Here is a 113,964-nt window from a genome sequence, read left to right as displayed (position 1 = left end):
GGGCGCGCCGGCCGGGCAAGGCGCGCCGCGCCCGGAGCCCTCGGAGGCCGGACCGCAGCATTCGGTTGACGTGGCCGTTCGGCCGGTTAGAAAACCGGCCGTCGAATCGGTTATCGATCCGGTTGCGCCCAATCTTTGTCGCTTGGAAGCTGTAGCTCGACCGCATCTATAGCCTCCTGGACCGAGACTGTTCGCTGCGCCGGCTCGATACCGGGACGCCGACCCGACCGCAATCCTGCCGCGCCCGCCCTGCCGCGCCGGCGTCTCGCTATCCAGGAGCCGACCATCGCCGAAGCAGCGCCCCCGCGCGACCGCTCGCGACCGCGCGCCCTCGCCGGGCTCCTGGCAGCGACCGTGCTGCTGCCGCTCGCGATCCTGCTGATCGGGCTCTGGCAGGGCCAGCGCGGCCTCGACGACTGGCGGGCCTTCGCGGCCGAGCGCGACCGCCTCGGCGCGGTCGTGGCGGATCTGGAGGCGCGGTCTCCGCGGGACGGGCGCCCCGATTTCAGCCTGCAGTTCCGGCACGACGGCCGCCTCTACGGCGGCCCCTACGCCGCGGTGAAGGCCCGCGAGATCCGCGACCACGCGGGGACCCTCGCCGCCGTGATGGACTGGCGGCGCAGGCTGCCGGCGGTCGCGGTCGCGGGCGGCGGAATCGCGGCGGCGCTCTCCGTGCTCGTTCTGCTCGTCGGCGGCCTGCTCGGGCAGCTGGGACGCGGGTCGCGCGACGCCCTGGTCCGCGGCTTCTCGCTGGTGCGGCGGCTGCTTCCGCCCGCCCTCGCCGCCCAGATCGTGGCGGCGACCGCCGGCCTCGTCGCGGTGGTCCTGTTCGAGGCCGGGCTGCTCGTCGACGGCGGCCTCAGCGGCGGCGGCGTGAAGCTCCTGGCGATCGCGGCCGGCGCGGTCGGCGCCACGATCCTCGCCGCGTGCGGCGCCCTGATCGGCCTGCGCCGGGCCCTCGTCGCCTTCGCGCCCGAGCCGCTGCCGATCCTCGGGCGGCGGATCGCGCCGGCCGAGGCGCCGGGTCTCTGGCGCCTCGTCGAGGCGCTCGCCGACCGGATGGGCTCACTGAAGCCCGAGGCCCTGGTCGTCGGCCTCACCGAGGGCTTCTTCGTCAGCGCCGGCCCGGCCGTGCTCGAGCCCGGCGGCGCGCGGCTCGACGGCCGGATCCTCTACGTGCCCCTGCCCTATCTCGCCCTGCTGCGCGTCGACGAGACGGCGGCGATCCTCGGGCACGAACTCGCCCACTACGCCGGCGGCGACACCGCCTACAGCCAGCGCTTCCTGCCGATCTACGCGGGCGTCGGGCGCTCCCTCGACGCGATGGCCGGGCGCGAGCGCGGCGCGCTCGGCGTGCTCGGGCCGTCGATCCGCCTCGGCCTGTTCGTGATGGAGCAGTTCCACCTCGCCGTGCGCCACTGGAGCCGGGTGCGCGAGTTCGCGGCCGACGCGGCCGGCGCCGCCGTGACCTCCCCCGACGCCTCGGCCCGGGCGCTCCTGCGCTACGGCGCCGCGCGCCCGCGCGTCGTCGAGACCCTGGACGCGGCGGCCGACGCGCCGGAGACGGCCGCCGCCGACCTCGTGGCGGCGGCGTTCGACGGCGCGATCGCGCGCGGCCTCGAGGATCCCGCGGCGCGCCTCGAGGACGAGCAGGCCCACCCGACCGACACCCACCCGCCGACCCGCGACCGCGTCGCCGCCCTCGGGCTGGCGATGGACGCGGACCTGCTGGCCGCGGCCGGAGCCGCGCCGCCGGCCCGGGCCCGCGACCAGCTCGCCGCCTACTTCGCCGACCCCGACGGCCTGTGCCGGGCCGCGACGCGGGACTTCCTCGGCGCGGTCCGCGCGCGGGAGACCGCCGCCCGCGCACATCTGGAGGCGACCGCCGCGGAGATCGGAACCGAGGAACGGGTGCTGCGCGCCAGCCACCGCGCCCGCGGCCTCACGCTGGCCGCCAGCGCCGGCCTCTTCGCCGCCGCGGCGCTCGCGCTCGCCCTGTTCCGGATCCCGGGCCTGTCGCCGTACGAGGCCCGGATCGTGGCGGCCGTGGCCCTGGCCCTCGCGGCCGCCTTCGGCGGGGCGGGCGCCTTCGTCCTGTCACGGGGCGAGCCGATCACCCTGATCCTGAGCCCCGCGGGGCTGACGGCGCCCGGTCTCGACAGGGTGATCCCCTGGGAGGCCGTCGCCGATCTCGACATGTCGCTGAGCCGCGGCGGCATCGTCACCCGCCTGCTGCTGCCGCCGGGCGCGGACTGGCCGGAGCGGGCCCCGGGGCGGCACCCCGTGAAGCTCGACCCGAAGCGCCGCATCGTGACCCTCACGGTCGGACTGCCGCGCGGGATGAAGCCGCAGGATTTCGCCGACCTGATCGCCCGCTACCAGGCCGCGCACCAAGCCCGCCGCGCCCTGGCCGAGCGCGCCGCGCGCGCGACCGTCGCCGCCCACACCCCCTCTCCCGAAGCCCTGCCTGCTTGAGGATCGCATGGGATCGCCCGCCAAGCCCGAGACCGCCGAGACCCTGCGCCTGCCGCCCGACCGCACGAGCTGGACCGTCATCCTGGGCGTGCTGTTCGGCTTCGTGCTGTTCGGCGGCCTCCTGGCAGCCAGCGCTATCTACACGGCGCCCGTTCTGATCTCGGACTGGCAGGTCCGCGAGGCTGCCCGGCCCGTCCCGAACGCCCGCGTGAGCGACGGCAAGTGCAGCACCAAGCTCGTGTTCCACATCTGCGACGCGACGCTCTCGCTGCGGACGCCCGCGGGCAGTGTGACCCGCCGGGTGAACTACGTCTTCACCGGCCTGCACGCGGGCGACTGGACGATCGGGGTGATGGCCGACCCGGCGCATCCCGAATCCGTCACTACCGATCTCGGCCTCGACCGGCTGTGGAACCGGGCGATCACCCTCCTGGCGATCGACGGGGTGATCCTGGCCGGCCTCGTCGGTGCGCTGATCTCGATCCTCCGCAACGGGCGCGCGGCGTTCCGGTCCGCCGCCTGACCGGCCCCGCGCCGGGATCTCGGCCGCGCAGGGCCGTCCGCGCCACGGGACACGCCCGAACCGGCGGACCGGTGCCGTACCGGTTGCCGGTCCGGCGATCCGGTACGTGTGCGTCATTGCGCCGGCGCGGACGGTCGGTCAGACCGCGCTCCCTCGAACCTCTCGGGAGAACCGGATGAGCAGCACCCGCAAGACGGCGCTTCGTGGCGCCCTCCTCGGCCTCGCCCTCGCAGGCCCGGCGCTGGCCGACGACACGCCGACGACGGCGGGCGCGGTCGACCGGCTCAAGGGCCTCGCCAACGAGGCGGTCGGCGGCGCCAAGCGCGGCGTCGGCAACCTGACGGACGACGAGGCGCTGAAGGCTGAGGGGCGCGACCAGAAGCTCCGGGGCCAGGCCCAGCAGGAGCGCGGCAAGGCCAAGGACGCCGTCGAGAACGCCCTCGACAAGTAGGCGGGTGGGGCCCCGGCCGCGGCGCGGCCGGGGCCCGCCGCACCGATCGAAACGGTCTCGCCGGCCGGCATGACGGACACCGTCAGCGCCTCGGCCTGTCCCGGAGCCGGAGCCACTGGCCGCGCCGGGCGCGACGGACAGCGCCAGGCTGGCGCCGGCGCCCGCGGCCCGAGCGATCGTACAGTTGCCCTGCGTACTCGCTCAATCGACCTATTACGCGGGAAAGCTCTCATTATTTTAGCAAACGTTCCAATTTTTCATTCTATCTTACTCACTTGGCAGACATCACAGAAATCATACGGCCGCTCTGCCGGACGCCAACGCTTTAGGTAGTGCGCCGTGGTTGATAACGATTTTTGTTGCAACAACTTAACCGCGACATATGCTATCGATACAGGATAGGCGACCGAATCGGGCCGGTCTTGAATATCGAACCTGTATTGCTGCAGGGCACGGCAACCGTGCGGGGCCGCCAGAACAAGGATCGACCGGACCGTCCGGTCGACGCGACGCGCGGGTGTGCCGATCATGATGTTTGCTGTCCCCGCCTTGCTGTTGGAGCTGGCGTTGACGACGCCGGTCTCGGACAAGATGCCGGTCTTCGACGTTCACGGCAGCTGTCGGGCGGCGACGACGGCGATGACCCTCGATCCCGTTCGGCAAAAGCTCTGCCTCCAGGATGAGGGGTCGGCCCGTGCCGAGGTGGCGAAGAAGTGGTCCAGCTTCCCGGCGGTCGATCGGACGCGCTGCGCGGCGGAGGCCCAGCTCGACGGCCTGCCCAGCTACGTCGATCTGCTGGAGTGCCTGACCCTCGCCCGGGAAGCCAAGGCCGAGGACGATCAGTAGTGCGCGTCAGGACCGAGACCGAAGACCGTCCCGTAACGCTCTCAGGCTGAGGGTCGACCGTGCCGATCGTGCTGCAGCTTCCCGGATCCCTCCGTCTCCTCGCCCTGGCGGCCATCGCGGGACTCGCCGCCGGTTGCCGCGATGCGAACCAGTACGTCCCGCCGCCGCCGCCCAGCGTCTCGGTCGCGCAACCGGTCGTGCGCACGGTCACGCGCTACTTCGAGCTCACCGGCAACACCAAGGCATTCGCGGCCGTCGAGCTCGAGGCACGGGTCCAGGGCTTCCTAGAGGCGATCACCTACAAGGACGGCGCCGTCGTGAAGAAGGGCACGCCGCTCTTCTCGATCCAGCGCAACACCTACGAGGCGCAGCTCAAGCAGGCGCAGGGCGCCCTGGCGGCGCAGCAGGCCGCCCTGGCGAATGCCCAGTCCGAGTATCAGCGCCAGTCCACGCTGGGCCGGCAGGAATTCGCCTCGCAGGCGCGCGTCGAGGACGCGAAGACCAAGCAGGACCAAGCCAGCGCCGCCGTCATGGAGGCGCAGGCCAATCTCGACATCGCCGCCATCAATCTCGGCTACACGCAGGTCTCCGCGCCGTTCGACGGCGTGGTCACCAACCACCTCGCGGATGTCGGGGCGCTCGTCGGCATCAGCGGACCGACCAAGCTGGCGCAGCTCGTGCGCATCGATCCGCTCTACGTCTACTTCAACATCAGCGAGCAGCAGGTGCTGCTGGTCAAGGAGCACCTGCTCGCCACGCACCGGACGCTGGGCGACCTATCCAGGATCCCGGTGGAGATCGGCCTGCAGACCGAGACCGGCTATCCGCATGTCGGCAAGCTCGACTACCTCGCGCCGCAGGTCGACCCGTCCACCGGCACGCTGATGGCGCGGGCGCTCATCGAGAACGGCGACCACGCGCTCCTCCCGGGCCTGTTCGTTCGGGTCCGGGTCCCGGTCGGGCGCCAGGACAAGGCCCTGCTGGTGCGCGACGACGCCATCGGGACGAACCAGCAGGGCAGCTACGTGCTCACGGTCGGCGCCGACGACACGGTCTCGCAGCGGGTGGTGACGCTCGGGCCCCGGGACGGGCGCTACCGGGTGATCGAGACCGGGCTCGCACCCGGCGACTGGGTCGTCACGGACGGCATCCAGCGGGCAATCCCCGGGGCGAAGGTCGCGCCCCAGAAGGTGGCGGTGGCCGAAGCCTTGCCCGACCCGGCGCCACTCCCGCGGTGAGCCGTCGTCCGGAAGTCCCGGCGCTGCCGACGAGGCCGACACGCCCGACGATCGGACAGTGATCTCCGCCACCCCGCGTCCCGCCCTGGCGGCGGGCCGCCCCTGAGACGCCGGCACCGAGGGCCAACGGCATGATCTCGCGCTTCTTCATCGAGCGGCCGGTCCTGGCCAACGTGCTGGCCCTGGTCATGGTGCTGATCGGCGCGGTGTCGCTCTTCAACCTGCCGGTGTCGCAGTATCCCAACGTCGTGCCGCCGACGGTCCAGGTCACCACCCGCTACCCGGGTGCGAGCGCCCGCACGGTGGTCGACACGGTGGCGCTCCCGATCGAGCAGCAGGTCAACGGCGTCGAGGGCATGCTCTACATGCAGTCGACCAGCGCGAGCGACGGCACCTACACTCTCACGGTCACCTTCGCGATCGGGACGGACGGCGATCAGGCCCAGGTGCTGGTGCAGAACCGGGTCGCGATCGCGATGTCGTCGCTGCCGCAGGCGGTCCAGGTCCAGGGCGTCACGACCCAGAAGAAGTCCACCGCGGTCCTGCAATTCGTCACGCTGTCGGCCAGCGACGGGAAATTCGACAGCCTGTTCCTGTCGAATTACGGCGTCATCAACGTGCAGAACGAGCTGGCCCGGCTGCCCGGCGTCGGCAACGTCACGGTCTTCGGCGCCGGCCAGTACGCGATGCGGATCTGGCTGGATCCCGACCTGGTGCAGGCCCGGGGCCTCACCCCCGACGCCATCATCAACATCGTGCAGCAGCAGAGCCAGGAGGTCACCGCGGGCGCCGTGGGGATGCCGCCGGTCCCGGCCGGCCAGGACTTCCAGTACACGCTCAACGTCAACGGGCGGCTCAACAACGCCCCGGACTTCGAGAACATCGTCGTCAAGGCGGACGCGCAGGACGGCGGCCGCATCACCCGCCTGCGCGACGTCGGCCGCGTCGAGCTCGGCGCGCAGACCTACAGCCAGTCGTTCACGCTGAACGGGCAGCCCGCCGCCGGCATCGGCATCTACCAGCTGCCCGAGGCGAACGCGCTGACGGTGGCGAACGCGGTCCGCACCCGGATGGCCGAGCTCGCGAAGACCTTCCCGTCGGGCCTCGTCTACGCCATCCCGTTCGACACGACGGAGTTCGTGCAGGCCTCGATCCACGAGGTCTACATGACGCTGTTCGAGGCGGCCGTCCTGGTCCTGATCGTCATCCTGGTCTTCGTCCAGGACTGGCGCGCCATGCTGGTGCCGGCGACGACGGTGCCGGTGACGATCATCGGCGCCTTCGCCGCCATGGCAGCGATGGGCTTCAGCGTGAACCTCTCGACGCTGTTCGCGATCGTGCTGGCCATCGGCATCGTGGTGGACGACGCCATCGTGATCGTCGAGGGGGTCTCCCACCACATCGACGAGGGCCTCTCGCCCCGGGCGGCGGCCGAGAAGGCGATGGAGGAGCTGTTCGGCCCGATCATCGGCATCACCCTGGTGCTCATGTCGGTGTTCGTGCCGGCCGCGTTCCTGCCCGGCCTGACCGGGCAGCTCTACAAGCAGTTCGCCCTGGTGATCGCCGCCACCGCGCTGATCAGCGCGATCAATGCCGCCACCCTGAAGCCGACCCAGTGCGCCCTGTGGCTGCGCAAGCCGGTGCCGCCGGAGCAGCGGAACATGTTCTACCGCGGCTTCAACCGCGTCTACGGGGTCCTCGAGGGCTGGTACGCCCGGCTGATCGCCACCATGGTCCGGCGCAGCGGCCTCATGGTCGCCGTGGCGCTCCTGCTGATCGGGCTCGCCGGATGGGGGCTGACCCGCCTGCCGACCGCCTTCCTGCCCACCGAGGATCAGGGCTACGTCCTCATCGGGGCGCAGCTGCCGGACGGGGCCTCGAAGGAGCGCACCGACGCGGTGATGCAGCGGATCAGCGCCCAGGCGAAGGCGACGCCCGGCGTCGACAACGTCCTCTCGATCAGCGGGATCTCGGTCCTCGATTCCAGCGCCAGCCTGCCCAATGCCGGCGTCGCCTACGTGGTTCTCAAGAACTGGGATGTCCGGGCCAAGGAGAAGGGCCAGGACCTGCGCAGCCTCTACGAGCGCTTCAACACGATGCTGGCGGGCGTCGAGGACGCCGACACCTTCGTGCTGATCCCGCCGCCGATCCAGGGCATCGGCAACGCCAGCGGCTTCACCATGCAGATCGAGCTGCGCAACGGCGACTTCGACTACCCCCTGCTGGAGAGCCTCGCCCGGACGGTCGTCGCCGACGGGAACTCGCAATCCGGGCTGCGGAAGCTCAACACCTCGTTCCGGGCCGGCGTGCCGCAGATCGCGATCGCGGTGGACCGGGTCAAGGCCGAGGCGCTCGGCGTGACGGTCGGGCAGGTCTTCTCGACGCTGTCGAGCTACGTCGGGTCGTCCTACGTCACGCAGTTCAACAAGTTCGGCCGGACCTTCCAGGTCTACGTGCAGGCCGCACCCGATTACCGGCTCCGCCCCGAGGACGTCGAGAACCTGAAGGTGCGCGCCGGCAACGGCGTGATGGTGCCCCTCGGCACCGTCGTGGAGATCAAGTCCGTGCAGGGGCCGTCCCTGATCAGCCTGTACAACCTCTACCCGACGGCGACGATCGTGGGCGGGGCGGCGCCGGGCTTCAGCTCCGGGCAGGCGCTGGACCTGATGCAGCAGATCGCCGCCAAGGTGCTGCCGCCGGGCACGGGCTACGACTGGACGGCGATGTCGTACCAGGAGAAGGCGGTCGGCGCGCAGATCTACCTCGTGTTCGCCCTCGCCATCCTCCTCGTCTACCTGGTCCTGGCCGGCCAGTACGAGAGCTGGATCCTGCCGCTGGCGGTCCTGCTCGGCGTGCCGCTGGCGCTGCTGGGCACGGTCGGGGCGCTGCTGCTGCTCGGCGTCGCCAACAACCTCTACACGCAGATCGGCCTGATCCTGTTGATCGCGCTGGCGAGCAAGAACGCCATCCTGATCGTCGAGGTCGCCCGCGAGAAGCGGCAGGCCGGACTCGACATCGCGGCCGCCGCCGTGGAGGCGGCGCGGCTGCGCTTCCGCCCGATCCTGATGACCTCGTTCGCCTTCATCCTCGGCGTGCTGCCCCTCGTCACCGCCTCCGGGGCCGGTGCCGCGGCGCGCAAGTCGATCGGCATCACGGTGTTCAGCGGCATGCTCGCCTCGACCTGCCTGGCGGTCCTGTTCGTGCCGTCCTTCTACGTGATCCTGCAGCGGATCGAGGAGCGCCGCGCGCGCCGGGGGCAGCCCGGGCCCGTCGCGTCCCCGCCCCCGGCCGGGACAACCCCCGAGACCGGACCGGCGTGAGCCGGAGCGCGGACGCGGCGCGGTTCCGCTCCGCGCCCAGCGGTTCACGCCCCGCGCCGCCGTCACCGCGCGACGCCGTTCCCTCCGACGCGCGGCGCCGGATCCGCGACCGGACTTTCGGAGACCACGCGTCCGGCATGCTCGACCGTTGACGGCCCGTCATCGCCGACCCTATTAGATATAGCATCAGCTATAATGATGGGTCAGGGCTATGACGCACACCGGCGCTCCGCGTCGCCTCTCGGCTCCGGGATCGGTCCTGTGCGGCCTCGCCGCGGCGCTCGGGTTGGCCGCGGCGCTCTGGGTGGCCGCAGCGCTCGGGCCGGCACTGGCCCAGTCCCTGCCCACCGCCGCCGAGAACCTGACGCCGGGCGACCTCGACAGCGAGCATCTGTTCGGTTTCACTGAGGGCAGCGACCTCGGCGTTCCCGGGGAGGCGGAGCTGGAATGGGAGACGAGCGGGCGCCTCGGCCGGCGCGTCGCCCGCTTCCTGACCGTGGACAGTTCCCTGGCCCTGAAGGTGCCGCTGACCAACGATTTCCGCCTAGCCCCGGGCGTCACCTTCAACGCCTACGACATCGGCGCGCCGGGATCCCCGGCCCGGACCACGGGCGGCTTCAACGGCGGCTTCCTCGAGACCCGGGTGCGCCTGATGGATCGCCGGACGGCCCCCTTCGGCCTGACCCTCAACATCGTGCCAGGCTACGGAACCGTCGACGGCGGGACGGGCGTGCCGGCGCGCAGCTTCGGCACCGAGATCGGCCTGCTGGCGGACCGCGAGATCATCCCCGGCAAGCTGATCGCCGCCGTCAATGTCGGCTTCGCGCTCTCGACGACGCGGCTGACCGTGATGGACGCGCCCGTGCGCGGATCGGGGATCGAGGTGGCGGGGGCGCTGGCCTACTGCGTCCGGCCCGGCCTCTTCCTCGGCGGCGAGGCACGCTATGCCCGGACCTACGACGGCTTGGCGCTCGACCGGTTCGCGGGCGAGGCCGTGTATCTCGGACCGACCGCCTACATGACCCTGTCACCACAGGCCTGGGCCTCGTTCACCTGGAGCTTCCAGGTCGCCGGGCAGGCGACGGGCGAGCCCGGCCCGCTCGACCTGTCGAGCTTCGACCGCCATCAGATGCGGTTGCGCGTCGGGTACAGCTTCTGATCGCGGCCCTGTCGCCGCACCGCGGCCTGCGAGCCTCAGGGGGGCGGACAGGCGCCGAGAACGCGACCCTGGTGGAGCAATCGAGGGACCGAACCGCCCGTGCAGACGGGCGGTGAGCCTGCCGTTGATGTCGGCTGAAGCGGCCCTGTCGCGACGAGAAGTGGGACTGGCTGCCTCGGAGCAGGTCTTCCGGAAAGACCGTTACATACCGAACATGTTCGCAGTCGGAGCATGCAACGTGAAGGCATGACCCTCATCAATCCAGCCGCTTCCGGCGTGACCTTGCTCGATGTAGCTGATCTCATCGGCGCTGGAAGCGTAGTAGTGCCGTCCGCTCTCGGTGTTGACGAACCGCTCGACGGTCAACGCATGCGATCCCGCGGCGGTCGAGCTCGCGTAGGCGTCGAACGCAACACCGTCATAGTTGTAGCCGGAACCGTCCGAGAGAAGCCCGTCGCGCTCCGCGGTGCTGGTCGTGTAGAAGTGGTCGCCGGTCGTCGGGTTGGTGAATCGAAAGACGTCAGCCGTGGCAGACGACGACACTGGCGCGGCCCAGCCGACCCCCTGATAGGCGTAGCCCGACGGGGTGCTCTCAAGTTGCGCGCGTTCTGCAGCGCTTGCCGTGTAGAAATGCCGTCCTGAGGCGGCGTCGTAGAAGTGAAAAACCGGCTCAAGCGCCGCGGCGCCCGGACTGGCCTGATAAGCCCGCATGTAGTCAATATTCATCTGCGCAGGAAATGGCGTCGACGCGTCGGCGTCGCCCGGCCAAGAGCCGCCGACGGCGAGATTCGCGATCATGTACATGGGCTTGTCCAGACCGGCCGGCGTCGGCGTACAATAGATCTCCTGTCCGTCGAAGTAGAAGGTCAGCGTATCCGGTTGCCAGTCAACGCCGTAGGTGTGGTAGCCGCCGCTCATGTCGGCGACTGCGGAGATCCCCTGGCTCATCGTGTGGTTGCCGGGTGTCTGGCCGGGCGCCAGGCTGTGCACCGTAGTGTAGAGCGTGCCGGGATCGTGCCCGAGCATCTCCATCACGTCGATCTCGGGCGGCCAGGAACCGTCCGCCGGGAGCAGCCAGAACGCCGGCCAGAAGCCCTGACCGGCGGGCAGTTCGGCCCGCATCTCGAAATAGCCGTAGGTCTGGCTGAAACTGTGGAAGGTATTGACCATTCCCGACGTGTAGGGCTGATCCCCCAGGTCCTGGAGCAGAGACAGATCCGACGGCGCGGCGGTGATGGTGAGGATGCCGTCGTGGACGCGGAACGGGTTCGGGAGCGGGCTGCCGTCGGGTTGATCGGCGCGGACATACCATTGCTGCTCCTGATTGAAGGGCCGCGTCCCGGTCGACGTGACGTGGATGCTCCACTGCGGGCCGCCGGACGTGTCGAGACCCGAAGTGCCGTCCCAGAGCGGCAGCGTGTCGAAGTCCTGGCTGTAGGTGAGTGTCGCCGTCTGGGCGAGATTCCTCGGATCAATGGCCACGGATCACCTGCCCATTCGCGCCACGCACTGAAGTGGCCGCGCCGCACGATACAATCATAAGCTGCATCGGAAAACAGGGCGCCTGGGTTCCGACGATGATTGCCGGGCACCGTCTGGTCGATGGCACGACGCGCGGGATGCCGCCGTCGATCCGAGCAGATCGATACGGAGGAGCCGATCGACAGCGAATATTTGGAAATATATTCCCCACCATCCTCCGCAATTTTAGGATTACAACGAACATTGCCATTCTGGCTGATTTTATACACGCAACACTAATACAAATGATAGTCGAGCACGTCATTTCGGCGACGCATATTGCTGTCCGCGACCGAAGCCCGACGCGGGCGGACCTCGTCCCTCGGCGGTGTCGCGACCGGCCACACGCAGCAACGGCAGGCCGCAGGCTCGGTATTCTTTACCGACGCTCGGCACTGCAACCCATAATTGTACTGCCGGTTACGCATCAAAACCGGAGGTGCTCATGTCGTCGTCCCCTCTCGCCGCGCTCAACCCGTCGTCACGCTCGCTTGAGTGGCTGGTCGGGTCCAGCGCGCTACTGTCCTCCACCGCACTGTCGACCGGCCAATTGACGAGTCTCGGTCCGATTACCTCGCTTATCGAGAGTGCCGTCGACGTCGGTGCGGCGGACGAGGGCGGATCACTGCTTCCCGGCGCGCTGGCCGATACCGCGAACCAGATCGTCCTCGACACCCATGCGCAGCTCGAGAACGCGGGTCATCAGGTCGCGGCGCTGAACGGCCCGCTCCACGGTCTGACCAATCTCGGCGAGACGGTCGGGCTCGGTCATATCGGCGAGGCCGGCAACCTGATCACGGACCTGACCGGCGCCGTCGCCAACCCGACCGATGCCGGCAGCGTCGTCCCGGTGTTGAACGATGCCGGGCAGGTCGCCGAGGCTGCCGGAACCTTGCTGAATACCGTCACGGCATTGCCCGTGGCCGGCAACGGCCTTGTCGGCTCCGGCGGCACGCTCGCGCCGGCGGTGGGGATCCTCAACCAAGCCGTCCTCGACCTGCACACGACGCTGGAGGATGTCGGCCATCAGGTCCCCGTGCTCAACGCGCCGATCCACGCCCTCACGGGCCTCGGCGAGACGGTCGGCCTCGGTCGCATCGGCGAGGCGGGCAATCTCCTGACCGACACGCTCGCCGTTCCGAGTTCGCTCCTCACTGGCGGCGGCCTCGCTTCGGCCGCGCCGATCCTCGCGGATCTCGGTTCCGTCCTCGGAGCGAGCGACACGCTGATCACCTCCGTCACCGGAGCCGCGACGGCCGGCGGGCTGCTCGCGTCGGGCGGCCTTCTCGCTCCGGTCGCGAATCTCGCGAACACCGCCGTCCTCGACGTCCACATGACCCTCGAGAATCTCGGGCACGAGGTCCCGCTGCTGAACGGCGCTGTGCACGGCCTGACCAATCTCGGCGAGACCCTCGGACTCGGCCATCTGGGCGAGGGCGGAAACCTGCTGACCGACGCCGCGGCCCTGCCCGGTGCCCTGCTGGGCGGCCAGGGGCTCGGCGCATTGTCCCCGATCCTCGGCGATGTCGGTGCGGTGGCCGGTGCGGCCGGCGGACTGCTCGGCGGCGTCACCGGCATCGTCGGCGACCTGGGGGGAGCGGGCGCGCCGGGCGCGGGCAGTCTCCTCACCCCCGTCACCGCCGCGGTGGATGGCCTGCTCGGCACCGTGACCGGCGGCGCTCCGGACGGAACCGGCGCCCTGCTCGGGCCGTACGCGCCGCTGCAGCCGGTGGGCGCTGTCGCCAACACGCTGATCGACACCGTCCACGGGGCGCTGGAGCAGGTCGGACACGACGTGCCGCTCCTCAACGACCCGCTCCACGCGGTGATCGCGCTGGGCAACACGGTCGGACTGGGGGAACTCGGCGACAGCCACAACCTGCTCACCGACACCATCAACCTGCCCGGCGCGATCCTGACCGGGAACGCGCCCGGAGGCGTGGCGCAGGTCGTCGACGACCTCGGGCACGTGGCGGGCGCGCTGGGCGGCGTCGTCGGCTCCGCGACCGGCCTCCTCGACTCGGCCGGCGGCGGTCTCGGATCCGGCCTGCCGGTCGGCGGTCTCCTGGCACCGGTCACCTCCGCCCTCGGCGGCTTGACGGGGGATCAGGGTGCCGGAGCCCTCGACGGTCTCCTGGGCGGCCTGAACGGAGGCCCGGGTTCCGGCGCGGCCGGCGCGCTGCTCGGGACGAACGCGCCGCTGCAGCCGGTCGGAGACGTCGCCAACACGCTGATCGACGGCGTCCATGCGGCCCTGGAACAGGTCGGCCACGATGTGCCGGTCCTGAACGACCCGCTCCACGCCGTGATCAATCTCGGAACCACGGTCGGCCTGGGGGAGCTCGGCGGGTCGAGCAACCTCGTGACCGATGTCGTCAACCTGCCGGGGGCGGTCCTGAACGGCGACGGAGGCCCCGCGGTGGCGCAGGTCGCGAGCGATCTCGGGTCCGTGACGGAGGCGGCCGGCGGCGTCGTGGGCTCGGTGGCGGGGATCCTTCCCGCGGCCGGCGGGGACGGCCACCAGGCGGGCTCCCCGGTCGACGGCGTCGTCGCGACCGTGACCACGGTCCTGGGCGGGGGCGAGACCGGCGGGGCGGGGAGCGCCGCCGGCAACCTGCTCGGCACGCTCACCGGCGGCACGTCGGGCGAACCGGGAGCCGAGACCCAGCCGTTGATCGACGTGTCGGCGGGCCCGACGACCTCGACGCCGGTGGCGGACGTCGCCGTGCTCACGCCCGCCGCCGATCCGGCCCACACCGTCGACGTGAGCGCGGTCGCGGTGAGCGCCGATCAGCCGAGTCTGGCCACGGCGAACCTGCTGAGCGGCGACAGCATCCACCTGCCGCAGACGGGCGGCGGTGCCGACTCCCTCGTCGGCTACCTCGTGGACGCGGTGTCGGGGACCTCCGCCGCGCCGGCCGAGGCGGGCGCCGCCCAGGGCGTGAGCGTCGATCTCGGCGTCGCCACGATCGATCTCGGCGGCCACACCGAGGTCCAGCACACGGACCCGACTCCCCACACGGCCACGAGCGGCCTGCACCTGCTCGGCCTGTGAAACGCGGCCCCCGCCGCCGACGCGGCGGGGGCTTCCGCGACGCCGGGGCCCGACCCGCTTCGGCTCGAACCGCTCCGCTGACGTGCCAAGCCGAGGGATCGACCTGTGATCGATGAACGCGTGTTGCGTGTCGCGAAGCGGCGCGAGTTCTGGTCCGCCGTCAGGGCCGGGCGCACGTGCCTGATCACCGTGACGATCGTCAGCGGTCTGATCAATCTGCTGATGCTCACGGCCCCGATCTTCATGCTGCAGGTCTACGACCGGGTGCTGCCGAGCCGGAGCATCGCGACGCTCGTCGGTCTCGCCGGCATCACGCTGATGCTGCTCGTGATCCAGAGCGTCTTCGAGATCTTCCGTGCCCGGATCCTGGCGCGCTTCGCGCGCCTCGTCGACGAGCGCCTCGGTCCGCGGATCTTCCGGACCCTGCTGGTCCGCGGCGCCGAGATGCCGCGCAGCGATGACGGGCCCCAGGCCCTGCGCGATCTCGACACCGTCCGCGGCTTCGTGTCGAGCATGGCGGTCAGCGCCTTCTTCGACCTGCCCTGGGTGCCGCTCTACGTCGCGGTCTGCTTCCTGTTCCATCCCTGGCTCGGCGCGGCGGTGGCCGGGGGTGCCCTGTTCTTGTGCGTGCTGACGATCCTCACGGACTGGGCCTCGTCCGCGTCCACCCAGGAGGCCGTCCGAACGGCCGGTGAGCGCCGGTCCTTCACCGACATGGCGCACCGGACGGCACCGCTGCTCTCGGCGCTCGGGATGCGGTCCCGCATCGCGGAGCTCTGGCAGGTCCGGGCCCGGCGGAACCTCGACGTCGCGGCGTACGGGAACGACCTGGCCATCGGCTTCGGCACGACGGCGCGCCTGCTGCGCACGGTGCTGCAATCCGGCATCCTCGGCCTGGGCGCCTTCCTCGTGGTGCGCGAGGAGGCGACGGCCGGCGTGATGCTGGCCGCCACGATCCTGTCCGCGCGCGCCCTCGCCCCGGTCGACCTGGCGATCGCCAACTGGAAGTCGTTCTCGGGCGCCCGGCAGGCCTGGGGCCGCCTCGTCGCGTTCCTGCCCCGGCGGGAGCCCGCCGCCCTCACGCCGCTCCCGGCGCCGCGGGAGAGCGTGCGCGTGACGGCCCTGTCGATCGCGGCGCCCGGGACCGACACCCCGGTGCTCCACGACGTCAACGTCGCCCTCGCGCCCGGAAGCGCCCTCGGGGTGATCGGAGCCAGCGGCTCCGGCAAGTCCACCTTCGCCCGTGCCCTCGTCGGACTGGCGCGCCCGAACCGCGGCGTGATCCGCCTCGACGGCGCGGCGATCGATCAGTGGGATCCCGATGCCCTCGGGCGCGCGGTCGGCTACCTGCCGCAGGACATCGAGATGTTCGACGGCACGATCACCGAGAACATCACGCGCTTCGATCCCGAGCCCAACCCCGAGGCCCTGCTGGCGGCTGCCCGGGCCGCCGGCGTGCACGAGGTCGTGCTCCGGCTGCCGGGCGGCTACGACGCCCGCGTCGGTACCGGCGGCCTGGGCCTCTCCGGGGGTCAGCGGCAGCGGATCGCGCTCGCGCGGGCGCTGTACGGCGATCCGTTCCTCGTGGTCCTCGACGAGCCGAACTCGAATCTCGACGTCGACGGCGATCGCGCCCTGTCCGCCGCCGTGCAGGGCGTGCGCGCCCGCGGCGGCATCGTCGTGGTGATCGCGCACCGGCCGAGCGCCCTGGCGGCGGTCGATCGCATCCTGGTCCTCGGGGACGGGCGCGTGCAGCTGCACGGCCCGCGCGACGAAGTTCTGTCGAAGCTGAACGCCCTGACGCGGCAGACGCCCACGAGGGTCGCATGACGACGGATCGCACGCCTGACGGGCCGGCTACGGATCCGACTTTCGAGACGCGCCGCTCCTTGCGGCGGCACGTCGCCGGCGTCGCCGCCGTGATCGTGGTCGCCACGGGCGCGGGGGCCTGGACGGCGGCGACGGAATTGTCCGGCGCCATCATCGCCACGGGCTCGCTGGTGGTCGAGAGCAACATCAAGAAGGTCCAGCATCCGACCGGCGGCGTCGTCGCCGAACTGCCGGTTCAGGAGGGCGCGCGCGTCCAGGCGGGCGACCTGCTGGTCCGCCTGGACGCGACCACCGCCAAGGCCACCTACGACAGCGTCACCAAGAGCCTGTGGGAGATCGCGGCGCGCAACGCCCGGCTGGAGGCCGAACGCGACGGCCGCGCGAGCCTCGCCATCGCCCCCGAACTCGAGGGAGCCGGACCGGATGTGGCCCGGATCGTCGACGGCGAGCGCAAGCTGTTCCGCTTCCGACAGGACGCGCTCCAGGGCCAGAAGGCGCAGCTCCGCGAGCGGGTCGGGCAACTGAACGAGGAGATCAAAGGCCTGTCCGAGCAGGCCGCCGCGAAGGAGCAGGAGACCGCGATCATCGGGCGGGAGTACGAGGGTGTCGAGGATCTCTGGCGGAAGAACCTCATCCAGCTGACCCGGCTCACGAGCCTCCAGCGCGACATGTCCCGCCTGAAAGGCGAGCGCGGCGTCCTCGTCGCCAACATCGCGCAGACCAAGGGCAAGGTCTCGGAGACCGAGCTGCAGATCATCCAGCTCGAGCAGAATCTCCGCAGCGACGTCGCGAAGGAGCTGGCCGAGAACCGCGCCAAGGCGGCGACGCTGACCGAGCAGCGGATCACGGCCTTCGACCAGCTGCAGCGCATCGAGATCCGCGCGCCGCAGACCGGCTACGTGCACGAACTCGCGGTCCACACGCGCGGCGGTGTGATCTCCCCGGGCGAGCCGATCATGCTGATCGTGCCGACCGCGGATTCCCTCGTCGCGGAGGTTCGTGTGGCGCCGCAGGACATCGACCGGTTGCAGACCGGTCAGGCCGCGGGGTTGCGCTTCCCGAGCTTCGACCAGCGGACGACACCCGAGCTCAACGCGCGCGTGACCCGGATCGCGGCCGATGTGAGCGAGGACAAGCGGACCGGCAGCTTCTACTACCTCGTTCGCCTGGGCGTGACGAAGGAGGAGATGAAGCGACTGGACGGGGCCAAGTTGATGCCCGGCATGCCCGTGGAGGCCTTCATCCGCACGGCCGATCGAACGGTGCTGTCCTACCTCACCAAGCCGCTCGTCGATCAAGCCCGGCGGGCGTTCCGGGAGAAGTGAGATCCGCCCGGTCGCTCGCATGGACGGTCACGGAACCTGCCGAGATCGCGGAGCCGATCCCCACAGGACCGACTGTGTCGCGCTCGGCGAAACGCCGGTCCGAGCACGGGGAAGCACCGGCCAACGCACGTCCGCCTTCGCGGGCGGCGCGCATGCGAGAAGCCATTCCGCTTCCACCCGCTGCATTTGTTCAACGCGGGCTGTGGAGCATCATCGCCTGGCGGCGGATGAACTGGGCAGGGGGCCACGGTGCGGAGGCGTGGGGTCACGAAGCCTCACAACGAGCACGGCTGCGAGCGCGGCGGTGACCGCGAGAAACGCGATCGTCGTGAGTCGGTCAGGCGGTCTCCGCTTCATAGCCACGTCTTAGCAGCTGCGCCTGCTCCTCGCAGGATGCGGACCTGACACGCCCCGACGCGCCCGGCTCCGATCGGGCGCCGGCCGGCGCCAAGCCGATCCCGGTGCACATGGCTCGGCGCTGCGACCTTCTCCGATCCTGCTACCGGTTGGTGTCAGACGCCCGCGGCCCGATGGGTTCGCAGGAGACGAACAGGCTCACGAACCAGAACAGGGTCATGGCGGCGATCGCCGCCGCGGTCCCGAACAAGGGGCTGACGATCAGCGCGGCCAGCACGCCATGCTTCCACATCAGGGTAATCGCGATGAGCCAGCCGAGGCTCGCGGCGATAGATACCCGGATGATGCAGCATTCGGATGCCTGCATCACAACCTCCAAGTTCCATATACAACGCATACGTGCATGAAACGGTGGTGGTTCAATGTGGCAAACTGCTGGGTTCGCGAGGGATCAGCTGCTCGGCACTGCCGAGCCGGGGCCGACGGCCCCTTCTCACGCGCGCGACAGCGGGTGAGACAATTCGGCATCCTCCACGTTCGATCGTCCGTCACACGAAGTGCGGCGGCAGGATCATGACCTGGGCGTGCACGACGAGACTGAACGCCATGGCGGCCGTCACGACGGCGTCGACGAGACGGTTCGTCAGGGTGATCGGCTTGGTCATCGTGGCCTCGTCAGCTCGGCTGTTCCGAGGCGGCCTTATGGTCAAGCTGGATGTCGCGAGGATTGCTCCGATTGTTGCATGAGGCTGGCAGGATCGACCTGCGCCAGCCGGAGCGCTCGGATTCCGGTCTCCCGCTTCGCGACGACGCTCTTATCGCGGTCCTTCGCGAGAGGCCCACCGCCGGGACGTCAGCCAAGCCCTGCCGCATCCGGAGCAGGCGGAAGGAGCGGTCTGCCGCTCAGCACCGACGCGGGCCTCGCGCCCAGCAGCGTAGGCGGCCTCCGCGGGTCTTCCGTGTCTTCGGTCTTCGGGTATCGGGTGTTCTCCGTGTTGAGGAGGTCCACAACCCGCTTCAGAGCAGGTCCGGGGGCGGCACGGACCATGAGGTGGCGAGGTTCGAGGCCGGAGATGCGCTTCCGAGCCCCGCGCCCGCCTCACATTGGGTCGCGGCGAGGGTCGCTCGCCGCCGCTGAGTCTGGAACGCGTTACCGGTCACCCTGTCGGGCGCCGGCATCCTGCTGTGTTCACAGGCCCATCGGCAGGTGGGCAACGCAACGGCGGGTGCTGCTCAGGTTCTGCGTAATCCGAACCCGAGGCGCCGGGGGATTTCCCGTTGAGGTGACGCTAATCCGGCATATACAACTTTTAGTTGTATTAGCCATCTGGAAGAGGGGACGGCGCGTCAGATGTCGGAAGCCATCCTTGCACGCGATCAACGGACGGAGTGGTTGCCGAGAAGCCGGATCGGTCTCCTGATTTTCGTGCCGGGCGCACTGCTGTGGATCTCGATCGTCCTCTGCATGCTGCCGATCACAGTACTCGCATTCCCTGCAGAATGGATGTTCAAGAACAGGCCGAACCTCCATGCGACAGCCGTGACGATTCTCGTGTGCCTCGGTGCAGCCAATGTCGTGATCGCTCCGGCGACCGTGCTCTACCTCCTGTATGCCTGACTGGCGGGCGGGCTGTGTGCTCCGCCGCAGGAACCAAGCTTGCGGACATCGCCTCGGTACGCTGATGCGACGGTGAATCATGGCTCACATCGAGACGGTGTCGGTTCAGGATCAATCCATGCGTCCCTGGATGGATCGCTTCCTCACGATGATCATGGTCGCGGGCGGCGTGGCGACGGTGGTGTGGATCGCCGCGATGCTGGTGGTCGGCTGGCAAATGGCCGTCGTGCTGATGGGCCTGAGTGCGGTCTGACAGGCGTCCCTGCCTGAGGGTTGCCGCCGCTGCTCCCGAGACGCCCCTTCCGCGACGGGGTGCGGGACCACGGGCGCCCGATGGCGAAGCTGAGCGGGGTCAGCCTCCACCGCCGCCCCCTCCCCCTGTTCCGGGTCCGCCGAGGTTGCCGTCCTTGTTCGGCGTGTTCCAGTGGATGATCCCGTCGCCGGCGGGACGCGGCGCGGTATTGGGCGGCCGCGGGAAGGCGAAGGGGGAGAACGCAGTCGCGCCGCGCGGGACGGGGCTGCTCGCTCGAGAACGCCGCGCGACAGCTTCGGTGCTCACGAAGCCCGCGAGCGCGACAACGAGCCACCTGATCGCCGCGCTATGCATGATCGACTTGCCTCGCGCTGAGGTGCGCCACCGAGCGGCGACGGCTGTGCGCAGGGTAGCAGGATCGCTGCGCTTTCGCAGCGGCAACCCATGTCCCTCCGTCTCGTCAGCGCGCGCAGGACGTCCGATGCCGTGTAGCGGTTCGCTTCTGCTTCCAGCTTGGCGAAAGCCAGCTTCGAGGTTCGGTCGATGGCCACAAACAGGTCAAGTTTGCCTTCTTCTGTCCTGAGCTCGGCGATATCGATGTGCATGTAGCCGTGGGGTGATCGGCGAAGCGCTTCTTCTCGGGCTTGTCGCCTTCCGTCCGGTAGGCGCCTGGTGCCGTGCCGCTCCAGGCAGCGGTGCAGCGACGAGCGGGTCAGGTGCGGGATCGTGGGCTGTAGGCCGTAGAGGCAGTCGTCCAGCGGCAGCAGGGTATGCCGGCGGAAGGCGACGATGATGACCTCCGCCTCTGGGGGCAGAACCGTCGAACGGGACTGCTCCGGCCCCATAGCGGCATCACCTGTCGTCTGCCGCGTTCGCCACTTCTGGACTGTCGTCGGGGCATCCCTCGCAGCATGACGGTCGACCGTACCACCACACCGCGGGATCAAACATCGAGGGTCTTGCCTGTAGCGGCCGAGCCATCGATGCTGCGCCGCAGCGGATGGCCTACGACGGGAGCGACCCTTGGAAACGATCGGCCGTGACCTGCGGGAGATGCAGCGCATACCCCTCGCTGCATCGCATGTCGCCGCATTGCGGGCGATCGGGGCCGAGAAGCACTACTCCGCAGGCGCCTTTCTCGTCCGTGCCGGTGAGCCAGCCGATCGCTTCGTGTATGTCGAGGCCGGCGAGATCGAAGTCGTGAATCCCTTCACGGACGAGCGCCATCTCCCATCCACCCTCGGTCCGACCCAGTTCATGGGCGAAATCTCGTTCCTGAACGGCGGCGTTTGGTCGATGCCCATGCGGGCGAGCGCAGATACGGTCGTCACCGAGGTGCCGCGCCCCGAGATGCTGCGACTGATGTCCGAGATCCCGGAGATGTCGGACATCATCATCACAGTCCTCGCCGCACGGCGGCGGCGGCAGCTCGACTCGCACGACGGCACGCTCGTGCTCATCGGCGAGGACGACGACCGGAGCGTGCGGCGGATCGCCGAGTTCGCGAGCCGCAACCGGCTTCCCTACAGGACCTATCCGTTGGGCAGCCCGGAGGCGGCAAGCGTCGCAACGGCCTGCTCGATCTCGGCAAACCGACCGGCGGTCATCTTCGGCCGGGACGTGGTCGTGACCGAGCCGACGCCCGCCAAGGTCGCGCGGCTGCTCGGCCTCGACTACAACCTCGTCGACGACGAGGCCTTCGACGTCCTCATCGTGGGCGGCGGGCCGGCCGGGGTGGCAGCGGGCGTCTATGCGGGTGCAGAGGGGCTGCGCGCGTTGGTCATCGAGGATGTGGCGATCGGCGGTCAGGCCGGCACATCGAGCCGGATCGAGAACTACATGGGCTTCCCGACCGGGATCTCGGGCGCCGACCTCGTCTGGCGCGGCGAGATCCAGGCGATGAAGTTTGGCACTCGCTTCGCGATGCCGCGACGGGTGGCGAAGTTGGAGCGGCTCGAGGACGGATCGTTCTGTGCGACGTTTGACAACGGCCGGCGCGTTCGGGGACAGGCCGTCGTCGTCGCGACCGGCGTCCAGTACCGAAGGTTGCCGATCGACCGCCTCGAAGCGTTCGAGGGCGCCGGCATCTACTACGCTGCGACGGAGATCGAGGCGCGCTACTGCCGGAATGCCGAGGCAATCATTATTGGCGGCGGCAACTCGGCGGGCCAAGCTGCGATGTATCTCAGCCGCTCAGCGCGGCACGTTCGCCTCTTGGTGCGCGGGCAATCGCTCGCCACCTCCATGTCGAGGTACCTGTCGAGCCGGCTCGAGGCAGACCCGGCGATCACGATCGAGTACGGGGCCGAAGTCACCGACCTGCACGGCGACGACCATCTCGACGCGGTCACGATCCGCACCGTCGCCGACGGAGCGACGCGCAGGATCTCGACCTGCGCCGTGTTCGTCATGGTGGGCGCCGCCCCCAATACCGGCTGGCTCTCGGGGCTCGTCGAGCTCGATGGCCACGGCTTCGTCCTGACCGGAGACGCGATCGGCGCGCATTCGCCTTACGCGACGTCGCATCCGGGAATCTTCGCGGTCGGCGACGTCCGCGCCAGCTCCGTCAAGCGGGTCGCAGCCTCGGTCGGCGAGGGATCGGTCGTCATCTCCAAGGTGTGGGAGCACGTTCGGTCGTAGAGTTCGCCGCCCGGGACGCGCACGATCGAAGCGCCGGATCGGCGAACGGCCGTTTCTGGGAAGCTCTGCTGACTATCTGCCAGACTGTTTCGGGTGGCTTCCTGCCCGCCTGCTTCCGACCGGCGGATGTCCCGAAGCGGACATCTCCACGGGGACCGCTCACGGCCTCGCCGCACCTTCGAACAGCTTGTCCCAAGGTGTCGGGGATGGGAGCATACCACCGAGGAATGCCGGGAAAGCCTTCACGTTTGGATCGCCGCGTCGGCTCTCCGGCCACAGCGCCGTGAACACAGAGCGCTCAGTGGCGAAGCTCTGCAGGACCGGCACGAACGCGCCCCGCTCGACCTAGTGACCGGCCAGGTCACCACCACGACGCGCTCTTCTGAACGTCCAAGATGGGTGGATCTGAAACGGCCCGCTTTCGACTGGCATAGACATGGAAGCAGACGTGCCGCGACGCTTCTTGATACGCGAGCCCATTGGCAGATCATTTAGCGGGCAGGGCCAGAAATTCATTCAAGAATTGACAAGCGGACCTTTTCTCGAAGCCGTCCAATAAGCAGAAGACGTGCGGTCTTCGATGGTCAAATTCGGGAACGTCATCGCGAAACGGCAACCACCCTTTTCCGACGTGCGAACACTCACGCTTGCGGCGTGAATCTTGGCGATGGCGGCGACCAGGCTGAGGCCAAGGCCGTTGCCGGGGGTCTGGCGGGACATCTCGGCGCGGTAGAAGCGGCGGAAGACCTTCTCGTGCTCGCTCGCCGGCAGGCCTGGGCCGGTATCCTCCACGGCCACCTCGATCGCTTGGCCGGTCCAGGCGACCCCGACCCGGACGGTCCCTCTGGGGGGCGTGAACTTCACGGCGTTGTCGATGAGGTTCGACAGGGCCTCGAAGCAGAGGTCCCGGTCGCCGTGGACGGTGAAAGGCCCCACCGCCGACAGGACGAGCCGGACGCCCCTCTCTTCAGCCTCGGGCTCGAAGAAATCGACCGCCGCAGCGGCGACCTCCCCGAGGTCGACCGGCGCGAAGGCGGTCCGGCGGCCCTCCTCCATCGCGCCGATCCGAAGCACGGCCGTCACCATCGCGAGTGTCTGGTCGATCCAGGCGAGGCCCTGATCGATCGCCTCGTGCAATTCCGCCACCGTTCGCGCCTGCGCCCGGCTGCGTTCCAGCCGGGCCCGCAGGCGGGTCAACGGCGTCCGCAGGTCGTGGGCGACGGCATCGCCGACGCTGCGGACTTCGCCCATCAGTTGCTCGATCTCGTCGAGCATGCGGTTCACGTTGGCGGCAAGGCGGTCGAACTCATCGCCCCGGCCTCCGACCGGCAGGCGCTTGCCGAGGTTGCCGCGCATCACCTCGGCGAGCGCCACCTCGGTGGCGGCGAACCGCCTGCGGCCCCGGCGGGCGAGGACGAGGCCGCCGATCCCGGAGAGCGCCAGCATCGGCAGTAGCCCGAGGCCGAGCGCCCGCAGCGTCGTGACCCGCACCCGGTCGATGTCGTCGGTGTCGTGGGCGATCACCACCGTGCCGCCACCGGGCAGCGCCAGGGCCGCGGCCCAGATCTCGTCGGCGAGGCTGCGGCCCCCGACCTCCACCGTGGCGTTCACCCGGTAGGCATCCCCGTCCCGCGGCAGCCCCTTCGGCATCGCATCGAGGTTACCCGCGCGCCGGACGCCGTCCGGAGCGAAGTCGCCGCCATAGTGCCGGGCATGCGGGTCCATGGCGGTCCAGGTGTCGACCCGCAACGCCGTGGCGGCGGGGTCGGCGGCGGCCGCGCGGACTTCCAGCCGCAGGGTCTCGGCGAGTTCCTCCCGCAGGTAGGAGGCCGTCTGCCAGTAGATGAAGGCGAACATCGTCAGGGCGAGAAGCACCGACCACAGGGCGATCCCCACCGCCCACCGCAGGGTGGTCGAGCGCAGGAGGTCAGTCATCGGGCGTGAGGGTGAAACCGACGCCGCGGACGTTCTGGATCAGGGGCGCCTCCCCGGCCGCCTCAAGCTTGCGGCGCAGGCGGCCGAGATGGACGTCGATGAGGTTCGATTTCGGGGTAAAGCGGTAGTTCCAGACCTCCTCGAACAGCATCGCCCGTGTGACGATCCGACCGGGCGCGCGCATCAGATAGGCGAGGAGCTTGAGTTCCCGAGGCAGGAGGTCGAGGTCGCGCGCGCCGCGCCGGCCCGTCCCGGCGATCAGATCGATCTCCAGGCTTCCGACCCGCAGCAGCGTCTCGCGGGTGTCGACCGGGCGGCGGAGCAGCGCCTCGATCCGTGCGGCGAGTTCGCCGAGCGCGAAGGGCTTGGCGAGGTAGTCGTCGCCACCGGCCCGGAGGCCGCGGATGCGCTCGTCGACGTCGCCGAGCGCGCTCAGGACGAGGGCCGGTGTCCGGTCCCCGTCCCGGCGCAGGTCCTGCAGCACGCCGAGCCCGTCCTGGCCGGGCAGCATCCGGTCGAGGATGATCGCGTCCCAGCCGCCCTGCCGCGCCGAGCGTGCGCCGTCCGGCCCGGTCGCGGCCCAGGCGACCTCGTGGCCGCGCCCGCGCAGGTCGTCGCGCACGTCCCCGGCCGTGTCCCCGTCGTCCTCGATCAGCAGCAGCCTCGCCACGTGAACCCGGTCCTCCCGCGTTGCCAGTGTGTCGCATGTCGGCCCTGCGGTCTGCGCGAGGAAGCGACTGTGAACCAGAATTTAGTGGCGCCCCATCGGCTTCGTCCAATTTATTAGAATGACTCTAGCGCGCACCTCGGGCCCTGTTCGGCTGGGCGCGATCCTCAGCGGGCTCCTCCGATGTTGTTCCTGCTACGCCGCTTCCCCGCATCCGCCGCGATCCCCCACCGCTGAGGGAGTCCACACATGCCCCGGAAGCGGCGGCCCCGCCGCCTCATCAACCGTTACGCCCAGAGCCGGCTCTACGACGTCGAGACCCGCACCTATGTCTCCGTCGAACGCCTGCGGGAATGGCGCGGCGAGGGCTTCGAGGTTGTGATCCGCGAGGTCGAGACCGGGCGCTTCGTCAGCGACGAGGTGCTCCCCACCGGCTTCGACGCATGAACCTCATCCGCGGAGCGTCCGGCCCGACCGGTCGGCAAGCTGCCTGTCCATGTCGCTGAACACCGAAGCGTCCGCGCCCCCCGCGGAGGTCTCCGAGGCATCCGAGACCGATGGCTTCGGGCGCGGGGATGCCTCCGCGCCGGCTCCGATTGTGAGCCGGAGCCGCGCGCCGCGAGTGCTGCTCATCCTGGCGGTGCTGGCCGCCGTGGCCTTCGCGGGCTGGACCTATCGCGGCCCACTCCTCGCCGGCCTTGGCCTCGCCCCGCCCGCGGTCCCCGAGGCGAAGGCGGACCGTTCCGACGACGCCCCGGCGAACCCCGATCTCGTCACCCTCGACGGGGCGGGGCAGACGCGGATCGGCTTGGCCTTCGGCACGGCGGAGACCCGCCGGATCGTGCTCCCGGTGCGGGCGCCGGGCACCGTCGCCTTCGACGAGCGGCGGGTGACGCATCTCAAGCCGCGCACGCAGGGACGTGTACTGAGCCTCGCCGTCCAGCCCGGAGACCGGGTGACGGCGGGGCAGACGCTCGCGACCCTCGATGCCGCCGGCCTCCTCGACGCCCGCAACGGGCTTCAGGCGGCTGAAGCCGCCCTCGGCGAGGCGCGGGCCTCCGAGGCGGTGGCGGCGCTCCAGGTGAAGCGTGGGCTGGAGCAGCTGAAATTCGGGGGCGTGGCGCAAGCCGAGGTCGAGCGGCGGCAGGTCGATCTCGCCAAGGCACAGGCGGCGGTGAAATCTGCGCAGGCGAACGCGGAGATGTACCGGGCGCAGTACCAGCGCCTCGCCCCGGCCGAGGGCGCCGCGCCGGGCACCAGCGCCGTGGTCACGCCGATTGCCGGCGTGGTGACGAGCGTCGGCATCACCCTGGGCGAGGTCGTCGATACCGGGCGCGACGCCTTCACGGTGGCCGATCCCACCCGTGTCGTCGTGCTGGCGAACCTCTACGGGGCCGACATCTCCCGGGTGAAGGCCGGGGATGCGGTCTCGGTGGAGAGCCCGGTGCCCGGCCATCCGCCCTTCGAGGGCCATGTCCGCTCGGTCAACGCCGCCCTCGATCCGGCGACGAACACGGCGCCGGCGCGGATCGAACTCGACAACCCGCAGGAGCTCCTGCGCGCCAACCTTTTCGTCTCGGTGACGGTCGGGGCTGATCTCGGTCGCGACGGCGTGACCATCCCGGCGGCGGCCGTGCAGCAGACGGACACCGGCCCCATCGCCTTCGTGCGCACGGCCCCGGACAGGTTCGAGCGGCGGGCCCTGACGCTGGGCATCCAGCGCACCGACTGGGTGGAGGTGCGCCGAGGCGTGGCGGCGGGTGAGAGTGTTGCGACCGCGGGCAGCTTCGGCCTGAAGGCCATCCTGCTGCGCAGCCTTCTCGGCTCGACGGATTGAGCGCCGGCGATGAAGAGCTGGTTCGCCATCCTGGTCCGCCGCCGCTTCCTCGTGCTGATGATCGCGCTGGCCGCGGCGGCGGGCGGAGCCGCTAACCTCGAAGGTCTCTCGATCGACGCGGTGCCGGACATCTCGCCGAAGCAGGTGATGATCCTCACCCTGTCGCCGGGGCTCGGCCCCCTGGAGGTCGAGCGGCTCGTCACCTTTCCTGTCGAGAACGCGATGGCCGGCGCGCCGGGGCTCTCCAACGTCCGCTCGACGTCCCGGGCCGGCGTCTCGGCGGTCTACGTCACCTTCGACGAATCCGTGTCGGTCACAGCGGCGCGGGCGGAGGTATTCCAGCGCCTGCCCCAGGCCAAGAGCCTGATGCCCGCCGGAGTCGGCGATCCGCAGATGGGTCCGATGGCGACCGGGCTCGGCGAGATCTACCAGTTCGAGCTGCGCGGGCCCGCCTACACGCCGATGCAGCTCAAGCGCATCCTGCAATGGACCATCGCGCCGAAGCTGAAGCTCACCCCCGGAATCGCCGACGTGAACATCTACGGCGGCCAGATGCCGACCGAGGAGGTCCGCGTCTCGGCGGACGCGCTGCGCCGCTACGGCGTGACGCTGGCCCAGGTCTACACGGCGCTCGCCGAGAACAACGCCGCCCGGGGCGGCGCCTACATCGAGCACAACGACCAGCAGGAGACGATCCGCGGCCTCGGCCTCGCCAAGGGCCCGGAGGACATCGCGAACATCGTCGTCGCGACGGGCCCCGGCGGCGTGCCGGTGACGCTCGGCACGCTGGGCACGGTGCAGGAGGCCCCCAAGGTCCGGCTCGGCGCCGTCACCCACGACGCGGAAGGCGAGACCGTCGTCGGCATCGCGATGATGCGCTACGGCGAGAATGCCAGCGCCGTGGTCGCGGAGGTGAAGAAGACGATCGCCGCCCTGCGCCAGCAACTGCCGCCGGGGGTCGAGATCGTCCCGTTCTACGACCGCAGCGCGCTGGTGGACCGCACCATCCGCACGGTGGAGCACAACCTCCTCGAGGGGGCGGTGCTGGTGATCGTGGTGCTGCTCCTGCTGCTCGGCAACCTGCGCGCAGGGCTGATCGTCGCCGCCGCGATCCCGCTCTCGATGCTGATGGCGTTTGCCGGGATGCGGCTGCTCGGCCTGTCGGGCAACCTGATGAGCCTCGGGGCGATCGATTTCGGGCTGATCGTCGACGGCGCGGTGGTGATGATCGAGAACGTGCTCCGCGCCCGGGGCGAGCACCCGGACCGCCCGGCCCACGACGTGATCCGCGACGCCGCCGCCGAGGTGGCCCGCCCGGTGATCTTCGCGGTGGCGATCATCATCATCGTGTACGTCCCGATCCTCGCGCTGGAAGGCGTGGCCGGCAAGATGTTCGCCCCGATGGCGCTCACGGTGATCCTGGCGCTCGCCTCGTCGCTCGTCGTCACCCTGATCCTGATGCCGGCGCTCGCGGCGCTCTTTCTCGCCGGGCGCGGTGTCAATGAGCGCGAGACGCGTCTCGTCCACGCGGTGCGGGGTGTCTACACGCCGGTGCTGCGCTGGGCCGAGCGGCACGCGCTCGCCACCGTGCTCACGACGGTCGCCCTGTTCGCCGGCTCCTGCGCGATGGCCACGCGTCTCGGGGGCGAGTTCCTGCCGAAGCTGTCGGAGGGCTCGATCGTCATCACCTCCGAGAAGCTGCCCGGCATCGCGCTGAACGCCTCGCTCGCCACCGTCACCCGCATCGAGCGGGTGCTGAAATCCTTCCCCGAGGTGAAGCGGATCGTCTCCCTCACCGGGAGCGCCGAGATCCCGACCGACCCGATGGGCGTCGAATCGACTGACAGCTTCATCACCCTGACCGACCCCTCGACCTGGAGGACCGCCGACAGCCAGGAAGGGCTCGTCGCGGCCTTCGACAAGCGCCTCCGGGAGGAGGTGCCGGGCGTCGCCTACAGCTTCTCGCAGCCGATCCAGATGCGGATGGACGACCTCTTGGAGGGCGTGCGCGGCGACGTCGCGATCAACCTCTACGGCGACGATCTGAGGGTCCTGAAGGACACGGCCGATTCCATCGTGCGGGTGGTCTCAGGCATTCAGGGCGCGGCGGACGTGAAGGCCGAGGCGCAGGCCGGGATGCCTGCGCTCTCGATCCGGGTCGACCGGGTCAAGGCCGCCCGCTACGGGATCAACGTCTCGGACGTGCTCGACGTGGTCGAGAGCATCGGCGGGCGCACCGCCGGCATGGTCTACGGCGACGACAATTCCATCACCGACATCGTGGTCCGGCTCGACCCGGCCGACCGCAGCGACATCGAGCGCATCCGCGCCCTGCCGGTGGGGCGGCCGCGCAAGGAGACCGGTCCCGCCATGACGGTGCCGCTCGCGATGGTGGCCTCGGTGGAGGTCACCTCCGGCCCGGCCCAGATCAGCCGCGAGCGGCTGCAGCGGCGGATCTCGATCCAGGCCAACGTCCGCGGCCGCGACGTGCAGAGCTTCGTGGACGCCGCGCAGAAGGCCGTGTCCGATCAGGTGAAGTTGCCGCCCCGCTACGCGCTGCAATGGAGTGGCCAGTACCAGAACCTGCAGGAGGCTACCGCCCGCCTCTCGGTGGTGGTGCCGGCGGCGCTGGCGGGGATCCTCGTCCTCCTCGTCGTGATGTTCAGCGACATCCGCCGCGCCGGGCTGATCTTCCTCAACGTGCCGATGGCCGCGACGGGGGGCATCCTTGCCCTCTCTGTGCGCGACATGCCGTTCTCGATCTCGGCGGCGATCGGCTTCATCGCGACCTTCGGCATCGCGATCCTGAACGGCGTGGTGCTGACGAGCACCATCCGCGACCTCGAAGCTTCCGGCCTGGACCCGCGGGAGGCGGCCACCCGGGCGGCCGAGAGGCGCCTGCGCCCGGTGATGATGACGGCCCTTGTCGCAGCGCTCGGCTTCCTGCCGATGGCGCTCTCGACCAGCGCGGGTGCGGAAGTGCAGCGCCCGCTCGCCACGGTGGTGATCGGCGGCCTGATCACCGCGACGCTGCTGACGCTCGTCGTTCTTCCCGCCGTCTATCCGGTGATCGCGACGTTGCGCCTGCCCTTCGGCAGGGTGAGCAAGCGACGGCATTCGAAGCCCCGCCAGCGGATGCAGCAGGGGACCGGTCGATGAGCGCACTCACGGCGACGGCTGCGTTCGCCGGGGGGGCGAGAGTACCGACGTTGCTCGCGACATAAACTGCTCGAGGTCACGAGTTCGCCGCGTTGAACTGCTTCGAACAGGGAATCTCAGGTACAGTCGCCGCCGACTTCGATGGCTACCGACCGTGCGCGGCCGGTCGCAGATGACCGCCTTGAGCGAAAGCTTGGCCGCGATCCGGGCGGCCGGCATGGGTCGCCAGCGGAACGTCCACATATGCCCCCATCTTCATAGCCTCGGTTCGGGCGTCTCCTTGACCTGACCGGTATTTTGGACCGAGCCGATTGCGAGACTACTGCATGGTGGCGGCCATGGGGAGCCGGAAGGCCAGATCTGGGAAGCTGACAGGCGCAGGTGGCCGATAGCCAATCGACGAATGCGGTCGGACGCGGCTGTAGGTAGATTGCCATCGACCAATCACGATCTGCGCCTCCTTCAGCAAGTAGAAGATCTCTTGGTGTGGGCACTCGTCGCGCAGCCTGCCGTTGAAGCTCTCACAGTACACGTTCTACCACGGCGAGCCGGGTGCGATGTACTGAATCTGTGGCCCCGTCCTGGCGACCCACTGGCGCAGCGCCTTCGAGATCAGCTCGGGGCCGTTATCGCAGCGGATGTGCTCCGGGATGCCGTGCAGGCACATCGCATCGGCCAGCGTCTCGATCACACCTACGCTGTTGATGCGTCGGGCCACCTTCAGCGCCAGGCATGTCCGACTGTGCTCGTCGATCAGCGTCAGGACGCGCAAGCTGCGCCCGTCATGTGTCTGCGCCTGCACGAAGTCGAAGCTCCCCACATAGCTGCGGCAGAGCGGCCGTAGTTGCACGCATGAGCCGTCGGTCAGCCAGAGACGGCTGCGCGGCCGGTGCTCTTGGGGGACCTTCAGCCCCTCGCGAGGCCAGATGCCCTCGTCCTGAGGTTCTCGAAGGATGAACCCGATCCTTGCCCACCGGCCAGCCGTCTGCCTGCAGCAGCGCGGTGACACGGCGGTATCTGTCGCGCCCGTACTCGGACGCCAGGGCCATGATGGCGCGGGTCAGCGCATCCGCGTCGGCCGGCAGCGTGGGCACGTAGGGCTGCGTGCCCCGGTGCAGGCCGACGATCCGGCAGGCGTGACGTTCGCAAGAGGCGGTACTTCTCCCGGATGCCATCGACCGCCTGCCGGCGTCGCTCGAGGGCTACAAGTTTCCCGAGGCGACGTCCGCCAGTACCGGCTTTTCCAAAGACAGGTCCGCCACGAGCCGCCGTAACCGAGCGTTCTCGCGCTCCAACTGCTTCATTTTGCTGGCCTGGTCGACTTGGAGGCCGCCGTACTCCTTGCGCCAGCGTGAGTCGCTCTGCTCGGAGATCTCCGCCTCCTCGCACGCCAGCGCCAAGCTTTTGCCTTGTGCCGTCTGCACCTCGATCTGGCGCAGCTTCAGCACGACCTGCTCCCCGCTCGTCTTCTGACCTCGCCGCATGCCCGACGCCTTCGGTCCTGGCTGATCCTCTCAATCAGCCCGGTCCAAAGCCAGCCGGTCAGGTCACGAGACACCACCCATACTCGATGTGAGAAGATACTGGCTGACGCGCTCGGCGAGCATCTCGCGCTCGCCTATCAGCGTACCATCGGCAGTCGCGAGCCAAAACTCGCCGAGGTCGGCCTCTGACCAACTTGGCTACGCCGGCCCGGCCGATCGCGCGGAGCAGTACTCGGCGTTCTTCTGGGGCAAGATCGAGCCGGTCATCGGGGATGCGACTCGCCCTCTCACGCTGACTGTCGGTGGGCGGATCTGAACTCCCAATCTCTATAGTCATGTGTCCGGCAGCGAGCATGACCGCTGCCGCATGGGTCCTCGCCCCGGCTGCGCTATCAGAATGACTCTCGAAGAAATCGGCCTTGGTGATGATAGCGAGCAACGAGTTCGCCCTCGCGCGCGCGTGGGCACATCGTCCATCTACATCCGGTACAAGCCGTTTCGAAATGTGGGGCGCAACGTGGGCCCGCTACTGCAACCCCGTCAGAAGACTCAGTTAAATCAACGATTAAATTCAATTAAGTGGCGGAGAGGGGGGGATTCCGCCGTACGATCCAGAATTCCGTTCCGCAGCAATGACTTAGGCGATCCGCCTCGTCAACATGTGTACCACCACAATGGCCTGCGGGATGCGTCTCGGCAAGCGCTGGAAGCCCGCCTCAACGCAAGCTTCTGGGGACGGCTGAAACGGTGGAGCGCCCATTGGCGGATGGATCCTGGCGGTCCCCGGACCGATCATCGGCTCGCGTTGACTCACGGGTTCGTGAGGCTGTAGCTGGGCCGTGACGGTTCCCCTTCGGGGGATCAAAAGGGAACGCGGTGAGGGTGACAGCCCGATGCCGTGGCTGCCCCCGCAACTGTAAGCGGCGAGCCCTTCACCACCATGTCACTGGGTCACCCCGGGAAGACGGTGCGAGGGCGATGACCCGCGAGCCAGGAGACCTGCCGTCAGCCGTGGTCACACGCGAAACGCGTCGGGCGGGGTGTCCTGGCGGGTGTCGAAGCGCCCGCCTCGTGAGGCGGTCGCCCAGGCCTCGTTCGCGGTGACGTGCCACTGCCGTCCCGAGGTCCAAGGCCCGTGTCTCGTCCCACTCCGCAGTGGCGGCTTCGCGCATCCGTCGCATCGCTCGCGCTCGTCTCCCTTGGGCTGGCCCCAGCGACCGCCCAGGGCCCGCGGGCCGACCCCGCTCCGGCATCGGTCGTACTCGACCCGCTCTCGGTCGAAGGCAGCTACACCGCCGCCCCCACGTACCAGGTCAAGGATCTCTACAGCGGCACCAAGACGGTGACGCCGCGGCTCTCGCTGCCCCAGCAGGTCGACGTCGTGCCCCAGGAGGTCCTACGGGATACCGCCGCCACGCGCGTCGAGCGGGCCCTCGACTACGTGCCTGGCGTCGGCAAGCAGAACGACTTCGGAGCACAGAACCTCGCCCTCTACTCCGTGCGCGGCTTCGCCACCCAGGACATCTTCTTCAACGGCTTCAACATCGCCCGCGGCTACAACGGCGCGCCAGACACGCAGAACGTCCAGTCCATCGAGGTGCTCAAAGGGCCGAGCGGGGCACTGTACGGGCGCAGCGACCCGGGCGGCACCGTCAACATTCTGACCAAGCAGCCCGTGGCGCTGCCCTTCGTCGAGATGGGTACACTGTTCGGGAGCTTCGGCACGGCGCGCACCACCGTCGACGCCGGCGGACCGCTGAACGAGGAGGGCACCGTCCTCTACCGGTTCAACGGCGCGCTCGCCCGGCAGGACAGCTTTCGCGATTTCGTCGACGGCGACCGTGTCCTGGTCGCGCCCGTGGTGAGTTGGCTGATTAGCCCAGACACCAAGCTCACCGTCGAGGCGCAGTACCTTCGCAACCGTCAGACCTTCGACCGCGGGACGGTCGCGGTGAACAACCGCCTGGGCCTCGTCCCGCGCTCGCGATTCTTCGGTGAGCCGGGCGACGACTCGGTGTCAGAAGCCGGGATCCTGCAGATCCGCCTGGATCACGCCTTCAATGCCGACTGGCAGCTCAGGGTTGCCGGCCACTTCAACACCGGCAGCCTGACCGGCCTGCAGACCGGCGCGACCGGCCTCCTCGACGACGGCCGCACCCTGCTGCGCGAGTTCCGCCGGCACGACTTCACCTGGGGCGTCGCCATCGGGCAGGCCGAGCTCGTCGGGCACTTCGATACCGGGCCGTTCGCGCACACAGTGCTGCTCGGCCTTGAGCACGAGCGCTACAACAGCACCGAGAACCTGCTGCGCTCGACGCCGCGGCTCGACCCGTTCGCCATCGACCTGTTCAACCCGGTCTACGGCCAGCCCAAGCCGCCCTTCACGCGGCGCTACAGCGCGAGCGAGAACGTCGGGAACACCGCCATCTACGTGCAGGATCAGATTGCGCTCAGCCCGGAATGGAAGCTGCTCCTCGGCAACCGGACCGACTTCTACAACCAGACCTTCCGCGACAAGGTCGGTAACGAGCGCACGGAGCAGGACCGGACCGGCTTCTCGCCCCGCGCGGGTCTCGTCTACCAGCCGCTCTCCTTCCTTTCGTTCTACGGCAACGTGGCGGCCTCGTTCCGGCCCAATACCGGCTTCGACATCGCGACCCGACCCTTCGCCCCGGAGACCGGCTTCGGCTACGAGGCGGGCGTCAAGCTCGACCTCTTCACCAGCCTGAGCGTGACCGGCGCGGCCTTCCACATCGAGAAGGAGAACGTCCTCACGACCGACCCGCGGGACTTCTTCTTCCAGATCGCCGCCGGCGCGGTGCGCAGCCAGGGCTTCGACCTCAGCTTCGTCGGACAGGTAACGCCGGAGTTTCGGTTGATCGGGGGCTACGCCTTCATCGACGCCGCGGTGACCCGCGACGAGGTCCTGCGGGTCGGCTCGCCGCTACTCAACATCCCGCGCCACTCGGGCAGCCTGCTCGGCGTCTACGAGGTCCAGGCCGGCGACTGGAAGGGTTTCGGGTTCGGCGGAGGCGTCCGGGCCGTCGGCTCGCGTCTCGGGGACAGCGGCAACGAGCGGTTTCGGCTCCCCGGCTACGTGCTGACCGATGCCCTGGCCTACTACCGCTACGAGAACCTGCGCTTCGGGCTGAACGTCGATAACATCTTCGACGAGACCTACTACGAGCGCTCCTACAACGCCTTCTGGGTCGGCGTTGGCGAGCCTCGCCGGGTGACCATCAGCATGACGGCGCGGTTCTGATGGGCGTCCATCCGGGCACGCTGGACGCGGCGACCGAGGAATCGGCCAGGACCGGACGCATCGCCTCCATAGACGCCCTGCGCGGGCTGGTGATGGTGCTGATGCTTCTCGACCACCTGCGGGAAACCTGGTTCCTGCACGTGCCGGTCGCCGACCCGATGGATGCCAGGACCGCCCTGCCGGCCCTGTATCTCGCACGCCTCGCGGTCAGCCTGTGCGCGCCCATCTTCATCGTGCTGACGGGGGTGGCCGCGTATCTGTTCGGCACCCGGCACACGCTGGCGGAGACGCGCGCCTACCTCGTGAAGCGCGGCCTCGTCCTGATGGCGCTGGAGGTCTTCTACCTCTCGGAACTGTACTGGGGGGTGGCCAGCCCGACGCTGTGGCTTCAGGTGATCTGGTGCATCGGCGTATGCATGATCGTCCTGGCGGCGATGATCGGCCTTCCGCGCTCGTTTCTCATCGCGGTCGGGATGCTGCTCGTTTGCGGGCACAACCTCCTCGACCCGATCCACCTCCGGCCTGATGATCCCTTCTTCGCCGTCTGGACCATGCTGCACCAGCGCGACGTCATCGCGCTCCCATTCGGTCTGGTGGCCAAGACGACTTATCCGGTGCTTCCCTGGATCGGGGTCATCCTGCTCGGCTATGCCATCGGTCCGTGGTTCCTGCCCGGCGTCGCCACAGGTACGCGGGAGCGCCGTTTCGCTGCAGTTGGCATCACGATGCTGGTCGGTTTCGCGCTGCTGCGCTTGGCGAACGGCTACGGCGACAAGCCCTGGTTCGTCGTCGACGACAGCGCCATGCGGAGCGCGATGAGCTTCTTCGCGCTGACGAAGTACCCGCCCTCGCTGCTGTTCCTGCTCCTCACGCTCGGGATTGGGGCGCTATTGCTCGTCCTATTGGAACGCATGGGCGACCGCCCGGCCGTCGCCGCGCTGGCGGTGTTCGGCGGTGCGCCGCTCTTCTTCTACCTGCTTCACCTAACGGTTCTGCGGCTGCTCTATCACGGCGCGTTTGCGATTTGGGGTGCGACGCAGGGCACCGTGTTCACCGTAGCGGACTACGCGTGGGTTCTGGCGTGGTACGCTGGGCTGATCGTGCCCCTCTTCTTCCCGACCGCTTGGTTTTCGCGCATAAAGGCATCGCGGCGCGATATCGCTTGGCTTAAGTACCTTTAGTGTTAGATCTATTGTCCTTTACATACAGTTTTCTACGCTCAAAACAGAAAGTCCAGCTAATATTCGTTGCACATAGCGCCGATTTATAGCGTCTATGGCTTCTGATAAATCTCTGCGTGCAGAGACACACATGAAAGTAGGGTGATGCTCACATTTTGGAAATCTCGCACAAAATCGCCTCCGCGCCCACGAGTGCCTATGCTACGGGAAAAGAGATTATATTATCTTAGATCGCTGAAACTATTTGCAAGATTTGTGTATCAAAACGAGGCGCGCCTCGCAGATTTGCTCAAACAACACTCCAGAGGCGATGAGATTTCTAACACGTACAGCTCAGCAGTGTTCGTAACTCATCAACGTCACGGGCCAAAGCAAAGGCCTGGGCTTCCTTTGACAATGCAGTTAAGCGCCGGACCTTTTGGGAAACATTCGGTATACAAAGAGTGGAAAGCATGCGTTTGAAGAAGGTCTGTCTCTAGTCTACTCTATCGGACCAACAGGAGATATAGCAGTCATTCTCTACCCATTTCGAAGCGAGGTAAATTCTCCATTTGAAGACAGCATCCTACTGGGCGTTATTCCGCCCGATCAAGCAAAGCTTCAGAAGAGAATGTCTCGCGATGTGAAGGATTTTGTCGCATACGGCTATGTTACAGCACTCGATGCAAAGCCAACTCTTTCAGAACTCGCGAGAATATCCTATTTAAGATTTATAAAGCCAACTCACAGAGAGAAAAAATACACACCCTCGGCATCATCCGGCTTGATAGATAAGATTAAATCTGCCAGCATGAGCGGCATAGCATCAGGCTTGCTGAGGTTTATTACTCTCGCAGCCGCTGTATATCTGGGCGCTCGCTACGGTATCCAGACGAAATGATCAAACAAAGCTGCTGTCGGTGTGATCGGTCTCCGGCGTGTCTCCAATCCATCCACACGTGGTATCGAGATACCGGGCGATCCGTCATAAACGCCAGACATCTGAGCAACGTGTTCCTATACATTGACGGATAGGCACACCGCAGCCTAGCTTGGGCGTGACGGTTCCCCTCGGGGATCAAAAGGGAACGCGGTGAGGTCACGCCCGTGAGGGCTCAGCCGATGCCGCGGCTGCCCCCGCAACTGTAAGCGGCGAGTCCTTCATCACGACGTCACTGGGCGGCCTCGCCCGGGAAGACGATGAGAGGGCGACGACCCGCAAGCCAGGAGACCTGCCGTCAGCCGTGGTCACACGCGGAGCTTGCCGGGCGGGGTGTCCTGGGAGGTGTCGCGGCGCCGTGGTTCCCTTGAGGACGCGGCCGCCGAGGCCTCGTTCGCGGTGACGTGCCACAGCCGTCCCCCGAGGCCGTCCCGTGTCCTGTTTTGTTCCCTCTGCGCTCCGGCGCACGCTGGCGCTGTCCTGCGCCGCACCCGCATTGCTCGCCTCCATCCCCGCCCTCTCGCAGCAGGTCGCCGCGCCCTTCGCGGATGCCCAGGGAGGCGCCCAGGCCGCGGTCTCCCTGTCCGAGATCTCGGTCTCGGCCACCGGCGTGCCGACGCCGATCGCTAATACGGGATCGAGCGTCACCGTGCTCACCGACCGCCTGCTTCAGGAGCAGCAGCGCCGGACGGTGCCGGATGCCCTGCGGCAGGTGCCCGGCCTCAACGTCGTTCAGACCGGCGGCGCCGGCGGCCAGACCTCGGTCTTCATCCGCGGCACCAACTCGAACCACGTGAAGGTCCAGATCGACGGCATCGACGTCAACGACCCCTCGACCCCGAACCGCGCCTTCGACTTTAGCCAGTTGCAGACCTACGACCTCTCGCGGATCGAGGTGTTGCGCGGGCCCCAGAGCGGCCTCTACGGAGCCGACGCCATCGGCGGCGTGATCTCCGTCGTTACCAAGCGCGGCGAGGGGCCGGCCCGGGCGACGGCGACCGTCGAGGGCGGCTCGTTCGGCACCTTCAACCAGTTCGGCAACATCTCGGGTTCGGAGGGGATCTTCGACTACTCAGTGTCGGTCGGCCACATCCGGCAATCCGCCGTCCAGATCACGCCGTTCGAGTTGCTGCCCCGTGGCGTGCCGTTGCGGACCGCCTTCACCGACATCAAGACGGTCTCGACCAAGCTCGGCGCGCAGCTCACCGACGAGTTCCGCCTCAACTACGTCCTGCGCTTCTCCGATAGCGCCTATCTCGACCAGGCCGACGGCGGCTTCCCCTACGTGCCGCTTCCGTACCGGAACCTCAACGACCAGCAGCAACTGATCATGAGGGGCGAGGCCGAGTGGACGCCGGTGCCGGGCTTCCACAACGTCTTCGGGGCAAATTATTCTAAGTTCGACCGCCTGTTCGCCGGCCCGCTGGATCCCCTCGCGCCGCCGACGCCTACCACCTCCCTCGGGGAGCGAACCCGGTTCGACTACCGCGGCGACTGGCAGGTCTCTCCGGGCAACCTCGTCCTGTTCGGGGCCCAGCGCGAGGACGAGCGCTTCGAGACGACCGGCATCGATCGGTCCAACGGCAACACCGCCGGCTTCGCCGAGCTTCAGACCACCCCCTTTGCGGGAGCCGCGCTGGTCGCCAACATCCGCCACGACGCGAACGATCAGTTCGGCGGCGCGACCACCTACCGGGTGGCGCCGAGCTACATCGTGCCCGGCACCGGGACCCGCCTGAAGGGCAGCGTCGGGACCGGCTTCAAACCGCCGACTCTGAGCCAGCTCTATCAGGACTACCCGGGCTTCCGCTTCTTCGGGAACCCGAACCTGCGGCCGGAGGAGAGCTTCGGCTTCGACGGGGGCTTCGAACAGCCGCTGTTCGACGGGTTCATGACGGTGGGGGCGACCTACTACGAGACCGACTTCAAGAACCTCATCCAGACGACGTTCCTCCCGACCTTCTCCACCAACGTGAACGTCGGCCGGGCGACCGCCTACGGCACCGAGAGCTTCGTCGCCCTGCGCTTCAACGAGTTCTGGAGCGGACGGCTGGACTGGACCACCACGGTGACGAAGGACGAGATCGCACACCAGGAGCTGCTGCGCCGGCCACGCAACAAGGTCAGTGCGACCGCGATCTGGAACCTGATGCCGGGCCTGACCATGACCGGCACGCTCATCGTGCTGGGGTCGTTCGTGGACGGCAACCGGGACTTCTCCGTGCCCCGCCTGAAGGCTCCCGGCTTCACGCTGGTGAACCTGTCGGTCAACTACGCCTGGAGCGAGACACTGACGGTGTTCGGGCGGATCGATAACCTGTTCGACCAGCGCTACCAGAACCCCACCGGCTTCCAGGGCCCGGGGCTCGCCGTCTACGGCGGCGTCCGCGTGACGTCGTTTTGAGGTCGCGGATGCCGTCGCAATTCGGGATCGCCGTCGCGGTGATCCTGTCCGCCGTTCCCTTGGTCGCGGCGGCGGCACCCGCGCGGGTGGTCTCGATGAACCTGTGCGCCGACGAGCTCGTGCTACGGCTTGCCGACCGCGACCAGGTTCTGGCCGTCACCTACCTTGCCCGAGATCCGCGCGGGTCGACGGTCGCGAGCGAGGCGGTCGGGCTGCCGGTGACCCGGGGGCTCACCGAGGAGGTCGTCGCGTTGAAGCCCGACCTGGTCATCGCCGGTGCCTTCACGACGCGCACGACGGTGGGCATGCTCAAGCGCGTCGGCGCCCCCGTGCTCGAACTCGGCGTGCCGGCCGACCTGGACGGCGTCCGCGCCCAGATCCGGCAGGTTGCGTCAGCTCTCGGCCACCCCGAACGGGGCGATGCCATGGTCGCGGCGCTCGATGCGCGTCTGGCCACCATCGTTCCAGCCAGGAAGCCCCTGCGCGCCTTGGTGATGCGCCCGAACGCGTTCACGGTCGCGCCCGGCGGGCTCGGGGACGCACTGATCCGCGCCGCCGGCCTCGTCAACGTCTCGGCCGAGATCGGGCGTGACCGCTTCGGGCAGGTGCCCCTCGAAGCCGCGGCGCTGGCGAACCCGGACCTGATCGTCGTCGACGAGGGCGCGCCGGGCTGGCCTTCCTTGGCCGACACGCTCTTGCACCATCCCGTTTTCAGGGCCCTGGTGCGGACGCATCGGACCGTCGACATCCCGAACCGCTTCTGGACCTGTCCGGGGCCGCAGGTCGCGGAGGTCGTGGCGCATCTCGCCGATGCGGCGAACGAGCGGGCACCCCGGCCATGAATGCGCCGGTCACCTCGCTCCATCCAACGGTCTCCCGTCGCCTCGGCACGCCGCGCGCCCGGCGAACCGTCATCGCCGTCCTGGGCCTCACCACCCCCGCGCTGACGCTCGCCTCCATCGCCATCGGCTACGCGCCCTTCGACGTGCCCGCCGCTTTTGCGGACCTCATCGCCGGTCGCACGACGCTGCCGGCCCTGGTCCTTTGGGAGCTTCGTATTCCGCGCGCGCTACTGGGAGCCCTGGTCGGCTTCAGCCTCGGCCTGACCGGCGCGGCCATGCAGGGATACCTGCGCAACCCGCTCGCGGACCCCGGCATCCTCGGCATCTCGTCCGCCGCGGCGCTGGGCGCTGTCATCGTCTTCTACGGCGGGTTCGCCGCCACCATGGGCCTTGCCCTGCCGCTCGGCGGCATCGCCGGCGCCGGCGTCGCAGCGCTCCTCTTGAACGTGCTCGCCGCCCGCGGCAGCAGCACCCTCGGGTTGATCCTTGCAGGAGTCGGGCTGTCGAGCCTAGCCGGGGCTTTGACCGCGCTGGCGCTGAACCTGTCGCCGAACCCCTACGCGGCCCTGGAGGTCGTGTTCTGGTTGATGGGCTCGCTCAGCGACCGCAGCCTCGACCACGTCCTCCTATGCCTGCCGCTGATGGCTGTCGGCTGGGCCCTCATGCTGTCGACCGGCTCCGCCCTCGACGCCCTGACGCTCGGCGAGGACACCGCCGCAAGCCTCGGGGTAGGCTTGGTCTCCGTGCGCCTGCGTCTCGTTACGGGCGCGGCCCTGGCCGTCGGCAGCGGGGTCGCGGTGTCCGGAGCCATCGGTTTCGTCGGCCTCGTCGTGCCGCACCTGATGCGGCCGCTGGTCGGGTCTCGCCCCGGCGCCTGCCTGCTGCCGAGCGGCCTCGCGGGAGCGGTCCTGGTCCTTGCGGCGGATATCGGCGTGCGCCTGCTCGCCACCCGGCCGGAACTCAAGCTCGGCGTCGTGACGGCGCTGGTCGGGGCGCCATTCCTGATCGTGCTGCTCCTGCGCAGCCGCGGGAGGCGGGCATGAGCCTCGGCCTGCACGGCGCCCAGGTGACGTTGGATGGCCGGGACATCCTCTCGGACATCGATCTGACGTTTCGGCCGGGCCGCTTCGTCGGGCTGGTCGGCCCGAACGGGGCCGGGAAGACCACGCTCCTTCGCGTTCTGGCAGGGGTCATTGTCCCGATGCAGGGGCAGGTCACTCTCGACGGCCGTCCGTTGTCCGGCTTGGCCCGCGAGGAGCGTGCCCGCCGCATCGCCGCCCTGTTCCAGGGGGCCGGCGTCGGCTGGCCGATGACCGTTCGCGAGATCGTGGCGCTCGGCCGGCTGCCGCACCGTCGAGCGTTCGCATCCCTGGCCGAGGCCGACGATGCCGCGGTCGAACGGGCGATGGCGCGCACCGACATCGCCCATCTCGACGCCCGAGCCGAGCCGACCCTCTCCTCGGGCGAGCGCATGCGCGCTTTGCTCGCCCGGGCGCTTGCGGTCGAGGCGCCGTGGCTTCTCGTCGACGAACCGGTCACAGCCCTCGATCCGGCGCATCAGCTCGACGCGATGGCGCTTCTGAGGAGCGTCTCCCGGGACGGCACCGGCGTCGTCGCCGTGCTGCATGACCTGACGCTCGCGGCTAGGTTCTGCGACCGCATCGTCGTGCTGGCCGGTGGCCGCCTCGTCGCGGACGGCACCCCGGAGGAGGCCCTGACCGACGTCATACTGAACGAGGCGTTCGGGGTCACAGCCGAGCGGGGCTGGGCTTCGGACGGAACACGATACATCCTGCCCTGGGCGCGGTCCGGGGCTCAGACGGAGGAACGCGATGACGTCACCACCACGGGCTGACGCGGTCACGACCCTGCTCCACGAGGCGTTGGCTGATCCCGGCACCGCCTGGAGCCTCGGCAGCTTCGGGGCCATCGCCGAGTTCATGCGCGATCCCGACGAGGCTACGTCGCCGTTGCCGGACGGACGCATGGGCCTGGCTACGAAGCGGGGCGCCATAGCGCTCGCTCCCGGTCCCGACTTGCGCCCGGTGGCCTACGAGACCGCCGTCGCGACCGGCTGGAACCACGCCGTCGCCCTTTGCCTGCCTGAGGCGAACTGCGGGATGAACCAGCGCGGCGTGGTGACGGAACTCGGCCCGGACCAGGACGCCGCCCGCGAATGGGACCGCGACGCTATCCTGTTCGATCTGGGCCTCGGCCTTCTGGCGGTCGATGCCTGCGTGCGCACGAGCGACCCGGAGGCCATCGCCTGTCTTCGGTCCGGCGTCGGGCTTTCCCTGTTTGACCCTGCGAGCCCCATTGGCCGCCAACTCGTCGCGCTAAGCCCTCACCGGGTGTTCATCGCTCGGATCGGACGCATCGAGGTCTACGCACCGATCCCGGGCCCCGGCGGCACCAGCCCGGAGGGCCCTCACACTCATGTCCTGCCCAAGCTCCTGCGCGGGGGCCGCACGCACGCGGCGACCACGCCGATCCCAGGAGGCTGGGTCCCGTGCGCCGGCATTCATCCGGCCCACCCCTACAAGGATATGATGGGCCAGCGGATCGCCTTCGACGTCGCCCGGCATGACGCCTTCCAGTTCATCCTCGACCGGTGGGGTGATCCTGATCTGCTCGCGGCCAAGCGCGGCGGGGAGCTCAGCCCGGACAGCCCGGTGTCGAACCGCCACGCGCAGGCGGCTCGCCGTGTCGCCGAGGTCCAGGCGCGCTACCTGCGCGGCGAGACTGTCGAGGCCGACCCCGAACTCGACGAGGACGAGGACGCCGCCAACCATGCCTGACCCAGCGCTCCATGGACGTTGAGGCACCCCCGCGCCGGCAGAGGGTGGTGGGGCTGATCGGGTGCCCCGGTGCGGGCAAGACGACCTACGCGCGCCGATACGACCCGCTGCAGGGCTGGGTGCACCTCACCCTGGACGACCTGCGCCAGACATTCTGGCCGCCGGACCGTCAGGTCTAGTGGCAAGTGCGCCGGACGGGCTGGGATGAGGAGGCGCGCGGGCTCCTTCACAGCGTGAAGGTCGCTGCCCTGGATGCGGCCCTGGCAGCGGGGTTCAGCGTGGTGATGGCCGACACCCACTTGACCCGCGAGGTGTTCAAGGCCGAGCTTCAGGTCATCGAGCGATACGGCTTGTCGGTCGAATGGAAGGTGTTCGACCTGTCGTGGAAAATGCTCCTCGCCCGCAACGAGGAGCGCGGCAGGATCGACCCGTCGCATCGGCAGCCGGAGACCGTCCTGCGGTTGACCTACGACGCCTTTCGGGCACCAGACGCATGGTGGCGGTCGCTACCCTCAAGTCAGGTTGAATACGTAAGATCCTGATCACCTCGCGCGCGAGGTGGTGATGGGTCAGAGTTTGTCTCGGGCTGGACGCCCCGGACGGCCAGCACCCAATCGTCGAACTGCTCCTGCCCGTACTTGTTCTTCGCGAGGTTGCAGGCGAGGTGCGTGATCTGGACGTTGGCGGCGTCGTAGGAGCCGTTGGCGCTGTCGATGCGGTCGGCGGACGCCTTGAGCATCGGGTTTCCGGTGGAGGCGACCAGGGGGCCTCTGCACAGGGCGCACTTGCCTCGTTGCACGTCCAGCCAAAGCCGCAGGATCAGGGCGTTCATCTCGGCGAACGGAGGGGCGAACCGTTGTGGGTTGATCCGTACGTTCTGCTCGCCTCCCCTGCTGACCCGCTCGCAGATCAGTTGGGTCATCCGCGATGCCTCCTGCCGGATCGTCTTGTCGATGGCGGGGCTCGTGCTCTCCCGGAGGCCGATGTAGGCGGCGACGCCCTCACGCAGCGTGAGCGTCAGCGGTTTGATCTCAAGCGCCATGATGGCCGCCCGTTCATCGGGATGGGCCTCAATGACGTTGCCGCGGTTGGCGATCTCGGAGAAGGACCGGTACGACTTCGGCATCACCCTCCGCGCCTCGGGATAGGGCGGACCCAAGATATCCGCCGCGCGGATCGCGGCCAGAGCGTGCGGCCACCGGTCCCCGTGATGCTCGATTGAGTTGTTCCAACTCTCCACCGGGACGATCTTCTTCGTCTCCAGGATCTGGTTGGGCTCGATGACGACGGCCGAAAGCAGGCAGCTCCGGTGGTCAGGATTTTCCGTGGAGGCCGGACTGGTGGTGCCGACGTAGACGAGCACGTCGCGCCCCGGCACGAACTCCCTTCGAAGCCAAGCCCCGACCGACGGCTTGGTGAAGGAGACGCACGGCCAGTAGTCGTTGATTGGCCCCCACTCCGACTTCAGGAACACGCGCCCGGCCGGCTGCATCATGTCGGAGATCAGCATGCCTGCCTCGTGGCGAGCCTTCCCGGTGAACCGGTGTAACGCACATAGCGCTGCGTTACGCCGGTCCTTTCATAACGCAGGCGCCGAATGCCCCTGGTCATCAAAGGCCGAGGGGTTAGCATAATATTCCTCTGCCATCGCATCTATCTTGGCTTGGAATTGTAGCTCCTCAACGGTCGGCGCCTTCGGCAGCACCGGATCCCGCCATCCGCCGGGATCAACACCAAGTTCGTCAATTATCATCTGCCTGACCAAGCTGGGCTCTATCGAAGAGCCGCCATCCTCGTAGGCGAAATACCTGATGCGCCGGGAGCGGTCTGCTAGCTCCAACCTTAGATCGAAGATCAGAATTCCATTCAGATCAAACCACCAATAGATATGATTTGTTAAGTATGGCAGATCCTCCCACTCTCCTCGCTTCGGCGTTGAGCCGTAAAAATTTTCGGCGGAGAATTGGCGGAAGTGGCTTATCGACCCACCTTCTGGCACCGAAATGGCCCGATTTCCGCCGGTTAAGTCTGCAAAATCCCGAGTTCGCCCGTCAGTCCTGAGTTCGAGACAGGTTCACGACGCGGTTGAGCTCAGCCGGGCGGCGCCCGACTGCTCGATCAGCGAGGACGCGGGTCACCTTCGAGTGACCGGCTGCCTGAGCCGTGACGCCCTCACGGCCTGGCAGTCGGTCGCTAACGAGGGCGGCTGGCTTCGTCTCACTTGCGTGGACCCGTCCGACGACGTCGTGGATCCCGAGGAAGTTCGGGATGGCGACCGGGCTCGGATCACGGTCCAGTTCAAGCCCGCGGACCACGCCGCCCACGTCTTCACGGTCGAGGGCTGGCGCACCTTCCTGCTCGGCAAGGTCGCCCCTTATCAGGCCAGCGTCGTCCGGCTCGCCTTCGACGACGCTGCGTTCACCACGGAAGGCTTCCGCGTTGAGCCATGGACCGACGAGCCGGCGGCTGCCGAGCCCCCTCCCGAACGCTCCGACACGGGGCCTCGGCGCCAGGTCCGATGCCAGTCCGCGGACCTAATGGCGCCGCGTGCGATCCATCCATGGGTCCTTCTCGGCGATGGCGTGGAGGGTTCGACGGCTTTCGCGTGCTGGCGAGAAGTCGCGGCGTCGATGATCGTCCGCTCTATTCCGACCGAGCTCTACCGTGATGGGAACGCATCCCGCGTGGCCCTGGCGGGGCAGCCCCCGCGAAGGATCGAGCTCGGAGAGGCCCCGGCCGGGGATCCGGCATTCGCCATCCTGCAGAAGGCCGCACGCTGGACCTACCTCGAAGGCACGGACATCGAGGTTCGCCACACCTTCCTGACGGCTGAGCTCGCCCGGGAGTGGAAGCCCGAAAAGACCTTCGGCGAGGGTCTCGCAGAGCGCCTGGAGCCGGCGCTGGACTCGGCGTCGCTGGTCTACAAGGCGCACCTGCGCAGCGGCAGCAAGGACACCCTGAAGGCACTGGCCGACCTCAGGAAGACCCTTGCCGACGAGGTCCAGAAGCTCATGCAGCAGGCTCGCGACCTCTCCGCCGGAGTCTGGCGCGACGTCGCAATCGTCATCGGTCTCCAGGCGGTTCGCGTCACGACAGACCTGACCAAGACCGGGATAGACGGCTCGAAGCTCACCTTGGTCTACGTGGCGGTGGCGGCTTACGTGGGGTTCTCGTACCTCATGACGGTACGGACGAACTGGAAGTTCCTCCAGCTGGTCGAGGCGTCCCGCGACACCTGGCGGACCAAGCTCTATGCCTTCCTTGATGACGCCGACTATAACGTACTTGCCAAGCAGCCGTTGGATGACGCCATCCAGGCTTACCGGCGCACGCAATGGTGGACGGCCTCAGTCGTCGTTATCGTGGTTTTCGGGATCCTGGCCATCGCGGCAGCGGATGCGGGCCTCATGATGCGGTCAACTACGAAGCCGATGGACCTGACCGGCACTGCCGCTTGGTATGGCGATTTGGCCCCCCTTGGCTGGACTTCGCCACTGCCTCGCTAAAGGTGGATCACTCGGTCCGGCACGAAGCCCGACTGCTCGTTGCAGTGGCCGCGCGGGTTGCAGACGACCCTCGTCCGTCCGACTTGGTAGTCGGCGGCCCGGTGCACATGTCCGTGCACCCATAGGTTCGGCCCACGCTCCTGGATCAGGTCCGTGAGATCAGAGGCGTAGCACCACGAAAGGTCGGCATGCGGGTCCGGCAGGCTCGCTGGGTGCGGGGCATGGTGTGTCACTACGACTGTCGGGCCATCGTGAAGGCGAGCAAGCTCATCCTCGATGAAACCCCTGGTCGCACGGTGCATCGCCAGCACCTCGCCTGGCTCGATCCTGTTCCGGGAACGGGTGCCCGTCCGGATCCGGCGGTAGTCGTTCATACCAAAACGGCCCTGGGCGGTCCTGAACGCGTGGGATAGGCCGTGGGGGCTCAGGCCGAAGTTGGTCCATAGTGTGCCGCCCATTATCCGCATGCCACCGACGACGACGGCGGCGTCGAGCAGTAGATGGATGCCAAGAGCCGCAGCGCGGTCGCGGCCGCGCTCGATCTGATCGTAGATTGTGTAACGGTCCTCGCCACCATTGTAATAGAAGTCATGGTTGCCTGGGATATAAGCTACCACCGCTCCTCGCATTCGTTCGCCCAGCCAGTCCAAGGAACAGGTGAGAGGTGTGTGGACGTCGCCAGCGACGACAGCAACATCGAAGCCAGCGACCGGCGCATGGGCTGCAGGGTCCCAGGCGTTCTCTGCCCACTCAGCGTGGATATCCGACCAGATCCATATGCGATTTTGGCTTGTGGTCACGATGCGTCCCCCTGGGCCAGGGCGTTCTCGGCTAGGCGCACGAGGATCTCGCCGAAGGTGACGGGCCGGAAGTTGAAGCAGTCCACCCCAACGTCGGTGCTCGCTGCGGTGCCGGACAGTGTACCGTGAGAGTGTCCGTAGAGGTGGATGTCCCCGCGGTGCATCCGTGGCCATACCCGACACGCGTAGTGGAACAGGAATAGGCCCACAGGCGCGCCGGTCGCCGGATCGGGCACGGACACCTGCGCGACGTCGTAGATGCCATCCCAGGACAGGCGCACCGAAATACGGTCATGATTGCCGCACACGAGGAATCGTCGCCGGCCGTTCAGGCGGGCAAAGACTGACCGGGCGTAACCCTCCCTGCAGCGGTAGCAGAAGTCGCCGAGATGCCAGACCGTGTCATCGGGCCCGACCGCGGCGTTCCAAGCGGCGACCAGGGCCTCATCGTGCTCCTCGATGGTGGAGAACGGCCGGCGCGTGCGCAGCTCTCCTTCCACGAGATTGGCGTGGCCTACGTGGCTGTCGGAAGTGAATAGTATATCGGGCACGAAAGCCTCTCGCAGGCGCGGAGGCTCAGCACGCGGCGGCACTCCGGGATCAGTCGGACGAGTGCAGGCCTGCGCGTTTCATGACGACTTCTCCTTAATGCACAACCCTGTCCTGGCCGCGACGCGAGGGCAAGTCCCGGCGCCGGTATCCACAGGGCTTGGCACGACTGTCGGTCAAACGTTCGCACGCAAGCGTATTTCTGTCGCAGCAGTCGCGCTAGGGAAGCTTGACCTTACAGCGATGATAAGAAACGAGGATCAAGTTGTGGCGGCGATGTGCGCTGAATTTTCCTGCGCCCCCTGCTGAGGGGTTGGGGAGAGATCGGTATGCTCTATCCCACCCTCATCTTCTACAAGCTTTGCCCTAGCGACACGAGCTTCGCGACCCCAAATATAAGGGGCTGAAGCGGAGCCGCACCCATGGCGCGTGGAAAACCGGTCGTCCTGCCCTCTCGAACCTTCCCTAACCAGCTATCGGCAAGCGACCACTTCAAGTCGATGCTGAAGCGCTACAAGCCCGGTGACCGGGTGTCCGACGCCGATGCCGCAGAACTTTCCGGCTTGTTCCAGCGGCATCCCGAATACGATGAAAGGTCAGGCCCCGGCGTCGACCATTTCGAGGTACAGAGCGCGGACTACGGCTCGCAATGCTTTAGGGCGGTGCGGGTGGACGGCACGTGGGCTCGGTTTTCCTACAAGAAGTGCGTCGCCCCAACGCGAGCTGACGATTCAGACAGCCCGCAATAAGCCTAGGGTATAGGTGCGTTCGCCAGGGCGCGCTGCACGTCGAGACGCATTAGGCCGCTGCCGAGCATAGCGTCGAGATCCTGCGCTCTCAGCCACGCAAGCGCGGTCGGCTCGTCCATGCGCTTGTCCAACGTCTGCTCCGTGAGGAAGCTCGCCACGAAGCGCGAGATGCCCAGGCCGACGAAGCTGATCATCGTGGGATCGGACGCCCCGACCTCCAGGAAACCGGGCAACGGTGGCAGGCTTCTGATGTAGTCCTCGTGGCCCGTTCGAACGAGAACGTGCTCCAAGACAGCCAGATAACAGAGTGAAAGCCTGAAGTACCTGAACCGGATTTCCTCCTCGATATCCTTGAGGGTGTTTCTGATCGCTGGACGCAATTTCACGTCGGGGGAGCGACGCCGATACTCCTCGATGATGTCCGGAAGCTGCTTGCCCTGCATCCACTTCAAGGCGATTGCCGCCATGCGTAGATGCAATCTGGGTACGTCCAGGCTCATGAGTTGCTCGTGGCACACGCGAAAGACCTCCGAGAGGTACTTCCAGGCATCCTCGTCGCGCGGATGGCGAGGCAGGAGCTCCTCAAGGCGCGCTATGCCACCGCCCTTGATCTCCGCCTCGAAGTAGTCGGCCAACCGCTGCTGTCGGAGGGGAGAAACCGTAGGCGACTTGGCTAGAACCTCGCGAGGAAGCGTGATCCGTTCACGAGCCCTCTCAAGTGCCTCGACGAGCCGCCCTCGGTCATCCTGAGCTACGCCGCATCTGTCGAGGGTCGCGTTCAGTCGGCCGGAGCCGAGGTCCGCGAGCAGTCGGCCGAACGTCGCCTCGATGTCGACGACCTCTGGCCTTTCGAGCTTGGGAACGGCTGCGACGGCACATTCCACCACGTCGTCCAGCTTGCTCCCCAACGTCCGCTTGAGGGCGCTCTGAACATCGACCTCGTTTCCCTCGTCGGCCGGCTTAGTTTCCCAATCGTCGTAATCGATCAGGAAAACGTTTCCCTGAAACTCGCGGCCAAGCCGCCCGGCACGTCCGGCGAGATTCCAGAACTCGGCGGTTCCCAAAGGACCGGCATTGCCCTTCTTGGGCTTGCACGCGAACAGGTTGGCAGCGGGGAAATTGACGCCCTGGATCAGGGTGCTGGTCGTGACGAGGTACTTGATGTCTCCATCGGCGAACGCCGCCTCCACTCCGCGGCGTACGATGGCGGGGATGCGGCCGTAGTGGAAGCCGACTTGCTTCTCCAGGCATCTCACGAGATCGTACTGGTCGTGCACCGCCGCCTTGATCAGTGCGATGAGTTCCGCGATGCGCGGGCTTTCCGACGCGTCGGCGGTCGACACCTCCATGAGCCCTAGCGCAATATCCTCGGCCTCCTTGGGACCGTTGGCATAGACGATAGACGGCTTCGACTGACCGAACCTCTCGGCGACGCGGACGAGGCGCTCCTTGATGGACGGCAGCGGCATCCCGACTTCGACCTGACCGAGCTCCTGTCTCCCATCAGCCGCCATGCGCTCGATGACCAGCTTCTGGCGCGGCGAGCGCGTCTTCACGACTATTAGGTTCTGGAGCACAGCGGGCGAGCGGGTCGACACCGGTCGCAGGTCGGACAGATCGAAGATCCGGCCGAAGACCTCGGGGTCCCGGATGTTGGGGCCGGCGAAAATGAACTGCGCCCCTGGCCGCTTGGCTATCAGCTGGTCCACCACGTCCTGCAGCAGTACGCCCCTGGAACCGTCCTCGATGCCCTGCGCCTCGTCCGAGATGACCACGTCGGCGACGAAGCCGGGGTGGGATCCCATGATCGCCTGCAGCCGCTCCTGGGTCAGGACGTAGATCGCACGTTCCGGAAGCCGGGTCTCCGCCGGCAACGGCGTGTTCACGATCCGGAAATCCCTAAGCTCGTCGGAGCGGCGCCACGCGGCGACAGCATCGGTGACCTGGGCGATCAGCGCACGGCTGGGGACGATGTAGCAGGCGACGGAAAGCTTCCCGCTCCTCGCCAGGCTACGCAGGTACGCTTGGAGGACGAAAGACTTGCCAGCGGAGGTCGGGGCTGACACCGAGACGTTTGCGCCACCGTCGAGCTCGCGCCAGAGATGACGCTGGAAATCCGTCAGGTCGACCGAGACGTCGCCTAGGCTGACGCGGTTGCCCTCGCGACGCACCTCCTCCGCGAGGGCGGTCAGCAACGGCAGGCGCCGGAAGGTTTCGACGTGCGGGGCCGAGCCGAGTGCCGGAAAGTTCCCGAGGCGGCTGAGCACGATACGCAAGACGCCGGCCAGCCCAGGGAGATCCTCCCGGTCCAGGCCGGCCGCGCATGCCGCAATGCCGTATGCCGCACCCTGGCGCTCATGGCTTTCGGACAGCGCGAGGACCGTGGCAGCCTGGACGCAACGCAGCAGGTCGGCGTCGGACACGGATAGCGTCGGATCGATCCCGAGCTCCCGCTGGAGCCACATGCCGCCCAACCCGGCTCTCTGGGCATGGAACTCGGGATGCCCCCAGATCCGGTCGCTCAGCTCTTCGATCACGCCGCCCAGCCGATCTTGTCCTGAAACCCGGCGCGGAGGTCGCCGATGGACGGCACCGGCAGGAAGAAGACGTCGAGAGCGTGATGCTCGATACCATGCGTCTTGAGATGCCCGTCGAGACGGTTGGCGCACTCGATGAGCTCGGCGCGCAAAGCGGTCTCGAATGCAGCCTCGACTTCGGACGGCTTCAGGGCGTTCATGTCTGCGAATCGTTGGAAGTCGAACGCGATCAGGATGACCGATCGGTCGATGCGCTTGTTATAATTTTCATCGTACGGATCGAGGAACGACAGGATCGCTTTCTGACCGGCCTCCGGGAAGGCAGACAGGTCGCCGTGCTGCTCGATCAGGAACAGCTCGTGCTTCATCTTCTCGTGCTCAAGGTTCTCGGCCACGGACTTGACCGCCTCCGATATGGCCTTCGTCACGGAAGCGTAGCACTTGGATTCGCCCCAGAGCAGGGTGAGCCCTCCGGTCGCCTCGTCGAAGCTGAAGTGTATGCCGTCGGATCCGTGGACCGGCATCTGCCTGTTCGTCTTGAGGCTCATCTTCGCTACGAGCTGCGGTGCCTTAAGGACATACTCGATCAGCAGGTAGGTGATGAGCTCTCCGAACTCCCCATTGCGGTTGGTGCTTTTCTGAGCTTTCTTGAACATGTCGACCGCCTTGTTGCGCAAGGCGAGCACCTTCTCGATCTTCTTTTGGTCCGACAGATCCTTACAACTCGCACTCGCGTCGTTGATGGACTTCCTGGACATGCAAAACGAGATGATCTTCGTTGTGAGAAGGTCGATGAACTCCTCGACGGTGGGCACCCCACTGCGGAAGGCCAGATAATGACCATGCAGCGCGACGCCCGAGTTCGCGCTCTTGGCGGCATGCGAAAGCGTGCGGACACGGACGCCCAGGTCATCGTGCTCGCGGGTGAGCGCCGCAAGGAGGCCTTTTAGTTCGGCTGGGTCGAAGGCGGCTTCGTCCAAGGCGGCCTCAGCGCTCACCGCGTCGGATCGGCGCCCGGCGGCGCGCCTGGGCCGTGCCGTGGACCGTCGTGGAAGGGTCAAGAGGTCTCACGTCCACCTGGCGCCAAGCACGTCCACCTGGCGCTAAGCTCGAATGCGCCGCTTCGTTAACGACTTGAAGATGCTTGCGTTCCGGCACCGATGGCCGTTCGCGGTCAATCATCGCGGTGAGGCCCAGGGCTGCGACATGTCGGACAGACCTCGACCAAGCCGCAAGCGTCGCGGTCGGCCCGCCCCGGCTCGACCCGACGCGCGCGAGCAAGGTGCCGGACTGGTGTCCCTATGGTCGACAGTCCTAGCTCCGCTTCGGCCGGACGGTCAGCCTACCCCACAAAGTCCACCTGGTGTCTCTTGCGCAAGGACGGCGCAAGCCCGGCGGCACGCATCCCGAAATGACAATATATTGTCAACTTGACGAGTTCGGTCGGACGACTATGTTGTCCCTCATGAGCGCAAAGAAACAGGTCGATGCGTCGGCGCAGGCCCACCTTCGCGAGGCTTGGTCCGGCCTCGTCATCGAAGTCTTCCGCATCAACGGCGAACTGCTCGCCGCCGGCGACACGCTCGTCGGGGACCTTGGGCTAACCAGCGCCAGATGGCAGGTGTTAGGGGCAATCGCGCTCTCCCCCGTGCCGCTGCCCGTCGCCCACATCGCCCGCAACATGGGCCTGACGCGGCAGGCCGTTCAGCGGCTGGTCGACGAGATGCGGGCGGACGGCCTTGTCCGCCTGGAGCCGAACCCGCATCACCGGCGCGCCATGCTGGTCTTGGCGACGGAGAGTGGGGAAGCCGCCTATCGCGCGGCCATCGCACGGCAGGAGCGCTGGGCCGACGCGCTTACGTCGGGCCTGTCGCCGGAGGCGTTCGAAGCTGCCGGCTCCCTGCTGCGTGAGATGCGGGAACGGATCGAGGGGTCCGAGCCGGCGGCCGCCATTGGAACTCAATCACAGACACAAGGAGCCTGACATGCCCAAGTTCATCGAGATGGACCAGACCGTCACATTGGCGGAGCAATTGAAGGACGACGGCGGCCCGGTCGTCCTGATCAACACCTTCGTGGCCCAGCCCGCCGATGCCAACCGGCTGCTCGCCGCCTGGACGGCCGACGCGGAGGTCATGACGCGGCAGCCCGGCTTCGTCTCGACCCAGCTGCATCGCGGCATCGCCGGCAGCGGGGTGTTCCTGAACTACGCCGTCTGGGACAGCGTCGCCGACTTCCGGGCCGCCTTCACCAACCCGGAGTTCCGGGCTCGCCTGTCGGACTATCCTGAGACCGCGACGGTGAGCCCGCACCTGTTCCGCAAGGTGGACGTGCCTGGCATCTGCGCGGCGTGAGCCCCTCCGTTCTCCAGCCAGAGGCTCTCATGCAATCTGAAGCGACCACTGCAAGCTATGACGCCGAGGTCATCGTCGTCGGCGCCGGCCCCGTGGGCCTGACCACGGGGTGTGCCCTGCGCCACCACGGTGTCGATTGCCTGATCATGGAGGAGCGAACCGATGTCCGGGCGTATTCCCGGGCCAACAACCTTTGGGCGCGGCCCCAGGAACTTCTGGCCTCCATTGGCCTTCGCGACGCCATCGCGGAGCGCGCATACCCGGTCCGGCTGGTGAACTTCTTCATGAACGGCACGCCGACGACGCCGATCCGGATCGACGACGTCACCAGCCCCCACCCGCAGGTCCTCTACAGCGGGCAGGACGTCATCGAGTCCACCTTGATCGAGACCTACGAGAAGCGCGGCGGCCGGATGCAGCGCGGCGTCAGGGTCATGGCCGTCGCCCAGGACGGCGATGGCGTGACCGTCATGGCGAGGCATGGAGACGACGGGCCTGAGGAGCGCCTACGCTGCCGCTACCTCGTCGCCGCCGACGGTGCCAAGAGCACGGTGCGCGACCAGATGGGCCTGGGCTTCGAGCCCGAGCGGTTCGAGGGCCGGATGAACCGTCAGGTCGACGCCAAGCTGTCCTGGCGGCGGTCGCTGGAGCCCGACCAGCTCTGGTTCTTCTACTACGAGCGCGGCTTCTGCGGCGTGATGCCGGTCTGGGGCGGCTATCACCGTCTGTTCTTCCTGGCCGACGACGCCGGCGTGCCGGACCGAGACCCGACGCTCGACGAGATCCAGACGGTGGCCCGCGATGTCACGGGCGACGAGACCCTGACGCTGTCCGACCCGCAATGGCTGACCCACAGCCGCTTCCAGTACGGCGTCTCGCCGGGCTACGCACGCGGCCGGGTGTTCCTGGCCGGCGATGCCGGGCACCTTTCCCTGCCCATCGGCGGCCAGGGCATGAACGCGGGCCTGCATGATTCCGTCGAGATCGCCTGGCGGCTGGCAATGACCTTGCTGGGAGAGGCGGCTCCGGCGTTGCTCGGCTCCTACGATGCCGAGCGCGGTGGCGAGCATGCCCGGCTCAGCGAGCAGCAGGCTAAGGGCTTCAGGCGGACTGTCTACCGGGGGCCAGTTACGGACGTGGCCCTCGGCCTGGCCGCCAAGGTCGTGCCGGGCATCGGCGCCCTGCTCCAGGGAACGGACGACCTGCAGCAGCTTTCGGTCAGCTACCCGAAGAGCCCGCTCAACGAGGACCACCTTTCAGGTTTGACACACCTCCTCCAGCACGGACCGAAGGCCGGCGAGCGGGCTCCGGAGGTCGAGGTGACCGTTGACTGCGAGACGACGTCGCTGTTCCCGTTCATCTACAATCCGGACGGCGTGACGACGGGCTGGGCCTTGCTGTGCTTCGACGGGCGGTCGCCGGAAGCCGGCGCTTCGCTTCGCGCTGCCATTGAGGCCGTCGCCCCTTGGGGCTGGGTGCGCCCCCGTCTCGTCCTGGCGGGTCCTGCTTTCAAGGCGGGAGGTGCGCCGGTGCTGTCAGACCTCGACGGCAAGGCGCACGGCGCCTACGGCCTAGAAGGCCAGCCGTCGATTGTCCTCGTCCGACCAGATGGGCATATCGCCTATCGCGACGCGGCCGACCGGCCGGAACGCTTGGCCGCGTACTGCCGTGGGATCTTCGACACGGCGAGCGGTCCCACCGCATGATCTCAATGCCGATGACGTCCGCGGCTACGCTGATCAGATGTCGGCACCACGGACTCTATTTTCGGCACCTGGACGAGCTTTCGTCCTAACCTGACCGGACGTTACGACGGCGCCCTCGCTAAGCGCGGGCGTCCTCGTCTAAGGGTAAAATGCATCCGTATTTCCGGCTCGGAGAATGTTCTAGCCGGCGGGCTTCCCTTCGCCGACCGCAGTCGACCCTGCGGCGGGCTTCGCGCGGCTCCCCTTCTTCCGACGGTCGAGCGCGGCGGCAGGCACGACCTCGTAGCGAGGGATCTTGTCGATCTCGGGCTTCAGTGCGGGGGGCGGAAAGCGACCATACTTCACGCCCTCGGTATCGGCGGCATGCCCCTGGATGAAGTCCAGCTTCTGCGAATCCATGCCCACCGTACGGCCCACCGTCTTGAAGCGATGCCGCCAGCCATGGTTCGGCTGCACGTTGGGGTCGTCCACCCCGATGGCCCGGACCCACTCCCCGATCTTCTGCCCCATCCGAACGTGAGGCGGGTTGCCCGGCGAACCGCCCCGGGCGCGCTTGGGGCTGTAGAAGAGCGGTCCCTTAGGCTTGGCCAGGGCGAAATCGAGGAAACCCTGCTCCATCAGGTGGTCGTGGATGGGCACGGCCCGCGCGAAGTTCGTCTTCGTCGAGCCAGCCTCCGGCGTGATGTGCACCACCCAGACCTTGTCGATCTGCATGACGTCCTCATGCCGGAGCTGCGTCATCTCGTTGACCCGCGCGCCCGTATACGCGCACAGCCATGGCACCCAGCGCCGAGCGGCCTTGAGTTCCGCGGAGGTGAGGTCGTTCTGCGGGGCCAGGGCCGCCGACAGGATCTTCTCGGCCTCCTCGTCCCTGAAGTCCTTCTCGCGGACCGTCCCCTTGCCCTTCTTGGCCCTCACAGTGACCTTGGCGGCCGGATTTTCGCCGATCTTCGACTGGTCCGACGCGTACCCCAGCAGCGCCTTCGGAGCGGCCAGGTAGACGTCCCGGACCGTCAGCGGGCTGAGACCCGCCTCTACGGACAGCATTCTGTCGCGCCACCTGATCACGTCGGCCTGCGTGATGCGGCGGAGGTCGTCGACGCCGACGAAGGCGATGAACTTCTTGAGGATGGGCTCCCACCGCTTCACGGTCGCCGCGCTTAGCCCGGCTTGGCGCTGGTAGTCCGCCCAGACCGGCGCGAGCGTGACCGGTCCCGCAGCCGAGATGGACGGAGGGAAACGGTCGGCGTTGTTGTCCGGCGAGTAGTCGCCTTGGGCGTTTCGATAGATGCTTTCGTGCGCCATCTGGGTTGCCTCAGCCGCCGCGAGAACGATCCGGCGGCGGTCCGCGTCCGAGACGACCACCCCCTTATTCGCGAGGAAGGCATCGACGGCTTCGCCGTGACGCGCTCGGATCACGGCCTCCGCCTCAGACCAGCCCGTGGCCATCCGAAGGGCGGACGGCTTGCCGGACGTACGGCTTTTGAGATCCTGAAGGCGTCGGTCGGCGGCTGCGAGGGGGCGCCAGGTCTCGGGGGATCCCGGGTCGTCCGCGTGCTCCGCGACCTTGGCGCGGTAGATGTCCCCGGCCAGGGCCTGGACCTGCTTGCCGGTGAGTGGCAGCTGGCCCTTGCGCAGGTTCGCCCAGCGCTCCTCCAGCTCGTAGATCGCGGCGAAGTGGCGGGCCTTGGCCTCGGCCGGGTCCTTGGTCCCGAGCGAGACCTTCTCCTCGGTCTTCCCGACGAGCTTCACCAGGTCGGCCGGCACGCGCCTGCGCAGGTAGTAGACGCCGAACTTGTGCTTGAAGGGTCGGGGCATCGGGAGAGGCACTGTGTACCACCTGTGTGTACAACAGGCGGATCAAGAAAGCCTTACCGTGCAACCACTTCTGGAAGATCAGGCACTTAAGGGTGTGCTTGGCGGAGAGGGGGGGATTCGAACCCCCGATGCCCTTGCAGGCATGCCGCATTTCGAGTGCGGTGCATTCAACCGCTCTGCCACCTCTCCGCAAGGTGCCTCGATGAGACGGGCGGTGCGTAGCACGCGTGGTCCCGCTTCACAAGCGAGACGTCGCGCGGCGCCGGATCAGACCACCACGGTGATCGCCTGCGCCGCGCGGGTCAGGCCGGTGTAGAGCCAGCGCGCCCGGTGCTCGCGGAACGCGTAGGATTCGTCGAACAGCGTGACCCGATCCCACTGCGACCCTTGAGCCTTGTGCACCGTCAGCGCGTAGCCGTAGGTGAACTCGTCCGTCTCGCGCCGCAGGAACAGCGGGATCTCCTCGTCCGTGCCGGAGATCATCGCGCGCAGCACCTTGATGTCGGTGGGCTTCCGGCGGAGCGCCGGGTCGTCCTCCGGCACCACGTCGAGGCGGATCAGGTCCGGACGCGGCGGCGCGCGCAGGGCCTGCACGGTCCAGGTCGAGCCGTTGAGCAGGCCCTTCACCCGGTCGTTGCGCAGGCAGACCAGCTTCTCGCCGATCGCCGGCATCGGGTCCGTGTGGCCGGCGAGTTCCCGCAGCCGTGCATTGTAGAGGCGGCGGGTCTTGTTCAAGCCGACCAGCACCTGATCGCACTCGAGCACCTCGGCCGGATCCAGGGCGCGGCGCGACACGATCCGGCTCTGCCCGTAGCTGCCGAGCTCCAGCCGGCCGCCCTCGCGCACGGTCATGGCCATGCGGACGATCGGGTCGTCCTTGGCCTGCCGGTGCACCTCGGTGAGCATCACGTCGGGCTCAGCCTCGGTGAAGAAGCCGCCGCCGCGCACCGGCGGCAGCTGCGCCGGGTCGCCCAGGACGAGGACCGGCCGCTCGAAGGACAGGAGATCGTTGCCGAGGTCGGAATCGACCATCGAGCACTCGTCGATGATGATCAGGTCCGCCTTGGCGGCCGGGCCCGAGCGGTTCAGCGTGAAGGTCGGCCCGCCCTCCTCCGCCTCCTTGGTGCGGTAGATCAGCGAGTGGATCGTGGCGGCGTCGTAGCAGCCCTTCTGGCGCATCACCGAGGCCGCCTTGCCGGTGAAGGCCCCGTAGACCACCGTGCCGTCGACATCCTCGGCGATCCGGCGGGCGAGCGTCGTCTTGCCGGTGCCGGCATAGCCGAACAGCCGGAACACCTGCGATCCCCCGTCCCGCCGCCACGCGGCGATCGCCTTCAGCGCCGCGTCCTGCTGCGGCGCGTAGGCGGCCGGCAGACCCGCACTCACGGCCAGCGCACGGTCGGCGGCATCGAGGAGAGGATGGAGGCGACGTTGCCGCCCGTCTTCAGGCCGAAGATCGTGCCCCGGTCGTAGAGCAGGTTGAACTCCACGTAGCGGCCCCGCCGCACCTGCTGCTCGTGGCGGTCCGCCTCGGTCCAGGGCGTGCCGAGATTGTCGCGCACGATCTTCGGGTAGGCCTCCAGGAAGGCCCGGCCCACGTCGCGGGTGTAGGCGAGGTCGGCCTGCGGCGTCCCGCTCCAGAGGTAATCGTAGAAGATCCCGCCGATGCCGCGCGGCTCGTTCCGGTGCTTGAGGTGGAAATACTCGTCGCACCACGCCTTGTAGCGGGCGTGGTCGATGCCGTGCGCCGCGCAGGCCCGCGCCAGGCAGGCGTGGAAGTGGCGGCTGTCCGGATCGTCCTGCGTGCGGCGCCGGTCGAGCACCGGCGTCAGGTCGGCCCCGCCCCCGAACCACGCCCGCGTCGTCGCGACGAACCGGGTGTTCATGTGCACCGTCGGCACGTTCGGGTTCCACGGATGGGCGATCAGCGAGATGCCGGTGGCGAAGAAGCGCGGATCCTCGGCGGCGCCGGGCATCTGGGCGCGGAATTCCGGCGCGAACTCGCCGTGCACCGTCGAGATGTGCACGCCGGCCTTCTCGAAGACGCGGCCCCGCAGCATCGCCATGACGCCGCCGCCGCCCGGCCGCCCGGTATGGTCGGTCCGGTTCCACGGGGTCTTCTCGAACGTCCCGGGGCCCTCGGGCGCGTCGGGGTGGAACGGGCCCGCCGCCTCCGCCTCGAGGGTCTCCAGAGCGGCGACGATCCGGTCGCGCAGCGTCTCGAACCACGCCGCGGCCTCGGACTTCATGGCCGTCACGTCGGCCTCGGAGGGAGGCGCAGCCAGGGCTGCGCGCGCGTCGTCCGGCATCGTCATGACACAGGCTTTTCCACCCTGCCGGGCGCACGTCAATGCGGTCGCGGCCCCGCACGGGCGCGCAGGGCTCCCGCGCAGGGCTCCCGCGCCGGTGTCCCGACCGGCGACAACGCCCCTACGCGGCCCCTACGCGGCCCCTACGCGGGCGCCGGCCGCTCGCCGACGAGCTTGAGCAGCCCCGTGGCGGTCGCCACCAGCTCCCCGGCCTCGTCGCGGATCTCGGCCTCGCAGAAGATCACCGACCGCCCCGCCCGGGTGACCCGTCCCTCGGCGGTCAGGACGCCGCGGCCGGGAGCGAGGAAGCGGGTCTGCATGTCGAGGGTCACCACGGGGCGCCCCGCCCGCAGCCGCGCCGCCGTCCCCAGGGCGACGTCGAGCAGGGTGCAGAGCGCGCCGCCATGGGCGATGCCGAGGTTGTTGGCGTGCTCCGGCCGCAGGGCGAGGCGCAGCCGCGTCCGGCCCGCGCGCACGTCGAGCGCCTCGATCCCGCAGTGATCCACGAACGGGATGATGGCGCCGAAGACGGTGCCCGTCTCCGAGCGCTGATCCACTTGCTGATCCACTTGGTGATCCCCTTGCCGGTCCACTTGCTGGTCCACGCCGATCGCCCCGGATCCTGCCCCGCCCGGATCCTTATCGCCCGGCCGCCTCCGAGGCCATGACCGGTCCGCGGCAGATCACGTGACAGTCCGGCCGAAACGTTCGTCCCGTCCCGAAGGCTCACGGGACATCGCGGCGGGCCGCCGCGTGAAGTTCTGCGCCTCTCATCAGACCGGAGACGGATCTTCGCAGAGGAAGCCCGCGGCGAGATCGCGGCGGAAGGCATAACCGGCGCCCGTCCGCGTCGCCCGGTCTCGTCCAACTTCGGCTCCGGGGTGTCGGTTTGCTCGACGGTCGATTTCAGCTCGACCCACGGTTTGAATAATATGCGTGTTCATGGCGGGGGCATTGTGTAGGGAAATGCTCGACGACGACTTGATTTTGCTGCACAGACGTTAGAACCGTCTCTCGACGGTCGGATAGAGGGAATCATCGATGGACGACAACGCCACTGAGCAGCAGCAGACCTTTATCGAGCAGGCGTCCGACATCGTCTCGGCGTATGTCTCGAACAATTCCGTGCCGATCAGCGAATTGCCCGGTCTGCTCGCCGGCGTTCACGCCGCGCTGACGAAGCTGTCCGCCCCCGCGGCGACGGTCACCGAGGCGGCCGACAAGCCGACGCCGGCCCAGATCCGCAAGTCGGTGACGCCGGACGCCCTGATCTCGTTCATCGACGGCAAGCCGTACAAGACGCTCAAGCGGCACCTGTCGCGCAACGGCCTGACGATCGAGCAGTATCGCGAGCGCTTCGGGCTGCCGCGCGACTATCCGTCGACGGCCGCGAGCTACTCGGCTCAGCGCTCGGAACTCGCCCGCAGCCTCGGCCTCGGCCAGCAGCGCCGCAAGTCCGCCGCCCCGGCGCCCGAGCCCGAGCCCGTCGCGGAAGTGGCCGAGAAGCCGAAGCGCGCCAGCCGCTCCCGCAAGGCCAAGGAGACGGCCTGAGCCCGGCCTGAGCCCGGCAACACCCGGGCTCGTGGTTACCGGCCGGCGCGCGACCCGCGCGCCGGTCCGTTACGCGAAATCGGCGAGGTCGTCGGCCACGTCGCCCGCGGCGATCTCCGTCTCGGCCTTGTGCCGCTCGACCGCCCCGATCTCCGGCCCGACCTCTGCCTCGGTCATGCCGGACCGCGGGCCCGGCCCCTCGGGCGCCGGCGCTGTCTCCGGCCGCGCCTGGCCGGCCTCCCCTTCGGAGGCTCGATCCGTCACCCGCCCCGCCATGCTGCGCGCTCCCCGATCCGCCGACGGGAGAGCAAAGCGCGGACGGCCCGGCGCGTTCCGCGCGCGCCGCATCACGACGGCGCCGCGCGCGACGGAGCCGATCCCGCGGTGATCGCGATCTGCGGGACGGCGCCGCGTTTGAGCCTCAGGAGCGCGACGCGCCGTGTCGAGAGGCCTCGCCACGCGTTGAACCGCCGGACATGCATGCGCCGGACATGCCGATCGGGAGCGGGATTTGGGCAATCGCTACGGGCTGGAGATCCGCGCCGCCGCGGGGCCGGACGCCGCGGGTCTCGCGGCGCTGCTCAGCGAGGTCGGGGTCGCGGTCGGCACCGCGGACCTCGCGGCCCGGCTCGAGGCCCTGCAGCGGGACGGCGGCATCGCCCTCGTCGCCGTGGAATGGGGGCCGCCGAGCGGCCTCATCGCCGTCGCCCCCGTGCGGACGCTGGACGCGCCGCGGCCCTTCGGCCTGATCACCGGCCTCGCGGTCGCCGCCGAGTCGCGCCGCCGGGGCATCGGTCGGGTCCTGCTGAAGGCGGCCGGCCGGGCGGCGCGGCAGGCGGGCTGCGACCGGCTGCTCCTGGCCGCGGGGCCGGACCAGGCCGCCCTGCGCGCCTTCTGCGCCGCCGCCGGCTTCGCCGACGAAGGGACCGTGCTCGCGCGGCCGCTGCTGAAGCGGGGCACCGGAGACGGCTGAGATCCGCGACATCCTGGCCGAAGCCGGCGGGGCTCACCGGGCGTTACCCCCGGAGAGTGGAGCCCCCCGATGACGCTGCGATCCGAGACCCCGCCGCCGCCCGCGAACCTGCCCTGCGATCCGCCGCCGGATTCCGAGGCGCCGACCGCCGCGCAGCTCAAGGGCGACATCGACAGCGGCCGCACCGCCGACAAGACCCCGCACATGGATATCGGCGCGGCCCCGCTCGGGACCTGCGAGGAGGCCGGCGGGACGCCGCCGACGCCCCGGGAGGTCCGGATCGCCCGGCAGAACGAGCGGGCGCCCTCGGAGCGGGCGGCCAAGGGTTACCCGCACCAGCGGCAGCCCTGGGTCCTGCCGCTCTACGCCGGCATCATCGTCGCGGCCGCCGTGGGGCTCGGCCTCGTGCTCTGGCTGACGCGCTGACTGCCGCACTGACGGATGCGCTGACGGTCCGGCCGGGGTGGGACCGCGCCGGTTCCATCCTGGCGCAGGACGGCACGGTCGCCGCGGAGGCGGCTTAAAGGTCGATTCACGTCGATGCGGTTAGCGTGACCTTACTGCAGTCTTGCGTAACCGATCCTCCATGCCCCCTTCCGTCGATGCTCCGCCGGACCTGTCCGGGCTCCTCGAACTGTCACGCATCGAGAATCTCGATCTCAAGCCGGTGATCCTCCGGGTTCAGACGGACCTGTTCGTCCGGGCCGCGGCCCGGGACCGGACCGAGATCGAGATCTTCGAGTCCCTGGCCTGCGGCCTCATCCCGACGGTGGACGAGGAGACGGCCCGGGTCGTGGCCCGCAAGCTGGCCCCCTGCCCCGAGACGCCGCCCGCGGTGCTGGAGGCGCTCGCCCTGCGCGGCGGCGGCGCCCGCGACGCGGTGGTGGAGCTGGCCCCGACCCTGAGCCACCGCCTGATCGAGGCGGCCCTGGCCGAGGGGTCGGACATCGCCGCCCGCATCGCCGCCCGGGCCGGGCTGAGCCGGGAGGCGGTGGACGAACTCTCCCGCGAGGGCCGCCCCGAGATCGACCGCGCGCTGGCGGCCAATCTCGGCCACACCCTGCGGGGCGCGGCCCTGTCGCGGCTCGTGGACCGCGGCCGCACCGCCCCCGACCTCGCGCGGCTGCTGCTGGTCCGGCCCGACGTTTCGGCCGCCGACCTCGTGCCCCTGTACCTGCACGCCGACCCGATGCGCCGCACGGTGATCGGCCGGGCCGTCGAGGCGACCGCCGCCCTGCGCCCCTGCCCGCCGCCGCCCCGCGGCCTCGGCGAGACCCTGACCGGCCTGTCCGCCGCTCGCGACGTTCCCGCCTTCATGGCGGCGCTGGCCGACGGGCTCGGCCTGCCCCGCGATTTCCTGACCGTGGTCGCCGACGCGGGCACCCGCTACGACCTCCTGACCCTCGGCCTGCGGGCCGCCGGCCTGCACGAGGAGGAGGCGGTCTACATCTTCCTGACCCTCAACCAGGGGGTGGCGCGCTCGGCCGAGCGCGTCGCCGATCTCGTCCGGCTGTTCCGCACCGTGAGCCGTCCGGCCTCGCGGGACCTGATCGCCGCGATCCTCGACCGGCCGCTCGCCGAGCGCGGTCGGAGCGATGCCCATCAGCCGGCACACGGCCCGGAGGCCAAGCTGCGCCAGGGCGCCGAGCGCGTCGCCGCGCAGCGGCCGCGCCTGCCGGCGCGGGCCCGGACGGCGAGCGGCGGGGAGCCGGGCTGACCGGCCGGCCGTCAGCGCGGGCCGGTCCCGGGATCGCTTTTCGGATCGTTCTGCGGATCGCTCTCCGGATCGGCGCCCCGCCACGCGGGCTGCCGGTCCGTCTCCTGCAGGGTGTCGTTCGAGGGCGCCTCCGCGGCGCGGCGGCTCAGCTCCGCCATCAGGCCGCGGGCCAGCACGGCGCGGACCGCCCGCTCCCGGGTCTCGGGCGGGACCGCCTCCAGGGCGGCCGGCACGACCGCCTGGGCGCTCGGGACCGCCCCGGCGAGCCTGCGGGCCTCCGCGGCCGGGTCCGCTCCGGTGCGAAGCATGGCGAAGTAGGAGAGCACGCCGATCACCAGCGCGGCGCGCAGCAGGACGGTCATGGAACGGTTTCTCCGCTCGAGATCGCGCGAAGCATTCGACGGATTTCGTGAACCGGGCCTCTACCGACCCGAGCTTTCCCGCACGATGGTGAATGAAGCTTGTTCGCGATCGGCTGGTTACCTCGCGGAAAGCATCCCGACCATTCGGACAAGTCCCGCAACACTCGTTTAAGCCGGCTCTGCGACCGTCCGGTAGTCGTTCGAAGTCGAACCGGAGGCGCGACGGATGCGGGAACGCAGCCAGCGCGACGCGTGCCAACCTTGACCATCAAGACTGTCCTGACGTCGCTGATCGATGACCGGCTCGCGGGCCTCGTCCACGAATCCGTGGTCGACAATCCGGCCGCCCGCGCGCGCCACCAGCGCTTCCTGGTGTCGCGGCTGGCGACCGGCGCCGTGATGATGGCCGGGCTGCCGCCCTACCTACTGTGGCGCGGGGTGCCGTCGGGCTTCGAGGTCCTGGCGATCGCGAGCCTGCTGCTGCCGGTCTTCGCCGCCGTCCTCCTCACCCGCACCGGCTCCCTCTGGGTCGCCCACGCGGTCTCGTCGGCGGGCCTGACCGGCCTCGTCGTCGCCCTGGCGGGCGTCACCGGCGGCGTCACCTCGCCCGCCGCGGTCTGGCTCGTGGCGATCCCCCTCGAGGCGCTGGTCTCCGGCTCGCTCCGCGCGACGATCGCGGCCGCCGCGATGGCGGTCCTCGGCGTCCTGACCGTGGTGGCCCTCGGCGCCTGGGCCGGCTCCCTGCCGGTCATGGATATCTCGGCCGCGATCGCCCTGCCGGCCTTCGCCATCACGGCGATCGGCCACGTCGCCGCCCAGGCCCTGGAGCACATGCGCAACGAGGGCGTCTGGCGCGAGCGGCTGCGCGACAACGAGGCCCGCGACCGGCTGCTGCTCTCGGCGATCGACGACCTCGTGACCTGGCACGACCGCAACGGCCGCGTGCTGGAGGCCTCGGTCTCGGCCGTCCGGCTCCTGGGCAGCGCCCCGGCCCGCCTGCGCGGCCACGGCCTGCTGGAGCGCGTCCACGTCGCCGACCGCCCGGCCTTCCTCAAGGCGGTGAGCGACGTCGCCGCGACCGGCCGGCCCGCGACCCTGCCCCTGCGCCTGCACGTCGAGCCCGAGACCGGCCGCGCCGACGGCGCGAGCCTGATCTACGCCGAGATGCGCGCCCACCGGATCGAGCACGGCGCGCACGACGCCGCCACGGCGGTCGTGGCGGTCACCCGCGACATGACCGAGCACCACCGGCACGCCGTCGAGCTGGAGCGCGCCCGCGCCGAGGCCGAGCGGGCCGACGCGATCAAGGGCCGGTTCCTGGCCAACGTCACCCACGAGCTGCGCACGCCGCTCAACGCGATCATCGGCTTCTCCGAGGTCCTCGCCGGCGAAGGCGCCGTCAGCCTCGGACCGGTCCAGGCGCGGGAATATGCCGGCATCATCGGCGCCTCGGGCCACCACCTGCTCGGCGTCGTCAACACGCTGCTCGACATGAGCCGGATCCAGAGCGGCAATTTCGACTGCACCCCCGAGGCGTTCGACATCGCGGACCTGCTCCGGGCCTGCTGCGACATGATGCGCCTGAAGGCCGACGCCGCCGGCGTCGTCGTCACCGCCGCCCCGTCGGGACCGGTGGAGATCACGGCCGATCCCGCCGCCTGCCGGCAGGTGCTGATCAACCTCATCTCGAACGCCGTGAAGTTCACCCCGGCGGGCGGCCGCATCGACCTGTCCCTGCGGCGCGGCGCCGGCACCCTGGACATCGTCGTGGCCGATACGGGCGTCGGCATCGGCGCGGACGACCTGCCCAAGCTCGGCACACCGTTCTTCCAGGCCGGGAGCGGCGGCTACAAGCGCCAGCACGAGGGCACCGGCCTCGGCCTGTCGGTGGTCCAGGGCCTCGTCGGCCTCCACGGCGGCTCCCTGCTGATCGAGAGCGCGCCCCAGGCCGGGACGGTGGTGACCGTCACCCTGCCCCTCGTCTGCCAGGCCCCCGCGGCCGCCCACGGCCCGGCCCCGATCCGCACGGCCGTGCGCGGCGCCCCGGCGCCCCGCCGCGTGGTGCGCCTGCCGCTCGGCCTGTTCGACGCGGAGCCGGGCCTCGCCGCGGCCCCGGCCGACCCGGTCCTGCGCCGCACCGGCTGACCCGAAGATCCCCGGAAGGAGACATGATGTCAGGCTACCGCGAGATCACCGTACCGGGCGAACCCGGCCGCGCGCGCCGCGCCGCGCCGCGCCGCGCCGCGGTCCAGGGCGACTGGCGCGCCGTCCTCGTCGGCGCGCTGAAGGCGACGGGCGCGACCTGCCGGACCAGCCCGGGCGCCGTTCTCGGCAGCCTCGTCGCCCTCGGCGCGGCGGGCTTCGTCTGCGTCAACGCCCTCGGCTACCAGACCGGGCGCCACCCGGCGCCGATCCTGCCGAAGCTCGCCCAGAAGGCGCCCGCCCCCCGCGAGGCGGCGCCGGCCGCCAAGGAGGCCCTCCGGGAACCCGCGCGGGATCCGGTGCGGGTCATCGAGGCCGACCGCGCCGCCGCGCCGGTCCCCGCCAAGCCGGCGGCCCGGGACGCGATCGGCGAGCTGATCCGGTCCGAGGAGACCACCGCCTCGGTCACCCCGAAGGCGTCGCCGGTTCGGCCGGCCGCCAAGCCGGCCGCGAAGGAGACGGACGCCAAGGCGGCCAAGTCCGAGAAGGACGGCGATCCGGTGCTGCGGGCCCAGAAGGCGCTGTCGAAGCTCGGCTACGCGGTGAAGCCCGACGGCGCGATGGGCCCCGGCACCCGCGCGGCGATCGAGAAGTTCGAGCGCGGCGCCAAGCTGCCGGTGACCGGAGAGGCGACGGGCCGGACCCTGCGCGAGCTGATGGCGCGGGCGGGCCACGGCTAGCGGGCCCCGGCGGCACCCGCGCCGGAGCGGCGGCCCGGGTGCCGATCGTCGCGAGACGTCGGTGAGCTGGCCCTCAGTACTGCGTGCCGGTGAACCGGCAGATCGTCTTGCAGCGCGGGCCGCCATTGGCCTGGAAGGACTTCGCGTGGCCGATCGAGCCGGTCATGTCCTGCGTGGGATTACCGCCGGGCCGGTGCACGACGATGTTGCAGGCATCACTCGGCGTCCGCTGGTAGCGCGGGCAGGACGCGGAGTCGCGGTGGCCCAGTAAATCCATGAGCGTCTCCGGACGGGCGTGGGCCGACGGCACAGCAAAGCACAGGCAGGCGACGATCAGCGTCGCGAGCGAGGTCATTCTCCGCATCGGAGTGCTCCTCAAATCATCGTGGCATGCGAATTCGGGCGCCCTTTGCTCAGTTAGGCAGCAGAAAATACTATAGATGTGCGCTGACGCACATCGTTCAGTTCTTTTTTAATCCCGAAAAAGACTGGATTTTTTGACGGATTATTCACCGCGCTGAGCCGTTTGCTCTGGACGTGCGGCGTCGCGCATCCGCGCTTGCCCGTGCCGGCGCTTTCGCGCATGGCGGGGTTTGCGCCGCTCACAACCGGCCGGGTTTCAGGGGCCGACCGCCGCGCCGGATCGCCCGCCCGCGGCGCGGGCCGCGCGATTCACAGGGCTACAGACGCATGCGCCTGCGCTCCGATTTCTGGGTTTCGGCCCATCTGCGGCGTCTCGACGTCGCGGGCATCCCGGCGGTGCTGCGCCGGCGCGGATCCGCGGAGGCGGGCGCGATCTTCGTGAAGGTCGATCGGCTCGACGGCAGCGCCGACCTCTACGGACCGGCGCCGCAAGCGCTGTTCGAGGCCGAGGAGAGCGGCGACCGCCGCTTCGCCGCGATCGTCACCGGCGGCAGCCCGCTCGACGTGGAGGAGCGCCTGGCCAAGGAGATCCGGTTCGATTCCGATCTCTGGATCGTCGAGATCGACGACCGCCAGGGGCGGCATTTTCTGGATCTGGCGGAGTGATACCGTTTCCGGTTGGAGACCTCGCCACCGTCTTTGCGAGCGCAGCGACGCAATCCAGCGGCGCCACGCCGACCGATGGCGCGCCGCCCCGGGTCACTTCGCTCCGCTCGTGATGACGGAGCGAAGCGAAGGCAGCGCCCGTCAGCCCTCGATGATGCGCTCGTCGAGCTTGCGGTCGACGGTCTCGACGGTGCGGTCGATCTCGGCGTTCGGCTCGCCGAGCTGGTGCGAGATGAGCTTCACCAGCAGGTCGACCCGCTCGATGTAGGGCGCGCCGTTCGCCACGGCCCGCGCGGCCGAGGACGGCTTCAGCAGGCTCTCGGCGGCCTTGGCGTACTTCTCGAACGGCACTTGGTCGGCCGCGTCGGCGCCGAGCTTCCGGGCGATGCCGTCGACGTGGTCGTAGATCGCCCGCGAGCGCGCCAGGTCGCCGTGGACGGCGTCGTGGATGGATTGCGGCTCGCCCGGGGTGATGCAGCGGTAATTGCCGGTGAGCAGCATCGACCACTTGGCCAGCGGCACGAACAGCGAGTCGAACACCTTGAGCTTCACCGGCACGTCGTGCCCGTCGAGGCGCACGGCGTCGATGTCGGCCTCCAGCTCCCGGAGCAGCCGGTTATGGGCCTCGTCCGCGAAGGTCGCGGCCTTGAAGTTCGTCGGCAGGCCGACGTGGAGGACATTCGCCTCCTCCTCCGGCGGTCGGAAGGCCTGCGGATCGGGGGAGCAGAGCGACACCAGACCCGGCTCGAACCGGTCCCACACGCCGGCATTGGTGTAGGCGTCCTCGAGGTCCATGGCGGCGAGCGCCGGGATCCGCTTGAGGTAGGGCAGCGGCGGCATGTTCATGATCGATAGGCACGGCAGCTTCGCCGCCGCGATCTTGATCATGAGGACGCGGATCGTGTGGTTGTTGTACTGCGGCTCCTGCATGGCCAGGCCGACGAGGTCGTAGCGCGACACGTCGACGTCCTCCGGCGGCATCGCGTCGACCTTGCCGGGCAGATCGCGCGAGTGAATCGCGCGGTGCTCCTTCTCGTCGCGCAGCTTGATGCGGACCTCGGTCCCCTCGCGGTTGATCAGGTCCGCGGTCTTCCGCCGGCACACCAGGGTCACGTTGTGACCGGCCATCAGGAGCTTGGTGCCCAGGAGCGAGCCGTAGGAGGCCCCCAGGATCAGGATGTTCTTGGCCACGTCGGTCCTCCCCAGCATTGAGACTTGCTGTGTGTTGTCTGGCTGCTGGGAACAGCGCGTCCACGCCACGGCCCCAAGCGCACGTGCGATGGATGGCAGCCGGGCGAGCGGAAGGCAAGCCTTCTGGTATACCTAATCCCAAACCCTTTGTGAGGCCCTGCCGGTGACAGGCGGGGCGATCCCTATCCTCCGCACCCGGGATCTCCACAGGATGGCGCCTCCGGGACATCGCGCGGGACCCTCTCGGGACCGCGGACGACGACCGGCCCGCCGCGGGCCCTAGCCCCAGAGGTCCGGCGTCGGCGGGTGCATCAGGCTGCCCTCGTAGCGCAGCGGCGGGTCACGGTCCCGGGCCAGCAGCAGCGGCCCGTCGAGGTCGACGAACTCCGCGTCGTTGGCGAGCAGGGCCGCCGGCGCCATGCCCAGCGAGGTGCCGAGCATGCAGCCGACCATGATCGAGAGCCCCCGGGCCCGCGCCTCGCGGGCGAGGAGCACCGCCTCGGTCAGGCCGCCGGTCTTGTCGAGCTTGATGTTGATCGCGTCGTAGCGCCCGGCCAGCGCGTCGAGGCCGGCGCGGTCGTGAAGGCTCTCGTCGGCGCAGACCGGCACCGGGTGGGGGATCTCGGCGAGCAGGGCGTCGGCGTCGGCCGGCAGCGGCTGCTCGATCAGCGCGACGCCCGCTCGCAGGCAGGCCGCGAGGTTGGCCTCCACGTTCTCGGGCCGCCACGCCTCGTTGGCGTCGACGATCAGCCGCGATTCCGGCGCGCCGGCCCGCACCGCGGCGATGCGCTCCGGATCGCCGTCCCCGCCGAGCTTGACCTTGAGCAGCGGCCGGTGGGCGGCCTTGCGGGCGGCCTCCGCCATGCTCTCCGGCGTGCCGAGGCTCAGCGTGTAGGCGGTGATGGCCGGCCGGGGCTCGGCGAGACCCGCGATCTCCCAGGCGGGACGGCCCTGCCGCTTCGCCTCGAGGTCGAACAGCGCGCAATCGAGGGCGTTGCGCGCGGCGCCCGCCTTCATGCGGGTCATGAGCGCGTCCCGCCCGATCCCGGCCGCGATCGCCTCCGCCTGGCCCTCGATCAGGGCGCTGACGCTCTCGACGCTCTCCCCGTAGCGCGGATAGGGCACGCACTCGCCGCGCCCGACCGCGTCGCCGTCCGCGATCGTCGCCACTACGACGGCGATCTCGGTGCGGCTGCCGCGGGAGATCGTGAAGGCGCCGGCGATCGGGAAGCGCTCGACGGCGAGGGTCAGGCGGCGGGCCATGTCGTAGGGTCTCCGGTTCAGGCCTGCGGTCGATGCAGCCCGCTCCGTCATCACGGGCGGAGCGAAGTGACCCAGGGCAGCGAGCGGCCGGTTGGCATGGCGCTGCTGGATCGCTTCGCTCGGCTCACGGGGACGGAGTGAGAGCCGGCACAGGGAAGCGGTATCAGATCGCCGGGAAGTCGGCGACGATCCGGTCGACCAGCCCGTCGACGCCGAAGCGCACCGGGTCGGTGGCGGGCAGGCCGTGCTCGGAGCCGAGCGCGTCGAGGAGCGCCCGGGCCTCGCCCTCGGCGAGCGCCTGGGTGTTCACCGCGATGCCGACCGGCTTGATTCCCGGATTGGTCAGGCTGCCGAGCTGCACGGTGAGGTCGATCACCTGCCGGATGGTCGGAAGCGGGTGCTTCACGCCGCGCATGTTGGTGCGGGTCGGCTCGTGGCAGACCACGAAGGCGTCGGCCTGGGCGCCGTGCAGCAGGCCGAGGCTCACGCCCGCGAAGGACGGGTGGTAGAGCGAGCCCTGGCCCTCGATCAGGTCCCAGTGGTTCGGCTCGGCCTCGGGCGAGATCGTCTCGACGGCGCCGGAGATGAAGTCGGCCACGACGGCGTCGATGGCGACGCCCCGGCCGGAGATGAACACGCCGGTCTGGCCCGTGGCGCGGAAATCGGCGTCGAGGCCGCGCTCGCGCATGCCGCGCTCCAGGGCCAGCACGGTGTACTTCTTGCCGACCGAGCAGTCGGTGCCGACGGTGAGCAGGCGCCGCCCGGCCCGCTTGGTGCCCTTGCCGGTGGGGAAGCGCTCGTCGGTGTGGCGGACGTCGTGGAGCTGGCGGCCGCGGCGGGCGGCGGCCTCCGCGATGGCCGGGACCGCGCCGAGCTTCACGTGCAGGCCGCTCGCCACGTCGAGACCGGCCTCGATCGCCGCGACGATCTCCTTGACCCAGTGGTCCGGCAGGACGCCGCCGGCGTTGACGACGCCGATCACCAGGGTCCGGCAGCCCTTCGCCAGGGCCTCGGGCAGGGTCATGTCGGGGATGCCGAGATCGGCGGCGCAGCCCGGCAGGCGCATCTGGCCGACGCACCATTCCGGGCGCCAGTCCTTGATCCCGTAGGCGGTCTTGGCCGCCAGCGTGTCGGGCACGTCGCCCAGGAACATCAGGTAGGGCGTGGCGATCTGCATCGGTCGAGCAACCTTCTCCGGGAGGCCGGCGGACCGTCTATGCGGGATCGCGGGCGGCGTGCGCAATGCATGGGGCTGGCCAAGGCGGTCGATGCGGCCGCCCCACGGAGCATACCGGCTCTGCACGCCGTCATCGCGAGCGCAGCGAAGCGACCCAGGGCAGCGCGACGTCATTGAGCGGGGCGCGACCCTGGATTGCTTCGCTCCGCTCGCGAAGACGGTTCGTCGCCTCAGATCGGCGGAGCGGCGAAGCCCCGTTCAGGCGGCGCGTCGTCGCGCCACCCCCGCCTCGTTGGCCACCGCGCCCACCGGCGCCGGCACGCCGCTCGCCCGGACCATCCCCTCGGCGCCCGCCAGCGCGCCCGCGCGCAGCTCGAGACCGAGGAAGCGCGCGCGCTCGAACGGCCCCGGCAGGGTCAGGCCCTCCGCGAGCGCCCGGTCGAAGCCGAAGCGCGCGTAGTAGGGCGCGTCGCCGACCAGCAGCACGGCGCCGTGGCCGAGGGATTCCGCCCGGCCGAGGGCCGCCTGCATCATCACCGAGCCGAGCCCCTGGCCCTGGATCGCCGGATCGACGGCGAGCGGGCCGAGCAGCAGCGCCGGGCGGGCGAGCCCGGCCTCGACGTGCCACAGCCGCAGGGTGCCGACGAGCCGTCCCGCCCGGGTCGCCGCGAAGGCGAGGCCGCGGGCCGGCAGGCGGCCCTCGCGCAGGCGCTCCGAGGTCTTGGCGCGTCGATTGCCGGGAAAGCACGCGTCGAGCAGGCGCTCGCGCGCCGGGACGTCGTGGAGATGCTCCGCGCGGATCTCGATCATGGCTGTGCCCTCCCCGGGCCGGCGAGCGGGAGAAGCGATTGTCTGTGACCGAGAGCCGGACGCCCTCGGTCGACGCGGTGGTGGACGTCAGCGTCCGGCAGGGTCGCCCTCCCCGTCATCACGAGCGAAGCGACGTGACCCAGGGCAGCGAAACGTCGGAAGGCGTCCCGCGTCCCTGGATCGCTCCGCTCCGCTCGCGAGGACGGAGGAGCCTGCGTCCCTCAGCCGGAACCCGTCCTGATCCTAGGAAGGATCAGATGACGATCTGCTGAAGGGGCGGGAAGCCGTTGAAGGCCACCGCCGCGTAGGTCGTGGTGTAGGCGCCCGCCCCCTCGATCAGCACCTTGTCGCCGATCGAGAGCGAGACCGGCAGCGGGTAGAGCTGCCGCTCGTAGAGCACGTCCACCGAGTCGCAGGTCGGGCCGGCGATGACGCAGGGCTCGGTCGCCTCCCCGTCCCGCGCAGTACGGATCGGGTAGCGGATCGCCTCGTCCATGGTCTCGGCGAGCCCCCCGAACTTGCCGATGTCGAGGTAGACCCATCGGACCTCGTCGGCCTCGGCGGACTTCTTCGACACGAGCACGACCTCGGCCTCGATCAGGCCGGCATTGCCGACCATGCCGCGGCCCGGCTCGATGATCGTCTCGGGGATCTGGTTGCCGAAATGCTTGGTCAGGCCCCGGAAGATCGCCTCGCCGTAGCTCTCCACGCCCGGCACCGCCTTGAGGTACTTGGTCGGGAAGCCGCCGCCGAGATTGACCATCGACAAGCCGATGCCGCGCTCCGCGCACTCGCGGAAGATCGCCGCCGCGGAGCCGAGCGCCCCGTCCCAGGCCTCGGTGTTGCCCTGCTGCGAGCCGACGTGGAACGAGATGCCGTAGGCCTCGAGCCCCTGGCGGTGGGCGTGCTCCAGCACGTCCGCGGCCATCTCGGGCACGCAGCCGAACTTGCGGGAGAGCGGCCAGTCGGCGCCCGCGCCGTCGCACAGGATGCGGCAGAACACCCGCACCTCGGCCGCCGGCACGCCCAGCGCGTCGGCGGCCCGGGCGATCTTCTCGACCTCGGCCTGGCAATCGACCGCGAACAGGCGGATGCCGAGCTTGAGGGCGCGGCCGATGCAGCGCTCCTTCTTGATGGTGTTGCCGAAGGAGATCCGGTCGGCGGTGGCGCCGGCGGCCAGCACCATCTCCATCTCGGCGACGGAGGCGGTGTCGAAGCAGGAGCCCATCTCGGCGAGCAGGCGCAGCACCTCGGGCGCCGGGTTCGCCTTCACGGCGTAGAACACGCGGGTGTCCGGCAGGGACCGCGCGAAGGCGGTGTAGTTGTCGCGCACGACGTCGAGGTCGAGGACCATCACGGGGCCCTCGTCCTGACCGAGGTCGCGGCGCACGCGCAGGAAGTCACGGATGCGGTCGGTCATGGTCGTCTCCCGGCACGGGTTCGCGAGCGCCCTACGCGGGGCGCGCTGTCGAAGATGACGGCCCGAACGGGCCGCCGGCGTCAGGGGGCGATGCGTCGCGCGGACCCACGCGCTTTGGAGACGCGTGCGTCGGAGCGGGCGCAGAGCACCCGGAAGCTGCCGTGGATTGGAAGGGAGGACCCCCACCGCACGCCGGGCAAAGAGAAACAAGCCTCTTCGGTGCCGGCCTGTGGAGGGCCGACGAGACCAAAAAAGCCCGTTCGTCGTTGCTTTAAGCTGCGTCCCCCGTGGAGAGCGGGGTTCGCCGGTTTCGCCTCCGGCTGCCGGTTGTTGTCGGGGTCCGGTGTTGCCACCTGGATGCCGGCCGTAGGGATCCACCCTTGCGACCATCGATCCTTTAAGACCCCTGGCGGCTGTCCGGCAGTTGACCGGATGCCCACCAACCGACACGCGGCCACAGGCACGTGCGAAATTGGGCACGGCGCATATACGGAGACGGGACCCGCGCGACAAGGGGAAACCGCCCCGGAACGCCAGCTTTTCCGCCCGCAATCCACACCCCGCGCGCTCCGTTGCAAAAACGACGCATCGACGACGCATCGACGACGCGTCCCGACCGCGTCGACGGGGCCGTGCGGGCTTCCCAAGCGGGGCGGAAGCGGGCATCTGACCGGACGGGGCAGAGTACTCAGGCGAGCGAGCGATGGCCGGGCCGACCAGATTCACCGCGACGGCGCGGGCGTGAGCGCCTCCCTGTGAGCGCCCGGTCATGAGCGCCCCCTTGCGCAGCCCGGTCGGCGACGGGCTCCCCGAGCCGACGATTCGCACCGCCACGCTCGACGATCTCGACGCCCTCGTCGCCCTGGAGCACGCCGCCTTCGCCACCGACCGGGCCGAGCGCCGGGCGATCCGCCACGCGATCCGCTCGCCCTCCATGGACGTGCTGGCGGCCCTGATCGACCCGCCGGACCGGGATCCCGTTCCGGTGCTCGTCGGCGCCGCGGTGCTGGAGCGGCGGCGCGGCAGCCGGATCGCCCGGCTGGCCTCGATCGCGGTGGCGCCGAATCGCGGCGGCCTCGGCCTCGGCGGCCGGCTCCTCGACGCCGCGGAGACCCGCGCCCGCGCCGAGGGCTGCGACCGGCTCCGGCTGGAGGTGCGCGCCGACAACGGCGCCGGCATCCGCCTCTACGAGCGCCGGGGCTACACCCGCTTCGCCGTGCGGCAGGACTATTACGAGGACGGGATGGAGGCGTGGCGCTACGAGCGCGCGCTGTAGGCGCCGCGCGGACCACCGCCCAGCCGCCGGCTGGCCCGCACACCGTCCCGGCGATAGCGAGATCCGGCCAGGCGCGTCCTCGCGCCACACTCCGTCATCGCGGGGGCACCGGCAGGCCGAGAGCGCTGAAGCTGCGGCTCTTCGGGAGTGCGCCCGCAGGATACCTGGTCCCTCGCGCCGCGCCACGGACCGGCACAAGCCCGCCGCGCGGCCGGCGACCGCGCCGATATCGTCACGCGAGAATGCGGCCCAATTCCCGACAATCCTCGCCAATTCCGGTATTTGTCCCATATTACTTCACAATTCGGTCCATCGTCGACCTATAAATCCGTATTTCTGTCGAAGAATTTCGGTCGATTGCCTGACAAAACCTTACGTTCTAAGACAGAGCATCGCGGGACATGAGATCTCACCGATGACTCGCTGGCTGGGACGCTTCTCGATCCGGACTTTGCTGTGCCTGGTGATCGTCATCATGGCCTGTATGGCGCTGGGGAACGCGGTGCGGACACTCGTCGACGCGCGGGCGCGGGCGGCGGGCGCCGCGAGAGCCCTGACTCTGACGCAGGCGAGCCAGGGCCTCCTCCGGACGATCCTGCCGCTGCGGCTCGAGCGCGGATCGACGCTCGCCCTCGGGGGTGAGGCGCCGGCGGACGCGAAGACCCTGTCGACCATCGCGGGGAGCCGGCAGGCGCTGACCGAGCATTACGGCCGGGCCCGGCGCAGCCTGGGCGATCTGGCAGAGCCGGCGGTCAGCGCGACGCTCGAGCGCCTGAGCACCGCGCAGGCAGCGATGGCGGACCTGCGTCCCCGCATCGACGCGGCCCTCGGGCTGCCGCTGGCCCGGCGTGACCCGGCGCTGCGGGACGCCGCGATGGCCGCCTTCCAGGACCTGCTCGAGGCGCTGACGGCCACGCTGAAGGCGGTCGACGCGGCCATTCCCCGGTCCGATCCGGTGCTGCAGCGCTATCTCGCCCTCAAGCAGGCGGCCTGGGAGACGCGCGTCGCCAGCGGCAACGTCGCGGTCCGGGTACAGGCCTCGCTGGTCGCCGGCGCGGCGTGGTCCCTGCCCGAGACGGTCGCGGCGGCGGCGGAGCGGACCGAGCTTCTGTCCGCGTGGCGCCGCACCACCGAGGCCGCGGCCGACATCTCGGAGACGGTGCGGGCCGCGTACGAGCGGGCGAAGGCCGCCAATTTCGAGGGCGACACCGAGGCCATCGCGCGGGCGGTCTTCGACGCGCTCAGCACGCACGCGCCCCCGCGCCACACCTTCGCTGAGCTGCGCGACCGCAACACCGCGAACCAGCGCTCCCTCGTGGCCCTCTGCGACGCGGCCCTCGACGCGATGGTGGCGCGCGCCGAGGCCCTCGCCGAGGAGGCGCAGGGCGACGTCGCGCGCAGCGGGGCGGCGCTGCTGGCGGTGATCCTGCTGGTGGCCCTCGGCCTGTGGACCCTGTTCGGCGGCGTGCTGCGCCCGCTCCGGGTGCTGACTGCCACGATGGGGGCGCTGGCCGACGGGGACGCCTCCGTCACGGTCCCGGCGCGCACCTACCGCAACGAGATCGGCGCCATGGCGCGGGCCGTCCAGGTGTTCAAGGACAACCTCATCCGCGGCCGCCAGCTCGAATCCGAGGCCGCCGAGGCGCGTCAGGCGGCGGAGGCACGGCGCCGGTCCGACCTGCGGGCGATGGCCGAGCGCTTCGAGCGGACGGTCGGCGGCGTCATCGCCCAGGTCTCGGACGCGGCCACCGCGCTGCAGGGCACGGCCCAGTCCATGACGGCCACCGCGACCGAGACCGCCAGCCAGTCCAGCACCGTGGCGGCCGCCGCCGAGGAGGCCGCCACCAACGTCGGCACCGTGGCGGCTGCGGCCGAGGAGCTCGGCGCCTCCGTGGAGGAGATCGGCCGGCAGGTCGAGGGATCGACCCGGCTCGCCCAGGGGGCCGTCGCGGAAGCGGGGCAGACCGGCGCGATGGTCCGGGACCTGAGCGACGCGGTCGCGCGGATCGGCGACGTGATCGGGCTGATCGCGGCGATCGCCGGGCAGACCAACTTGCTGGCGCTGAACGCCACGATCGAGGCCGCCCGGGCCGGCGAGGCGGGTCATGGCTTCGCGGTCGTCGCCGGCGAGGTGAAGGCCCTGGCCGCGCAGACCGCCCGGGCGACCGAGGAGATCGCGGGCCAGATCGCCGGCATCCAGGGCGTGACCGGCGGGGCCGTCGCGGCGATCGGCGCGATCACGGGGCGGATCCAGGAGATCAGCGGCGTGGCGAGCGCGATCGCGGCGGCGGTGGAGGAGCAGGGATCGGCCACCCGCGAGATCGTCCGCAACATCGGGGAGGCGGCCGTCGGCACCGGCGCGGTGACCCGCACGATCCTCGGCGTCGCCGGGGCCGCCGAGGAGACCGGCCGGGCGGCCAACGCGGTGCTCGCGGCGGCGTCCGCGCTGTCGCGCCAGTCCGAGACGCTCGCGGCCGAGGTCGCGCGCTTCCTCGACACCGTCCGGGCCGCGTGACCGGACGGTGCCGGGAGCCGCGCGGGTCTCCGCCCCGATCTCGCCCGTTTAGGGGAGTCTTACGGCTCGCGCGCTACAGCGTACGCAACGGGCGGGGGCAATCCCGCCGCGCATGAGTCGCCGTCCATGGCCGTGATCGTCGCCTTCGTCATCAATGCGGGGCTCAACTTCGTCCTCGGCCTGCTGATCGCCAAGCTGCTGGGGCCGGCGGATTTCGGCCGGTTCGCCCTCGCGACCACCGGCGCCATCGTGCTGAACACGGTGCTGTTCGAGTGGCTGCGCCTGTCGGCGACGCGGTTCTACTCGGGGCGCGTGCGCGTCGACGAGCCGTGGATCCGCCACGGGCTCGACCGGGCCTACCTGCGCATCGGCGCGCTGCTCCTGGCCGCCGCGGCCCTGTGCGGGGCCTTCGGCTTCGCCGGCGGCGCCGACGGGCGCGAGGCGGTCCTGTGCGGCACCGGCCTCGCGGCCCTGGGCATCGGCGTGTTCGACTACCACGCGGCCCTCGCCCGGGCGCGGTTCGACGGCAAGCTCTATCTCGGCCTCGTGGCGGTGAAGAACGTCCTGTCCTTCGCCATGATGGCCGCGGCGGCGTGGTGGCTGCCCCAGCCGGCCTGGGTGCTGGCGGCGGCGGGGCTCAGCCAGCTCCTCGCGGTGGCGGTGCTGCGCCACCCCCTGCGCGACCCGCGCACGCCCCTCGAGCGGCCGCGCCTGTCGACGACCTGGCGGGTCTTCGCGCGCTACGGCCTGCCGCTGATCGCCGCCAACACCGCCTACCAGTGCCTCGCCTTCGTCAATCGCGGCGCCATCGCGGGCCATGCCGGCTTCGCCGAGGCCGGCTACTTCGCCCTGGCGGCCGACGTCACCTCGCGCTCGCTGATGACGCTGGGCACCGCCCTCGACCTGCTGCTGTTCCAGTTCGCCGTGCAGGCCGAGGAGCAGAGCGGCCGCGCCGCCGCAGAGGCGCAGGTCGCCGCCAATGCCGGCACCGTGTTCGCCCTGCTGGCACCCTGCGCGGTCGGCTTCTGGGCGGTGCTGCCGGCCCTCCAGGGCCTGGTGGTGCCGGACGCCTATCGCGGACCGTTCGAGACCTACAGCACCGTGCTGATGCCGGGCCTGTTCTGCCTCGCGATGATGTTCTACGCCCTCAACCCGGTCTTCCAGATCCGCCGCAAGACCCTGCCGGTGGTCGCCGCCGCCCTGGTCGGCCTCGCGGTGAACGGCGCCGGCCTGCTGGTCCTCCCGGACCGGATGGGCGGGCTCGGCGTCGCGGTGGCGCAGACCGCGGGCCTCGCCGCCGCCGGAACGTGGCTCGGCTGGCGCGCCCTCACCGGCCCGGGGCGCATCGCGCTGCCCTGGGGCGAGATCGGCGTCGCCGCGCTCGCCTGCGCGGCGATGGGGCTCGCCCTCGCCCCCTTCCGGCAGCTGCCGCCCGCCACCGCCCTGGCCGTGCTGGTCCCGTCCGGGATGGTTCTCTACGGCGCCCTGGTCTGGATCTTCGACATCGCCGGCCTGCGCCGTCAGGTCCTGGCGCGCCTGCGCCCGGCGCGGACCGTGCCGGCGGAGTAGGCTCACGCGAAGGCGGCGCAGTGGAAATCCCGCCGCTGAAACCCCGCGACTCCGCCTGCGCTTGAATCCGCCGCCGGATCCGGCGACACCCGTCCTGGAATGGATACAAACAGGACCGGGACGGGAACGATGGGCGTCTACGAGCCCGGCACCGAGGCGGAGGCAGGGGAGATCGTGCGGGCGGCCGCCGGGCGCGGCGAGGGCCTGCGCCTCGCCGGCGGCGGCACCGCCGCGGGGCTCGGCCGGCCCGCACAGGACAGCGCGACGCTCTCCGCGCAGGCGCTCACCGGCGTCACGCTCTACGAGCCCGCCGAGATGGTGGTGGCGGCCCGGGCCGGGACGCCGCTCGCCGAGGTCGAGGCGCTGCTCGCCTCCCGCGGCCAGATGCTGCCCTTCGAGCCGATGGACCTGCGCGGCCTGTACGGCACCGCCGGCGAGCCGACCCTCGGGGCCGTGGCGGCGATCAACAATGCCGGCCCCCGGCGGATCAATGCCGGCGCCGCCCGGGACAGCCTGATCGGCGTGCGCTTCGTCAACGGGCGCGGCGAGGCGATCAAGTCGGGCGGCCGGGTGATGAAGAACGTCACCGGCCTCGATCTCGTGAAGCTGATGGCCGGCGCCCACGGCACGCTGGGCCTCCTCACCGAGGTCACCTTCAAGGTGCTGCCCGCCTGCGAGCGGGTGGCGACCCTGGTCTTCTCCGGCCTGGACGACACGCGGGCGGTGACCGCCCTGTCGGAGGCGCTGGGCTCGCCCTTCGAGCTCACGGGCGCCGCGCACCTCCCGGCCAGGATCGGCGCCCCGGAGGCGCGGACCCTGATGCGCCTCGAGGGTTTCTCCGACTCCATCGACTACCGCACGGGCGAGTTGCGGCGCCTGCTGAAGCGCTACGGCCAGCCCGAGATCATCGACGGCGAGGCCGGCGCCGCCCTGTGGCGGACGGTTCGCGACGCGGCGCCGCTCGCCGAGCCGCGGGAGGCCGCCCTGTGGCGGATCTCCACCGCGCCGACCCGCGGGCCGGCCCTGGCGGCGGCGGTCGCGGCCGAGCGCGACGCGCGCTGGTTCTTCGACTGGGGCGGCGGCCTGATCTGGCTCGCCACCGGCGCGGCGGGCGATGCCGGCGCCGCGACGGTGCGCCGGGCGGTGCGGGCGCAGGGCGGCCACGCCACGCTGGTGCGGGCCCCCGACGCCGTGCGCGCCGCCGTGCCGGTGTTCGAGCCGCTGGCCGAGCCGCTGATGCGGCTCACCGCCGGCATCAAGGCGGCGCACGACCCCGCCGGTGTGCTCAACCCCGGCCGGATGTACGCCGGACTCTGAAGCTTCAGATCCCGCCCCTCCCCGAGCGTGGGGAGCCGTGGCGCCGAGGACGCGACCCGTGCAGACCAACTTCGCCCCCGCCCAGCTCGCCGATCCCGCCATGGCGGCGTCGGAGAAGATCCTGCGGACCTGCGTGCATTGCGGCTTCTGCACGGCGACCTGCCCGACCTACCTGTTGCTCGGCGACGAGCTCGATTCCCCGCGCGGGCGGATCTATCTGATCAAGGACATGCTGGAGGGCGGCAAGCCGGCCTCGCAGGAGGTGGTCAAGCACGTCGACCGCTGCCTCTCGTGCCTGTCCTGCATGACCACCTGCCCGTCGGGGGTGCACTACATGCACCTCGTCGACCACGCCCGGGCCCATATCGAGGAGACCTACGCGCGCCCCGCCGGCGACCGGTTCCTGCGGGCCCTCCTCGCCCAGGTCCTGCCCTATCCGGGCCGCTTCCGCCTCGCACTCACCGCCGCCAAGCTCGGCGCGCCGTTCCGGGGGCTGGTGGCCCGGCTGCCGCGGGTCGGCAACCGCCTCGCGGCCATGCTCGACCTCGCGCCGGCCGGGGCGCCGCCTCGCGAGCCGACGAACCGGCCCGGCCGGTTCCCGCCGGCGGGCGGCCAGGCGGCCGGGACGCCCGCCCGGCGCGTCGCCCTGCTGCGCGGCTGCGCCCAGAGCGTCCTGCGGCCGGACTTCAACGCCGCCGCGATCCGGCTGCTCAACCGGCACGGGATCGAGGTGGTGCACGCGAACGAGGGCTGCTGCGGGGCGCTGACCCACCACATGGGCAAGGAGGAATCGGCCCACGCCCATGCCAGGCAGGCGATCGACGCCTGGGACGCCGAGATCGCCCAGGGCCTCGACGCGATCCTGGTCACGGCCTCGGGCTGCGGCACGACCATCAAGGATTACGGCTTCATGTTCCGCGACGACCCGGCCTACGCCGAGAAGGCGCGGCGGGTCTCGAGCCTGGCCAAGGACGTGACCGAGTACCTCGCCCTGCTCGACCTGGCCCCCGTGGCCGAGACCGACCTCGTCGTGGCCTACCATTCCGCCTGCTCGATGCAGCATGGCCAGGGCATCCGCCTGGAGCCCAAGACGCTGCTGAAGCGCGCGGGCTTCACCGTGAAGGACGTGCCCGAGGGCCACATCTGCTGCGGCTCGGCGGGGACCTACAACATCCTGCAGCCGGAGTTGGCCGCGAAGCTGCGCGCCCGGAAGGTCGCCAACATCGAGCGCGTGCGCCCGGACGTCATCGCCACCGGCAACATCGGCTGCGCCACGCAGATCGGGAAGGGCACCGGCATCCCGATCGTCCACACGGTCGAGCTGCTCGACTGGGCGACCGGCGGCCCGAAGCCCGCGGCGCTCGCCGGGGTGACGCCGCGGCTCGAAGCGGCGGAGTAGGCACACGCCTGTCGCGTGGCGCCGCGTTCACCGTGACAGGCCCGTGACATCTATTCACGTTGACCCTTGCCAAATCCGCGCAGCGGTCTGTAATGATGTCGACCCCTCTCCGGTCCCGCCGGTCGCCGCAACGGCCCGCGGACGTGACCGAATTCCTCGCGAAAGCGGTCGCGGTGTCGCGGCGGGCCCTGTCGGTCCGCTTGGCGGCGGCATGTGCCGCCCGCGATCGGGCAGGTGTCGCACGACGCGGCGGAGATCCTCCGCCGCACCCAGGAATTCACGGCCGGTCCCCCGCCGGCCGAGATTGTTTCGCGAGGTCGGGACCACGATGGACGGACGCACGGCCCAGCATAAGGCTGCGCGTGCCCCGGAGGCGCAAACGGTGCGTCACGCCGGTCCGTCCGTCCGCCCGGCCTGTTTCAACCCCAGGCGCCCAGGGCGCCGAACGGCGGTTGACGGCAATTTCCCCTCGAACCCATCCGCCTCGGCGACGAGGCCGGCATCCCGCCCGACAGCATTGACGTCGGGCGAGGCGCCGCCGGGACCACGGGCACGGAGAACGACGTCGGCCGCCATGCCGAGAGTCCGACATGGCCAACAAAATGCTGATCGACGCGATGCACCCGGAGGAGACCCGGGTCGTCACGGTCCACGGGTCTAGGGTCGAGGAGTTCGACTTCGAAGCCGCCAACCGGCGCCAGCTGCGCGGCAACATCTACCTCGCCAAGGTCACCCGGGTGGAGCCGTCGCTCCAGGCGGCGTTCGTCGAGTACGGCGGGAACCGCCACGGCTTCCTGGCCTTCAACGAGATCCATCCCGACTACTACCAGATCCCGCTGGCCGACCGGCAGGCACTCCTCGAAGAGGAGGCCCGCGACGCCGAGGAGCACCGCGAGCGCGAGGAGCGCCGTCGCCGGTCGTCGTCGCGCCGGTCCCGCGGCCGCCGTGCCGAGGCCCGCGCCCGCGGCGCCGACGAGACCGTGAGCGCCGAGGACACGCACGCGGCGCCCGAGAGCGAGGACCAGGCCGAGATCCGGAACGAGTCGGGGATCGACCCGGCCGTCCAGCCCGACACGCTGTCCGAGAACCCCGAGGCCGTGCAGGAGGCCCTCGCCTCCGAGGCCGCCGCCGGCGACCTCCCGGAGGGTGAGCCGGCGCAGGCCGCCGAGCCCGAGACCGCGCCGGTCGAGGCGCAGGCGGCCCCCGCCGCGTCGGAGCCGGTCGCCGCCGACTCCGCCCCGTCCGAGGACGCCCCCTCCGAGCCGGAGGCCCGCATCGCCGTGGCGGAGGCGCTGACCGTGTCCGACGCGCCGGACGAGACCGCCGCGCACGCGATCGTGACGGAGGAGAGCGAGGCCGGGGCGAGCGAGGCCGAGGAGACCGCGCCGACCGCCGCGGGCCCGTCGGCCGAAGCGTCGGACGAGGCCTCGGAGGAGGACGACGAGGAATCCGACGACGACGAGGATGAGGACGAGTCGGAGGACGACGAGGACGAGTCCGACGAGGATGACGACTCGGACGAGGAGTCCGATGAGGAGTCCGACGATCCCGACGCCGAGCCCAAGATCGCCCAGGTCGGCGGCAACGGCGACGCGCTGGCCGAGATCCCCGAGCGTCCGCGCCACTACCGCCGCCAGTACAAGATCCAGGAGGTGATCAAGCGCCGCCAGATCATCCTGGTGCAGGTGGTCAAGGAGGAGCGCGGCACGAAGGGCGCGGCGCTCACGACCTATCTGTCGCTCGCCGGCCGCTACTCGGTGCTGATGCCCAACACCGGCCGGGGCGGCGGCATTTCCCGCAAGATCACCTCGGCGGCCGACCGCAAGCGCCTGAAGGAGGTCGTGCAGGACCTGGAGGTGCCCGAGGGGATGGGCGTCATCCTGCGCACCGCCGGCGCCTCGCGGTCCAAGCCCGAGATCGCCCGCGACTTCGAGTACCTGATGCGCCTGTGGGAGTCGGTCCGCGAGCTGACCCTGACGTCGATGGCGCCGGCCCTCGTCTACGAGGAGGGCTCGCTGATCAAGCGCGCCATCCGCGACCTCTACAACAAGGATCTAGACGAGGTTCTGGTCGCCGGCGAGGACGCCTACCGCGAGGCCAAGGACTTCATGCGGATGCTGATGCCCGGCCAGTCCAAGGTCGTGAAGCCCTACCGCGACTCGACGCCGATCTTCGCCCGCTTCGGCGTCGAGCAGCAGCTCGACGCGATGTTCTCGACCCACGTCTCGCTGAAGTCCGGCGGCTACCTCGTGATCAACCCGACCGAGGCCCTGGTCTCGATCGACGTGAACTCCGGCCGCGCCACCCGCGAGCACGACATCGAGGACACCGCCCTCAAGACGAACCTGGAGGCCGCCGAGGAGGTCGCCCGCCAGCTCCGGCTGCGCGACCTCGCGGGCCTGATCGTCATCGACTTCATCGACATGGAGGAGAAGCGGAACAACCGCGCCGTCGAGAAGAAGCTCAACGAGTGCCTGAAGAACGACCGCGCCCGCATCCAGGTCGGCCGGATCTCGCCCTTCGGCCTCCTGGAGATGAGCCGCCAGCGGATCCGCACCGGCGTGCTCGAATCCTCCTCGATCCCCTGCGCCCATTGCGGCGGCTCGGGCTTCGTGCGCGCCACCGCGTCGGTGGCGCTGCACATCCTGCGCTCGATCGAGGAGGTGCTGCTCAAGTCGGCCTCCCACAACCTCGTCCTGCGCACCCGCACCGAGATCGCGCTCTACATCCTCAACCAGAAGCGCGGACACCTGCGCGAGCTCGAGGTGCGCTTCGGCGTGACGATCACGATCGCGGCCGACGAGCGGCTGGCGGCGACCACACCGTTCCAGCTCGACCGCGGTGAGCCGGCCCAGCGGGCGGAGGGCCCGGTCACGGGCGTGCGCGCCCAGGCGATCTCGCCCGCGATGGAGTTCGACGACGAGGACGAGGAGGCCGACGAGGCCGAGACCGAGATTGAGACCGAGACCGACGCCGAGGGCGAGGCCGACGAGGGCCGCGCCGAGGCCCGCGAGGACGGGTCGCGCGAGGAGGGCGAGGGCCGCCGCCGCCGCCGTCGCCGCCGCCGGCGCGGCGGTCGCCAGGAGGGCCGCGGCGAGGACGGGCGCGCCGAGGACGATCGCGGCGACGACGATCAGGACGACCAGCAGGACGACGGCCGCGACGACGCCCGTTCGGACGCGGAACGGAGCGATGGGGACTGGGACGGCGCGCAGCCGGCCGGGACCGAGGCTCCCGCTGCGGCCGTCGCCGCGGAGGCCGACGAGGCCGTCGCGGGTTCGGACGAGGCGGCGCGGTCCGAGGACGAGGGCGGCCGTCGCCGCCGCCGCGGGCGCCGGGGCGGCCGCGGTCGCAGCGAGGGCCGCACCCGCGAGGCGTCCGAGACGGACGACGCGCCGGAAGCCGCGGGCGATGTCGTCGCCCTGTCGGCGGAGGAGCCAGTGAGCGCCCAGGCTGTGGCCGAGGCGATCGAGGCGGCGCCGGCCGCGGCCGCCGAGAACCGGACCGAGACCGCGGTGGACCTGCCGGTGGCCCCGGTCGAGTCCGCGGCGCCGGCGGCCGATCGGGCGACCGTCGGCGCGCAGGCCGAGGCCGGCTCGCCCGAGGCCGCTCCCGCCGAGCCGGCGCCCGAGCCCGTGGCGATCGTGCTGACGCCGCCGTCCGATCCGGACCGGCCGAAGCGCGCCGGCTGGTGGTCGCGCACCAAGGCGGCCCTGACCGGCGAATGAAGCATTGCGCCCCCTGATAGAGCGCTATCAGGGGGCGCAACTTCTCGAAGTAGACGTGTTGCGCTGCACCGATGCCCCGCAACGCTTGTCGAGAGACTGGTCTATCCTTCACCATTGGTTGAAGGTTCTGTGTGACCATGCGCCCCGATTAGAGTGTCGGAGAGGCCCGCATGTTCAGTTTGCGCCGGCAGCGTCAGATCCCTGACGCGCTAGCAACCCCGGTGACGGCGACCGCCCCGGTCGAGACGGCGGCGGTCTTGCCAGTCGAGACGGCCCCGACGCCCGTCGCGGAGCCGGCCGTCGATCGGGAATGGCTGACTCTCCTGGCGCGCCTGTCCGCCTCCGCGTCCGACGCCGGCACCTCGATCGGCTGGATGACCCACGACGCCTCCGGCACCGCTGAGCAGGCCCGGCTCATCGCGGCCGCCAGCGAGGAGCTCGCCGCGACCACGGGTGAGATCGCCGCCCGCTCCTCGTCGGCGGCCGAGATGGCCGAGACGGCCCGGGCCGGCATCGCCACCTGCGTGGGCGACCTGCATCGCGCCACCGACGGCATGCGCGGGATCGAGGAAGGCACCGAGGAGATCGGCAGCCGGCTCGACAGCTTCTCCACCGCGGCGCTGCGGATCGAGGAGATGGCCGGCACGATCGCGGCGATCTCGGCCCAGACCAACCTGCTGGCGCTCAACGCCACGATCGAGGCGGCGCGGGCCGGCGAGGCCGGCCGCGGCTTCGCGGTGGTCGCCGCCGAAGTGAAGACGCTCTCGGCGCAGACCGCGAAGGCGACGGACGAGATCCGGGCGCGGGTCAGCGGCCTGCGCGAGGAGATGGCGGCGATGCAGGCCGCCGTGACGCGCAGCCGCAACGCCGTCGAGGCCGGCGCGTCCGCGATGGTTCGGGCCAATGCCCGCGTCGAGGCCGAGAGCGGCGCCGTCGCGAACGTCGCGGCGCAGATGCGTGAGGCCTCCGAGATCCTCGGCCAGCAGATGCAGGCCACCGGCGACATCGCCCAGAACGTCGGCCGCATCGCGGAAGGGACCGACAAGGCCCGCCGCGAGATCGGCGACGCCCTCGCGCAGCTCGGACGGATCGAGGATCTCGGCCGCACCCTGCTCGACCGGCAGACCGGCACCGCCGCGGATCAGCGGGTGATCCGCCTGTCGGCGGACTGCGCCGCGTGGCGGCGCGCCATCGCGGCGACCCTGGTCGGCATGCGCTCGACAGACACGCCGCCGGAGGGGGTCCCCGCCGACGCGACGCGGCCGGCCGCCATCGAGAAGCCCCTGGCGCAGGCCCGCGAGCAGGCGGCCGCCCTGGTCCGCCACGTGCGCAGCCAGACCTGGGACTCGGCGACCACGGCGTTCGTCGCCTTCGAGGCGGCGGTGAAGGAAGCCCGGGCGGCGATCGAGGCCTGAAGGTCATCCGACCCCGGGTCCGCCGTGACCCGGGGCCGTCTCGGGCGAGGACCGGAGGCCGTCAGGCCGGCGGCGGATCGGACCGCGGCGCTGTCGGCGCCGCGTCGGCCTTCCGGCGATCGCGCTCCTTGCGCAGTTCCCGCTCGGCCAGCAGCCAGAACTCGATCTCGAAGCCCTCGGGCCTGTGGTTGCGCTCCCAAAGCTCGTAGGCCCGCTCGCGGATCTGCTCGAACGTGATCGTGTCGGACGACCGCGCCGAAGGGTGCGGTGCCGCCGCGTCGGTCCCGGACGCGGTTCCCGGCGCGGGCTCGGACCCGGACTCGGACCCGAGTGCGGATCCGTGCGCCAGTGTCCCCGCCATCGGATGATCCGGAGGCGGACGGAAATCGGGGGGCACTTCCATGGCGCCGGTCTCAGGCGGCCGGCTTGTCGAGATAGGCGGCGACGCTGGTGATCCGGCGGCCGACCATGGTCACCGCCTTGCGCAGCCTCTCCTCGCTGACGCCGAAACGCTGCGCCCACTCCTCGCGGGTGGCGCGGTCGTAGATGTCGATATGCGTCTTGCCTCTGGATTCGGTCGACATGCAGTGCCCGCTCCGGTTCGCCGTGAGACGCGGCCGTGCCGCGCTTCCTGGAGGGACAACCGGACTCGGAGACTTCGGTTGCCGCCGGTCGCGCGGGACGCGCAGCTAGACCGCGCGAGACGTCAGGGTGCGGTCGGAGCGGGGCTGGGGACCGGCGCCGGATCCTCCTCGGCCGCGTCCGGGCGGACCCGTCCCGCCACGAAGGCGGTCAGCAGCGGCACGAGCAGCGCCGTGACCACCACGCTCGCCGCCACCAGCACGGTGGCGGGGCCGGCGGCCTCCTTGTAGGCCGGGTTGGCGGCGGCGATGATCGCCGGCACGGCGGCGGCGTTGCCGGCCGTCGAGGCGGCGGCGACGCCCGCCACGCCGTTGCCGCCGGTGAGGCGGTCGGCGACGAACAGGGCCGCCCCGGTGATCGCCACCACCGCCACGCCGAGGCCGATGCCGAGGAGGCCCGCCTGCCAGATCTTGGCGAGGTCGAGCCCGAAGCCGAGGGCGAAGGCGAAGAACGGGATCATCACCGGTGCCGCCCCCGACAGGAAGGCCCGCATGTCGCGGTCGAGATTGCCGAGGATCATCCCGATCAGCAGCGGCAGGATGCTGCCCACCAGGGTCGGCCACGGGAAGGCCGAAAGGCCCGCCAGCCCGAGCGTCACCATGGTGAGGAACGGCCCGGATTCAAGGCTCATGATCGCGTAGGCGCCCGCATCCTTCGGGCGGCCGAACTGGCCCATCAGGGCGAGGTAGAGCCCGCCGTTGGTGTCGTTCATGGCGGCGACGATCGCCAGCGTCGACAGCCCCGCGAAGGCGCCCCCGACCACCGGCGCCTCGCCGAGGATCTGGCCGAACACCACGCCCATGATCGCCGCGATGCCGACCTTGGCGGCCAGCAGGACGCCGCCCTTGCGGGCGATCGCCGGGGCGGCGCGGAAGTCGATGCCCGCGCCCATGCAGACGAAGAACACCGCCAGGATCGGCAGCGCGCCGTTGAACAGCGCGCCGGTGAACGAGCCGAAGAACGTGGCGGTGTCCGGGAAGAGCGTGTGGAGGATCGCGCCGAGGAACAGCGGCACCACCATCAGGCCGCCGGGCACGCGCTCCAGGGAGCGCTTGATGGGAATCTGCATGGGTCGCCCTTCCGGTGCCGGCCCGTTCCGGATCCCGGCACCCGCCTTCCCCCCGGCGGCCTGCTACAACCTTTCGACGAGGCCGCGCAACGCGCGGCCGGACCGGTGCACATGGTGACAACTGCGCGGGCCCATCCCTGCCTGGGCGCGGCCCGGCACGATCTGCGGCGGCCCGGATCTCGTCAGCGACGTCCCCGTCCCTCTCCGGCTCCCTCGACCCGGCGGCCTCCCCCGGGCGGCGGTCGATCCGCGACGCGGGGCTGCCCGCTTGACCGCCGCGCCGGCCGGTCGGTATGCCGCGCGACAACCTGACAACGAGCACGCGAGCCGCGCTCGGCCGGGGGCGCGGCCGGCGCGGCTCCCGCCATGATCCGCCCGACATGACCCGCCTGCGCCTCATCGCCGACGATCTCACCGGCACCCTCGACACGGCCGCGGGCTTCACCGGCCTGTGCGGGGCGATCCCGGTGGCGTGGCCGGAGCTCCTGGCGGGGGATGGACCCGGCTGCCTGGCGATCGATTCCGGCACCCGGGAAGTCTCGGCCGCGGAGGCCGACCGGATCGTCGGCGCCCTCGCGCCCCGGCTGGACGGCGCCGACATCGCCTTCAAGAAGGTCGACAGCCTGCTGCGCGGCCCCTGGGCGGCCGAACTCGCGGCCGTGCTGCGCACCGGGACCTGGGGGCGCTGCGTGGTGGCGCCGGCCTTCCCGTATCAGGGACGCTGCACGAAGGGCGGGCGGCAGCTCGCCCGGCGCGGCGCGGGCTTCGAGCCGGTCTCCGGCGACATCGCTGAGGCCCTGCGCGCCGTCGGGCTGCCGGCGCGCCGGGCCGACGTGTCCGACGGACCGGTGGCGGGCGTCGCCGTCTACGACGCGGCGAGCGACGCCGACCTCGCCCGGGTCGCGGATCTCGGCGGCGCCGGGCCGGTGCTCTGGTGCGGCAGCGGCGGCCTCGCGGCGGCCCTGGCGCGCGGCGCGGCGGCGCCGGGCGATGACCGGCTCGCCGGCCCCGTCCTCGGGCTGTTCGGCTCGGACCGGCCCGAGACCGCGGCGCAGCTCGCGGCCTGCGGCGCCCACCACCTCGTCCTGTCGGCGCGCCATCCGGACCATGCCGGCGCGGTGGCCGCGCGCCTCGACCGGGACGGCGTCGTCCTGGCGAGCCTCGCGCTGCCCGAGGGCACCGCCCGGGAGGAGGCCGCCGCGCGGATCGCCGGGACCTTCGCGCGGGTGATCGACCGCGTCCCGCGGCCCGGCACGCTGCTGGTGGCCGGCGGCGAGACCCTGAAGGCGCTGTGCCTCGCGCTCTCCGCCGCGCGCCTCGACGTCACCGGGCAGATCACCCCGGGCCTGCCCCGCTCGACCCTGCGGGGCGGACGCTGGGACGGGCTCGCGGTCGTGTCCAAATCCGGCGCCTTCGGAACAGAGGACGTCTGGCGCGATCTACTTCACGGCAACGGCTTTCCGCGCAGCAGGAGCGACGCGTGACCTCACATCTCGCCATCACCATGGGCGATCCGGCCGGCATCGGCCCGGAGATCATCGTCAAGGCCGCCGCCCGGCTGAAGCACCGGATCGACGCGGGCGACCTCAAGCTCGTCGTCATCGGCAGCGCCCCCTCCCTGCGCCGCGCGGAGCGGGCGCTCGGCCTCCTGCCCGATCCCGTTCCCGAGGTCGCCGAGGACGGCGACTGGCCGGCGCTGTGCTGCCTCCAGGCCGACGCGGAGGGCGCGCCGATCGAGCCCGGCCGGCTCTCGGCCGACGGCGGCCGCTTCGCCTACAAGGCGATCGAGGCCGGCGTTCGCCTCGCCCTGGCCGGCCGGATCGGCGGCATCGTCACCGCGCCCCTCAACAAGGAGGCGCTCAACAGGGCCGGCTACCACTATGCCGGCCACACCGAGATGCTGGCGGAGCTGACCGGCGTGCGCGGCTCGGTGATGATGCTGGCCCACGGCAACATGCGGGTCTCCCACGTCACGACCCACGTCGCCCTGGAGGACGTGCCCAAGCGCCTGACCCCGGAGCGCCTGCGCCTCGTCATCGACCTCACCGACAGGGCGCTGAAGGGGCTGGGTCTCGCCCGGCCGAAGATCGCGGTCGCCGCGCTCAACCCCCACGCCGGCGAGGGCGGCCTGTTCGGGCGCCAGGACATCGACGTCAGCGCGCCGGTGATCGAGACCGCCAACGCCGACGGGCTCGACGTGCACGGCCCGGTGCCGGGCGACACGGTGTTCGTGAAGCTGCGCGCGGGCCAGTACGACGCGGTGGTGGCGATGTACCACGACCAGGGGCACATCCCGGTCAAGCTCCTGGGCTTCGAGATCGACCCGGCCACGGGGAAGTGGATGGACCTGTCGGGGGTGAACATCACCCTGGGGCTGCCGATCATCCGCACCTCGGTCGATCACGGCACCGCCTTCGACATCGCCGGCACCGGCGTCGCCAACGAGCGCAGCCTCATCGAGGCGATCGAGTTCGCCGAGAAGCTGGCGGCGAACCGGCAGGCCGGTTGAGCGCGGGGCGGGCGCACGGGATCTCCGAAACGCGGTCTCCGATCCGCCAGCCCGACCGCCACACGTGTTTCACGTGAAACAAAGCAGGAACGAAATCTACCGCGCGTCGGCCTCCTGCCCCACGGCCTCGCAGGCGAAGGGCGACGGCGGCGCCTCGACGCCGCGCCAGCGGCCGTAGGCCCAGGGGCGGTACCACGCCGCCCGCGCCGGCACGCGCTCGGGGACGAGGTCGATGCCGTGGGTGCCGAACGGCCCGCAGCGGCAGATCCGGGCGACGCCCATCCAGCCGCCGGGCCAGAGGCCGTGCCGGGCGATGGCCGTATCGGTGTACTCGGAGCAGCTCGGCCAGTGGCGGCACTGGCGCCCGATCAGGCCCGACAGCGTCAGCTGGTAGCCGCGGATCGCCCAGTGGGCGGCGCGCCGGACCATCCCGTCAGGCGGCCTGCCGCTTGGCGGCGATCTGGTCGAGGGCGTCCACCACCGCGTCGAAGGTCAGGAGCGTCGAGGCGTGGCGCGCCTTGAAGTCCCGCACCGGCTCGAGCACCGCGAGGTCCGACCACGCGCCGCCGGGCGCCGGGCCGTTCTCCTTGAGCATCGACCGCATGGCCGCGCGGACGCCGCGCAGCTCGTCCGCGCTGGCGCCGACCACGTGCCGGCCCATCAGCGACGAGGAGGCCTGTCCCAAGGCGCAGGCCCGGACCTCCTGGGCGAAATCCGCGACCCGGCCGTCCTCGCCAAGGACGAGGTCGACCGTCACGGTCGAGCCGCACAGGCGCGAATGGGCCGTGGCACTCGCGTCCGGGTTCTCGAGCCGGCCGAGCCGGGGGATGTCGGCGGCGAGTTCCAGGATACGGCGGTTGTAGATGTCGTCGAGCATCGGGTCCTCGGCCGGAGGCACACTTCCCATCGGGACTCTGCCGCGTGCATCGCGCATTGCGCGTTACCCCGCGAACGATGATATAGGCGCCATACGGCCGCTTCGCGAGGAGGCGGGCCGTCGACCAGGGTCGCGCCAACGGCCACGGTGGTTCCCACGGCCTTTCGTCCATCCCGGGGCGCCGGCTTGAAACCTTTTCGAGCCCGGGATCTTCCCTCGAACGCCCGACGCGATCCGACGATGTACGCCAAGCCCGACAGCACCCCGATGAAATCCCGCATCGCGCGGGCCGGAGATGCCATGGATGCCGCGCTCAAATCCTTGTCCTACCAGGGTGACGGCCAGGGTTTCGACCGGAACGGGGGCGACGGGCAAGGGCTGAACGGCATGCGCAATGACAATCGGCCGGTGGATGAGGGCCGTCCCGTCGAGGTGGCGCCCGAGCCGGCCTCCGCGACCCGCGTCCCGGACGGGATCGAGACCGGCCGCCCGAGCCGCGCCGAGGCCGAGGCCGCCGTGCGCACCCTCCTGCGCTGGGCCGGCGACGACCCGACCCGCGAGGGCCTGCTCGACACCCCGGCCCGGGTCACCAAGGCCTACGAGCAGCTGTTCGGCGGCTACGCGGTCGACGCCGAGAAGCTGCTGGAGCGCGTGTTCGAGGAGGTCGAGGGCTACTCGGACATCGTGCTGGTGCGCGACATCCCGTTCCACTCCCACTGCGAGCACCACATGGTGCCGTTCATGGGCCTTGCCCACATCGCCTATTACCCGACCCGGGGCGTGGTCGGCCTGTCGAAGCTCGCCCGCGTGGTCGACACCTTCGCCCGCCGCCTGCAGACGCAGGAGACCATGACCGCCCAGATCGCCGACGTGATCGAGAGCATCCTCAAGCCCCGCGGCGTCGCCGTGATGGTCGAGGCCGAGCATCTCTGCATGGCGATGCGCGGCGTCCAGAAGGCCGGCGTCTCGACCATCACCAGCCAGTTCCGCGGCGTCTTCAAGGACAACGCCAACGAGCAGGTCCGCTTCCTGACCCTGGTGCGCGGCGGCGCCAAGTAGCCCCGGGCGACGCCTCGACCATGACCGCGCGCGACACCGCCTTCGCTCCCCCCGGCACCCGGGCCGAGATCGAGGAGGGCACGGCCCTCACGCCCCGGTTCGACCGCGACGGCCTCGTCGCCTGCATCGCGGTGGACGCGCGGGACGGGCAGGTGCTGATGCTCGCCCACATGAACGCCGAGTCGCTGGCGCGCACCCTCGAGACCGGCGAGGCGTGGTACTGGTCGCGCTCGCGCCAGGAGCTCTGGCACAAGGGCGCGACCAGCGGCCAGATCCAGCGCGTCGTCGAGATGCGGGTCGACTGCGACCAGGACGCCCTGCTGATCCGCGTCGAGGTCGGCGGCGACGGCGGCTGCTGCCACACCGGCCGGCGCGACTGCTTCTACCGCAGCGTCGTCCGGGAGGCGGACGGCCGGGTCGTCCTGAAAGCCGCCGGGCGATGAACCGCCCTCTTGCCACGCGGTGGCAAGACGAGTCCGCCGACCCGCATTTCCCGCCCGGAACCGTCGAGCCGGTCCGCCCGCCGCCGAGCCCCGGCCCGCAGGTCGGGCTCGCCCTCGGGGGCGGCTCTGCCCGGGGCTGGGCGCATATCGGGGTGATCCGCGCCCTGGAGGAAGGCGGCATCACGCCGACCGTGGTGGCCGGCTGCTCCATCGGCGCCGTGGTCGGCGCCTGCTACGCGGCCGGGCGCCTCGACCGGCTCGAGGCCTTCGCCCGGGCGCTGACCCGGCGTCGGGTGGTGGGGCTCATCGACCCCCGCCTGCCGGGCTCAGGCCTGATCGCCGGCAACCGCCTGCGCCAGCGCCTCGCCGCGGATCTCGGCGAGCGCCGCATCGAGACGCTGCCGATCCGCTTCGGCTGCGTCGCCACCGAGTACGGGACCGGCCACGAGGTCAGCCTGACCGAGGGCCCGGCGGTGGACGCGGTGCGCGCCTCCTACGCGATCCCCGGCCTGTTCCCGCCGGTGGCCCATGACGGCCGGGTGCTGATGGACGGGACCCTGGTCAACCCGGTGCCGGTGGCGCTCGCCCGGGCGCTCGGGGCCGACCTCGTCATCTGCGTGAACCTCAACGGCGACACCGGCGGACCGGTGGTGCGCGAGGCACCGCACCCGGCCCCGCCGCGCCGGGGCTTCCTGCAGGTCGTGCGCGGGCGCCTGCCGGGCTTCGACCGACCCGAGCCCGAGATCGCCGTGCCGGGCATCGCCCGGGTGGTGCTCGACGCGTTCAACACCACGCAGGACCGGATCTCGCGGGCGCGGCTGGAGCGCGACCCGCCCGACGTGGCCATCGGCCCGGATCTGGCGGCCTTCGGGCTGTTCGACTTCCACCGGGCCGCGGAGGGCATCGCCCTCGGGCACCGCGCCGCCCGCGCCGCCCTGCCCCGGATCCGGGCCGTGCTGGAGGGCGCGGCCGCGCGGGCCTGAGGGGTTCCGGGCGCGCTCCCTCCGGAGGAGGCCGTCATCCGGCTGTCGTGGCCGCCTGCGATGGGCGCCCTGCATGCTGGAGGACCTCCAATGTATACGAGTCGCCGTCAGATCCTGCTGTCCGGAGGCGCCGGCCTCGTCGGGCTGGCCACGGGCCTCGGACGGCCCGGCCTGAGCCGCGCCGCCGACCGGCCGCTCCTGACCCACGGCCTCCAGTCGGGCGACGTCGGCACCGACTCGGCGGTGGTCTGGGCCCGGTCCGACCGGCCGGCCCGGGCGATCGTCGAGTGGGCGACCACCGAGAGCTTCGCCGACATCCGCGGCGGCGTCTTCGCCGACGCCCTGCCGGAGACCGACGGCACCGTGAAGGTGGCGCTGACCGGGCTGCCGGCCGGCCAGGACGTGTTCTACCGGGTCCGCCTGGAGGACGTCGCCGCGCCGACCATCGTCGGGCCGGCCCAGGTCGGGCGGTTCCGGACCGCGCCGGCGGACCGGCGCTCGGTGTCGTTCTGCTGGTCGGGCGACACGGCGGGCCAGGGCTGGGGCATCGACGAGGCCCGCGGCGGCATGACGATCTATTCCGCCATCCTGAAGAACCGGCCGGACTTCTTCATCCATTCCGGCGACACGATCTACGCCGACGGGCCGATCCAGTCCGAGGTGAAGCTCCCCGACGGCAGCCTGTGGCGCAACCGGGTGACCGAGGAGGTGGCCAAGCCGGCCGAGACGCTCGCGGAGTTCCGGGGCCGGCACAAGTACAACCTCACCGACCGGAACGTGCTGGCGATGAACGCCGCCGTGCCGATCCTGGCCCAGTGGGATGACCACGAGGTCACCAACAACTGGTGGCCGGGCGAGCCGCTGACCCGGGCCGAGCACCTGAAGAAGAAGTACGCCGACCCGAACGTGCTGGCCCTGCAGCTGCGGGCGGCAAAGGCCTTCCACGAGTACATGCCGATGCGCTTCGAGCCGTCGGAGCCCGGCCGGGTCTACCGCAAGATCGGCTACGGCCCGCTGGTCGACGTGTTCATGCTCGACATGCGCTCCTACCGGGGCCCGAACGGCGAGAACCGGCAGACGGCGTACGGGCCCGAATCCTACTTCCTCGGGCCGCAGCAGATCGCGTGGCTGAAGCGGGCGCTGCTCGAGTCCCGCGCGACCTGGAAGGTGATCGCCGCCGACATGCCGCTCGGCCTCGTGGTGACCTACGACACCGACCGCAATTTCGGCTCGGAGGCGGTGGCGCAGGGCGACGGGCCGCCGCTGGGGCGCGAGCTGGAGATCGCCGACCTGCTGCGCTTCATCAAGAGCGCGGGGATCCGCAACACGGTCTGGCTCACGGCCGACGTGCACTACACGGCCGCCCACTACTACGACCCCGACAAGGCGCAGTTCCAGGATTTCGAGCCGTTCTGGGAGTTCGTCTCCGGGCCGCTCCACGCCGGCACCTTCGGGCCGAACGCGCTGGACAACACGTTCGGGCCGCAACTGCGCTACGTGAAGGCGCCCGACAAGGGCCAGGTGAACCTGTCGCCGGCCGCCGGCTACCAGTTCTTCGGCCACGTGGCGGTGGACGGCGCCACCGAGCAGATGACGGTGACCCTCAAGGACGCGGCCGACACCGACCTCTGGCACGTCACGCTCGATCCCGTGAAGGCGTGAGGCGGACCGCGGGCGGTACGGGCTCGCGATGTCGGCCTGCTCGCCCGTCGACGAAGGGGCGCGGGTCCCCTCTCCCGCACGGGAGAGGGAGCGCGTCGCGCCCCGGCGGCCTGCCCTGAACCGGCGCGTCCCGGGGGCGGAGGGCGAGAGAAACGCGCGGTGCCGGCGCCCCTACGCCATCGTGATGTAGTCGCGCAGGGCCTGGTGCTCGGCCTCGACGGTGGCGATCTTGCGCGCCACCACGTCGCCGATCGAGACCAGGCCGATCAGCCGCCCGTCCTCGCAGACCGGCACGTGGCGGAAGCGCCCGTCGGTCATGAGGGTCATGACCTCCTCGATCGTGGTGGTCCGGCCGCAGGTGGTGACCGCGGTGGTCATGTGGGCCGAGACCGGCGCGTCGAAGGCCGAGCCCCCGTGCCGGGCGAGCGCCCGCATGATGTCCCGCTCGGAGATGATGCCCGCCACCGTCCCGTCGGCCTGGGCGACCACGAGGGCGCCGATCCGCTTGTCGGCGAGGATCTGGATCACCTCATCGAGGGTCTTGTCGGGGCTCACGGTGACGACGGAGCTGCCCTTCTCGGCGAGGATGCGTGCGACGGTCATGGCTCTCTCCCTGTGTGACGCGGCCGGTGCGCCGTCAGCCCGCGGCGCCCTGATGGCGTTCTCGGCCGGGTTGGCCCGGCTCGTTCACATTGTGGCGAGTGTGTGATCGATCCGGCCGGATGGCAAGGTGCCGCGCGCCGATGGCGGCGGCTCAGAGCCGGCGCGGCTCCCGGGGATCCACCAGGGGGAACAGGAAGAAGCCCGCGATGAAGCCGCCGAGATGGGCGTCCCAGGCGATGGCGGCGTTCTCGCCCACGAGCGGCACGCTGACGAGGCCGAAGAGCAGGTTGGTCAGCAGCCAGATCACCAGGAACGACACCGCGGTCCGGTTGCGCAGCAGCTCCGGGATCGTCTCGGCGGGACGGGGCGGCGGCACCTGCCAGGCCGGCGCGCCGTAGCCCGAGACCGGCGGCTGGAACACGAAGCGCGCGGCGGCGGCCATCAGGGCCGAGATCCCCGCCGAGGCGCCGACCAGCGGCCCCGCGCTGAGCGGATCGATCAGGATGTGGAGAAGTCCGCCGGCCGCCGTGCCGGCCAGCGCGAGCACGCACCAGCGCAGGGCGCCGCAGCGGCGCGCCACCGGGGCGCCGAAGGCCGCGAGCCAGACGCTGTTGAAGATCACGTGCATCCACGAGCCGTGCAGCAGCCCGTAGGTGACGAGCGTCCAGGGCTGGAGCGCGTGCTCGCCCACGATGTAGCGGGCGAAGGCCTCGCGGGCCGCCTCCAGGCCGGGATCGCCCGGATCGGCGGCGGCGCGGATCACCTCGGAGGCCCGGCCGGGATCGAACCAGAGGGTCCAGCGCGCCGGGACCAGCGCGAGGTCGAGGACGAGGCGGATGTCCCAGGTGTCCGGCAGCAGGAACTCGCGCACCGCCTGGATCGCCAGGAGCAGCCCGATCGACGCGGTGACGATGCCCGGCATGTTGAACACGGGCACGCGGCTCTGCCGCGGGAAATCGGGGGAGGCGTCCATCGGCGCACCATGTCGGGGCGCGGCGCGATCGGGCAAGCCCCGGCGACGTATTGAAGCTCGCAAATACCGGTCGGATCGCGGTCCGTATCGCGCACCGCCCCGTCTTCAGTCCGGATCCGTCCCGGACGGCCGCGGCGCGCCCGGCGGGGTGCGACGATTGTGTCGCCAGCCACGACGCGCTACCCCCCGCCCCGCGCGGCGCCGGCGGGACCGGCGGCGCGCGGGTGCGGGAGCCGGCACGGCCCGTGCGCCCGGACGCGGTGAACGCCCGGATCGGCCGGTCACACCCCCGCGGATGTGCCAGAATGATCCGGGGATGAACCACAGGCGTTGAGAATCGGGACACCGATGAAGCATCCCACCAGCCGCATGCTCCACGCCTACTGGGAGCGCCTGCGCGGAGAACGGGCCGCGCCGGAACGCGCCGAGATCGAGCCGGGCGAGATCCGGCACCTCCTCGCCGACAGCCTGATCCTGGAACTCGACATGCCGAGCCGCTCCGCGAGCATCCGGCTCGCGGGGACGCGGGTCTGCGCCCTGTACGGCCGCGAGCTGAAGGGCGAGCCCTTCGCCAAGCTGTGGGGCTCCCGGGCGACGGATCCCTGGCGGATCGTCGAGATCGTGGCCAGCGACACGCTGGGCGTCGTCGCGGGCCTGCGCGGTACCAACGCGGCCGGCGAGGCGGCGGATCTCGAACTCCTGCTCCTGCCCCTGCGCCACCGCGGCCGGACGCAGGTCCGCGCCCTCGGCACCCTCAGCCTCGACGGCGCGCCGCACTGGCTCGGCCTGCGCCCGCTGGTGGAGGCGGAGACCACCTCCCTGCGCATCCTGCCCAGCCGCAGGACCGAGCCGGTCCCGCCCGCCCGCACCGCCGTGCGCACGAGCGCGGGCTACCCCGGGCCGGTGCGCCACGGCCACCTCCTCGTCCACGCCGGCGGGCGCGCCTGAGAACCGTATTCGTCCAAGGTTACGCCCGGTTCGGGACGGCCAGTTCGATCGAATCGGCGCGTGCACCCGAGGAAAACTTCGGCGCACAAGTCGATCGCGCACGACGCGGCAGGGCTCGACAATGGATGTTTCTACAAGGCCGATCGATCCCGAAGCAGGAAAAAAGGGTTTCGTAACTGTCCGTGCCTAGTCTGCACCGGCCATTCTCCGGCGCAGGACCAATCTCGGAATGATCGCGGTCGAGGCCACCGCTGGAACTGATCTGCGCGGCCTCGCCGCCGAGCCGGCGCGCGGTGCCGCCGACCAGCGCCGCCACCAGCGCGTGCGGGTCGCCGTGCTCGGCCGCTACATGCTGGCCGATCGCCGGGAATATCCCTGCCAGACCGTGGACATGTCGCCGGGCGGCGTGCGGCTGACCTGCGCGGTCAAGGGCGCGGTCGGCGAGCGCGTGGTGCTCTACCTGGAGCATATCGGCCGCATCGAGGGCGTCGTCGCGCGCACCTGCCCGGACGGGTTCGCGGTCCAGCTCAACGCCACGTCGCGCAAGCGGGACAAGCTCGCCTCCCAGCTCACCTGGCTGGCGAACCGGGAGATGCTGGGGCTGCCGGAGGGACGCTCGCACGAGCGCCTCGTGCCGACCAACACGGCGGTGGTCCTGCGCGTCGAGGGCGGCCGGGAGATCCGGGCGCGCCTCATCGACATCTCGATGTCGGGCGTGGCGATCTCCTGCCCGGTGCCGCTGCCCCTCGGCGCCGCCGTCACGGTGGGCAGCACGCCGGGCCGGCTGGTGCGCTACTTCGAGGGCGGCTTCGGCGTGCAGTTCCTGCTGCCGCTCTCCCCCGACCGCTTCCACGCCGGGATGACGCTCTGACGGGCGTGCGGCCGGACCGGCCGGCGGTCAGATCTTCTTGGCGAGCTGCGCGGCGACCTCGTCGGCCGGCCGGGTCAGGTCGAGGGCGCCGAGGAAGCGGTTCTGCGCGTCCATGATGTACACCAGGGCGGTGTGCTCCATCGTGTAGTCGCCGTCCTTGGCGGGCACCTTGCGGGCATAGGCCCGGTACGCCTTCTCGGTGGCGGTGACCTGCTCGGGCGTGCCGGTGAGGCCGGTGATGCGCGGGTCGAAGCTCGACAGGTAGGTCTTGAGGCTCGCCGGATCGTCCCGCTCGGGATCCACCGTGACGAAGGCGACCCGCATCGTCTTGCCCTTCGACCCCAGGGCAGCGAGCACGTCGGAGATCTGCTGCAGGGTGGTCGGGCAGACGTCCGGGCAGTGGGTGAAGCCGAAGAACACGAGGTGCGTCGCGCCGGCGAAGTCGCGCTCGGTGACGGTGCGCCCGTCCTGGTTCACCAGCGTGAACGGGCCGCCGACGCTCGGCACGCCCACCGGTGCCTTGTCGGGCAGGAACGCGAACACCGCCGCCCCGGTCAGGCCGATGAGGCCGAGGCAGAAGGCGAGGAGCGGGACGAGGGCGCGGCGCATGGGACGGGTTCCGACCTCCGGGGAGGCCGGCACAGCACACAACGGCGCGCGGAGGCAAGCCGGCGCGGTGCCGCCGGCCGACCGATCGGCGCCGCGCCGGCGCGACCGCTACGGCTTCGAGGCCGGCTCCCCCGCGGGGCTCGCCGGGGCGGCGCCCTTCGGCGGCTCCTTGCCGAGATAGACGTATTCCGGCGCCGCCCGGAGCTGGTCCTTGGTCGTGTCGATCCGCGCCTGGAGGGTCTTGCCGTCGGTGCGGTCGAGCTTGAGCACGGACGGGTCGACCGCGACGTATTTCGAGCCGATCCCCAGGAAGCCGCCGACCCCGATGATCCAGGCCTTCACGGCCCCCTTCTGGTCGAGGACGAAGTCGGCGATCTGCCCGATCGTCTCGTTGGCGCCGTTGACGACGCTGGAGCCGATCAGCTTGCTGGCGACCATGTCGTCGGGGGCCTGGGCCACGAAGGTCGGGCGCAGGCTGTCGGCCATGGTGGCGGGCTGGCCGGGGACCGGGGTCGCGGCGGCGCCGCCGTCCGGCTTGGCGCCGTCCGATCTGGCGCCGTCGGTCTGCGCCGAGGCGGTGGCGAGGCCGGCCAGCAGGAGGGCCGAGGCGAGGAGCGGGGTGCGCATCGGAGCAGGTCTTTCAGACGGGGGCCGCACAGGGGGGTCGCGCCGCCTCAAGGTTCTGGCGGGGCTTGCGTTCCGCGCGGTCTCGGCCCCGGCGGGGGCCGGCCCGGCGGTTTGCCGGCTGCGCGTCGGCGCCGGGGGCCTTTGACGGCGGGGCCTTCCGCCCCGCACAAGGCCGGCGCCATGCTCCGCCTCGCCCTCTACCAGCCCGATATCCCGCAGAACACCGGCACGATGCTGCGCATGGCCGCCTGCCTCGGGCTGGCGGTGGAGATCGTGGAGCCCGCGGGCTTCGACGTCTCGGACCGCCACCTGCGCCGCTCGGGCCTGGACTACCTCGACCACGTGGCGATCACCCGGCACCGCTCCTTCGCGGCCTTCGCGGCGCGGCGGGCCGAGGCCGGGATCCGGCTCGTCCTCGCCACCACGGCGGGCGCCGTGCCCTACACGGACTTCGCCTTCCGCCCGGACGATTGCCTGATGGTCGGGCGCGAATCCGCCGGCGTGCCCGAGGCGGTGCACGCGGCCGCCGACGCCCGGATCGTGGTGCCGATCCGGGCGGGCCTGCGCTCGCTCAACGTCGCGGTCGCGGCCGCGATGATCGCCGGCGAGGCCCTGCGGCAGGTGTCCGGGACGGCCCGACCAGATCTCTAGGATCGTGACGCCTCTCGGGTCGGCCGCCGTCTTCGCGAGCGGAGCGAAGCGATCCAGGCGGCGCCACGCTCGGCCGATGTCCCGCTGCACTGGGTTGCTTCGCCGCGCTCGCGAGGACGGGATCGGCAACGGATCGCGTCCGGCTCGCTTGGTACAACGGGACTCATCCTCACCCCGCGAGACGCGCCGCCGCATGGACGACACCGCCTTCACGCCCTCCCGGCGCCACGCCGATCTGGGCCCCGCCTTCTTCGATCCGGTGACGCCGGCCCGGTTCCCGCGGACGATCCTGCGCTACCGCAACCAGACTTGGGCGAAGCGGGTCGGTTTGGGCGGCCTGTCCGAGGCGGCGTGGATCGCCCATTTCGGCCGGTTCGAGCCCCTGCCGGGCAGCTTCGAGACGCCGCTGGCCCTGCGCTACCACGGCCATCAGTTCCGCGCCTACAATCCGGACCTCGGCGACGGGCGCGGCTTCCTGTTCGCGCAGCTGCACGACCGCCTGGACGGGCGCCTCCTCGACCTCGGCACCAAGGGCAGCGGCACGACGCCCTGGTCGCGCAGCGCCGACGGGCGGCTCACCCTCAAGGGCGGCGTGCGCGAGGTGCTGGCCACCGCCCTCCTGGAGGCGCAGGGCGTCTACACCTCGAAGAGCTTCAGCCTGATCGAGACCGGCGAGGACCTCGTGCGCGGCGACGAGCCCTCGCCGGCACGCGCCTCGGTGCTGGTGCGCCTGTCCCACGGCCACATCCGCATCGGCAGCTTCCAGCGCTTCCTGGCGCTCGGCGAGCCGGACAACATCGCCCGGCTCCTCGACCACACGATCGCGACCCACCGGCCGGAGCTCTGGCGCGACGGCGTTGAGGATCGCGCCGTCGCCTTCCTGGAGGACGTTGTCGCCCGGGTCGCCCGGATGGGCGCGCAGTGGGCGGCGGCCGGCTTCGTCCACGGGGTCCTCAACAGCGACAACATCAACGTCACCGGCGAGAGCTTCGATTACGGGCCCTGGCGCTTCCTGCCGCATTACGATCCGGACTTCACGGCCGCCTACTTCGATGAGACCGGGCTCTACAGCTTCGGCCGCCAGCCGGAGGCCCTGTTCTGGAACCTCGCCCGGCTCGCCGACTGCCTGCTGGTGCTGGCCCCCCAGGCGCGCTTGGAAGCGGCGCTCTCCGGATTCGGGCCGGCCCTGCAGGAGGCGTTCGCCGAGGCCCTGTTCCGCCGGCTCGGCCTCGCCCCGGCGCCGCGGCCGGAGACCGACCGGCTGGTCTCGGCGGTCTGGCGGTTCCTCGCGGAGACGCGGGCGCCCTTCGAGCGGTTCTTCTTCGACTGGTACGGCGGCCTCGCGAACGCGACCCGCGCGCAGGCCGGGCCGTCCGCCGGCCACTACGCACACGAGGCCTTCGCGCCGGTGCGGGCCGCGCTGAAGCCGCTCGCGCCCGCCCCGGGCGCGCGGCTCGACCATCCCTACTTCGCGGAGGCGCCCTGCACGCTCCTGATCGACGAGGTGGAGGCGTTGTGGGCGCCGATCGCCGCGGCGGATGACTGGTCCCTGTTCGAGGCCAAGCTCGCGGAGGTGGCCCGGATGGCCGAGGCCTGCGGGACGGCGCCCGCCTCGGCCTGAGCGGCCTCCTCCTCGGCGAGCCGTCGGCGCTCCTCGGCGTAGCCCCCCGCGATGGCGAGATCGACCAGGCGCCGGGTCAGCCGGAAGGCCAGCCAGAACAGGGCGAGGCAGAGAAGCGTCGCGGCGGCGGCCTTGAGCGGGTCCACGGGGTTCCTCCGGTGATGTCTCCTCGGGCGGAACGGCCCTCTTAGTGCCGAGGCGGGCCGCGGGGCAATTGGACTTCGTGCCGAGATCGAGCCCGCGGCGCGTCGTCCCGGGCTCGCCGCGCGGCGCCGGACCGGATACCCGGCCGGAACATGCTATGGCGGCCGGCAGCCGGATCCCGATATCCGGCGCTGAAGATCCCTCGATCAGGCGGATACCCGTGCGCGAGACCTTCCACATCGAAGTCCTCGGACCGGAGCCGGACGAGATCCAGACGCGGATCTCCGTGCGGGTCGGCAGCCTGGAGAGCGCGCAGGAGCGGGCCCTGCGGCTGTTCGCCCGCGCCCGGGTGCCGCAGCGCTCGGGCGAGCCGGCCGAGGCGGTCCGGGTGATCGACGGCGCCGGCCGCGAGGTGTTCTATCGGACGCGCTTCGACGCGGGGGATTGAGGCGCGAGGACACCGCCGATGCGCACAGCCCTGATCCTGCCGGTCCTCGTCCTCGCGGCCGGCGCGCTGTTCCTGCGCAGCTACACCCTGCCGCCAGCCCCGGACCGCCGGGGCGGGACCACGCTTCTGCTGACCTGGCCGAACCGCCCGGCCTTCGGCAGCCCCCGGGCCGACTGCCTCGCCGGGCCGCCCGACGAGCCGGTCCTGCCCTGCCTCATCGCCTCCGTCGCCCGGGCGCGGGACGACGGGTACACGCTGCTGCAGCTGCCGTTCTGCGCGACCTGCTACGACCTGTCCGGGCGGATCGCCGTCACGGGCCGCGACGCGGCGGCGACGCGGGCGCGGCTGGAGCAGATCGCCCGCTTCGGATGGTGAGACGCGCCCGGGCAACGCGCTCCCGGGCCCGCTCCAGGGTCCGGGCCACCGGGAACAGCGGATCGCGGCCCGCCTCCACCAGCAGATGGGCGATCGGCCGGCGCGCGGTCCAGAAGGTGGTGCCGAGGGCGAAGTCCGGCGGCGCGCAGGAATCGATCCGGTCGATCGGCCAGTCGCCCCCGGCCACCGCCTCGGTCAGCCGGTGGACGAGCTGGACCCCCGGCGCGGTCTCCGGCCGCGTCTCGTCGTTGGCGATCTTCAGCACCCAGGCCTCGCGGCCGGTGACCGGCAGGATCAGGGAGGCCAGGAGCCGGTCGCCCCGACGCAGGCGCGCGATCCGCACGCCGTCCGCGGCCCCGCGATCGGCCCCGAGATCGGCACTGAGATCGGCACTGAGATCGGCCAGGGCGGCGCGCAGGAAGGCGATCTCCGCCGGCCGCTGCACCAGGCTCGTGCCGGCCTGACCCTTCCAGCCGGCGGCCTCCAGGGCGACGTGGGCGTCGAGGGCGGGGCCGAGGGATTCGGGCGCGGCGAGGATCTCGAAGGTCACGGGCCCCGCCGCCTCGAGGCGCGCGCGGGCGCGGCGGAGCTTGCGGCGGCGCTGCCCGGAGAGGTGCCCGAGATAGGAGGCCCGCGCCTCCGGCCCGCGGCCGGTCAGGTCGAGCAGGCCGCGGTCGTGCGGCCAGTACGCGGCGCGGCGCCCGCCACACGCCGTCAGGAGTTCAGGCAGGGGGCCGTCGGTTGGAGCGTTCGGCAGGAGGAGGCGCGGCGGCAGGCCGAGGGCGCCCGGCGCGGCGAGCAGCCCCGCCAGGGCGGCCTCCGGGGCGGCGCCGTCGAGGAGCGGCGCCCCGAACGGGGCGTAGCCGTGGGTCCAGCCCACGAGCAGCGGCAGCGGCACGCCCCAGCGGCGGCGCGACGGCCGGAACGGCCAGGCGGCGAGGAGCCGGGCCCCGGGCGCCTCGGGGGGCCGGTCGGCGACGAGGAGGAGCCGGACGCCCGCCCCGAAGGCGTCGCGGGCCGCCAGGGCGTAGCCCGCCTCGTAGAACGGGTTGCGCACCAGGCTCGCCCGACCCAGGGCCCGCCAGGCCGGGACCCAGGGCGCCGCCCCGTCGAGGGGCCGGACCGCCGCCACGAGCCCGCCGGGAAGCGCGGCCGTGTCCGATGGGGTGTCCGACGCGGGGCCTGCCATCGCGGGACCGTCAGGCCGCGAGACGGTGACGGATCGCACCGGCGAAGCCGAGCACGTCGTAGCGCCACGCCGTCACCCCGGCGGCGGCGGTGAGCAGGACGAGGCGCAGGGCCTGTCCCGGCGGCAACAGGCCGCCGGGGACCAGGGCGATGCCGGCATTCACCGCGCCGCAGGCCAGCGCGATCCCGGCGATGCCGGCCATGTCGGCGAGCGGCAGCGGCATCGTCGTGCCGGTCCGGCGGGCGCCGAGCACCAGCACGAGGCAGGCCGCGCTCTGGCCGCCCGCGAAGGCGAGGGCCGCCCCGGCGGCGCCGAAGCGCGGGATCAGCAGGAGCGACAGCGCGGCGACGGTGGCGAGGGTCGCGAACGCGGCGGCCGCCTCCAGGCCGCTGGAGCGGGCGAAGTAGATCACCTGCCCGAAATAGTAGGCGCGGAACATCATCAGGATGCTCGCCAGGATCAGCACCGGGGCGAGCTCCCGCGCCTCGGCCCGGTAGTCGGGCCCGAGCAGCACCGCCACGACCAGATCGTCGAAGCACAGGAAGAACACGGCCCCGAAGGCCGCGATCAGCGTCATGGCCCGTGCGGCGTCGCGCAGCACCCCGGAGGCCGCCGCCATCCCGCCCACCCGCGCCTCGCGCTTGGCGATCGAGATCAGCGACAGGGCGATCGCCTCGCCGAACACGATGAAGCTCTGCTTCAGGAAGTCGGCCAGGGCGCCGTAGGCGCCGAGCCCCGCCGGCCCCACCGTCTTGGCGATGATCAGCCGGTCGAGGCTCTGGGCGAGCGCCGCAGTCCCGAAGGAGAGGACGAGCGGCCAGCCGTAGGCGAACAGCCGCAGCGCCTCCGCGCGGCTGCCGCGGCCGGGCATCATCGGGGCGATCGTGGCCGCGGCCGGCAGGGAGGCCAGGGCGTTGGCGGCCGCCACCGCGAAGGCGAGGTGCAGGGGATCCTGCGAGAGGTGCAGCGCCAGGCTGCCGAGGGCCAGGATCAGGACGGCGCGGCTCATCACCGAGGCCGCCACCGCCCCGGCCCGCAGGCGGGTGCGGGCGATCTCGGTGGAGCCCTCGAACAGGGTGGTCCCGAAGGCCAGCGCCAGGATCGCGGCCGCCATCCGTGCCGGCATCAGGCCGAGGGCGGCGGCGAGCGCGCTGCCGAGCCCGGCGAGGAGGAGCGTGCCGCCCAGGATCCGCACGACGGTGCCGACCTGCGCGGGCTCGCGCGCCTCGTCGTAGAGGGCGAAGAACGCGAATTTCGGCCACTGGCAGGTCGCCCCGTAGAGCACCAGCGCCCAGGACAGGACGTACAGGTAGGTGCCGTAGCTCTCCACCGGCGCGAGCCGCGTGAACACCGCCACGGAGGCCATGTTCAGGGCGGCCGCGAAGCCCCGCGAGCCGACATAGATCAGGCTGTGCCGGGCGATCATGTCCTAGAACCGGTCAGACGCACCACGACCTCGCACCACGCTGGGACAGACCGGCCCGTGGCGGGAGGTAACGCAAGGACGGCGCGCATGACAGCCCGGGCTCTGCAGGCGGCGTGCCGCCGGCCCCGGCCCTCAGCCCTCGCCCCGCGGGCGGATCAGCGACGTGCCGGTCATCTCGGCCGGCTGGTCCAGTCCCATCAGGTCGAGGAGCGTCGGCGCCACGTCGGCCAGCCGTCCGTCGGCCAGGGTCACGCCGTCGACGCCGACGAGCGCGGCGGGCACCGGGTTGAGGGTGTGGGCGGTGTGCGGCTCGCCGGTCTCGGGATCGCGCATCATCTCGCAATTGCCGTGGTCGGCGGTCACCAGCAGCGCCCCGCCCTGGGCCGTCACCGCCTCGACGACGCGGCCGAGGCAGGTGTCGACGGTCTCCACCGCCTTCACGGCGGCCGCGAGGCTGCCGGTGTGGCCGACCATGTCGGGGTTGGCGAAGTTCAGGATGATGAGGTCGTAGCGCCCGGAGCCGATCGCCTCCACGGCGCGGTCGGTGAGTTCGGGCGCCGACATCTCCGGCTGCAGGTCGTAGGTCGCGACCTTCGGCGAGGGCACGAGGATCGCGTCCTGCCCCGCGAAGGGCTCCTCGCGGCCGCCGTTCATGAAGTAGGTGACGTGCGGGTACTTCTCGGTCTCGGCCATGCGCAGCTGCGCGCGCCCGGCCCGGGCCACGGTCTCGCCGAGGCCGTTGGGCAGGTCGAGGGCCCCGAACAGGGTCTCGGCGAAGGCGTCGATCTCGACGCTGTACTGGACGATCCCCAGGGCGGCGGCGAACCGGACCGTGCGCGCGCGCTCGAAGCCCGCGAAGGCCGGGTCGAGCAGCGCCTCCAGGATCTGCCGGGTCCGGTCGGCGCGGAAGTTGAAGCTCAGGATGCCGTCGCCGTCCCGCATGCCGGCGTAGTCGCCGATGATCGCGGGCCGCATGAACTCGTCGGACACGTCCTGCGCGTAGGACGCGGCGACCGCCTGCCCGGCCCGCTCGAACCGGGTCCCGCGCGCCTCCGTGAGGGCGTCGTAGGCCGTCTGGACCCGCTCCCAGCGCCGGTCGCGGTCCATGCCGAAGTAGCGGCCGCACAGCGTCGCGATGCGGGCGCCCTTCGGGAGGGCGGCCGCGACGTCGGCGATGCAGGTGGCGGCCGAGCGGGGCGGCATGTCGCGCCCGTCGGTGAAGCCGTGGAGCCGGACCGGGATGCCGGCCGTCGTCAGCGCGCGCGCCAGCGCGACGGCGTGGTCCTGGTGCGCGTGGACGCCGCCGGGCGAGAGCAGGCCGACGAGGTGGCAGGTCCCCCCCGACGCGCGCAGCGCCTCGATGAACCGGACCAGGGCCGGGTTCCGGGCGAGGGAGCCGTCGGCGACCGCCGCGTCGATCCGCGGCAGGTCCTGCAGGACGACGCGGCCCGCGCCGATGTTGAGGTGGCCGACCTCGGAATTGCCCATCTGCCCCTTGGGCAGGCCGACATCGGCGCCGAAGGTCGTCAGCTGCGACCGGGGGCGCTCCCGCATCAGACCGTCGAAGACCGGCGTCCTGGCCTGGTGGACGGCGTTGTCGGCCACCGCGTCCCGCAGACCCCAGCCGTCGAGGATCACGAGCATCACGGGACGCGGGGTACTGTCGGGCACGGTCACAACTCTCCTGGGCTGCCGCGCGCGGCGCGCGGCCGGTCTCCGGGCCCTGACGCGGCCGGATCGTTGCGCGTGTCGATAATCGCCTTGGTCGCGCGAGACCACCGCCCCGAAGGGCCAATGGGCGACGGATGCGAGAGAGCGTCGGGCTTCTGACATGCCCCGGCCGCGCTCCGCACATGGCGGGGCGCGGCTGGCGGGACGCGGCCGGAAAGGCGCGGCCGACGGGGACTCAGGCGGTCAGTTGACGCGCGCCGCGTCGGATCCCGGCGGGAGGCCGAGCAGGCGGCGCTTCCTTCGCAGGGCGGCCCGGAGCAGCGTCCGCCGGTAGCCCGGATAGGACAGGAACCCCGCCGCCCAGGACAGGTGCATGGTCACGGCCGCCGGGCCGCTCATGACCAGGACGGGTTCCCGCGCCTTCAGCGCGAGGGCGAGGCCGCTCAGGACACAGCCCCCGGCATAGAGCAGCAGCGGGATCAGCAGGGCGGGCATCAGGGCCGCCAGCGGCAGGGCCGCGACGGCGTAGAGCAGGACCAGGGCCGGCAGGATCTGGCGGGCGCGCGGCAGGCTGGCGTGCTTCTCGAGAGTCCGCGCGCAGCCGCGCCCGTAGTGGAGGTACTGCCGGGCGAGGCTGCGGAGGCAGGCGCGAGGGAAGTACGTGATGGCGAGCTCGGCGGCGAGGTAGATCCGCCCGCCCGCCGCGCAGAGCCGCCGGTCGAGTTCGGCATCCTCGTTGTGGGTGAAGGTCTCGTCGTAGCCGCCGACCCGCAGGAACTCGCGCCGGTCGAAGGCCGCGTGGTGGCCGTGGGCGACGTAGCCCGAGATGCCGCCCTGCCGGTGGGCCGAGCCGCCGTTGCCGAGGCGGCTGTTCTGCGCCGCCGCGATCGCCCTCTGCAGCGGCGTGACCCCGACGGTCCGGAGCGGCACGACCACCGAGACGGCCTGGCGCAGGCGCATCGTGCCGACGAGGTTCTGCACGAATCCCTTCGGATAGACGGCGTGGCAATCGGCGCGGACGAGGTAGGCGGAGGCGGGATGCGCGAGTCGCGCGGCGAGGTTGATCGCCGCCGCCTGGATGCGGCGCTCGTTGTGGACGAGCCGGATGCGGGGGTCGCGGGCGCTCAGGGCGGCGACGATCGCGCAGGTGTCGTCGCGACTGCCGCCGTCCAGCACCAGCAGCTCGCAGGCGATGGCGTCCCGGTCGGGCAGCACCGACGCGATGGCGTCGGCGATGTGCGCGGCCTCGTTCAGGGCCGGCATGGCGATCGTCACGAGCGGAGCGCCGGCGGCGCTCACGGGGTCCTGCATGGCGGTTCTCCCGAAACCTGGTCCCGGTCGCCGGCCGATGAGGGCCGGTCGTCCCGGACGGGGACCGACGCCGCGTGCGGCGCGCCCCCGAGGTCTCATTTGTCGTGATTGGCTACGATTACGGTCGTTGATCACAACCACCACTTCAGTCGGCCGGACCGATACGACGAAAGGTGTAATTCGGACCGCCGCACCGCGATGATAGCCCGTTCCGGCGGGACGACCGGGCGGCACGACTTCCGATTCGCACCGGGTCCCCGAGCTCGACCACGGGCTCAGAGCGTCATGCGGGACCGCCTCGAATGATGAAATCTTTGGATGCGCTTGCCCTCGGCACGTCGGAACGCGGGCCGACCGAACAGCGGACCGACCCGTCGACGCTGCGGGTGACCGAGATCGCGCCCGACGACCGGATCGTCGCCTTCGACGCGGTCGGCCTCTGGCAGTATCGCGACCTGCTGCGCGTCCTGATCCTGCGGGACCTGAAGGTGCTCTACCGGCAGACCGCCATGGGCGCCTCCTGGGCGATCGCGCAGCCGCTCTTCACCGTCCTGATCTTCACGGTGATCTTCGGCCACTTCGCCAAGATCCCCACCGACGGCGCCCCCTACGCACTCTTCGCCGGCAGCGCGGTCGTCCTGTGGACGTACTTCTCCGAGGCGGTGCGGCGCAGCGCCAACGGCCTCGTGGCGGAGGCCGAGCTGATCCGGAAGATCTACTTCCCGCGGCTGGTCATCCCGCTGGCGACGGTGGTGTCGCCGATGGTCGACTTCGCCATCGCGCTCGGCGTGCTGCTGGCCCTTATGGCTTGGTACGGGGCGGTGCCGGACTGGCACCTCGTGCTGGCCGTCCCGACCCTGATCGTGACGGCGATGCTCGCCCTCGGCGTGAGTCTCTGGCTCGGGCCGATCAACGTCCGCTTCCGGGACATCAAGCACACGCTGCCGTTCGTGATCCAGATCTGGATGTACGCCTCGCCGATCGTCTACGCGTCGAGCATCGTGCCCGCCTCGGTGCGCTGGATCTACGCGCTCAACCCGATGGTCGGCCTGATCGAGGCGTTCCGGTTCGCCATCCTGGGCGGCACGCCGCCCCACGCCTTCGCGGTCGCCGTCTCGGTCACGGCCGCCTTCGCCCTGCTCATCAGCGGACTGATCTTCTTCCAGCGCATGGAGCGCTCCTTCGCGGATGTAATCTGATGTCGATGGCAATCAGCGTTCAGGATATCGGCAAGCAGTACTGGCGCGCCCCCCGCGCCGCCCACCAGAACTCGCTGCGCGACGCGCTCAGCGAGGGCGTCCGCGGCCTGGTGACCCGCCGCGCGGCGGCGCGCCCGTCCCAGGAGAGCTTCTGGGCGCTGAAGGAGGTCAGCTTCGGCATCCGGCACGGCGAGAATGTCGGCATCATCGGCCTCAACGGCGCCGGCAAGAGCACGCTCCTCAAGCTCCTGTCGCGGATCGCCGCGCCGACCACCGGCCGGATCCGCCTCGAGGGCCGGGTCGGGGCCCTGCTCGAGGTCGGCACCGGTTTCCACCGGGAGCTGACCGGCCGCGAGAACATCTTCCTCTACGGCTCGATCCTCGGGATGGACCGTCGGGAGATCGCCGCGAAGTTCGACGCGATCGTCGCCTTCTCGGAGATCGGCGACTTCATCGACATGCCGGTGAAGCGCTACTCCAGCGGCATGTATGTCCGGCTGGCCTTCTCGGTCGCCGCGCATCTCGAGCCCGACATCCTGCTCCTCGACGAGGTGCTGGCGGTGGGCGACTACACCTTCCAGCGCAAGTGCATGGACTTCGCCCGGCGCCTCCAGGGCAAGGGTTCGACGATCCTGCTGGTCTCGCACAACATGTTCAGCATCAAGACCATGTGCGAGCGCGTGATCTACATCAAGGGCGGCCGCGTCGCCTATGACGGCCCCACCGACGAGGGCCTGACCCACTACGAGCGGGACAGCTACCTCGCCGACACCGCGTGGTTCCGCCCCGACACCGGCGACCTGCCGGTCCGGATCAGCGACGTGACGATCGCCGACGAATCCGGCGCGCCGCGGACGCTGTTCCGCCACGGCGAGCGGATGCGGATCCGGGCCCGCTACAGCGCCGCCGAGCCGATCGCCGACCCGCACGTCCTGTTCTCGATCACCCGGTCCGACGAGCTGCTCTGCTGCAATTTCAGCACCCAGGCGGACGGCACCGGCCTGACCGCCCTCGCGGGCGAGGGCGAGGTGGAGCTGCTGACGCCGCCGCTGACCCTGACCGCCGACACCTACACGGTCTCGATGGTGGTCCGGCAGCGCGGCTTCGAGCGGCTCCTCGCCGCCAAGATCGGCGGCCGCTTCCACATCGAGCACCCCGTCTTCGCGCCGGACGTCTTCGGCGTGTTCCACGAGGCGGGGACCTGGACAACGAACGGCGCCGCGTCGCAGCGCTGAGGCCCGGAGGGCGTGATGGTCAAAGGCGCGTTTGAACTCGTCCGTGACGGCGACGGGGAGCCCGCGGGCGGGACGGCGTCCCGCGCCGGGCGGATCCGGTCGAACTTCGCGGCCTTCGATGCCCGGGTGCGGCACGCGGAGCGTCTCGCGGCGGCCGGGAACCACGCCGGCGCGGCCGTCGAGACCGCCATCGCGGCGACCCTGGCGGCGCACCGGCACTGCGGCGTGTTCGCGAGCCCGCGCCTCGAACGGTTGATGACCGGGATCGGCCGGACCCTCGACGGCGGCGGGCCGGACGGCGCGCGGGCCGACGGGGCGCCGTACCGGCGCGTCCTCCACGTCTGCACGCAGCTCGCCCCGGTGGGCGGCCTCACCAAGATGCTCGCGCTCTGGATCGGCGCCGACCGCAACCGGGTCAACGGCGTCGCCCTGACCCAGCATCGCGGCCCGGTCGACGGGCGGATCACCGCCGCAGTGCGCGAGAGCGGCGGCGGGATCCACCACCTGAACCACCACAAGGGCGACAAGCTCGCCTGGGCGCGGGAGCTGCGCCAGATCGCGCGCGGCTACGACGTCGTCGTCCTGCACATCCACTGCGAGGACGTGGTCCCGCTGATCGCCTTCGCGGATCCGGCGAAGAGCCCGCCGGTCCTGCTCCTCAACCACGCCGACCACCTGTTCTGGATCGGGACGCGGATCAGCCACGCGGTGATCAACCTGCGCGAGGCCGCGCGCCGGCTCGCCGTCACGCGGCGCGGCGTCGATCCGGCCCGCAGCCTCCTGCTGCCGACCCTGATCACCCTGCCCGAGCGCCAGCGCGCCCGCAGCGCGGCCAAGCAGGCCCTGGGCGTCCCGGAGGACAGCGTCCTCCTGGTCTCGGTGGCCCGGGGGGCCAAGTACCGCAACGTCGGGCCGGTCACCTACGCGGATCGCCACGTCGACCTGCTCGCGGCACATCCGCAGGCCCGGCTCATCGTGGTCGGCCCCGGCGAGCGGGTCGACTGGGAACGGGCCCGGGCCGCCACCGGCGGGCGCATCACGGCCCATCCCGAGCTGTCGGACCCGCGGGTCTTCTTCGAGGCGGCCGACATCTACGTCGATTCCTACCCGTTCGTGTCGTCGACCTCGATGCTGGAGGCCGCCGCCTACGGGCTGCCGCTGGTGACACGGTTCGAGGCGCCCGCGGCGGCGGAGATCGTGGCGATCAACCATCCGGGGCTCGACGTCACGGCCCGGGTCGCCCACGACCAGGCCGCCTACGAGGCCCACCTCACGGCGCTCATCATCGACGCCGCGGCGCGGGACGCCGCGGGCGCCGAGAGCGCCGCCGCGGTCGCCGGCCTCTACGCGCCGGCCGCCTGGCTGGCGGGACTCGACGCGATCTACGCGCAGGCGCTGGCCCTGCCCCGCCTGCTCCCGGAGGCCGGCGCGCCCGGCCCGGCCGAGGCGCCCCATCTCGGCGAGCCCGACCTGCGCCACCAGGACATGTTCGGCTCGGACTTCCCCGTGTCGGAGATGACCAAGAACTACATCGGCATGCTGCCGCTGCGCCAGCGCGTCGCCTCCTGGCTGGCCCTGCGCCGCGCCGGCGACTTCTCCGGCCTCTGGGAGCCGGTGCGGCTTCTCCTCCCGGAATGGCTGGTCCGCAACGTGAAGGATCGGTTCGGCCCGATGCGGCTCCGGGCGCAGATCCCCGGCGCCTGAGGCCGCCCCCGGGCCCGGGTGGCCGCGGATCGGTCACGCCGGACGGCGCGCGCGTCGCGGGAGGCCGGGTCGCCCGCCCGCGCCTCCACAGCCC

Annotated in this window: 93 protein-coding genes, 1 tRNA gene, 3 pseudogenes and 2 riboswitches; of the genes and pseudogenes, 59 read left to right on the top strand and 38 right to left on the bottom strand. The window is 70.6% G+C overall.

Annotation, left to right across the window (positions count from 1 at the left end; translation table 11 throughout):
* Positions 1–354: 354 nt before the first annotated feature.
* The 3 genes from BLW78_RS01240 (at position 355) to BLW78_RS01230 (ending at position 3,449) form a co-directional block, all read left to right on the top strand.
* Positions 355–2,475, top strand: coding sequence for a M48 family metalloprotease (locus tag BLW78_RS01240; RefSeq protein WP_091675903.1), 2,121 nt, complete (start codon positions 355–357; stop codon positions 2,473–2,475).
* A 7-nt stretch (positions 2,476–2,482) separates the two neighbouring features.
* Complete coding sequence (locus tag BLW78_RS01235; RefSeq protein ID WP_091675900.1) at positions 2,483–2,998, top strand: hypothetical protein; 516 nt, start codon at positions 2,483–2,485, stop codon at positions 2,996–2,998.
* Between the two features lie 175 nt (positions 2,999–3,173).
* Positions 3,174–3,449 carry a CsbD family protein gene (locus BLW78_RS01230; protein ID WP_020091080.1) on the top strand — a complete coding sequence of 92 codons (276 nt, stop codon included), beginning with the start codon at positions 3,174–3,176 and terminating at the stop codon, positions 3,447–3,449.
* Between the two features lie 257 nt (positions 3,450–3,706).
* Here BLW78_RS01230 and BLW78_RS31240 read toward each other — a convergent pair whose 3' ends face one another.
* On the bottom strand, positions 3,707–4,039 hold the full coding sequence (locus BLW78_RS31240) for a hypothetical protein (protein ID WP_170855054.1): 333 nt from the start codon (positions 4,037–4,039) through the stop codon (positions 3,707–3,709).
* A 1-nt stretch (position 4,040) separates the two neighbouring features.
* On the opposite strand from BLW78_RS31240, the gene BLW78_RS01225 reads away from it, so the two are divergent.
* The 4 genes from BLW78_RS01225 to BLW78_RS01210 all read left to right on the top strand — a co-directional run bounded on the left by BLW78_RS01225 (position 4,041) and on the right by BLW78_RS01210 (position 10,012).
* Positions 4,041–4,295, top strand: coding sequence for a hypothetical protein (locus tag BLW78_RS01225; protein WP_244526708.1), 255 nt, complete (start codon positions 4,041–4,043; stop codon positions 4,293–4,295).
* A 65-nt stretch (positions 4,296–4,360) separates the two neighbouring features.
* Positions 4,361–5,533 (top strand): efflux RND transporter periplasmic adaptor subunit, encoded by a 1,173-nt coding sequence (locus tag BLW78_RS01220; RefSeq protein WP_244526742.1) that lies wholly within the window; start codon positions 4,361–4,363, stop codon positions 5,531–5,533.
* A gap of 131 nt (positions 5,534–5,664) precedes the next feature.
* Positions 5,665–8,853: an efflux RND transporter permease subunit gene (locus tag BLW78_RS01215; protein WP_091675897.1), complete on the top strand. Its 3,189-nt coding sequence runs from the start codon at positions 5,665–5,667 to the stop codon at positions 8,851–8,853.
* 211 nt (positions 8,854–9,064) lie between these two features.
* Complete coding sequence (locus BLW78_RS01210; protein ID WP_091675895.1) at positions 9,065–10,012, top strand: hypothetical protein; 948 nt, start codon at positions 9,065–9,067, stop codon at positions 10,010–10,012.
* A gap of 201 nt (positions 10,013–10,213) precedes the next feature.
* Here BLW78_RS01210 and BLW78_RS01205 read toward each other — a convergent pair whose 3' ends face one another.
* The gene (locus tag BLW78_RS01205) at positions 10,214–11,494 is read right to left on the bottom strand and encodes a family 16 glycosylhydrolase (RefSeq protein WP_091675893.1); all 1,281 of its coding nucleotides are present in this window, start codon (positions 11,492–11,494) and stop codon (positions 10,214–10,216) included.
* Between the two features lie 484 nt (positions 11,495–11,978).
* Between BLW78_RS01205 and BLW78_RS01200 the strand changes: the two genes are divergently transcribed.
* The 3 genes from BLW78_RS01200 to BLW78_RS01190 all read left to right on the top strand — a co-directional run bounded on the left by BLW78_RS01200 (position 11,979) and on the right by BLW78_RS01190 (position 17,743).
* The gene (locus BLW78_RS01200) at positions 11,979–14,588 is read left to right on the top strand and encodes a beta strand repeat-containing protein (RefSeq protein WP_244526706.1); all 2,610 of its coding nucleotides are present in this window, start codon (positions 11,979–11,981) and stop codon (positions 14,586–14,588) included.
* Between the two features lie 120 nt (positions 14,589–14,708).
* The gene (locus tag BLW78_RS01195) at positions 14,709–16,418 is read left to right on the top strand and encodes a type I secretion system permease/ATPase (protein WP_244526704.1); all 1,710 of its coding nucleotides are present in this window, start codon (positions 14,709–14,711) and stop codon (positions 16,416–16,418) included.
* On the top strand, positions 16,415–17,743 hold the full coding sequence (locus BLW78_RS01190) for an HlyD family type I secretion periplasmic adaptor subunit (protein ID WP_091675886.1): 1,329 nt from the start codon (positions 16,415–16,417) through the stop codon (positions 17,741–17,743). The genes BLW78_RS01195 and BLW78_RS01190 overlap by 4 nt, the downstream gene beginning before the upstream one ends.
* A gap of 499 nt (positions 17,744–18,242) precedes the next feature.
* Here the strand turns inward: BLW78_RS01190 and BLW78_RS01185 are convergent, their stop codons facing one another.
* Positions 18,243–18,467 carry a hypothetical protein gene (locus BLW78_RS01185; RefSeq protein WP_020091090.1) on the bottom strand — a complete coding sequence of 75 codons (225 nt, stop codon included), beginning with the start codon at positions 18,465–18,467 and terminating at the stop codon, positions 18,243–18,245.
* Between the two features lie 984 nt (positions 18,468–19,451).
* On the opposite strand from BLW78_RS01185, the gene BLW78_RS01180 reads away from it, so the two are divergent.
* A complete protein-coding gene (locus tag BLW78_RS01180; RefSeq protein ID WP_091675883.1) occupies positions 19,452–19,718 on the top strand; it encodes a hypothetical protein in 267 nt (88 codons plus the stop codon).
* A 79-nt stretch (positions 19,719–19,797) separates the two neighbouring features.
* Positions 19,798–19,971: a hypothetical protein gene (locus BLW78_RS31235; RefSeq protein WP_165923179.1), complete on the top strand. Its 174-nt coding sequence runs from the start codon at positions 19,798–19,800 to the stop codon at positions 19,969–19,971.
* Positions 19,972–20,432: 461 nt separating this feature from the next.
* Here BLW78_RS31235 and BLW78_RS01175 read toward each other — a convergent pair.
* A pseudogene (locus tag BLW78_RS01175) lies at positions 20,433–20,918 on the bottom strand (IS481 family transposase); the annotation flags it as partial.
* 76 nt (positions 20,919–20,994) lie between these two features.
* Here BLW78_RS01175 and BLW78_RS01170 point away from each other — a divergent pair.
* Positions 20,995–22,611 (top strand): FAD-dependent oxidoreductase, encoded by a 1,617-nt coding sequence (locus BLW78_RS01170; protein WP_091675881.1) that lies wholly within the window; start codon positions 20,995–20,997, stop codon positions 22,609–22,611.
* A gap of 516 nt (positions 22,612–23,127) precedes the next feature.
* Here BLW78_RS01170 and BLW78_RS01160 read toward each other — a convergent pair.
* The gene (locus tag BLW78_RS01160; protein WP_091675878.1) at positions 23,128–24,546 is read right to left on the bottom strand and encodes a HAMP domain-containing sensor histidine kinase; all 1,419 of its coding nucleotides are present in this window, start codon (positions 24,544–24,546) and stop codon (positions 23,128–23,130) included.
* On the bottom strand, positions 24,539–25,216 hold the full coding sequence (locus BLW78_RS01155; protein WP_020091096.1) for a response regulator transcription factor: 678 nt from the start codon (positions 25,214–25,216) through the stop codon (positions 24,539–24,541). Before BLW78_RS01155 ends, BLW78_RS01160 begins: the two co-directional genes overlap by 8 nt.
* A gap of 246 nt (positions 25,217–25,462) precedes the next feature.
* Between BLW78_RS01155 and BLW78_RS01150 the strand changes: the two genes are divergently transcribed.
* The 3 genes from BLW78_RS01150 to BLW78_RS01140 all read left to right on the top strand — a co-directional run bounded on the left by BLW78_RS01150 (position 25,463) and on the right by BLW78_RS01140 (position 30,209).
* Positions 25,463–25,660: a polyhydroxyalkanoate synthesis regulator DNA-binding domain-containing protein gene (locus BLW78_RS01150; RefSeq protein WP_091675875.1), complete on the top strand. Its 198-nt coding sequence runs from the start codon at positions 25,463–25,465 to the stop codon at positions 25,658–25,660.
* Positions 25,661–25,835: 175 nt separating this feature from the next.
* Positions 25,836–27,050 carry an efflux RND transporter periplasmic adaptor subunit gene (locus BLW78_RS01145; RefSeq protein ID WP_244526702.1) on the top strand — a complete coding sequence of 405 codons (1,215 nt, stop codon included), beginning with the start codon at positions 25,836–25,838 and terminating at the stop codon, positions 27,048–27,050.
* Between the two features lie 9 nt (positions 27,051–27,059).
* A complete protein-coding gene (locus tag BLW78_RS01140) occupies positions 27,060–30,209 on the top strand; it encodes an efflux RND transporter permease subunit (protein WP_091675869.1) in 3,150 nt (1,049 codons plus the stop codon).
* A gap of 319 nt (positions 30,210–30,528) precedes the next feature.
* On the opposite strand, the pseudogene BLW78_RS01135 reads toward BLW78_RS01140, so the two are convergent.
* Positions 30,529–31,693 (bottom strand): annotated as a pseudogene (locus BLW78_RS01135) (IS3 family transposase).
* An 826-nt stretch (positions 31,694–32,519) separates the two neighbouring features.
* A riboswitch (cobalamin riboswitch) is annotated at positions 32,520–32,715 on the top strand.
* 113 nt (positions 32,716–32,828) lie between these two features.
* On the opposite strand from BLW78_RS01135, the gene BLW78_RS01130 reads away from it, so the two are divergent.
* From BLW78_RS01130 to BLW78_RS01095, 9 genes and pseudogenes are all read left to right on the top strand, one after another.
* Entirely contained in the window at positions 32,829–34,955 is a 2,127-nt protein-coding gene (locus tag BLW78_RS01130) for a TonB-dependent siderophore receptor (RefSeq protein ID WP_244526701.1), read from the top strand.
* Complete coding sequence (locus BLW78_RS01125; RefSeq protein WP_091675863.1) at positions 34,955–36,136, top strand: acetyltransferase domain-containing protein; 1,182 nt, start codon at positions 34,955–34,957, stop codon at positions 36,134–36,136. The genes BLW78_RS01130 and BLW78_RS01125 overlap by 1 nt, the downstream gene beginning before the upstream one ends.
* A 418-nt stretch (positions 36,137–36,554) precedes the next feature.
* Positions 36,555–37,016 carry a hypothetical protein gene (locus BLW78_RS30865; RefSeq protein ID WP_139307665.1) on the top strand — a complete coding sequence of 154 codons (462 nt, stop codon included), beginning with the start codon at positions 36,555–36,557 and terminating at the stop codon, positions 37,014–37,016.
* Positions 37,017–37,160: 144 nt separating this feature from the next.
* Positions 37,161–37,370: riboswitch (cobalamin riboswitch) on the top strand.
* 118 nt (positions 37,371–37,488) lie between these two features.
* A complete protein-coding gene (locus tag BLW78_RS01120) occupies positions 37,489–39,459 on the top strand; it encodes a TonB-dependent receptor plug domain-containing protein (protein ID WP_091675861.1) in 1,971 nt (656 codons plus the stop codon).
* Positions 39,460–39,467: 8 nt separating this feature from the next.
* Complete coding sequence (locus BLW78_RS01115; protein ID WP_091675858.1) at positions 39,468–40,301, top strand: ABC transporter substrate-binding protein; 834 nt, start codon at positions 39,468–39,470, stop codon at positions 40,299–40,301.
* The gene (locus tag BLW78_RS01110) at positions 40,298–41,344 is read left to right on the top strand and encodes a FecCD family ABC transporter permease (protein ID WP_091675856.1); all 1,047 of its coding nucleotides are present in this window, start codon (positions 40,298–40,300) and stop codon (positions 41,342–41,344) included. Before BLW78_RS01115 ends, BLW78_RS01110 begins: the two co-directional genes overlap by 4 nt.
* Positions 41,341–42,156 (top strand): ABC transporter ATP-binding protein, encoded by an 816-nt coding sequence (locus BLW78_RS01105; protein ID WP_091675853.1) that lies wholly within the window; start codon positions 41,341–41,343, stop codon positions 42,154–42,156. Before BLW78_RS01110 ends, BLW78_RS01105 begins: the two co-directional genes overlap by 4 nt.
* A complete protein-coding gene (locus BLW78_RS01100; RefSeq protein ID WP_091675850.1) occupies positions 42,134–43,099 on the top strand; it encodes a DUF6925 family protein in 966 nt (321 codons plus the stop codon). Before BLW78_RS01105 ends, BLW78_RS01100 begins: the two co-directional genes overlap by 23 nt.
* A gap of 11 nt (positions 43,100–43,110) precedes the next feature.
* Positions 43,111–43,641: pseudogene (locus BLW78_RS01095) on the top strand (AAA family ATPase).
* Here BLW78_RS01095 and BLW78_RS01090 read toward each other — a convergent pair.
* Both BLW78_RS01090 and BLW78_RS30860 read right to left on the bottom strand, forming a co-directional pair.
* Positions 43,617–44,609 carry a hypothetical protein gene (locus BLW78_RS01090; protein WP_091675847.1) on the bottom strand — a complete coding sequence of 331 codons (993 nt, stop codon included), beginning with the start codon at positions 44,607–44,609 and terminating at the stop codon, positions 43,617–43,619. The pseudogene BLW78_RS01095 and the gene BLW78_RS01090 sit on opposite strands and share 25 nt — an antisense overlap.
* A gap of 69 nt (positions 44,610–44,678) precedes the next feature.
* The gene (locus BLW78_RS30860) at positions 44,679–45,098 is read right to left on the bottom strand and encodes a hypothetical protein (protein ID WP_139307664.1); all 420 of its coding nucleotides are present in this window, start codon (positions 45,096–45,098) and stop codon (positions 44,679–44,681) included.
* A gap of 145 nt (positions 45,099–45,243) precedes the next feature.
* Here BLW78_RS30860 and BLW78_RS01085 point away from each other — a divergent pair, with 145 nt between their 5' ends.
* A complete protein-coding gene (locus BLW78_RS01085) occupies positions 45,244–46,605 on the top strand; it encodes a hypothetical protein (protein ID WP_091675844.1) in 1,362 nt (453 codons plus the stop codon).
* On the opposite strand, the gene BLW78_RS01080 is transcribed toward BLW78_RS01085, so the two are convergent.
* Positions 46,602–47,408: a metallophosphoesterase gene (locus BLW78_RS01080; RefSeq protein WP_091676462.1), complete on the bottom strand. Its 807-nt coding sequence runs from the start codon at positions 47,406–47,408 to the stop codon at positions 46,602–46,604. The two genes, BLW78_RS01085 and BLW78_RS01080, sit on opposite strands and share 4 nt — an antisense overlap.
* On the bottom strand, positions 47,402–47,956 hold the full coding sequence (locus tag BLW78_RS01075; RefSeq protein ID WP_091675841.1) for a metallophosphoesterase: 555 nt from the start codon (positions 47,954–47,956) through the stop codon (positions 47,402–47,404). Before BLW78_RS01075 ends, BLW78_RS01080 begins: the two co-directional genes overlap by 7 nt.
* Before the next feature lie 420 nt (positions 47,957–48,376).
* Between BLW78_RS01075 and BLW78_RS01070 the strand changes: the two genes are divergently transcribed.
* Positions 48,377–48,703 (top strand): DCL family protein, encoded by a 327-nt coding sequence (locus tag BLW78_RS01070; protein ID WP_091675839.1) that lies wholly within the window; start codon positions 48,377–48,379, stop codon positions 48,701–48,703.
* Positions 48,704–48,705: 2 nt separating this feature from the next.
* Here the strand turns inward: BLW78_RS01070 and BLW78_RS01065 are convergent, their stop codons facing one another.
* Positions 48,706–51,240 carry a DEAD/DEAH box helicase gene (locus BLW78_RS01065; RefSeq protein WP_091675837.1) on the bottom strand — a complete coding sequence of 845 codons (2,535 nt, stop codon included), beginning with the start codon at positions 51,238–51,240 and terminating at the stop codon, positions 48,706–48,708.
* Positions 51,237–52,238: a HamA C-terminal domain-containing protein gene (locus BLW78_RS01060; RefSeq protein WP_091675835.1), complete on the bottom strand. Its 1,002-nt coding sequence runs from the start codon at positions 52,236–52,238 to the stop codon at positions 51,237–51,239. Before BLW78_RS01060 ends, BLW78_RS01065 begins: the two co-directional genes overlap by 4 nt.
* Before the next feature lie 467 nt (positions 52,239–52,705).
* Between BLW78_RS01060 and BLW78_RS01055 the strand changes: the two genes are divergently transcribed.
* The 3 genes from BLW78_RS01055 to BLW78_RS01045 are packed head-to-tail and all read left to right on the top strand — an operon-like array spanning position 52,706 to position 55,300.
* The gene (locus BLW78_RS01055) at positions 52,706–53,224 is read left to right on the top strand and encodes a MarR family winged helix-turn-helix transcriptional regulator (protein WP_091676460.1); all 519 of its coding nucleotides are present in this window, start codon (positions 52,706–52,708) and stop codon (positions 53,222–53,224) included.
* A gap of 1 nt (position 53,225) precedes the next feature.
* A complete protein-coding gene (locus BLW78_RS01050; protein WP_091675833.1) occupies positions 53,226–53,594 on the top strand; it encodes an antibiotic biosynthesis monooxygenase family protein in 369 nt (122 codons plus the stop codon).
* 29 nt (positions 53,595–53,623) lie between these two features.
* A complete protein-coding gene (locus tag BLW78_RS01045; protein ID WP_091675831.1) occupies positions 53,624–55,300 on the top strand; it encodes an FAD-dependent monooxygenase in 1,677 nt (558 codons plus the stop codon).
* Positions 55,301–55,480: 180 nt separating this feature from the next.
* Here BLW78_RS01045 and BLW78_RS01040 read toward each other — a convergent pair whose 3' ends face one another.
* From BLW78_RS01040 to BLW78_RS01020, 5 genes are all read right to left on the bottom strand, one after another.
* Entirely contained in the window at positions 55,481–57,118 is a 1,638-nt protein-coding gene (locus BLW78_RS01040; RefSeq protein WP_091675828.1) for a DUF6538 domain-containing protein, read from the bottom strand.
* Positions 57,119–57,217: 99 nt separating this feature from the next.
* Positions 57,218–57,307: transfer RNA gene (locus BLW78_RS01035), tRNA-Ser, on the bottom strand.
* A 78-nt stretch (positions 57,308–57,385) separates the two neighbouring features.
* Positions 57,386–58,504 (bottom strand): ATP-dependent DNA helicase, encoded by a 1,119-nt coding sequence (locus BLW78_RS01030; RefSeq protein WP_012321591.1) that lies wholly within the window; start codon positions 58,502–58,504, stop codon positions 57,386–57,388.
* The gene (gene hemF, locus BLW78_RS01025) at positions 58,501–59,433 is read right to left on the bottom strand and encodes an oxygen-dependent coproporphyrinogen oxidase (RefSeq protein WP_091675826.1); all 933 of its coding nucleotides are present in this window, start codon (positions 59,431–59,433) and stop codon (positions 58,501–58,503) included. Before hemF ends, BLW78_RS01030 begins: the two co-directional genes overlap by 4 nt.
* 137 nt (positions 59,434–59,570) lie before the next feature.
* Positions 59,571–59,984 (bottom strand): PaaI family thioesterase, encoded by a 414-nt coding sequence (locus BLW78_RS01020; protein WP_091675823.1) that lies wholly within the window; start codon positions 59,982–59,984, stop codon positions 59,571–59,573.
* Between the two features lie 484 nt (positions 59,985–60,468).
* On the opposite strand from BLW78_RS01020, the gene BLW78_RS01015 reads away from it, so the two are divergent.
* The 4 genes from BLW78_RS01015 to BLW78_RS00995 all read left to right on the top strand — a co-directional run bounded on the left by BLW78_RS01015 (position 60,469) and on the right by BLW78_RS00995 (position 63,668).
* Entirely contained in the window at positions 60,469–60,978 is a 510-nt protein-coding gene (locus BLW78_RS01015) for a Ros/MucR family transcriptional regulator (protein ID WP_091675820.1), read from the top strand.
* Between the two features lie 511 nt (positions 60,979–61,489).
* On the top strand, positions 61,490–61,951 hold the full coding sequence (locus BLW78_RS01005; RefSeq protein ID WP_091675813.1) for a GNAT family N-acetyltransferase: 462 nt from the start codon (positions 61,490–61,492) through the stop codon (positions 61,949–61,951).
* 69 nt (positions 61,952–62,020) lie between these two features.
* Positions 62,021–62,377, top strand: a complete 357-nt coding sequence (locus BLW78_RS01000) for a hypothetical protein (protein ID WP_020091135.1) — start codon at positions 62,021–62,023, stop codon at positions 62,375–62,377.
* 160 nt (positions 62,378–62,537) lie between these two features.
* On the top strand, positions 62,538–63,668 hold the full coding sequence (locus BLW78_RS00995) for a DUF2336 domain-containing protein (RefSeq protein WP_091675810.1): 1,131 nt from the start codon (positions 62,538–62,540) through the stop codon (positions 63,666–63,668).
* A gap of 11 nt (positions 63,669–63,679) precedes the next feature.
* On the opposite strand, the gene BLW78_RS00990 is transcribed toward BLW78_RS00995, so the two are convergent.
* Positions 63,680–64,030, bottom strand: coding sequence for a hypothetical protein (locus BLW78_RS00990; RefSeq protein ID WP_091675807.1), 351 nt, complete (start codon positions 64,028–64,030; stop codon positions 63,680–63,682).
* A gap of 261 nt (positions 64,031–64,291) precedes the next feature.
* On the opposite strand from BLW78_RS00990, the gene BLW78_RS00985 reads away from it, so the two are divergent.
* Both BLW78_RS00985 and BLW78_RS00980 read left to right on the top strand, forming a co-directional pair.
* Positions 64,292–66,175 carry a sensor histidine kinase gene (locus BLW78_RS00985; RefSeq protein WP_244526699.1) on the top strand — a complete coding sequence of 628 codons (1,884 nt, stop codon included), beginning with the start codon at positions 64,292–64,294 and terminating at the stop codon, positions 66,173–66,175.
* 23 nt (positions 66,176–66,198) lie between these two features.
* Entirely contained in the window at positions 66,199–66,912 is a 714-nt protein-coding gene (locus tag BLW78_RS00980; RefSeq protein ID WP_244526697.1) for a peptidoglycan-binding domain-containing protein, read from the top strand.
* 73 nt (positions 66,913–66,985) lie between these two features.
* Here BLW78_RS00980 and BLW78_RS00975 read toward each other — a convergent pair whose 3' ends face one another.
* On the bottom strand, positions 66,986–67,276 hold the full coding sequence (locus BLW78_RS00975; RefSeq protein ID WP_091675802.1) for a hypothetical protein: 291 nt from the start codon (positions 67,274–67,276) through the stop codon (positions 66,986–66,988).
* A gap of 326 nt (positions 67,277–67,602) precedes the next feature.
* Here BLW78_RS00975 and BLW78_RS00970 point away from each other — a divergent pair, with 326 nt between their 5' ends.
* Positions 67,603–67,941 carry a DUF1491 family protein gene (locus BLW78_RS00970; protein WP_091675799.1) on the top strand — a complete coding sequence of 113 codons (339 nt, stop codon included), beginning with the start codon at positions 67,603–67,605 and terminating at the stop codon, positions 67,939–67,941.
* A 141-nt stretch (positions 67,942–68,082) separates the two neighbouring features.
* Here BLW78_RS00970 and BLW78_RS00965 read toward each other — a convergent pair whose 3' ends face one another.
* The 5 genes from BLW78_RS00965 to BLW78_RS00945 form a co-directional block, all read right to left on the bottom strand.
* The gene (locus BLW78_RS00965; protein WP_091675797.1) at positions 68,083–69,132 is read right to left on the bottom strand and encodes a ketopantoate reductase family protein; all 1,050 of its coding nucleotides are present in this window, start codon (positions 69,130–69,132) and stop codon (positions 68,083–68,085) included.
* A gap of 279 nt (positions 69,133–69,411) precedes the next feature.
* A complete protein-coding gene (gene dgcA, locus BLW78_RS00960; RefSeq protein ID WP_056526441.1) occupies positions 69,412–70,395 on the bottom strand; it encodes an N-acetyl-D-Glu racemase DgcA in 984 nt (327 codons plus the stop codon).
* 163 nt (positions 70,396–70,558) lie between these two features.
* Positions 70,559–71,572 carry an N-acetyltransferase DgcN gene (gene dgcN, locus BLW78_RS00955; RefSeq protein ID WP_020091144.1) on the bottom strand — a complete coding sequence of 338 codons (1,014 nt, stop codon included), beginning with the start codon at positions 71,570–71,572 and terminating at the stop codon, positions 70,559–70,561.
* Positions 71,573–71,830: 258 nt separating this feature from the next.
* The gene (locus tag BLW78_RS00950) at positions 71,831–72,382 is read right to left on the bottom strand and encodes a GNAT family N-acetyltransferase (RefSeq protein ID WP_091675794.1); all 552 of its coding nucleotides are present in this window, start codon (positions 72,380–72,382) and stop codon (positions 71,831–71,833) included.
* Positions 72,383–72,635: 253 nt separating this feature from the next.
* Positions 72,636–73,802: a type III PLP-dependent enzyme gene (locus BLW78_RS00945; protein ID WP_091675792.1), complete on the bottom strand. Its 1,167-nt coding sequence runs from the start codon at positions 73,800–73,802 to the stop codon at positions 72,636–72,638.
* 769 nt (positions 73,803–74,571) lie between these two features.
* Here BLW78_RS00945 and BLW78_RS00940 point away from each other — a divergent pair.
* The 7 genes from BLW78_RS00940 (at position 74,572) to BLW78_RS00910 (ending at position 87,021) form a co-directional block, all read left to right on the top strand.
* Positions 74,572–75,078, top strand: coding sequence for a GNAT family N-acetyltransferase (locus BLW78_RS00940; RefSeq protein ID WP_091675789.1), 507 nt, complete (start codon positions 74,572–74,574; stop codon positions 75,076–75,078).
* A 415-nt stretch (positions 75,079–75,493) separates the two neighbouring features.
* Positions 75,494–77,593: a methyl-accepting chemotaxis protein gene (locus tag BLW78_RS00935; protein WP_091675786.1), complete on the top strand. Its 2,100-nt coding sequence runs from the start codon at positions 75,494–75,496 to the stop codon at positions 77,591–77,593.
* 126 nt (positions 77,594–77,719) lie between these two features.
* Complete coding sequence (locus BLW78_RS00930; RefSeq protein ID WP_020091149.1) at positions 77,720–79,162, top strand: polysaccharide biosynthesis C-terminal domain-containing protein; 1,443 nt, start codon at positions 77,720–77,722, stop codon at positions 79,160–79,162.
* A gap of 129 nt (positions 79,163–79,291) precedes the next feature.
* Positions 79,292–80,479, top strand: coding sequence for an FAD-binding protein (locus BLW78_RS00925; RefSeq protein ID WP_091675783.1), 1,188 nt, complete (start codon positions 79,292–79,294; stop codon positions 80,477–80,479).
* A gap of 58 nt (positions 80,480–80,537) precedes the next feature.
* Entirely contained in the window at positions 80,538–81,878 is a 1,341-nt protein-coding gene (gene glcF / locus BLW78_RS00920; RefSeq protein WP_091675780.1) for a glycolate oxidase subunit GlcF, read from the top strand.
* Between the two features lie 590 nt (positions 81,879–82,468).
* Positions 82,469–85,606, top strand: a complete 3,138-nt coding sequence (locus BLW78_RS00915) for an Rne/Rng family ribonuclease (protein ID WP_091675777.1) — start codon at positions 82,469–82,471, stop codon at positions 85,604–85,606.
* A gap of 170 nt (positions 85,607–85,776) precedes the next feature.
* Positions 85,777–87,021 (top strand): methyl-accepting chemotaxis protein, encoded by a 1,245-nt coding sequence (locus tag BLW78_RS00910; protein ID WP_056526464.1) that lies wholly within the window; start codon positions 85,777–85,779, stop codon positions 87,019–87,021.
* 61 nt (positions 87,022–87,082) lie between these two features.
* Here the strand turns inward: BLW78_RS00910 and BLW78_RS32145 are convergent, their stop codons facing one another.
* From BLW78_RS32145 to BLW78_RS00895, 3 genes are all read right to left on the bottom strand, one after another.
* Entirely contained in the window at positions 87,083–87,382 is a 300-nt protein-coding gene (locus tag BLW78_RS32145; protein WP_091675775.1) for a DUF2934 domain-containing protein, read from the bottom strand.
* Between the two features lie 52 nt (positions 87,383–87,434).
* A complete protein-coding gene (locus tag BLW78_RS00900) occupies positions 87,435–87,605 on the bottom strand; it encodes a DUF3606 domain-containing protein (RefSeq protein ID WP_091675771.1) in 171 nt (56 codons plus the stop codon).
* 122 nt (positions 87,606–87,727) lie between these two features.
* Positions 87,728–88,732: a 2-keto-3-deoxygluconate permease gene (locus BLW78_RS00895; protein WP_091675769.1), complete on the bottom strand. Its 1,005-nt coding sequence runs from the start codon at positions 88,730–88,732 to the stop codon at positions 87,728–87,730.
* A 380-nt stretch (positions 88,733–89,112) separates the two neighbouring features.
* Here BLW78_RS00895 and BLW78_RS00890 point away from each other — a divergent pair, with 380 nt between their 5' ends.
* Positions 89,113–90,216, top strand: a complete 1,104-nt coding sequence (locus BLW78_RS00890) for a four-carbon acid sugar kinase family protein (protein ID WP_091675766.1) — start codon at positions 89,113–89,115, stop codon at positions 90,214–90,216.
* Entirely contained in the window at positions 90,213–91,241 is a 1,029-nt protein-coding gene (gene pdxA, locus BLW78_RS00885) for a 4-hydroxythreonine-4-phosphate dehydrogenase PdxA (RefSeq protein ID WP_170855060.1), read from the top strand. The genes BLW78_RS00890 and pdxA overlap by 4 nt, the downstream gene beginning before the upstream one ends.
* A 96-nt stretch (positions 91,242–91,337) precedes the next feature.
* On the opposite strand, the gene yidD is transcribed toward pdxA, so the two are convergent.
* Both yidD and BLW78_RS00875 read right to left on the bottom strand, forming a co-directional pair.
* The gene (gene yidD / locus BLW78_RS00880) at positions 91,338–91,670 is read right to left on the bottom strand and encodes a membrane protein insertion efficiency factor YidD (RefSeq protein WP_091675763.1); all 333 of its coding nucleotides are present in this window, start codon (positions 91,668–91,670) and stop codon (positions 91,338–91,340) included.
* Between the two features lie 4 nt (positions 91,671–91,674).
* Positions 91,675–92,118 carry an iron-sulfur cluster assembly scaffold protein gene (locus BLW78_RS00875; RefSeq protein ID WP_020091160.1) on the bottom strand — a complete coding sequence of 148 codons (444 nt, stop codon included), beginning with the start codon at positions 92,116–92,118 and terminating at the stop codon, positions 91,675–91,677.
* 240 nt (positions 92,119–92,358) lie between these two features.
* On the opposite strand from BLW78_RS00875, the gene folE reads away from it, so the two are divergent.
* From folE to BLW78_RS00855, 4 genes are all read left to right on the top strand, one after another.
* The gene (folE, locus tag BLW78_RS00870; protein ID WP_020091161.1) at positions 92,359–93,177 is read left to right on the top strand and encodes a GTP cyclohydrolase I FolE; all 819 of its coding nucleotides are present in this window, start codon (positions 92,359–92,361) and stop codon (positions 93,175–93,177) included.
* Positions 93,178–93,197: 20 nt separating this feature from the next.
* The gene (gene hisI, locus BLW78_RS00865) at positions 93,198–93,620 is read left to right on the top strand and encodes a phosphoribosyl-AMP cyclohydrolase (RefSeq protein ID WP_091675759.1); all 423 of its coding nucleotides are present in this window, start codon (positions 93,198–93,200) and stop codon (positions 93,618–93,620) included.
* Entirely contained in the window at positions 93,617–94,603 is a 987-nt protein-coding gene (locus BLW78_RS00860; protein ID WP_091675757.1) for a patatin-like phospholipase family protein, read from the top strand. Before hisI ends, BLW78_RS00860 begins: the two co-directional genes overlap by 4 nt.
* Positions 94,604–94,693: 90 nt before the next feature.
* The gene (locus BLW78_RS00855) at positions 94,694–96,265 is read left to right on the top strand and encodes an alkaline phosphatase D family protein (RefSeq protein WP_091675754.1); all 1,572 of its coding nucleotides are present in this window, start codon (positions 94,694–94,696) and stop codon (positions 96,263–96,265) included.
* 171 nt (positions 96,266–96,436) lie between these two features.
* Here BLW78_RS00855 and BLW78_RS00850 read toward each other — a convergent pair whose 3' ends face one another.
* Together BLW78_RS00850 and BLW78_RS00845 are read right to left on the bottom strand one after the other, a co-directional pair.
* Entirely contained in the window at positions 96,437–96,868 is a 432-nt protein-coding gene (locus BLW78_RS00850; RefSeq protein WP_091675751.1) for a CBS domain-containing protein, read from the bottom strand.
* A gap of 151 nt (positions 96,869–97,019) precedes the next feature.
* Positions 97,020–97,841, bottom strand: a complete 822-nt coding sequence (locus tag BLW78_RS00845) for a rhomboid family intramembrane serine protease (protein WP_091675749.1) — start codon at positions 97,839–97,841, stop codon at positions 97,020–97,022.
* A 348-nt stretch (positions 97,842–98,189) separates the two neighbouring features.
* Between BLW78_RS00845 and BLW78_RS00840 the strand changes: the two genes are divergently transcribed.
* The gene (locus tag BLW78_RS00840; RefSeq protein WP_020091168.1) at positions 98,190–98,789 is read left to right on the top strand and encodes a PAS domain-containing protein; all 600 of its coding nucleotides are present in this window, start codon (positions 98,190–98,192) and stop codon (positions 98,787–98,789) included.
* A 229-nt stretch (positions 98,790–99,018) separates the two neighbouring features.
* Positions 99,019–99,660 carry a PilZ domain-containing protein gene (locus tag BLW78_RS00835; RefSeq protein WP_020091169.1) on the top strand — a complete coding sequence of 214 codons (642 nt, stop codon included), beginning with the start codon at positions 99,019–99,021 and terminating at the stop codon, positions 99,658–99,660.
* A gap of 27 nt (positions 99,661–99,687) precedes the next feature.
* On the opposite strand, the gene BLW78_RS00830 is transcribed toward BLW78_RS00835, so the two are convergent.
* Together BLW78_RS00830 and BLW78_RS00825 are read right to left on the bottom strand one after the other, a co-directional pair.
* On the bottom strand, positions 99,688–100,269 hold the full coding sequence (locus BLW78_RS00830; RefSeq protein WP_020091170.1) for an SCO family protein: 582 nt from the start codon (positions 100,267–100,269) through the stop codon (positions 99,688–99,690).
* A 108-nt stretch (positions 100,270–100,377) separates the two neighbouring features.
* A complete protein-coding gene (locus BLW78_RS00825) occupies positions 100,378–100,896 on the bottom strand; it encodes a PRC-barrel domain-containing protein (protein ID WP_020091171.1) in 519 nt (172 codons plus the stop codon).
* 180 nt (positions 100,897–101,076) lie between these two features.
* Here BLW78_RS00825 and BLW78_RS00820 point away from each other — a divergent pair, with 180 nt between their 5' ends.
* From BLW78_RS00820 to BLW78_RS00805, 4 genes are all read left to right on the top strand, one after another.
* A complete protein-coding gene (locus BLW78_RS00820) occupies positions 101,077–101,547 on the top strand; it encodes a tRNA (cytidine(34)-2'-O)-methyltransferase (RefSeq protein ID WP_091675746.1) in 471 nt (156 codons plus the stop codon).
* 193 nt (positions 101,548–101,740) lie between these two features.
* Positions 101,741–103,168, top strand: coding sequence for a protein adenylyltransferase SelO (locus BLW78_RS00815; protein ID WP_091675744.1), 1,428 nt, complete (start codon positions 101,741–101,743; stop codon positions 103,166–103,168).
* A gap of 364 nt (positions 103,169–103,532) precedes the next feature.
* Positions 103,533–103,760, top strand: a complete 228-nt coding sequence (locus BLW78_RS00810) for a hypothetical protein (RefSeq protein WP_020091174.1) — start codon at positions 103,533–103,535, stop codon at positions 103,758–103,760.
* A gap of 18 nt (positions 103,761–103,778) precedes the next feature.
* Positions 103,779–104,135, top strand: coding sequence for a hypothetical protein (locus tag BLW78_RS00805; protein WP_056526493.1), 357 nt, complete (start codon positions 103,779–103,781; stop codon positions 104,133–104,135).
* On the opposite strand, the gene BLW78_RS00800 is transcribed toward BLW78_RS00805, so the two are convergent.
* From BLW78_RS00800 to BLW78_RS00785, 4 genes are all read right to left on the bottom strand, one after another.
* Positions 104,071–105,324: a GNAT family N-acetyltransferase gene (locus tag BLW78_RS00800; protein ID WP_091675741.1), complete on the bottom strand. Its 1,254-nt coding sequence runs from the start codon at positions 105,322–105,324 to the stop codon at positions 104,071–104,073. The genes BLW78_RS00805 and BLW78_RS00800 overlap by 65 nt on opposite strands.
* Before the next feature lie 10 nt (positions 105,325–105,334).
* A complete protein-coding gene (locus tag BLW78_RS00795) occupies positions 105,335–106,750 on the bottom strand; it encodes a lipopolysaccharide biosynthesis protein (RefSeq protein WP_091675739.1) in 1,416 nt (471 codons plus the stop codon).
* Positions 106,751–106,882: 132 nt separating this feature from the next.
* Positions 106,883–108,394 carry a 2,3-bisphosphoglycerate-independent phosphoglycerate mutase gene (gene gpmI, locus BLW78_RS00790; protein WP_091675737.1) on the bottom strand — a complete coding sequence of 504 codons (1,512 nt, stop codon included), beginning with the start codon at positions 108,392–108,394 and terminating at the stop codon, positions 106,883–106,885.
* A 270-nt stretch (positions 108,395–108,664) separates the two neighbouring features.
* Positions 108,665–109,732, bottom strand: coding sequence for a glycosyltransferase family 2 protein (locus BLW78_RS00785; protein WP_020091179.1), 1,068 nt, complete (start codon positions 109,730–109,732; stop codon positions 108,665–108,667).
* A 305-nt stretch (positions 109,733–110,037) separates the two neighbouring features.
* Here BLW78_RS00785 and BLW78_RS00780 point away from each other — a divergent pair, with 305 nt between their 5' ends.
* From BLW78_RS00780 to BLW78_RS00770, 3 genes are read left to right on the top strand one after another with little or no spacing between them, the layout of a single operon-like run.
* Entirely contained in the window at positions 110,038–110,931 is an 894-nt protein-coding gene (locus BLW78_RS00780) for an ABC transporter permease (protein WP_244526740.1), read from the top strand.
* Positions 110,931–112,166 (top strand): ABC transporter ATP-binding protein, encoded by a 1,236-nt coding sequence (locus BLW78_RS00775; protein WP_091675731.1) that lies wholly within the window; start codon positions 110,931–110,933, stop codon positions 112,164–112,166. Before BLW78_RS00780 ends, BLW78_RS00775 begins: the two co-directional genes overlap by 1 nt.
* Before the next feature lie 15 nt (positions 112,167–112,181).
* The gene (locus BLW78_RS00770) at positions 112,182–113,870 is read left to right on the top strand and encodes a glycosyltransferase (RefSeq protein WP_091675727.1); all 1,689 of its coding nucleotides are present in this window, start codon (positions 112,182–112,184) and stop codon (positions 113,868–113,870) included.
* Positions 113,871–113,964 lie beyond the last annotated feature (94 nt).

It is taken from the genome of Methylobacterium sp. 275MFSha3.1 (assembly GCF_900108435.1).
In the GTDB taxonomy this organism is placed as follows: Bacteria; Pseudomonadota; Alphaproteobacteria; order Rhizobiales; family Beijerinckiaceae; genus Methylobacterium.
The sequence above is the reverse complement of the archived record's forward strand: the minus strand, read 5'-3'. Positions and strand labels throughout refer to the sequence as shown.

What these genes read in the sequence shown, in the direction of transcription:
- BLW78_RS00940 (WP_091675789.1), top strand. Translation starts at nt 74,572, where the DNA reads ATGAGCGCCCCCTTGCGCAGCCCGGTCGGCGACGGGCTCCCCGAGCCG.
- BLW78_RS01160 (WP_091675878.1), bottom strand. Translation starts at nt 24,546, where the DNA reads ATGACTGACCTCCTGCGCTCGACCACCCTGCGGTGGGCGGTGGGGATC.
- BLW78_RS01105 (WP_091675853.1), top strand. Translation starts at nt 41,341, where the DNA reads ATGAGCCTCGGCCTGCACGGCGCCCAGGTGACGTTGGATGGCCGGGAC.
- BLW78_RS00850 (WP_091675751.1), bottom strand. Translation starts at nt 96,868, where the DNA reads ATGACCGTCGCACGCATCCTCGCCGAGAAGGGCAGCTCCGTCGTCACC.
- BLW78_RS01050 (WP_091675833.1), top strand. Translation starts at nt 53,226, where the DNA reads ATGCCCAAGTTCATCGAGATGGACCAGACCGTCACATTGGCGGAGCAA.
- BLW78_RS00890 (WP_091675766.1), top strand. Translation starts at nt 89,113, where the DNA reads ATGACCCGCCTGCGCCTCATCGCCGACGATCTCACCGGCACCCTCGAC.
- BLW78_RS01185 (WP_020091090.1), bottom strand. Translation starts at nt 18,467, where the DNA reads ATGCAGGCATCCGAATGCTGCATCATCCGGGTATCTATCGCCGCGAGC.
- BLW78_RS00855 (WP_091675754.1), top strand. Translation starts at nt 94,694, where the DNA reads ATGTATACGAGTCGCCGTCAGATCCTGCTGTCCGGAGGCGCCGGCCTC.
- BLW78_RS00950 (WP_091675794.1), bottom strand. Translation starts at nt 72,382, where the DNA reads ATGATCGAGATCCGCGCGGAGCATCTCCACGACGTCCCGGCGCGCGAG.
- BLW78_RS00970 (WP_091675799.1), top strand. Translation starts at nt 67,603, where the DNA reads ATGCGCCTGCGCTCCGATTTCTGGGTTTCGGCCCATCTGCGGCGTCTC.
- yidD (WP_091675763.1), bottom strand. Translation starts at nt 91,670, where the DNA reads ATGGTCCGGCGCGCCGCCCACTGGGCGATCCGCGGCTACCAGCTGACG.
- BLW78_RS00990 (WP_091675807.1), bottom strand. Translation starts at nt 64,030, where the DNA reads ATGACCGTCCTGCTGCGCGCCGCGCTGGTGATCGGCGTGCTCTCCTAC.
- BLW78_RS00825 (WP_020091171.1), bottom strand. Translation starts at nt 100,896, where the DNA reads ATGCGCACCCCGCTCCTCGCCTCGGCCCTCCTGCTGGCCGGCCTCGCC.
- BLW78_RS00980 (WP_244526697.1), top strand. Translation starts at nt 66,199, where the DNA reads ATGATGTCAGGCTACCGCGAGATCACCGTACCGGGCGAACCCGGCCGC.
- BLW78_RS00830 (WP_020091170.1), bottom strand. Translation starts at nt 100,269, where the DNA reads ATGCGCCGCGCCCTCGTCCCGCTCCTCGCCTTCTGCCTCGGCCTCATC.
- BLW78_RS00770 (WP_091675727.1), top strand. Translation starts at nt 112,182, where the DNA reads ATGGTCAAAGGCGCGTTTGAACTCGTCCGTGACGGCGACGGGGAGCCC.
- BLW78_RS00995 (WP_091675810.1), top strand. Translation starts at nt 62,538, where the DNA reads ATGCCCCCTTCCGTCGATGCTCCGCCGGACCTGTCCGGGCTCCTCGAA.
- BLW78_RS00895 (WP_091675769.1), bottom strand. Translation starts at nt 88,732, where the DNA reads ATGCAGATTCCCATCAAGCGCTCCCTGGAGCGCGTGCCCGGCGGCCTG.
- BLW78_RS01210 (WP_091675895.1), top strand. Translation starts at nt 9,065, where the DNA reads ATGACGCACACCGGCGCTCCGCGTCGCCTCTCGGCTCCGGGATCGGTC.
- BLW78_RS01125 (WP_091675863.1), top strand. Translation starts at nt 34,955, where the DNA reads ATGGGCGTCCATCCGGGCACGCTGGACGCGGCGACCGAGGAATCGGCC.
- BLW78_RS00820 (WP_091675746.1), top strand. Translation starts at nt 101,077, where the DNA reads ATGCTCCGCCTCGCCCTCTACCAGCCCGATATCCCGCAGAACACCGGC.
- BLW78_RS00975 (WP_091675802.1), bottom strand. Translation starts at nt 67,276, where the DNA reads ATGCGGAGAATGACCTCGCTCGCGACGCTGATCGTCGCCTGCCTGTGC.
- BLW78_RS01115 (WP_091675858.1), top strand. Translation starts at nt 39,468, where the DNA reads ATGCCGTCGCAATTCGGGATCGCCGTCGCGGTGATCCTGTCCGCCGTT.
- BLW78_RS01225 (WP_244526708.1), top strand. Translation starts at nt 4,041, where the DNA reads ATGCCGGTCTTCGACGTTCACGGCAGCTGTCGGGCGGCGACGACGGCG.
- BLW78_RS00930 (WP_020091149.1), top strand. Translation starts at nt 77,720, where the DNA reads ATGGCCGTGATCGTCGCCTTCGTCATCAATGCGGGGCTCAACTTCGTC.
- BLW78_RS01150 (WP_091675875.1), top strand. Translation starts at nt 25,463, where the DNA reads ATGCCCCGGAAGCGGCGGCCCCGCCGCCTCATCAACCGTTACGCCCAG.
- BLW78_RS01000 (WP_020091135.1), top strand. Translation starts at nt 62,021, where the DNA reads ATGACGCTGCGATCCGAGACCCCGCCGCCGCCCGCGAACCTGCCCTGC.
- BLW78_RS01110 (WP_091675856.1), top strand. Translation starts at nt 40,298, where the DNA reads ATGAATGCGCCGGTCACCTCGCTCCATCCAACGGTCTCCCGTCGCCTC.
- BLW78_RS01045 (WP_091675831.1), top strand. Translation starts at nt 53,624, where the DNA reads ATGCAATCTGAAGCGACCACTGCAAGCTATGACGCCGAGGTCATCGTC.
- BLW78_RS01230 (WP_020091080.1), top strand. Translation starts at nt 3,174, where the DNA reads ATGAGCAGCACCCGCAAGACGGCGCTTCGTGGCGCCCTCCTCGGCCTC.
- BLW78_RS31235 (WP_165923179.1), top strand. Translation starts at nt 19,798, where the DNA reads ATGGCTCACATCGAGACGGTGTCGGTTCAGGATCAATCCATGCGTCCC.
- BLW78_RS01200 (WP_244526706.1), top strand. Translation starts at nt 11,979, where the DNA reads ATGTCGTCGTCCCCTCTCGCCGCGCTCAACCCGTCGTCACGCTCGCTT.
- BLW78_RS01235 (WP_091675900.1), top strand. Translation starts at nt 2,483, where the DNA reads ATGGGATCGCCCGCCAAGCCCGAGACCGCCGAGACCCTGCGCCTGCCG.
- BLW78_RS00860 (WP_091675757.1), top strand. Translation starts at nt 93,617, where the DNA reads ATGAACCGCCCTCTTGCCACGCGGTGGCAAGACGAGTCCGCCGACCCG.
- BLW78_RS00910 (WP_056526464.1), top strand. Translation starts at nt 85,777, where the DNA reads ATGTTCAGTTTGCGCCGGCAGCGTCAGATCCCTGACGCGCTAGCAACC.
- BLW78_RS00815 (WP_091675744.1), top strand. Translation starts at nt 101,741, where the DNA reads ATGGACGACACCGCCTTCACGCCCTCCCGGCGCCACGCCGATCTGGGC.
- dgcA (WP_056526441.1), bottom strand. Translation starts at nt 70,395, where the DNA reads ATGGCCCGCCGCCTGACCCTCGCCGTCGAGCGCTTCCCGATCGCCGGC.
- BLW78_RS00845 (WP_091675749.1), bottom strand. Translation starts at nt 97,841, where the DNA reads ATGGACGCCTCCCCCGATTTCCCGCGGCAGAGCCGCGTGCCCGTGTTC.
- hisI (WP_091675759.1), top strand. Translation starts at nt 93,198, where the DNA reads ATGACCGCGCGCGACACCGCCTTCGCTCCCCCCGGCACCCGGGCCGAG.
- BLW78_RS01070 (WP_091675839.1), top strand. Translation starts at nt 48,377, where the DNA reads ATGGCGCGTGGAAAACCGGTCGTCCTGCCCTCTCGAACCTTCCCTAAC.
- BLW78_RS00840 (WP_020091168.1), top strand. Translation starts at nt 98,190, where the DNA reads ATGAAGCATCCCACCAGCCGCATGCTCCACGCCTACTGGGAGCGCCTG.
- BLW78_RS01090 (WP_091675847.1), bottom strand. Translation starts at nt 44,609, where the DNA reads ATGCTGATCTCCGACATGATGCAGCCGGCCGGGCGCGTGTTCCTGAAG.
- BLW78_RS00935 (WP_091675786.1), top strand. Translation starts at nt 75,494, where the DNA reads ATGACTCGCTGGCTGGGACGCTTCTCGATCCGGACTTTGCTGTGCCTG.
- BLW78_RS01190 (WP_091675886.1), top strand. Translation starts at nt 16,415, where the DNA reads ATGACGACGGATCGCACGCCTGACGGGCCGGCTACGGATCCGACTTTC.
- BLW78_RS01215 (WP_091675897.1), top strand. Translation starts at nt 5,665, where the DNA reads ATGATCTCGCGCTTCTTCATCGAGCGGCCGGTCCTGGCCAACGTGCTG.
- BLW78_RS00785 (WP_020091179.1), bottom strand. Translation starts at nt 109,732, where the DNA reads ATGCAGGACCCCGTGAGCGCCGCCGGCGCTCCGCTCGTGACGATCGCC.
- BLW78_RS00775 (WP_091675731.1), top strand. Translation starts at nt 110,931, where the DNA reads ATGTCGATGGCAATCAGCGTTCAGGATATCGGCAAGCAGTACTGGCGC.
- BLW78_RS01140 (WP_091675869.1), top strand. Translation starts at nt 27,060, where the DNA reads ATGAAGAGCTGGTTCGCCATCCTGGTCCGCCGCCGCTTCCTCGTGCTG.
- BLW78_RS00945 (WP_091675792.1), bottom strand. Translation starts at nt 73,802, where the DNA reads ATGACCGACCGCATCCGTGACTTCCTGCGCGTGCGCCGCGACCTCGGT.
- gpmI (WP_091675737.1), bottom strand. Translation starts at nt 108,394, where the DNA reads ATGCTCGTGATCCTCGACGGCTGGGGTCTGCGGGACGCGGTGGCCGAC.
- BLW78_RS01040 (WP_091675828.1), bottom strand. Translation starts at nt 57,118, where the DNA reads ATGCCCCGACCCTTCAAGCACAAGTTCGGCGTCTACTACCTGCGCAGG.
- BLW78_RS01055 (WP_091676460.1), top strand. Translation starts at nt 52,706, where the DNA reads ATGAGCGCAAAGAAACAGGTCGATGCGTCGGCGCAGGCCCACCTTCGC.
- BLW78_RS00780 (WP_244526740.1), top strand. Translation starts at nt 110,038, where the DNA reads ATGAAATCTTTGGATGCGCTTGCCCTCGGCACGTCGGAACGCGGGCCG.
- BLW78_RS32145 (WP_091675775.1), bottom strand. Translation starts at nt 87,382, where the DNA reads ATGGCGGGGACACTGGCGCACGGATCCGCACTCGGGTCCGAGTCCGGG.
- hemF (WP_091675826.1), bottom strand. Translation starts at nt 59,433, where the DNA reads ATGACGATGCCGGACGACGCGCGCGCAGCCCTGGCTGCGCCTCCCTCC.
- BLW78_RS00875 (WP_020091160.1), bottom strand. Translation starts at nt 92,118, where the DNA reads ATGCTCGACGACATCTACAACCGCCGTATCCTGGAACTCGCCGCCGAC.
- BLW78_RS01015 (WP_091675820.1), top strand. Translation starts at nt 60,469, where the DNA reads ATGGACGACAACGCCACTGAGCAGCAGCAGACCTTTATCGAGCAGGCG.
- BLW78_RS00805 (WP_056526493.1), top strand. Translation starts at nt 103,779, where the DNA reads ATGCGCACAGCCCTGATCCTGCCGGTCCTCGTCCTCGCGGCCGGCGCG.
- BLW78_RS00900 (WP_091675771.1), bottom strand. Translation starts at nt 87,605, where the DNA reads ATGTCGACCGAATCCAGAGGCAAGACGCATATCGACATCTACGACCGC.
- dgcN (WP_020091144.1), bottom strand. Translation starts at nt 71,572, where the DNA reads ATGCAGATCGCCACGCCCTACCTGATGTTCCTGGGCGACGTGCCCGAC.
- BLW78_RS00925 (WP_091675783.1), top strand. Translation starts at nt 79,292, where the DNA reads ATGGGCGTCTACGAGCCCGGCACCGAGGCGGAGGCAGGGGAGATCGTG.
- folE (WP_020091161.1), top strand. Translation starts at nt 92,359, where the DNA reads ATGTACGCCAAGCCCGACAGCACCCCGATGAAATCCCGCATCGCGCGG.
- BLW78_RS01100 (WP_091675850.1), top strand. Translation starts at nt 42,134, where the DNA reads ATGACGTCACCACCACGGGCTGACGCGGTCACGACCCTGCTCCACGAG.
- BLW78_RS01180 (WP_091675883.1), top strand. Translation starts at nt 19,452, where the DNA reads ATGTCGGAAGCCATCCTTGCACGCGATCAACGGACGGAGTGGTTGCCG.
- BLW78_RS00800 (WP_091675741.1), bottom strand. Translation starts at nt 105,324, where the DNA reads ATGGCAGGCCCCGCGTCGGACACCCCATCGGACACGGCCGCGCTTCCC.
- BLW78_RS00795 (WP_091675739.1), bottom strand. Translation starts at nt 106,750, where the DNA reads ATGATCGCCCGGCACAGCCTGATCTATGTCGGCTCGCGGGGCTTCGCG.
- BLW78_RS00835 (WP_020091169.1), top strand. Translation starts at nt 99,019, where the DNA reads ATGATCGCGGTCGAGGCCACCGCTGGAACTGATCTGCGCGGCCTCGCC.
- BLW78_RS00915 (WP_091675777.1), top strand. Translation starts at nt 82,469, where the DNA reads ATGGCCAACAAAATGCTGATCGACGCGATGCACCCGGAGGAGACCCGG.